The following is a 115,343-nucleotide window of genomic DNA, read 5'->3' as shown; positions in this document are numbered from 1 at the left end:
CGACGAGTATGGTCCGGGTTCTCCGGCGGGAAGGCGAAAGTCGTTTCGGAGAACCCGAATTCACGTGCTAGATCTTGCATCTGGTGCTCGGACAACCCCCTCGCGTCCGGAAAGACGGCTAGTTGGTTGCCGCCGAACGGTGTATCGGTGAAGACGTCGGCGATGACAAACGTGTACTCCATAGTCGTGCTCTGCGTGTCAAGCGACAACAGCGTCCATCTCGACGGCGGCACCCAGCGGCAGGCCCGCCACTGCGATGGCGGTTCGGGCTGGGAAGGGTGCGTGAAAATGCTTGCCGTACACACTGTTCACGGCAGCGAAATCAGTCATGTCGGTCAGATAGATACCGACACGGACGACGTCGTCGAGAGTTTTTCCTGCTGCCTCGATGACAGCTGTCAGATTTCGCAGGATTCGTTCGGCCTGCGCGGCGGCGTCCCCGTCGATCAGCGCCCCGGTGACAGGGTCCTGGGCCACCTGTCCGCTCAGGAAGGTGAGTTCGCCGCGCACCGCCGCGGAGAACGGACCGATCGGTTGGGCGATCTTGTCGGTGGTGACGATGTCGCGTGTCATAGCTGTGCTCCTCGTTTCCGAAATATGTTCTTGTAGTTGGTGATTCAGACGTCCGCGACCGTGCTGGTCGCCGTCGGGGCGGCAGGTGGCGAGCTTCGCGAGGCGTCCGACGATCGCAGGTGCGGCGGGAGCCGGTCAGCGAACTGGGCTTCTCCGTTCCCGAACGAAAAGTTCTCCGGCGGCACCTCGAGCAGGTTGATGAACACGTCTTCCCGCCGAACGCCGAGTTCGGATGACAGCCGTCCGGCAATTCTCGCGTACAGGGCCGATTTGACCGTGCGATCACGGCCCGCGGCCAGGGTGATCTGAATGATCACGATGCCGTCACTGCGGTCGATGCCGAGGAAGGCCGGGTCGTAGACGATATCGCCATGGCCGTGCTGGGTGATCACCTGGAAGCGATCTCCCTCCGGGATATGCAGAATGTCGATCATTGCGGCATGCACGCATTCGCCGACCCGACGTGCGAAATCTCCCGGCCGACGGTGCAGCGCTATCCGAACGAGTGGCATGTTTGTCCTCCTAGAAACGCTCCGAGTCCGACCGTTGCGTGGTCAGTCCTCGACCAGTTGCTCCGAGGCGTGGAGCAACATTCGTAATCGGTCCAGCAGTTCGTCGGCATCGTCGATGCCGACGACGTCCCGCAGTTGCTGCTGGACCACTTTCCAGTGGTGACGAGCCTCGACCAGCTTCGCCGTTCCGGCAGGCGTCAGTCGGAGCATCCGCCGACGGCGGTCGTTGCCGACCTCCGCGGTCAACAGGCCGGCCTTGTTGAGGGCCTCCACCTCTCGCGAACACGTTGTCCGCTCGAGCACCAAGCGATCGGCAAGGTCCCTGATCATCAATGGGCCCTCGGCATCGATCCGGGACAGGATCGAGTACCCAGCCTGGCGCAGTCCCGCCTCGCCCAAGGCCCGGTCGTAGAGACGCACGACGGAACGCGTCGCCATGCGCAAGGTGGTGCACACGCAAGGTGTTTCTACCGGCTCCATAATAAGTGTATATACACCTATTTGTCTCCGGTCAACCCTCCCTTGCGCCACAAGCGAACCGTGTACGGATAGAGCCCGGTCGAGGCGAGTGCGTCGCAGACGAACTCGCCAAGGAGATCGCGCCGCAACTGCTTCCGAACAAGGACGCGGCGATCGTCACCTATTGCTCGAACCCGGCATGCCCCAACAGTCAGCAGGTCGCCACCAAACTCGAGGCGCTCGGCTACACCAATGTGCGCAAATACCGTGAGGGCATTCAGGATTGGACCGAGGCGGGACTTCGTGCTACTGCCCGGCCATACCGGCCGGGCGGCTGTGCAAGGCCTGCACCTGCGTGATCAGCCATGCAACAACACAATCCGCCCGCTCACCGGCTGCGGGTGACTGCGACCGCCGGCACGATGGCCAGTGCCAGGATGCCGCCGCCGAGTGCCAGGAGGGGGTAGCCGACAGCGGCGACGACGAGGCCCGAGGCCATGCCACCGGTGGCCCCCGCAATGGCGATGAAGACGTCGACCAGTGCCTGGGTTTTGGCGCGGCTGACCAGTGGGACGGCATCGGTGATGATCGCGGTGCCGGTGACGATGCCGAAGTTCCAGCCCAGACCCAGTAGCGCGAGAGCCACCGCGAGCGGGGCGACCGAGTCGGCGGGGGCGCTGGCAGCAACGATGCCGGCGGCGAACAGAACCAGCCCAGCACCGGTGGCGATCGTTCGCCTGCCGTAGCGGTCGACCAGCCAGCCGGTCAGGGGTGACGGCAAGTACATCGCACCGATGTGGATGGCGATGACGAGGCCGGGGGCGGCGGTGCCGTGGCCGTGGTCGTGCATGTGGACGGGCGTCATTGTCATGACCGCGACCATGACCAGCTGAGTGAGCACCATGACCAGGGTGCCGACCAGCACACCGGATCGGTGCCTTTCGACCACCGGGTGCGTCTGTCCGCTGGCCTCGCCCCGCTGCGCGTCCGCTGCAGCGGCGTGTTCGGCCGCCAGGGTGCGGGCCAGCAGCAGCGGGTCGGGGCGCAGCCAGATGGCCAGGACCAAGGCGGCGATCGCGTAGGCGGCGCCGGCGAGCAGGAACGGCCCGGCCAGGTAAGGGATGCCGAGGGCGTGCGCAAGGTCGCCGGTCGGCGCCGTGAGGTTGGGACCGACCACGCCGCCCAGTGTGGTGGCGACCAGCACGGTGGACAGGGCGCGGCCACGGAGTGCGGGGGCGGCCAGATCGGCGCCGGCGTAGCGGGCTTGCAGGTTGGTCGCGGTGCCGGCGCCGTAGCTGAACAGCGCGAGAAACAGCAGGACCGAGTTGTCGGCAACGGCGGCGGCGATGACGCCCACGCTGCCGATGGCACCGGCCAGATACCCGGCGGCAAGGCCAGGGCGGCGGCCGCGGGCTTGCGAGATGCGCCCGACGGCGATAGCGGCCAGTGCGGAACCGGCAGTGCCAAGGGCGCTGGGCAAACCAACGAGGCTGGTGGAGCCGAGCATGTCCTGCGCAAGCAGAGCACCGACGGTCACGCCGGCCGCCAGTCCGGCGCCGCCGAGGACCTGAGCGGCGACCAAGACGATCAGGATGCGCCGCTGCGCCTGAGAGCGCGGGAGATCATCGATCCGGTCGGGAACGGTAGCGGTCATGAGCGAGTTCTTTCGATAGGCGTGACCCGGCCGAACGGCGCTATCTGCACCGTTTCGCCGCGTGCGCGACCGGGAGCGACGGGGCCGACTTGTCCGGTCAGCCCAGGTCCAAGCGGTCGATCAGCCCGGCGGCGGTGAAAGCTGCTACCAATTCCGCACGGCCCTCGGTGAAGTGGACCCAACTGTCGTAGTGGACTGGAACCACCTGGCGAGCACCGAGGATCTTGACAGCCTCGACGGCCTGGGCGCTGTCGAGGACAATGAGCGCGCCGTCGAATAGGACCGGGAAGCGGGGAGCTCCGGCGAAAAGAATGGCGGTATCCACCGGGCCGAAGCGCCCGGCGATCTCCTGCACCAGGTCGAGCGAGGCGTTGTCACCGCTGACATAGACCGTGGGCAGACCCGCCCCGGTCAGAACGAATCCGACGACCTGGCCGGTGATCAGTTCGACATCCTCGCGTTCGCCGGGCCCGTGGATGGCGGGCACGCCGGTCACCGTGATCGTGCCGCCGCCGGGGCGGTCCAGCTCGATCGACTCCCAGTCGGCAAGCCCCCTGGCCCCCTTCCCCAAGCGCAGCGCGCCCCCGGGCGTGGTGAGGGTGAGCGAGACCTCGGCGAGCAGGGCTCGACCGGAGTTGTCGAGGTTGTCCGGGTGCTCGTCGTGCGAGAGCAGGACCACGTCGATGCGGCCGAGATCGGCCGGTGCGGCGGAGGAGGGCGCCGTCTTGGTAAGTGAGCCGTTCGGCACCTGGTAGTCACCGGGCGCGTCGAAGGTCGGGTCGGTGAGGAACCTGAGACCGCCGTATTCGAAAAGGGCGGTCGCGCCGCCGAAGACACGGACGGGGAACTGCTCATCGGTTGTGCCGGCAGAAACCACGAAGAAACTCCTCACGGATGAAGATCTAGTTATCCGTGAAGTGACGGTAGTAGTTCCTCACGGATGAGCGCAAGCCGTACCATGAGAGTCATGACGGAGGTCTTGAACGCCGAGTCCGTGCCCCTGCCCGCGCCGGGTGCGGAGCACTACCCCGCCCTAGACTTTGTCAACAGCGTCATCGCGTTGCCCGGTGGGCAGTACATCGATTTCCTCGGCACTCCCGCTGCGGCGAATCAGTGGCTCGTGGAACGCGGCCTCGCCCCGGCTGATGCCGGACTCGGGGAAATGTGCACGGCACAGCTGCGCTCGCTACGCGAGCAGGTCAGGGCGTTGTTCGCCTCCCGCGCTGCCGCGCTGCCCGCCTTACCGGCGGCGCTTTCGGCCATCAATGACGCGCTGACCAGGGCCCCCACCGCTCCCCTGCTGTACTGGGACGACAAGGAAGGCCCCTACCGCGCGCCGCCGTGCCCCACCGGTGAGATCGTCGACCATGCTCTGGCGAGCCTCGCAGCCAACGCGGCCGACCTCCTCACCGGCCCCGACGCCGAGCGCCTCACCGCATGCGGTTCTCCCCCCTGCAACCGCTACCTGCTGCGCCACGGCCGCCGCCACTGGTGCTCCACCCGCTGCGGCGACCGCGCCCGCGCCGCCCGCGCCTATGCCCGACGCACCCAGCCGAAGGCTGATTGACGCCGGGGTACCACCGAGATTGGACTTGGAGGCAAACACCACACTGCGGCGCACGTCGCGTTCGACTACTTCACCGTGGTAAGTGCGGACTGGCCGGACGCCCAGCGATCGAGGACGTACTGGGCCAGGATGTTGTCCAATCCGGTGGCTGCGGAAGCTCCGAACAGGATGTCTTCGGTGAGGTCGGGTTCTTGCGCCGCGAGGCCACCCGCCATGTCGTTCAGCGCGATCAGTTCGTGGACCGAGTCGGCGAGCACGTGCTCGTCGAAGAAGCCGGTGACGTCGATGTCGAACCCGAGCCGGCGGAGGCCGTCGCCCTGCTTTTTGTTCGCCAACGCCGACGTCATCTCGGCGATGGTCAGGTGCCCGACGGCCGCTCCGCGCAGGCGACGGTGCAGCCCGAACAGCGACATGAGGTTGACTGTGGCCAGCGCTATGCCGGGGATCGCGTCGAGGTAGGCGCCGTAACGCGCGTCCAGGCCGATGGCGGCCATGCTCGTCCGGTACAGGACCGCGTGGATGCGGTCCGGTCGGCCGGATCCGAACTCGTCGTATTCGATCTCCACCAGTGCGGCCTTGGCCTTGTTCTCGAGCCGCGGGATCGCGAAGGAGTGTGGGTCGGCCTCTTTCAGCCGGTAGGCCGAGCGCAGCACCATCGCCTCGCGGAACTGCTCGGCGGTTGCGTTGTCTCGCAGATATCGGGAAAGCGACGGCCCAGGGCGGTCGGCGATTTCGGTGAGCGCCGCACGCACATCAGGATTGCCGCGGCACGTGTCATCGAGGAACCGCTCGCGAAGTGCGGCCTCGAACGGCGCCTCAAGCTGCCCACGCAGCGCGAGCAACCCCGGATGCCACTCCCAACGCGGGTCGACCCCGGCGAAACCCCGGTAATGGAGTTCGTAGCAGAGATAGAGAGCAAGGTGCAGATCATCGTCCGATAGCGGGTTTCCCGTGGGGATCGCGACATCGCTGAGGTTCCCCGGGCCGCCCACAAGGGTTTTCAGCAGCATCTCGGTGATGGGACCACGCGGACGCGGCAGCCTCGGCTCCCAGCGCCGCGCGGCATTGGACGAGGACTCGGATGTCGAGACAGCCATGATGGCGCTCACCCCTTAGCGGACTCAGTTGGACCGGACGGTTTCCGGGATCGGCGTCCCAGCTTGTGCGAGCTGTCGCACCATGGCTTTTGGCTGGAGCGACCGCAGCGGCACAGCGCCACGGTTTTGCGTGGTACGGCGATCTCCTGGTCGTCGCCGTCCACCAGCCGGAACGGCCCTCGCACGAGTAGTGGCCCGTCCTGGTAGGCCGTGATGATCACCGGTGTGTCGTCGCTACTCATCGACCCGCACGCCCCCTTGTTGATGTGAAACCGTCTGCCGGACAAGCAAATCGGCGACGTCTTCGACCGTGCCGCCGCCGGTGACGATCGCTCGTTGACGCTCCGCCGAGGTGCCATCGACCTTCTTGCGGTCGATGAGGTGAATCACTTCGTCCCAGTCGCCGACGTCCTCCAGCGCCGGTCGCAGCATGCGCAGCATCCGGTCGATCAGCGCACCAGCAGGCACCAGCTCGGCCGCGAGGGGGTCGAGTAGATCGGCCGCGAGGCCATACCGGGCCGCACGCCATTTGGCCGCACGCAGCACCTCGTCGCGGACGTCGAGCGCCTGGGCGCCGCGATCGAGTTCGCCCAGGGCGTGCAACACCAACGCGCGGCAGAGAGCGGCCTGTAGGACGGTGTCGTCGACGGTGGTGCAGGCATCGGCAGGCCGGAACTCGACGGTGTCGTAGTTCGTACCTGGACGGACGTCCCAATAGATCTGCCCGATGTCGGCGATGATGTCGGTAGCGACAAGAGTCCGCATCCGCTCGCGGTACTCCTTATCCGAGCCGAACGTCGGCGGTATGCCCCCCATCGGCCAGCTCTGCCACACCGTGCTCCGATAGCTGGCATATCCGGTGTCCTCCCCCATCCAGAACGGAGAGCTGGCCGACAACGCGCTGAGCAGCGGCAGCCACGGCCGGACCCGGTTCATCACCTGGATCCTGGTGTCCGGGTCGGCCACACCCACATGCACCTGGCAGGCACACATCACGTGTGTTCGGGCCATTCGCGCATAGCGATCGACGATGAACTTGGTCCGCGGCTGGGTGTCGAAATCCTGATGTCGCCAGTCGGCCAGCGGGAAAGTACCGGCGGCCGCGATGCGAGTGCCGGTCTCCGCCGCGGCGCGGGCCAATCCCGACCGCAGGCGCCCGACCTGGTCGCGTACCTCCGTGAGGGTTCGGCACACACCGGTCTTGCTCTCGACCATGCAGGTGCGCAACTCGGCGCTGTAGCTGTCCGAGCCATCCGAGATCCCATGGGCGGACTCCAACAACGCGGTGATGTCGTTCACCGGGCGTCGGTTCCGCGGATCGATGACGAAGAATTCCTCCTCGACCCCGATCGTCAGCAGCTCTGACATGGTGAACCCTTCTTCGGTCGGTTAATGGTGATGGCGGCCGATCGTGTCGCTCAGCGTCACCACGCGCAACGGAACCATGCCCGCAAGGGAAGCGTTGTCGAGTGCTTCCAGTCGCGTCGTTGTCGACGTGCACGCGAGGTGGAGCAGAGCCAGCACGTCCTCAGCGGTGGGCCCCGGCTCCGCCGAACCCCGGATCCGTCGGCACGACAAGCCCATAACGAGATAGTGCGTAACTCCGTGCACGTCGAGCAGCGGCCCTTCCCCGCTGGCCGCCAACTCGGTGACTCGCTGCAGATTCTGCACTGTGTGGTCGCCGAGTGGCAGCGCGCCGAGCGTGATACCGGCGATTCGATAACCGGACGCGCACAGCAGCGCGATCGCCGCGCGTGGCGTGGTGTAGCTGCCGATCGTGATGGCCAGGTCCGAGTCGAAGGTTCCGGCGTGCCGAACGACGTGCCGAACGAGGCGCAGCCCGTCGGGTCCGCCGTCGATGGAGACCCGCTTTTCGGCTGTTGCGAGCGGAACGTAGGGCGGGTTGCTGGTCACGACGCTGGGTGCCGTTTCGAACGGGCAACAGGCATGCAGTTGTGGCGTGGTCAGCGCGCTGTAGTCGGCGACCGAGAAGCTGACCCGCGCGCCGTCCGTCGCCGCCGTGTAATGATCGGTGGCCCAGCGGACACTGTCTTCGGCGATGTCCACGCCGTGCACCCGACCTGCTCCGGCGCGCGCGACCGCGAGCGCCGCTGCGCCGCTACCCGATCCGAGGTCGAGCACCGTGCAACCGGGTTCGATGAGGTCGACGGTGGCCCAGATCCCGACCTCGGTGTCGATCGGGTCGAAGAAGACATTGGGCAGGCGCGGTCGGAGCAGGTCCGGTGGCGTGAGGTGACGGAACCGGGTGATCCGGAGCAGGTCGCGGGCGGGCGCGTTCACCGGGCGCCCTGCTGCGCCGGGACGCGGGCGGCGGCCCGACTGGGTGCCACGCACTGTTCCAAGATGGCCATCGCGCTGCTGAGTTTCATGGCGGCCTGGCTCCAGGCGATCGATCGCGGTCCGTCCAGCACCGCGCCGGACACCTCGTCACCGCGGCAGGCCGGCAGGTCGTGCATGAACAATGCCGACGGCCATCGGGAAAGCAGGGCTTCGTCGATGTGAAAGGCGCGGAACGCTTCTCGCCAGTCCGGGTCGCTTTTGGCCGTGCCGGTCGTTTGCCAGCGCGTGGTGTAGACGATGTCGACGTCGGCGGGCAGTTCGTCCATCGAAGCGGTCGTGACCACGGTGGCACCAGCGGCGCGCGCCGCGGCCAGATCCTCGGGAGGAACGCCGTAACCGTCCGGCGTCGCGAGGGTCAGGAGGCTCGCCGGCACCTTCGCCAAACCGTGCATCAGCGCCGTCGCCGAGTTGTTCCCCTCACCGATGTAGAGGACTTTCACACCGCGCAGCGTGCCGAGGTGTAGTCGCATCGTGGCCAGATCGCATACTCCCTGGGTCGGATGTTCCTCGGTCGCCATCGCATTCACCACCGGAATCCGGCCGTGCCGCGAGAACTCGCGTAGGTCGTGCAAGGGCCCGGCAGTTCTGGCCACCACGGCGTCCAACATGGATCCGAGGATGCGTGCCGTATCCTTCAGCGACTCACCGGTGTTCAGTTGGAGATCGCCGGGGCCGTATGCCATGACCGCGGCGCCCAGCCGGTGCGCTCCCACGGAGAACGCCGTCCGCGTCCGAGTGGACGTCTTGGTGAACAACACCCCGATCGCGGTGTCCGCCAACGGGCGATCATGCGCACGGGCGTCTTCGTGCAGCTCGACGGACCGCTCGACGAGCCGCTGCAACTCGGCTTCGTCGAGGTCGCGCAGTGACAGCAGCCCGGTCTCGACGCCGACCTCCGGCGCGCCTCTCATGGCTCTCATCGTGCTCCTTACCGCAGTTCAAGTAGTTGACCCAATCCCAGTTGCCGCGCCCGGCATTCGACGGCCGCGATCAGGCCGACGTCGAGGATCGACATTCCGAACGGATTGCTGACCACGTACCCGCTCGTCGAGGGCCGCACCACCGGGCAGGACCCGGCGAGTACCTCGCCGAGAGTTCCGGTGACACCGATCGTGGGTTCCTGCGACAGCATCCGACCCAGGATGCGCCTGGGGTTGTCGCGGACAAGGTCGATGTCGTCGACGTACAGCGCCCGCGCACCGACGAGCGCGTCCTCGGTCAGATCGTCGAGGGACACGTGCGCCACGAAGCTGCCGTCGGCGATCCAACCGCCAGGGATGTAGGGCGTAGTGCTGGTGGTCACGGTGATGATCACCGGGGCCGACCGCACGGCCTGCTCGACCGTCGGCGCGACGATGATCCGCAGTTGCGGAAACTTCTGCGCCGTCGCGGCGGCGAAAGCCGCGGCCCGCGATCGATCCACATCGTAAAGGTGCACGGCACCGAACGTCGGAAATCGACCGACCATCAGCTCTATATGCATCGCGGCCTGTGTGCCGCAGCCGATGAACGCTGCTGAGTTCCACGCGGGCGGCCCGAGTAATTCGATGCTCAACACGCTGTACCCGGCAGTTCGCGCCGCGCTGAGATAGCTCGCCTCCACCATGCACCGCGGGCGGGCGGTTTCCGGATCGAAAAGAAACGCCACCCCGCCGGCCCGCTCGAGCCCACGCCGCGGATTGTCCACCGCCGCGTTGATCACCTTGAGCCCGTAGAGATCTCCGGAATCACGCAGGACGCCACCCAGCATGGCCAGCGAACGGCACTGAGCTTCCGTGGAATTGGTCCAGGAGAGGTATCCCTCCTCAGGCATACTGGTGCGCTGCGCGGAATGATCTCGCAGTACCTGCCCGACCTCGGCCACCACGTCTATGCCCGCGACGCAATCCATGACGGCGGATCGATCCAGAAACAACATGCTTTCCGTCATCGGGCACCGCCCGGTGCCCGGTGCTGCACGCCCCTCAGTTTCACGGGTCGCACGAAACCGGGCGTGGCGATATTGTCCTGGCGCCACGCCGGGGAGTAGATCGTGTCCTGGTAGCGGTCGCCGCCGTCCGGGCAGACCACGACGAGATCGGTCTCGTCGTAGTCGCTCTCGATTCGGCGCAGCGCCGCCGCAAGTACCGCACCCGAACTGCCGCCCACCATGATGCCGGTCTGCTCCGCGAGCCACAGACACGTCGCTACGGCGTCAGCGGACGACACCACCTCTCGTGGCGGCCGCTGCTCGGGCGTCAGGAAGCTCGTCGGCCGGCTCGACCCGATGCCAGGGAGGACTCGGGTGCCGGGGGCGCCCGCACCAAGGGCGACAGATCCCTCCACATCGACCCCCACGACATCCCAAGGCAACTGCTCGCTCCCGCTGAACTGCCGAAATCCCGCCAGCGTGCCACCGGTCGAAACGGCAACCAGAACCGTCGCCGGCCGTGGGAGCTGACGCCACAGTTCGGGCGCCGTTCCGGTGCGGTGCGCCTGCGGGTTGGCTGGGTTCTCATACTGATTGGTCCAGATCAACTGGGGTCTCGCCTGTAGTTGCTCGTGGACGTAGGCCAACCGGTTCAGCAAATAGCCGCCCCGGGCGTCCAGGCGATCGATCATCACGATCCGAGCGTGGTCGCGCCGCATCATGTCGACAGCTGCCCGACTGATCCGCGGCTCGACGACAGCGGTGAACGGGACTCCGTGGCCGGCGCAGATCGCGGCAAGCGCGATACCCAGGTTTCCGGACGTCGATTCGATGACCCCCTCCGCGGGATGCACCTTCGCACGCACCGAGCTCCACAGGGCGGCGGCCGTCCGGTCTTTGATCGACCCCCGCACATTGCTGCTTTCCAGCTTCAGCCAGATAACCCGCCGAACATCTGCCACGTCCACCTCGAGAGCGATCAGTGGGGTCGCACTCTCTCCAGGTTGCGCTTGACGCGTGAAACTGGTCGCCATTTCCCCTCATCGCTGTCGCGCTGCACGAATCACCAGGGATGACCGCATGATTCGCAATCGACTGTAGATGTGATGTAGAACACAGTCTGACAGGACATCGATAAGCCATCGGCACTTCCCCGTAGATGTGTCGCTCGCCACATCGTGTTCATTTTCGAGACGAGATCAGTTGGGGCCGTGGCTGCTTGGGTGGCGACAGCCGATCAGGACGCTGCGCGGACCGGCGGCAGACGGTCAGCCCACGGCATTGCGGCCTCCAGTTGGGCGGCGACGCGCAACAGCAGATCCTCACGACCGTAGGCGGCGACCAACTGCACGCCGATAGGTAGGCCTTCGGCGCTCTGGCTCAGCGGCAGCGAGATCGCCGGCTGCCCGGAGACGTTGTAGGGCATGGTGAATGTGGCGTAGGCAAAGCCCTCTGCCGGAATCGGGTTCTCCTTGGTGGAAGCCAGCGTGCCGAGCGGCGGAAGCGCGCGCGGGATGGTCGGCGTCAGCAGTAGGTCCCAGTCGTCGTCCGCCCACCAACGTTCGATCGCGGCGCCCGCGGCGCGTAAGCCGGCGAGTCCCGCCACGTAACTCGTGGCGGGGATGGTGCGACCCAATTCGGCGATCGCCCACGTACCGGGCTCGACGTCGTCCTCGGTGAGCGGCCTACCGATCAGCTTGCCGTAGTGGTCGAGTTCGGCGACGGTCAGCGCGGCGGCGCACGGGATGAACGCGTCCGCGGGGATGTCGCGCAGGGCGGGTGGAAATCCTTCGGCCACTTGGTGGCCGAGTTCGGCAAGCGTCGCCGCGGCCGACTGCACGGCGTCCGCGTGCTGCCGGTCGACGACGGTCTGCCCGGTCGGATCCTCGGCCAAGACGCCGATGCGCAACCGCCCGGGGTCGGCGCCGACCTCGCGGGTGAACGGGCGTTCGGGCGCGGGCGCGGTGTAGACATCCCCGGTGCGGCGACCACTGACGATGTCCAGCACGGCGGCGGTGTCCCGCACGGTGCGCGTGACAGCCAGCTCCACCGCGAGCCCGTGCCAGACCTCGTTGGCGGTGGGCCCCTGGGACACTCGACCGCGGCTGGGCCGCAGCCCGACGACACCACACGCACTGGCTGGGATGCGGATCGAGCCGCCCCCGTCGCTGGCGTGAGCGATGGCCACCATGCCGGAGGCGACCGCCGCGGCCGACCCGCCGCTGGAACCACCCACGGATCGGGACAAATCCCAGGGGTTGCGGGTCGGACCCCACGCGACCGGCTCTGTCGTGCAGGGCAACCCGAGCTCGGGCGTACTGGCCTTGCCGAGCAGCACGAACCCGGCCTCGCGCATGCGCTCGACGAAGTAGGAGTCGCGCGCGGCCCGGTACCCGGCCTTCTTCAGCGCCGACATCCCCGCCGCGTACGGGTCGTCCGCCGATGTCAAAGTCAGATCCTTGAGCACATAAGGCACGCCCTCGAAGGGGCCGGCGGCCCGTTTCGCCTCGGCGCGGGCCTTGTCGAACCGCGTCGCGATGACCGCGTTGATCTGCGGGTTGAGACCTTCGATGCGCGCGATCGCCTCCTCGACCAACTCCGCGGGTGACACCTCACCCCTGCGGACGAGTTCGGCTTGCGCGGTGGCATCGATGAACAGTTCGGCCATGCCCTACCTCCATGGAATTTAGTTAGGTAAGGCAAACCTATATCCTCAATTCGGCACTGGCAAGGGCACTTTCGGTGGCCCGGCACCCGCAGGACACCTACCGGCTGATCGGCCCGACCTTGGTCGCGGCGTCGCCGTAAACGAACGGGGACTCGTCGCATTCGGCGATGAAGTCGCCAGGGAATCCGAGCTCGAACGGCACGGCCGCCTCCAGGGTGTGCACGGCGTCCGCGGGCAACACCAACTCGACCGCGGCCAGGTTCGCGGCGAGTTGCGTGGCGCTGCTCACGCCGATGATCGGTAGCACGGCGGCCGAACGGTGCCGCGTCCACGCGATCGCCACCTGAGCCGCGGGCACACCCAGTTCGGCCGCGACTTCGCCGACGGCGGCGGCAGCGGCCCGCTCGCGTTCGGTGCGTTCGGCCGGATCGGAGCGTCGTCCCGCGACACCGGACAGCACGCCCTGTGCCAGCGGCGCCCAAGTCGTGACGCTCATTCCGAACGCCTCGGCCATCGGCAGCAGTTCCCGCTCGATATCACGCTGGAGCAGGTTGTAGGGCACCTGCAAACCCGCGAATGGCGTCCAATTGTGGCACTGGGCAAGGGTATTCGCCTGCGCGACCACCCACGCGGGTGCGTCGGAGATGCCGATGTGCAGTACTTTGCCCGCGCGGACCGCGTCATCGAGCGCGCGCAGGGTTTCCTCGATCGGGGTGAGCCGATCCCACACATGCACCCAGTAGACATCGACGTAGTCGGTGCGCAGCCGTCGCAGGCTCTGCTCGAGCGACAGCACCAGGTTCTTGCGATGGTTGCCCGCCGCGTTCGGATCTGCCGCGTCCCGGGTCAACGTGTACTTGGTACCGATGACGAACCGGTCGCGGCGGTCCAGCACCGCACCGAGCAATTCCTCGCTCGCGCCGTAAGCCGAGGCGGTGTCGAGGAAGTTGCCGCCCGCGTCGGCGAACGTATCCAGCACCCGCTTGTACTCAGCGGCGTCGTCGAGCGTCATGGTGCCGAGGACGAGTTCGGACACGCGCAGTCCGGTTCGGCCGAAAAGTCGGTATCGCATCATGCGAGGATTCTGCGGCACCCAGCCAGGTCGTAGGGAGACCGGGAGAGGGCCACCTTAACGCCGAGCGATCAAGCTGCGGACCAGCGTTCGAGAGTCGCGCTCGCTTCCGCACGGTCGGCCGGGGCCAGCGTGGCGATGCGGGCGAGATGGTTGGTGGCTGGAGCCAGGTAGACCTTGGCGTCTCGATTGCCGGGGGCGGTGCGGAATGACTTGGCGCGGGCCAAGTCGTATTCGCCGTAGATGACGAGCAACTCGGTGGCTTCGTGCCGGACCCAATTGTCGATGTCCGACATTGCGTCCGTTTGGAAATGGAGCGGGATCTGCTGCGGGATATAGGTGCGCATTTCCTGGATACCCGGATAACGCAGTAGATCTGTCAAATGTGGTGCTGAGAAGCGGGCGGTGCCGAGTTGAGTGCCCAGTTGATAAAAGGACGGGAGGGCGACGGCGAGACCCTGGTCGACATAGGACAGGAGCTGGACCAAGTCGTCGAACCACGCGTAGAGCGAGTCGGTCGGGGCGTCGGGCGCAGGGATGCCCGCGCAGTCAGCGGGGTTCTTGTGCATCCAAAAGTACATGGGCACTTGCAGAGTGGTCAGTTCCACCACGCGGTCGGCGCTCCCGACGGTGTCCAAGGTGTAGCCCGCACGCTGTGCCCAGTTGGCCAGACGGTCGGCTATTTCGTTGCGCCGCAACAGCAATTCGCGTTGGACGACCTCGAGCGCCGCGCGGCATTCGGGTGTGCCGACCTGCTCGACAAAGCGGTCGTAGGCGGTGTTGTCGCTGTCGTCGATGTTGTCGGGTGCGCTGTACGCGACGGTGCCCGCTACGTCGCCAGGGTAGAAACGCCGGTGATAGACCGAGGCCATTCCGCCCTTACTGGCTCCGGCGGAGATCCACGCGCCCCGGTAGATCGTCCGCAGCGCCTGGATCAGTCGATGATGGTCGGTCGCGGCCTGCCAGATGTCGAGTTTGGTCCAGTCCACCGGGTTTGGGCGGGAGCTGCCGAAATATCGCTGTTCGGTGATGATTTGGTTGCCGTCCAGGAGTTCGGTGGGTTCGGCGCGGAAAGCCGGGTCCGGGTTGAGGTCGTAGCCGCCGGTGTAGAGGACCGTGGGTCGGTCAGTTGACTTGTGCAGGAGGGTAAGTCGCTGTTCGAAGTTGCCTTGATCGGGTTGCCGGTGGTCGGTGGGTTGACGGAAGGCGAGTTCGAGCAGGTATCCGCCGGGCGCTGGTTTCTCGGCGATCAACCGCATGCCGGGGATGGCCTGGACACGGGCGCGGAGATCGTCGGCGGGCGTGCAGGCGGCCGCCGTGACGGTGGCCAGTAGCGCCAGGAGTAGCACCAGCACGAGCGGCTGCCGTGTCGAAGTTCTGGCGGTCATGACCTCAGCTAACCAAGCGGGACATCGTTTGCGGAACCCCCGAAAACTGGAGTGGATCCCCGTTCAGGGGAGGCCACCGTCGACATCAGCGAGGTACGCGCGCAACGCAGACCAACCGATCCGCGTCGTACCAGGCTTTATCGGGACACCGAAACTGATATGTAGCTACGCGTTGGTTTCCGGAATCTATGCATCGGTAGAAGACGGCTTTGTCGTGCGGATGGGCGTAATAACCGTCGCCTCTGTTGTGGCCCGCGCAGAAGTCCGAGACGGTTTCGATCGGGATGACCTGATATTGCCGCACCGCGATGTCGCGTCCGGCGCCTTCGGGCAAATCCACCGCGGCCATAGTGCCGAGCGTCATGGTCGCCACACCGAGGGACGGCAGCACCGCGACAACGGTCCCGGCGGCAAGGACGCCCGTACGGCACACCAGGCTGTTTCGCTTCATGTCCGGAGGTTCCCTGTCTCCCCGATCGCGGGGTGTCTGCGGCTAGCTGCTCCCTGTATTCGGTCCCGCGGACACCATGGATCGGACTCTCTCCAGCGAAATCTTCCGGCCGATTCCACGGAGTATCACGAGTCCCAACTCGGACCAACACCCCGTTGCGGCCGGGGAAATCCGGCTGGTCAGCCGACTATTTCTGTGACGTGTCGCACATTGGGTTTAGCAGCAAACTCCCTGCATAGGTAACGGTTCGGCAACGGCCGGGTGCTGTTACAAGATCACCAGCACCTCTCGTTCAGTATTCGTTCACCTCACGTTAACCCACTGTGACCATTCTGCAATCAGGTCATAAAGCGACCTGGAGTTTGGTTACACCGAGGAGTTGTTCACCCACATTCGGAAAACGACCGCAATGGCAGGCATTGTTCCCGCCGCGGTCGGCGGATCGGGATCCGGCAACGGACCCGCGAACCTAACCTTCCGCCGAATGGGCGAGCCTCGCTGAGTCGAGGCAGCGCCTATCTCTCCGCATCGAGGATGCGGAGTCCCACGCGACATCGCGGCCGGGCTCGCAGTGAGCGCCCCGGCACCGCACCACTGAAGGTCGCGTTCCGGGGACCAAAGCGTCCCCCACAACAAAACCCCACAACAGCACATCTACCCGCACCAGGCGAGCGCCCACCGCGCACCGCCTCGGATCCGCGCTGCCGCGCGCCCGGATCGAAAGCTGTCCCCCGACGAAGGAACCGATTTCGTAATGCCTGACAGACGCCTTTTCCCGCTCCGCCGCTCGACCCTCCGCGAGGGCGTGACCTTCGCGATCGCCGCCGCAGGCGTCGTAGCCGTTGCCGCCTCCTCCGCGGTATCGGTGGCCGACGACAGCGTCCCGTCTCGCATCGCCATGGTCACCGACCAGCACGAGACCGCCGCACCGGTGGCCGCGCCCGCGCCCATGCCCGCGCCGCTGCCCGCCCCGGCCCCCGCGGCCGAGCCGATCCCGGCGCCCATGCCCGCCCCGGCCCCGGCCTACCCGGACAACCTCGACGGCTGGATCCGCCAGGCCCTCGACATCTTGCAGGCCAACAACATCCCCGGCAGCTACGACGGCATCTTCCGCAACATCATGCGCGAGTCGACCGGTAACCCGCAGGCGATCAACCTGTGGGACTCCAACGCCGCCGCCGGCATCCCGTCCAAGGGCCTGCTCCAGGTGATCGACCCGACCTTCCGCGCATACCACGTCGAGGGCACCTCCTGGGACATCTACGACCCGGTCGCCAACATCGCCGCCGCGTGCAACTACGCCGCACACAACTACGGCTCGATGGACAACGTCAACAGCGCGTACTGACCCACGCACCGACGACGCCTCCCCGCCCGGCCGCGGGGAGGCGTCGTCGCGTACGTCCCCGCTTCCGGCTAGGGTCGTTCACCACCCGACCCTTTTGGACTCCCGCGATGACCGATTACGCGCACAGCGATGCGGCGGCCAAGAGCCGCGCCGAGAAGGCCCGGCGCCTCGCGAGCTATGTCTGGCACCTGGGCATCACCGGACCCGAGCTGCTGGCGATGCCCGCGACCGTGCGGCGCAAACTCGCCAGGGCGGCCGACACGAACCCGCCGAGCACCAAGGAAACCTGGGTAACGGTGGCGGAGTTGCTGGCCGAGAAGGACGAGTGGGCCGCGCGGCACCCGGATCATCCCGCGGCCCGGCGCACGCACACCGACGAGAAGCTGATGTGGGTGAAGCCACCGATCACCCCGTGGTCGTAACGCCGAACCCCCTGCCGGACAGCAGCTTCGGCGAGCACGCCGACGTCGCTCGATAGAATAGTGGTATGCACCCGCCGTCAAAGGTGACGCGATGACCGAGCGCAAACCATCGAATCTGGACTTCGAATCGTGGATCGATAAGCAGATCCGCGAGGCGACCGAACGCGGTGAATTCGAGAATCTGCCCGGCGCGGGCAAACCGATCCCGCGCGGCAGCGATGACGAGAACTGGTGGCTGAAGGGCTACCTCCGGAAAGAAGGAGCCAGCGGCGACGCCCTACTGCCGCCGTCGCTGTTGCTCCGCCGCGATATCGAGCGACTACCGGCGACCGTGCGCGAACTGAGCTCCGAACAGGCGGTCCGGGAGACGGTGCGTGAGCTCAACAAGCGCATCGTCGAGTGGTTGCGCCTGCCACACGGCCCGTATGTTCGGGTCGCGCCGGTCGATACCGAGGAGGTCGTCGCGCAGTGGCGCGCGGAGCGTCGACCGAGCCGATCGCCCGCGACGGCACCCGCGAACACCGCCCCGTCACCGGATCGTGCCGACCCGGCCCCCACCCGCTGGTGGCACCGACTGTTCCCCAGGCCCACCTAGGACCAAGCCGAAGTAACCTCGTCACAGGTCAGGCACCAGGCTCCGAGCGGCTTCCTCTACTGCGACAACGACTTTGTCCGCTAGCGACCGAATGGCGTGCGCCTCGGCGGGCGTAACGCAGTCGATGAACACCGCACGGACCAGCTGCACGTGATTCGGTGCGGCGCGCTCGAGCAGCCTGCGGCCCTCCGCCGTCAGCTGAACCAGCACGCCGCGAGCGTCCTCCGCCACCGGCTGCCGGTCGACCAGCCCGCGCGCGGCCATCCGGGCCAGGTGCTTGGACAGTCTGCTCTTCTCCCAGCAGACCTCGGCCGCCAGATCCTTGGCCCGCAGGCAGTCACCCGGCGCCGCCGACAGGGCGACCATCAATTCGTAGTCCGCCGCGGACAGGCCGTCCCTGGTCAATCCCGCGGCGAGCGCCGCATCCAGGCGCTGCCGCAGCCGAATGTAGGCCGACCACGTCGCCTGCTCCTCGTCACTCAGCCACTCCATGGGGATGAAGTCTAGCCGTATTTGGTTGACATGGACACCAACTATGCGACGGCGGTGCGCTGGTCCGGCTCATCGCAGGTGCGATCGGCGGCATCGGCAGCTCCGGCTCGACCTACCCGCCGATCGTCTACGCGCACGCCTCGATCAGCCCCGGCGGACAGCTGGAAACGCCATGGCCGCAACAGTTCACGGATGGCTTACCTGCTGTCCGACAGTGGCACGGTCGGCGCCGAGCGCAAGCCGCTACCGGAGGGACAGTTGGCCGTCTTCGGCCCCGGCGCGGCGATCAGCTTGAGTGCCGATGCGCGGCAAGACAATCGGGCCAGCAATCTGGAGGTGTGTTGTTGCTCGGTGACCGGCCGATCCGCTGAACCCGTCGTCCAATCCGGGCCCTTCGTTATGAATACTCGTGCCGAAATCATCCAGGCCATGGACGCCTACCAGGCAGGACGCTGGGGAAACCGCCCCGCCGAGCACTCGGCAGGCCATCGGTTGGGCGAGTGCGCGCGACCGCTGCGGGCATCCCCTAATGCCCTAGTTCTGCTGCGATGCGGTTGACAAGAGGGCGAGCCGTCACAACAGTGGATGCGGCGTCCGGTCGGGCGCCTTTCCACCGCAGCAACTATCTAGAGGAATACATGAACGTTCGCCGGCTCACCCTCAGCGCTGCCGTCGCGGGACTGACCCTCCTTGCGGCGCCGACCGCGCTGGCCCAGCCTCCTTCCGGTTCCTCAGGAACCGGCTCGTCCGCCGTCGACACCGGCTCGGCCGCAACCGGTTCCGCCGGTCTGTCGCAGACCGGTTCCGCAGGCGGCGCGTTCGCCAACTGCGAAGAGGCCAAGCGGGCCAACCGGGCTCCCCTCTTTCGTGGAGAACCGGGCTACGGCCCGCACCTGGACCCGGACGGCGACGGGTTCGCCTGCCCCACGGTCTGATACCCGTGTAACCAGAACACCCGGTGTGACATGCACACCGGGTGTTCTGCTTTTTCGGCTCGTTCCGGCCGGACGGCGGGTCAGCGGAAGATCTTGAGCAGCACCAGCCCGACAACCAGGGCGGCCGCGCCGATCAGGCTGTACTTCACCTTGGGCTCGTTCAGCTTCCGCAGCACGATCTGCTTGCTGTCGCTCGCGATCCGCTGCGGATCCGCGCGCACCGCGAGTTCGTCGAGCGTGCTCGCCAGCCGCGTGCGCGCGGCCTCGATCTCCTGCTCGATCCGCTCGGTATCCTTCGCCACGTTCAGGCCTCCTGTGTTTGATGTGCCGCGCCAGGGCTCGAATCGCGGTGCGTCCTCGGCCTTCGCGGGGTCACCCTCAGCTCCCGGCCGAGTCTATCGGTCCGCGCGAGTTCGTCCCCGGGCGCGCGGTGTTCTGTCGGTCCTTACAGTGCTCCGGGGCTGTGCGCGGGGTCGGCCTGTCGGTCCATACAGTGTCGTTCCGTCCGGCGGCACCGTGTCCGAGCCTTCGGTTACCGTGCAGGACGTGACCGACAACCAACGACTCTCCCCCGGCGACACCGCCCCCGATTTCACGCTGCCCGACGCCGACGGCAAGGACGTGTCGCTCGCCGACTATCGCGGCCGCAAGGTGATCGTCTACTTCTACCCGGCCGCGAGCACCCCTGGCTGCACCAAAGAGGCCTGCGATTTCCGCGACAACCTCGCCGACCTGGACGGTGCGGGCATCGATGTCCTCGGCATCTCGCCGGACAAGCCCGCGAAGCTGGCCAAGTTCCGCGACGCCGAGCAGCTCACCTTTCCGCTGCTGTCGGATCCGGACAAGAAGGTGCTCACCGCCTGGGGCGCCTTCGGCGAGAAGACCATGTACGGCAAGACCGTCACCGGGGTCATCCGCTCCACCTTCCTGGTCGATGAGGAAGGCAAGATCGCGGTCGCCCAGTACAACGTGCGCGCCACCGGCCACGTCGCCAAGCTGCGCCGTGACCTCTCGGTCTAGGACCGCTGCTCGTACGAGCGGATGAACTGCTCGTATCCGTCCAGCAGCCGATCCAGGCCGAACCGCACATCGACGTCTTCCCAGTCCGTTTCGGTCTCGTCGAAGGCCTGTCCGGCGAGTGCGCGGGTCAGCGCCGGGAAGCGCTGCGGATCGAGTACCCGGCTCAACAGGGTCGGGTACTCGTCGTTGTCGTCGCCGGTCGCCACCTCCCTGGCCACCCGCATCCGCCCGATCAGGTAGAGCGAAATGTTCATCACGAGTTGCAGTTTGGTCGACTCGGGGATGGGCGTTTCCGCGAACATTGCCAGCCCGGCGTCCAGCCAGGCCATGTTGCACGGCCCCACCGGCGGCGTGGCCAAGGGCAGTTCCAGGAACCACGGGTGCCGCTTGATCGCCGCGGCCACCGCCCACGCCCACGCCTCGATCCCGGTCCGCCAGTCGACGCCGACCGGTAGCTCCGGCGGCAACCCGAGCGCCCGATCCGACACCAGGGCGAGCAGCGTGTCCTTGCTGTCCACATACCGGTAGAGCGACATCGTGGTGAAGCCGAGGTGCTTGGCGACCCGGCTCATCGACAGTGCGGCGGACCCTTCGGCGTCGGCCACCTCGATCGCCGCGTCGACGACCTGATCGAGACTCAGTCCGCGCTTCGGCCCGCGAGTTCCCGGCTGGTCCATCCCCCACAGCACAGCGAAGGACTTGGCCAGCGCCTCAGCGCCGGTTTCCGGCGTTTCCATCAGTGTCGAACCCTTCTTTTCGATCCCCTCTTGCTCCTCGTGCCAAAAACTGTGTACCGTCTAAACAAAGTTTAAGCCATACACAGTTTTGATTCGAGGAACTCGATGACAGTCCCATCCACGCCCGCCGTCAGTATCAGCGGGTTGACGAAAGCCTTCGGCGATCGGACGGTGCTGGCCGGCATCGACCTGGAAGTCGCAGCGGGAACCGTCTTTTCGCTACTCGGCCCGAATGGGGCGGGCAAGACGACCATGGTGCGCATCCTGGCGACGTTGACCGGCGCCGACAGCGGCGAGATCCGGATCGCCGGGCACGATCTCGCGCACGAACCCGACACCGTGCGCCGCCTCATCGGCGTCACCGGCCAGTACTCCGCGGTGGACGACGTGCTGACCGGTGCGGAAAACCTGCGGCTGATGGGTCGGCTACTGCATCTGGACAAGCCGGAGATCGCCCGCCGAACCGCCGATCTGCTGGACCGATTCGAGCTCACCGATGCCGCCGACGCCCGGGTCGCGACCTATTCCGGGGGCATGCGCCGACGGCTCGATCTGGCCATGAGCCTGATGGGCGAGCCACGAATCATCTTCCTCGACGAGCCGACCACGGGACTCGATCCGCGCAGCCGCCGTGAACTCTGGCAGGTGATCCGGAACCTGGTGGCGAGCGGTGTGACGATCTTCCTCACCACGCAGTATCTGGAGGAGGCCGATCAGCTCGCCGATCGAATCGCGGTGCTGCACAACGGCAGGATCGTCGCCGCGGGTACGCCGGGTGACTTGAAGCAGCTCGCGCCCGGCGGCCACATCCAATTGCGATTCGCCGACCAGCAGGCGCTGGCCGCGGCGGCACTGGCTGTTCCCGGCGCGGAGATCGACCCCGAGCAGTTGGAGTTGCAGGTTCCGTCGGACGGCAGTGTCGGTGACCTCAAACGACTACTGGATCAATTCGACGACCAGGCGATCACCATCGACCAACTCGCCATCCACACCCCGGACCTCGATGACGTGTTCTTCGCACTCACCGGGCACCCAACCACGCAGCAGGCGGCAGCACTGTGACCATCATGAGTACGCGACTGGCCGTGCAGGACTCGGCCACCATGCTGAGCCGCAATCTTCGCCATACCCTGCGCAGTCCGGACACGATGATCATGACCGTCGCGTTGCCGATGATGATCCTGTTGATGTTCACCTACGTGTTCGGCGGCGCGATGAACGTCGGCGGCGCCTACATCGACTACGTCGTGCCCGGCATCATCCTGCTGTGCGCCGGATTCGGTTCGGCGACAACGGCGGTGAGCTTGTCGACCGACCTGTCCAACGGCATCATCGATCGGTTCCGCACCATGGCCATTGCCCGCTCATCGGTGCTGACCGGGCATGTCGTGGAGAGTGTGCTGCGCAATCTGATCACCACCACCCTGGTGATCCTGGTGGCCGTCGCGGTCGGGTTCCGGCCGACCGGCGACCCGCTGCGCTGGCTCGCCGCCTACGGCATCATCGCGATGTTCGTGCTCGCCCTCTCTTGGCTCGCGGCCGCCTTCGGAATGCTCGCGAGGAATCCGGAGGCCGCCAACGGATTCAGCTTCTTCTTCATGTTCCTGCCGTATGTGAGCAGCGCGTTCGTGCCGCCGCATTCAATGCCGACCGCGCTGCACTGGTTCGCGGAGAACCAGCCGGTCACTCCGGTGATCGAGACCATGCGCGGTCTGCTCATGGGCACGCCGATCGGGAACAGCGCGTTGCTGGCGGTGCTGTGGTGCGCGGGGATCGCGCTGGTGGGGTATCTCGCCGCAGGTGCCCTGTTCCGGCGCCGCACCGCACGCTGAGCCCACGATGAAAGGTCCGGTGTCATATGGGCGCCGGACCCTTTTCATCATTGGGGTGTTCCGTTCAGGTGGGCATGATCTGCTGCGCGGCCCACTGCAACATCATCCGGAAGTGGTTGTCCCACCAGTGGTACGACTCGGGGGTGAAGGCCGCGGGCGGCGGCTGCTCACCGGGGAAGAGCAGCGCCGCATTCGGGGCGCCGACCTTGTTGGTGGACGCCGGAACGCCCGATCCCGACGTCAGCGGCGGTGCCGCGGCACCCGCCTCGGCCTCGTGTGCCGGCTCCGTGGGTACCGATGCCTCCGGCCGATCCTGCGGACCACTACCCCACCGCTGGACCGAGTACTGCGGACTCGAGATGACGGGATCGATCGTGACGACCGAGATGTCGTCCACCGGAACAGCGACCGGAACCACCCGGTCCACCATCGGGCCTTCGGCAGCGTGCGAATCGGTCTCGACCCGAACCTCGGTCGGCTTGCCCGCGGCAGCGGCGTCATTGCGGACGACCTTGGACTCCGCGGTGACGTGCGCGTCCTTGACGATCGCGCCAGGAGTGATCCGCGACGAACCACCCGCCGCGTAGACGCCACCGACCACCAACCCGCCCGCCAGCACGCTGGCCGCCGCGAACACCGCGGCCCCGCTGCGCACCCGCCGCACCCGTTCCTCGGTCGCACCGATGCCGTCGATGTCGGCCATCGCGTACAGCGCCGCACCGGCCGCCGAGGCGGCAGCCGCGGTCTTGCACGGGATCACCGGCGCGCCGAAGCCGTCCACGGCCGCGACGACCGCGGGTTTGCCCGCGGCCGAGCCGATCAGCACCACCGCGTCCGGCCGGACCGCCGCGGCCTCGAACTGATCCCAGGCCGCCGTCACCGCGGCGCCCATCGACTCCGCCGTCGTGCCGCCCGCCTGACTCATCGAGGCGAGAATCCGGCGGCGATCGCCGTCGATCAGCGTGAACGCCTGATACCCGGGCACCACCTCGCAGACCAATAGGTCGTCGAATTCGTCGAGCCAGGTCATCATCCCGGCCACACTGAGGTGGGCCGATTTGGACGAAACGAGCGAGGCCATGTGCCACCGTCCGGACGCCAGGCGGGTGACGATGGCGCGCCGCTCGGCGGCATCCCGGTAGGTGACCGCGGCGCCCGCGATCTCCTGGTCCCGGCCGAGTTCGGCGGCGAGCTCGTCCATCGCCGTCTCGACCGCTTCCGCCAAATCCGCCTTGCTGTCACCGACCGTCCGTTTCACCCGATGCAGCAGCACGCGCTCGGGTAGCCGGGCGCCGGTATCGGCGAAAGCTACCGCGTGCACGGCGCCACGTTCGGTGGAAACGCCGAGAGTTACCACTGATCGAGCTACCACTGATCGCGCCTTCCTGGTCCGTTCGCGCGTCCGAAGCCACGCGCGCTCGGTATGTGTTCGACGCCACATTCGCTACGGATGGGTAGTGAAATCGGACAGAACACGAACACGCAGAAGCCGTGCGCGTGTCGTGCGCGTGTCCGTACCGTTAGCCTGGATACGTGGAAGTACGCGCGGAGACCAGGTCGAAGCAACGTCTGGACCCTGCGTTGGAGCTGCAGGACGACCCACAGGAGCTCATGCCGCGGCGACGGCCGACGCAGGAACGCAGCAAACGCAAGTTCGACGCCCTCTTGCAGGCGTCCCGAGAACTGCTCGTCGAGGTCGGATTCGAATCGTTCACCTGTGAAGAGGTGGCGGCGCGGGCCGAGGTACCGATCGGCACGCTGTACCAATTCTTCGCCAACAAGTACGTCATCGTCTGCGAACTGAATCGGCAAGACCTCGTTGCCGTTTCGCAGGAGCTCGCCGATTTCCACGGTGAGATCCCGTCGCTGGACTGGCTGCGGCACATGAACCAGTTCGTCGACCACCTGGCGAACCTGTGGATGACCGACCCGTCCCGCCGCGAGGTGTGGCTTGCCATGCAATCCACCCCCTCGACCCGGGCGACCGGCGCGATCCACGAGAAGGAGTTCGCCGAGGTCGTCTCGCAGATGCTGCGGCCGCTGACGCCGCGGACACCGCGAGCACGGCGCACCATGATGGCCGAGGTGCTGGTGCACGTCGTCTATTCGATGCTGAACTTCTCCGTCCAGGACGAGCAGAGCAATGCCGAGGCGGTATCCGAACTCAAACGACTGATGGTCGCGTATTTGCTGGTCGCGGAAAAGGAGTCGCGCTCAGCGAGCGGGCGCTAGGTTGTCCAGCGGCGCACGCAACACCGTCCACACCACGGCTCAGGTACCCTCGATCGAACCGATCACCCGCTGTATTGCCGATCTCGCGTACCGCACGCCAGCCATGTTCCCGGCAACATTCGGTAGTCGGATGAATACCTCATAGACACCGTGACTTCCGAAGACCTTGCTGGCACCGGGAAATTTGCGTAGCTCGTTGTCCACCCGCTTATTCAAGATCGTGCGAGCCTTCTCATTGCGTACAACATTAACTCTCAATTCATGCAGCTGCAGCTGCACCTTTATCGAGTAATATGTCTCCGATTTCGTACGGCTTTCATGCTCGACCGATATGACTACGTCAGTTCGTCCCGAGATACTCTTGAAAGTACTGCCGGGACCCGAAATGCTCTCGCCAGGTAACGCCCGCAACGAGAACTGAATTTCAGCGAAGAATTGATCCCTAGTCAGCTGGTCATCCCGCTCTCCCGACAGCAGCGTTTCAATATCGACCAACATTTCGATTAGATCAACGAACTGCTGAGGCCTACTCCTGGGATCATAATTACTGCACATGGCATAGAATTCAACGAAGGCGCTGGCGGCCTCTCCAACGAACCACCCCTTGGTCCGACCCCGCAGCCGGTTCGCGTTCTCCGCTGTCCGAAACGGCAGCGGTGAGGAACCCACCATCAAGAAGTAGGCCAATTGCGCAAAACTATAGGTATCGACAGTGTTACGCCGCGCCAATTCAGATTCCGGATGCTCGAAATATTCTGGCGCGCAGTATGCGACAGGTGCCATCGCCTGACTGGCCAATTTGGAAGCGTTCGAAAACCACGAAAGGTCGAAGTCGGTAAGGTAGGGCTCCCAGGCACCACCCGGGGTCAGCGAGACAAGAAGATTTTCCGGCTTTATATCCCTGTGCACAACGCCCGCCGCATGAGCGTGTTGGACGGTTTCCGCCGCAAGAATCAGAAGACGAAGCGCGGCGCCGGGGTCGTCTGTAGGGGTCGGGAAGGTGGCGAGACTCTCTCCCTCGATATAGTCCATAAAGAATCCGACAGGAACGGTCGTCTGCCCGTGAACCTTCACAACTCGGGGGTGGTTCAACTGCTCCATAGCGTGGTATCCACGTTCGAACATTGCGCGTTTACGGCGATCCCCGAACTCATCTCCTTTGTACACCTTGAAGGCGATCTGGTGCCCACCGGAGTCGACTAACCAAACGGAGCCGAAGGAGCCAGAGCCTAACGACCGAACGACGCGCTTACCATCGAAAGTAATATCCGGCTCCAGATTCTGCAAGAACGCACGCTTGGCATTTATTCGCTCGCGCACAGTCTGAATCTTTGGAGAGTTGTTCAGCTCAGGATTCTTCTTGGTCTTGCCGTCGAACCACCGCGCTATCGGGCGTAGCGTTCGACATGCATCGGCATAGCCGTCCTCGGCCCAATGCGCCGAAAACTGCGCCAGACTCATCTGATATTCGGTCAACTTTGCTTCCGCATCCTTGCCGAACTGCTCGATGTCCGCTCCGGTGAACGGCTTGGCGGCAACTGGCGTGTAGCCCTGGCCAAGAATCCCCTGACCTGCCGACTCCGTCCGATACACGACTACCTGATTCGCACTGATGAACTGGCGCCTGACGTAGCTCGCCAAATCATCTATAGTGACATTCCCTTTGTGGTCGGCGGCGTTGCCTGACAGGCCGTCGAGTACATGCGAGGTAAACGCGCCGTTGTGACTACTGACCGCGCTCAGCGCTTGACCCCCCGGCCGGCAAGCGGCAAGCACAGCGTGCGTCTCCGCCTTAAGTGTCAGTTGGGCATCCATCGCTCCTGGATCGACCGGTCGAGAATCGGCCCACGCAGTCATGGCACCCGCGTGGCAGCAGTCGAGAATGGCTAAGGTAGTCGCCGTCATCTCCTGCTGCTTTTGGAGGACCCTCGCCAACTCATGAACATCGAGGCCTTCGTCGGCGCGGAGCGCACCATAGGTGTGGAGATATACCGTGTCCCATTGTGTGGTGAAACCGTGTCCACTGAAGTAGAAGAGCAGCACATCAGGCGGCTCTCGCCGTAATTCTCCGAATGTGTCGAGGACAGCCGACCGGGTAGCTTCATGCTCCAAGAGCACCGTCACTTCGAAATTAAGCTCGCGCATCGAAAGAAGCGTGGCGATATCGTTCGCATCTTTGGTTGGGTATACCAGCGGATCGGTCGGGTGCTCGTTTACCCCAACGATGATCGCACGCTTTTTGGCCGCCTTTATCATTCTGACTCAACAACCCAGATATGGGCTGACTCCCGTTCTACAAGAACGTAGCGCCGACCTATTTCGGCGAGAGGCGAGATGATATCGACATCAGCGTCAAGGGCATCAAGAGGTGCTGCCACGATGCTATCGGTTTGAGTATGCCTGAGGACGAAATACCCACGCGAGCGCTGATCGTCCACTTCTCGTCCTATTAGCTTCATCCGTTGCAAGATTATTTTAGAAACATCCTTGGCAGATCTGACGCCCCTACTTCCGGCAGCGCCCAGCCCGGCGGCCAGGAGGTTATCTCTAACCGCCGACCAATCGGCGTCTATAAAAAATTGCCATATCTCCCCCATACCGCCGCGCACTTCGGTGGATTTGATGTCGGAACAAGATCCGAATTCTGCGAGATGTCGGATAACCTCACCACGGGCCATAATACTGAGCTCTGCGTCAGTTGCTGCAAATACCGTTACCACTTGGATCGCTGCCTACTCATATCGGAGATATCGGACCGCCTTAAGGCAGTCAGAGGCGAAATGGTCGCTTGATCAGCTCCATTGCCCAGATGGACGACGCAGCTGAGTCACGTCCATCGGCACCTTCGTCATATTTGTCGAATCTGTACATCCGGTACGAGAATACCGTACGACGCCAGACTCAACGTATAATTCAACTGACCGATACCGCATTGTGCTAGAGGCGGATCCTCACCGAAGAACGAACTCACGCTCGGCGGGTCGCTGACGGCTCAGGCGGTCTGCTCGTCCACTGAGCGGGTCGTCGCGATTCCGTCGAGGATGGTGGTCGCGACCAGGTTGGGGTCGTCCCATGGGTGACCCATTCGGTGTGCGCGGGTAGTTGATCGCGCACCTGGCTGGTGCTCGGCGGCAGCATCCGATCCAGCATGCCGAACGCGATGGTCACCGGCACAGTGATCGATTGGCCTCCCTCGAAGCCAGGCAATCCGCAATCCGCAGTGCGCGACGCAAGGTCGGTGCGGACCGGTCGAAATCCCGCACGAATCCGACGGCCTCCTCAACCGTCATCCGACCCGGACGACCCACTGAAAACCACAGGCCGACCGAACGAGTCCGGCCGACCACACCGCGCGCGGCGGTCCGGGTGAGCATCGCGGCGGACAGCCCGACCTGGAATTGCATCCGCAACGGCAACGGCATCTCGTGCCACAACGCGCCCGGCGCAAGACCCACCAACGAGCTCGCCATGCCCCGCTTGGCCGCTTCCAACCGATCAAACCGCCCATGGAATTGCCGGCCGGGTCGACCGGGCCGTCGATGCCGAGCCGCCGCAGTTCGACGGCCAACTCGTCGACGATCCAGTTAATGTCGAGATGGATGTCGGGCGTCGGCGCGGGCGTGCGCCCGAAACTGGGAAAGTCCAGCGCGATGACGCGGCGGTGGGTGCTCAGCCGGTCGAGAACCGGAAGCCAGCAGCGGGCCGACGCGCCGCCGCCGTGCAGCAACACCAGTGGACGGCCTGCACCGCGTTCGATGCGATTCCATCCGGTCATCGGCCAACTCCTCGCAAGGTCGTACCGGGTGCTTCGAACTGTCTGGGCATAGCGCGCTCCGGGCCGGACCGTTGTCTGATTCTCTAACCGCACAACCAGGCCACGTTGCCTGAACTTCAGGATTACGCAGCGCTATGCCCGATCACTATGGAGCGGCAGTCGAATTCTCCCGGCGCCCTCTTTGTCGCTGAGTCCAAAGGCGGGTTTATGCTCCGAAGATCATGGCCAGTTACCCGCCCGCGGGCCTGCCCGCCCTCTACGCGCAGATATCCACGCGTGCCGCCGAATTGACGGTGGCGGCGATCGAACGGATGCGCGCCGAGATCCCCGCGTACGCGCGGCTGGATCCGGCGCTGCTGCTACCGGACGCCGTCCGCACCATCGAACAGCTGATCCGGACGGCGTCGGAGGGTCGGGAGCTGACCGAACGCGAGCTCGCCGTATTCACCGGGCACGGGGAAGCCCGTGGCCGCCAAGGGGTTCCGGTGACCGAGATGTTCCGCGGCTGGCGGCTCGCGGTCCGGATGGTGCTGGACGAGGTCGTCGACGCGGGCCGTCGCCTCGCCATCAGCGACCGGCGGCTGCTCGAGCTGACCAACGAACTGGTCGCGCTCACCGATGCCGCGATTCTCGCGATGGCGCGCGGTCATCTGGATGCCGAATTCGACCTGGCCCGCCACGATCAGCAACGCCGCGCCGACCTGGTCCGCGGGATCCTGTTCGGCACGCTCGGCCCCGGCGAGATCCGCATCCAGGTGGAGCGGTACGGCGTGGACTCCGACCGCGAATACCGGGCGATCCGGGCCCGCCCCCGGTCCGCCGTGCCCGCCGACCGGCTGGTCCGGTGGCTCGAGCCGCCGACCGGCGATCGGCCGCGCAGCCTGCTCGCGGTGATCGACGGGGACATCGCTGGCATCGTGGCGGGCTTCCCCACCGGGGACATCGGGACCGCGGTGGGGATCGGCCCGGCCGCGCGGCTGGACCGGATGGAGCCGTCGTTCCGGCGCGCGACCAGGGCGATGGCGACCGCCGATGCCTTCGAACTCACCGGCGTACACGATCTGGCCGATCTCGGACTGCTGCCCGCGGTGCTCGCCGATAGCGAGGTCGGCGAGGAGGTCGTCCGCCGCTACATCACGCCGCTCGGCGAAAATGACAGTGCCACAGCGCTGCTCGACACGGCCGAGCATTATTTGAGCAATGGCATGCGGGTCGATCAGACGGCCCGCGAGATGCGGTTGCACACCAATACGGTGCGCTACCGGTTGCGCCGCTTCCAAGAGCTGATCGGGATCGATCTGGCCGATCCCGACCGCGCCCTTGAAGCGTGGTGGGCGTTGCAGCGCAGACGGCTGCACCGCGCCCATCGGGAGTGACTGGTCAGCCTTATCCTTCGCGGCCCTCGATCAGGTCCGCCAGCTCACCGGGGTCCTCCAGTACCACCATGGCGGCCGCCGTGTCGCCGTCGTGGGTCAGCGAGAGGTGAACCCGTGCGCGGGGCAGGAATTCGGCGGCCAGGCCGTGCAGCTTGATGCTCGGCCTGCCCCACGCGTCGTTGACCACTTCGATCAGCGGGTACGGATTGTCACCGATCTGCGGGCGGCGGGCGAAGCGAGACGATGCCCATGCCTTGAGCACCGCCTCTTTCGCCGCCCACCGCGCCGCGTAGCTACGCGCCGGATCGGTCCCCTTGCTCTGACAGTAGCGCCGCTCGCCCGCGGTGAAACTTTCCCGGAGCATCGTGGTTCCGGCGCGTTCGAGCTGTTCGGCGAACTCGGAGATGGTCACCAAGTCCAGGCCGATACCGAGGATCGTCATAGGCGGGGAGCCTACGACGTGCGCTGGTCGCCCGCGCGCGAACCGTCCGCAGCGAGCTGTCCGGCGCCGCAACCGAAGCCGTCGGCACGGTACGCACCGTCGCCGTTCAATCGAGCCGCGGTGGACAGCAGCACGTCGGCTTCCAGCTGACGCGCCTGCTTGGCGGGCGTGCCGTCGCCGCCGAGCCGCCGGTCCGCCGGACGCTCGTACAGCGGTGCCCCGCCGCACATGGCCTCGCTGAACCGCTGCCGCCCCGCGAGCTGACGCTGCTGCGCCTTGCGCTGGTACTCCTCGCGCCGCTCCGGGTCGATCGCCTGGATGAACGCCTCCGGATGTACCACCGCGAGCAGCCCGTTGACGTGTCCGAAGCCGAGCGAGGTCAGCAGACCCGCCTTGAGCGAGAACCGGTCGCCGAAGCGCAGCGGCTCGCGCGCCCACACCAGGTGCGGGTACGCCTGCATCTTGTCGTCGACACAGTCCAGGCTCCGGTTCGGCGGCACCACACCGTTTTCCAGCACCTGGCACAGGCCGATCAGCTGGAACGCGGCCGCGCCGCCCTTGGCGTGTCCGGTCAGGCTCTTCTGCGAGATGACGAACAGCGGTGCGCCCTCGGACCGGCCGATCGCCGTGGCCAGCCGCGTGTGCAGCTCGGACTCGTTCGGGTCGTTGGCCGCGGTGGAGGTGTCGTGCTTGGAGACGACGGCGATATCGTCCGGCCCGACACCGAGCTTGCGCAGCTCGGCGGCGAACCGGGATTCGCGGCCGCCACGCCCCGCACCGAGCGCGCCGAGGCCGGGCGCCGGGATGGAGGTGTGCACGCCGTCGGCGAAGGACTGCGCGAAGGCGACCACACCGAGCACCGGCAGACCCATCTCCACCGCCACGTCACCGCGGGCCAGCAGCACGGTGCCGCCGCCCTGCGATTCCACGAACCCGCCGCGGCGGCGATCGTTGGCGCGGGAGAAGTACCGGTCGCTGATGCCCTTGGCGCGCATGGCCGCCGAGTCCGCGGTGGCCGACATGTCACCGAAGCCGACGATGCCCTCGATGCCGAGATCGTCGAAACCACCGGCGACGACCAGCTCGGCCTTGCCGAGGCGGATCTTGTCGACGCCCTCTTCCACCGACACCGCGGCGGTGGCGCAGGCCGCCACCGGGTGCACCATGGCGCCGTAGCTGCCGACGTAGGACTGCACCACATGGGCCAGCGCGACGTTCGGCAACGCCTCCTGCAGGATGTCGTTCGGCCGCGACTCGCCGAGCAGGTTGTCGACGTAGAGCGAGCGCATCGAGGACATGCCGCCCATGCCGGTGCCCTGAGTGTTGGCGACCAGGCTCGGGTGCACCCAGCTCATCAGTTCGGCAGGACTGAAGCCCGAGCTGATGAACGCGTCCACCGTGCAGACGACGTTCCACAGCGCGACCCGGTCCACCGAATTCGCCATCTCGGCCGAGATGCCCCAGATGGTCGGATCCCAGCCGCTGGGGATCTGGCCGCCGACGGTGCGCGACAGCTTGGCGCGGCGTGGTACCCGAATCTCGGTGCCCGCCTTGCGGGTCACCGTCCAGTCGGCCGAATCCGCCACCGGCACGATGACCGTGTGCTCGGGGTCGGCCTCGTGGAAGGCGCGGGCCTCGGCCTCGCCGCCGACGGTGAAGGTCAGGTCCTGGTCCAGGAACACCGACGTCATCAGCGGCGCGCTGTTGTCGATCATGGCGCCGTCGTCGCCGTAGCGGCGCACGCCGCAGCGGGCGACCACCGCGTCGTGGTACTTGTCGGCCAGCTCGTGTTCCGGGACGTAGTCGCCGGTTTCGGCGTCGTACCAGCCGGGCTTGGGGTCGTTCTCCCAGGTGACCAGGCCGGTGGTCCAGGCGAGCTCGAGCACGCCTGCGGCCGAGAGCTGGTCTTCGACCTCCATCTCGAACCGGGTGCGCGCCGAACCGTACGGGCCGAGCTCACCGGCGCCGACGATGACCACCATGTCGGCGAGATCGGTGGTGACCGTGCCCCATTCGGGCACCGGAAGCACCGACGACATGGTCGGCGGCGCCGGCAGCGCCGGAATCGTGGCCGCCGCATCGACTGCCACGTCCTCCTCGGCTGCCTGCTCCGCGGCCTGCTTGGCCAGTGCGGGCAGATCCAGCTTGGCCCTGGCCAATCCGCCGGTCAGGTCGATCTGCTGCGGGCCGGCGGTGGTGACCTGGCGGGCACGCGAGGTGCACCACTTGAGCAGCTCGTCGGCCATCTCGGTGGTGGACCAGGTGTGTACGCCTGCCTGCTCCACGGCCGCGACCATCGGGTCGTTGTGGCCCATCAGGCCGGTGCCACGCACCCAGCCGATCATCGCGTGTACCAGGGTGACCCGGGTCGACCACGACTTCTCGGCCCGCCACTTGGCGACCACCGCGTCGAGCGCGGCCTTCGATTCGCCGTAGGCGCCGTCACCGCCGAAGAGGCCGCGGTTGGGCGAACCCGGCAGCACCACATGCAGTTTCGCGTCGACGTCGTGGTCGGCGCCGAGGGCGGACAGGCCACCGATCAGCCGCTCCACCGACCAGAGCAGCACGCGCATTTCCATTTCCGCGCGGGCTCCGGCGTCGGCGAGGTCACCGGCCACCCGCGGCGCCGCGAACGGCAGCAGCAGGGTCGGCGTCATCGCGTCCTTGGTCTTGATCTTCGCGCCACCGGCATTGTCGACCTGTTCGGTGCCGACCCATTCGATCAGCGCGTCGATGTCCTGGTAGGACGCCATGTTCGCGGGCACCACCCAGAGCGCGGCACCGTGGCGGGCGTTGTCCCGGTACAGCTTCCGGTAGAAGCTCAGGCGGTCGTCGTTCAGGCTCGACGTGGTGACCACCACGGTCGCGCCGCCGCCGAGCAGCCGCCCGGTCACGGCCGCCGCGATGGAACCCTTGCTGGCACCGGTGATCACCGCGATATCCGCGGACCAGACGCCGCGATCCTCGGTGCTCAGCGCCGCCGTCGCGATGCGCTCGTACACACCGGCCAGCACCGAACGGGCCTCGTGCTTGGCCCGCTCGCGCCACCAGTTGGCCTGCGCCGCAACGGCTTCGCCCGCGCCCAGGAAGCCGGTGACCGGCAGTTCCGCGGTCTCGGCGTCGTCGCCGAGCCACAACCGGGCCAGGTCCTCGCGGGCGGTGGCCCACCGGTCGTCGAGCAGCACGGCCTTGCGTGCGTCGAAGGCGGGCGCGACCAAACGCGGCCAGTCCGAACCCAATTCGGCCGAGACCAGGTCGACCAGCGAGTCGTCGGTGGCCGTCGGCGCGGACACCCGCTCGGTCAGGCCGAGCTGTTCCAGCACCACCCGCGCGGCCGTGGCGAGCACCCCGTCGCGGCCGGTGATCTGCTCGGTGAATTCACCGAGCGCGGCCGCGTCGACGGTGCCACCGCCGCCGCCACCCACCGAGGGCAGCGACACCGCGACACCGCGGCGCGCGGCGACGGCTTGGACGGCGGCGTCGATGGCGGCATCGACCGAGGCGGCATCGCCGAGGGCGCCGGGGACCAGCCCGCCGAGGTCGCCACCGCGCACGCTGGCACCTTCCCTGGTGCCGAGCGAGACCTCGGCCGTGACGTGGCTGGCCCAGCCGTCACCGAGCTCCCAGACCTTCTTCACCCGCTCGGCGATCGCGGCGGGCCGCTTGCCGGACGGACCGAACACCTTGCGCAGGTGGTCGCCGATCGAATCGGAGAGCACCGAGCCGAAGGGCTTGTAGGTGCGGGCAAGCCGCTCCACGGTCACCGACAGCGCACCCATGTCCGCGTCGGCGGCACCGTCGATGGCACCGAGCGACAGCTCCGTGCCGAGGTCGACCAGCAGCTGGTTGCGCCGCGAGGAAACGCCGTCGCACAGGCTCTCGATGGTGTCGACCGGGCCGATCTGGTCCAGCCGCAGCTTGGTCCACAGCGCGATGAGCACGCGGGTGGCGTCGGCGGCGGTGAACGCGATGTCGTCCGGGCGCGGTCCGCCGGAGCTCGGTGCGGGCGCCGGAGCCGCCGTCGGAGCGGCGGTAGGCGTTGCGGCCGACGCGGTTTCGATCGGCTCGTCGGCGGGTTCGTCGACGGGCGCGGGATCGGTGTCGGTGGCGTAGACGATCGCGGCCTCGCGCTCGATGTTGAGCACCTCCACCGTCGCGCCGCTGAACGCGGGCAGCTTCAGTGTCTGAGTGGCCAGGTTCGCCACGGTAGGCGTTGCGCCCAAACCGATTTCGACGAACCGCTCGACCCCGAGGCCGCCGTGCGCGGTGTCGGTGAACAGCAGGTCCTGCGTCTCGATCCAGCGCACCGGGCTCGCGAACTGCCACGCGAGCAGTTCCACCAGCACGACCCGGCACAGCTCGACCGGCCGCGCCGACCACGCCTCGAAGTCGGCGAGAACCGCGGCGAGCGGCTCCGACGGCACCAGGTCGGCGATTTCCTGGATGAACTTGCGCTCCAACGAGAACGGCCTCGGCACCAGGTTCGGAATGTAGCGGCCGAGCAGGATCTCCGGGTGCAGATCCTCGGGCAGCAGCTGCTCGAGCTTGTGCCGGAACTCCGGAACACCCTTGCGCAGCACCGTGGAGTGGAACGGCACGTCGATGCCGGGCACCAGGATGAACGCCCGCTTACCGCCGAATTCCGCACGGCGCCGGTCGATCTCGGCCTCCAGTGCTTCGAGCCCGGCCACCGTGCCCGCGATGGCGTACTGCGAGCCGCGCAAGTTCAGGTTGACGACCTCGAGGAACTCGCCCGCCTGCTCGCCGATGCGGGTCACGAAGTCGATCACCTCGTCGTCGGGCAGCCCGATCTGCGAGGGGCGGATGGCCGCCATCCGATAGTCGCTGCGGCCGTTGGCATCCCGCGGCACCAGCTCGTGCATCGCGGAGCCACGCTGGAACACGACCTCGAGCACCGCCTCCAGCGGCAGCACTCCGGCGACCGCGGCGAGCGCGTTGTACTCACCGACCGAGTGTCCGGCCAGCATCGCGCCCTCGACGAAGGCACCGGCCTCGCGCAGCTCGGCCACCTGGGCGACACCGAGGACCGCCATGGCGACCTGGGTGAACTGGGTCAGGTGCAGCACGCCGTCCGGGTGCCGGTGCTCGACGCCGCGGGCCTTGAGGTAGGTCGGGTTGTCGCGGACGACGGCCAGGATGGAGAAGCCGAGCGCCTCGCGGGTGTGCTTGTCGGCCCGCTCCCAGACCGCCTTGGCGGCCTTCGAACGGGTGCGCGCGTCCAGGCCCATGCCCTTGCGCTGGATGCCCTGGCCGGGGAACGCGTAGACCGTCTTCGGCGCGGCGGTGCGCCCGGTCGCGGTCATCACCAGATCGCCCGCGGTCCGGCAGGAGACCTCGACGATCTCGCTGCCCGCGTCGACGGCGATGCGCTCGACGCGCACGTCGATCTCCGCGCCGGGACGGACCATGCCGAGGAAACGGGTGGTCCACGCCGTCACGGTCCGGGGCGGGACCGTGCTTTCCGGGTCCACCGCCGAGACCGCGTGCTGCGCCGCGGCCGAGAGCCACATGCCGTGCACGATCGGGCTGCCGAGACCGGCCAGCTTGGCGGCGGCATCGCTGGTGTGGATCGGGTTGTGGTCACCGGACACCGCGGCGAACGCGTGCATGCTGCGCGGCGCGACAACGGTGACGTCGCGACGACGGCGCCGCGGGGTGTCGGTGGCGGCGTCGGACAGCGTGCCCGCCGCGCGCGGCGGATCGGTCAGCTCGCCCGCACCGTTGCGGCCGCGGATGGCGAAACGCTCGGTCAGGGTGGCGACCGTCGGCATGGACAGCCCGGTTTCCGGGCGGTCGAGCATGCCCGCGATGCGCACCCGCACCTCGACGACGCGGCCGAGGTCGGTGTCGAGCGTCTCGCCCGCCTCCGCCCGCACCGCGAGAACGCTCGCGCTGGTGGGCAATTCGCCCGCCAGCTCGATCTGGTGGTCCAGGTGGACCAGGTCGAGCATGCCCTCGATGACGCTCGCGCCGTCGGCCGCCCGCGCCGCGCCGAGAACGGCGAACACGGCGGGCCAGCAGGCGCCGACCAGCACGTCGGGGACGGTGCGGCCGAGCGTGCTCAGCGCCATGGGCAGGCCCGAGCCGGTCACCCCGGCGTGGTCGGCGATGAGATCGGGGGTCCAGGCGATGTTGAGGTGGGCGACCTTGCCCTTCACCTCGGGCAGCGGCTGCCCGGCGGCGACGGCGAGCATCGCGGTCATCGCGTCGTGCGCGTCGGCCTCGGTGACGACCGGAGCGCCGCCGTTGTAGGTGGCGGTCGGCACCGTGATGCGAATGCGAACCACGTTGCTGCCCAACAGCGGAACGGTCAGTTCAACATAGGCGTTGTCGCCTTCGGGGCCGGTGGTCTCGGTGAGCGTGGCCCCGCTGGGCGGGTGCACCGCGCCCTTGCCGTCCACGGTCCAGTCGGCCAGGTCACCGAGCCGGTGTACCGGGTTGACGGTGGTGCGCCCTGACCATTCGATGTCCGGCGCGGCGAGCACGGTGTCGATCGGCCCGGTGGTCACGCCCGCGACCCGGCGGGCGTCGATCGCCACCGGCACCACACCGGCGCGCACCAGCGAGTACGCCGTGTCCTGTTCGAACCGGTCGAGCAGTTCGCCGACCGGCTCGTCGACGCGGGTGATGCCGGCGACCGAGACGGTGCCGGGAATGACGCACACCTGGTCGGCCGAGTAACGCGGATCATGGGCCTGCCACAACGAATCCGAACGCCACCAGCGGCGCACATCAGCGTCGACGACCGGCACGAAGTTGACCGGCTTGCCCGGGGTCTTGCAGAGCGAGACGAAGAACGGGACGTCGGCCGGATGCAGCAGCGTCCGCTCGGCGACCGGGTACTGCTCCTTCAGCCTGCACAGCGCGCCGACCGGGTTCTCGAAGTCCTCGTCGGCGGCGAACAGCGTCGGGATCTCGCCGCGATCGGCGGGATGCAGGCGAGATTCGGTGCGGCGCATCATTTCCGCGAAACGGTCGCGCCAGGTGATGTCGAGCCACACCGAACGGGTGGCTTCGGTGATCGCGTCGCCGATATCGCTGCCGCAGTCGAAGTCCTTGCGGCGGTCCAGGCCGACCGCGAGCTCGATGTAGCGCTCCAGCCAGTCCAGGTAGGTCATCGACGCCACATCGCCGAAATACGGCTTGGCCGTGGCGTTCAGCGCCGCGATGATCTCGTCCCGGCGTGCGGCGACGGCGTCGGCGTCACCGGCGACCTCGTCGAGCAGTCGGCCGGTCCGCGAGGCGGCATTGTCGATCTCGTGGATGTCGGCGCCCAATTGGCTACGGCCCGAGGCCATTCCGCCGGACGCGGTGCCGGCACCGACCCAGTCGGGGGTGCCGGGTGTGTCGACGAGCAGCTGCTTCACCTCGGCCGCGGTGGTCGCCTCCAGCGCCGCCATGGCGGCCGTGCCGACCAGCACGCCGTCCAGCGGCATCACCGGGTAGCCGTGCGCGGTGGCCCACTCGCCGGTCAGGTATTCCGTTGCGCGCTCGGGGGTTCCGATGCCGCCACCGACGCAGACCACGACGTTCTCGTGGTTGCGCAGTTCGGCGTAGGTCTCCAGCAGCAGGTCGTCCAGGTCTTCCCAGGAGTGGTGCCCGCCCGCCTTGCCACCCTCGATGTGCATGATCACCGGGTAGTCCGGCACCTCGGCGGCGATCCGCAGCACGGCGCGAATCTGGGCGACGGTGCCCGGCTTGAACGCGACATGCGAGATGCCGACCTCGGTGAGTTCCTTGATCAGCGCGACGGATTCGTCGAGCTCCGGAATGCCCGCCGTGACAATGACGCCGTCGAACGGTGCGCCCGCGGCGCGGGCCTTCTGCACCAGGCGCTTGCCGCCCAGCTGCAACTTCCACAGGTAGGGGTCGAGGAACAGCGAGTTGAACTGGACCGCGCGACCCGGCTGCAGCAGTGTCTTCAGCTCGGCGACCCGATCGGCGAAAATCTGCTCGGTCACCTGGCCACCACCGGCCAGCTCCGCCCAGTGTCCCGCATTCGCCGCCGCCGCAACGATTTTCGCGTCGACGGTGGTAGGTGTCATGCCCGCCAGCAGAATCGGCGAACGACCGGTGAGCCGAGTGAACGCGGTCTCCACCACGATCCGCCCGTTCGGCAGGCGCACCGGACGCGGCGCGAACGCCGTCCACGGCGCGGCTGTTTCCGGCGCGGCGCCCGGGGTGAGCAGGCTCCGCTGCCCCGCCCTGGTCGCGGCGGCGACCATGCCGACGCCGGTGCCCTTCAGCGAGCCGCCGGTCAACCGGGACAGCAGATCGCCGGGGCCGAGGTCCAGAATCCATTGCGCGCCCGCGGCAACCATGCCGTCGACGATCTCCACCCAGTCGATCGGATCGACCAGGATCTCCTGCGCGAGCGAGCCCGCCAGTGCCGCGTCCAGCCCGCACTGGTTCGCCCATGAGGTCACCAGATCGACCGTGTCGGCCAGCGCCGGGTGATGGAACGCGACGTCCACGGCCACGTCCTCGAAGACCGGAGCGAAGATGGCGCCGCCGCGTACCTTGGTGTCGCGCTCGCGGGTCTGCTCGTCATGGATCTGCGCGCAGCGCTGCCGCACCCGCTCCAGCTGTGCCGGTGTACCGGAGAGCACCGCGCGCCTGCGTCCGTTGCGAATAGACACCACCGCGGCCGCGGCCGGATCGACGCCTTCGGATACCTCGGCCACCACCGCGCGCAGCTGTGCCGGGTCGACGTGCGACACCGCGACCATCGGCGAGCGCTCGCCCACCGGCATCAAGCCGCGGCGCCGCGCCACCAGACCCGCTGCGGCACCGATCAATTGCGCCACCGCAAGCAGCTCGGCGTCGCGCCTGCCACCGGCCTCGACCGCGGTCGCCGCCAGCCTGCCCTGCGAGTGGCCGACGATGGCCACCGGCGCGTGCTGGGTCGGATCCAGGCCCTGCAGCCGCAGCGCACGCATCGCCGCTATCTGCGAGAGCAGCACGCCGGGCATCGACACGGCAGCCGAACGCAATACCCGCGGCGACGGGGCCGCGGAAACCTCACCCTGATCGGTGTCGACCAGTTCATCCTCGAGCATCCACCCGATCGGGTCGAAGCCGACGGGGCGGACCACGAGCAATTGTGCCGCAACGGGTTCCAGCAGCGCTTCCGCCTCGTTGACCAATGCGGTCAATTCGGGCTCCAGCGCGCTGTCGCGGCCGATCTCTTCCAGTTCATCGAGCCACTGGGCGCCTTGTCCGCCGAAGGCGAGCGCGTAGGGCGTCCCGCTCAGCAGGCGATCCAACAGCGGCGATCGGTTCCCGCCCCCCTGGGCGGCGGCGACCACCTTCGCGCTCGGTCCGGTACCGGTCTCGGTGCTCTCGTTGATCGTCAAGACGATTCGACTTCCTTCTCCTGGCGACATGCCCTCCGAGACACGCCGCTCCCTCCGGTGCGCAGGTGTTCCTCAGCGTTGGGGCCTGATAACGGCGAGGATGGCACAAAATCATGAGGAAAGCCTCACGTTTGCTCGTCGCCTAGGCCTCTACCGCCGAGTATTCATGTACGGGCGTACCAGAATGAAGGCAAACGTGACCCTTCCTCATGTTTGAACGCGCTGGTCCACCGGGTTACTAACACGTAGGAAACATGAGCGCCCCTCATGTTGACAGTTATCTAATCGTTATAATCCCTGGTAGGGTTACTGACCAGTACGCCACGCCCGCCCGGAGCTTCGCGAAGTCGGTCAAGCCCGGTAGAGTTTGGACGGTCGTACCATCACGCGCGAGTGGCGAAATTGGCAGACGCGCCAGATTTAGGTTCTGGTGTCCACGGACGTAGGGGTTCAAGTCCCCTCTCGCGCACAGATTCACCGCAGTGGTGACGCCTGTTCATGCCACGCCTCGGAGAGCAGTCGCACCCCCTGAGCCTGGCCCGTGGCTACCCATGCTGAGCTGCGCATACTTCTGTCAGATCCGGCGGCACCCACCTCTCTGATGACGCCCGAGAGATTCGCCGAGCCGGGTGCGAATGAACACCGCACATGCGCCGCCGCCGGAATTGATCCACTGTCCGGTACCCACTGCCCAGATTGTCCGGGTAGCTGACGGCGATCTCAGCTACGGCGTGTCGTCCTCGGGCGAACCTGGCCGAATCGCTGACAAGCACATCCTGACAGCGCTAGGGTGCTCCCCCGCCATTCGCCTGGAAGTAGCCGACACCGATTCCGGTGTTCTACTCATCCGTCCGTGTGACCACGGCAGCCGTCACCAGCGGCGGATACATCCGAGTCCCGTGTCACCAGCGACGGGCCGCGTGCTGGTTCGTCGAGGAGCCCCGCGGCCCACACACCCGCGACCGATCATTGACGATCGACACCGCACACTGCGGCAACCACAAAGCATCCGACGGATCAAGACTGCTCTGCGCGCCATCCAGACAGCGACCCAAAAGAGCGATGCACCCCATGGGCACGCGGCAGCTACGTCGATGCTGGCGACCGCTCATGTCTTGCCTGACACCGGGCGGTTACTAGCTGAGGTTTTCCTTGTCGCGCATATCGGGGCGTGGCAAGCGGTCCGGCGCGAGGGTTTCGAGGTTTGCTTCTTCGGTTCGGTCACGTGCAACCCACTCCGCTTGCCGGCTCTCGTACTCGCGGTCGATTGCGGCGCGGGATTGTTCTTCGCTTTCATAGTAGAACGCCGCAGCCTCGGTGAAGTGATCGCCGAGGCGGCGAAGGTAGTCGCGGGAGTCACGGATGCAGTCGAGGAGGGTGTCGCTGAGCTGGTCCCATTGGGCTTTGCCCGCTCCGATCAAAGGAGTGTTGAACGCCGCCCGGCCCCACGCATCGACACTATCGCGAATATCGCGATATGCGAGTTCGAACCCCACCGCCAAGTGCGGGAATACATCTTGTCCCGCCAACCGCAGCTTTGCGATGTCAACGGCGACTACGGCACCGTCTTCTTGGTATGGACGCTGGCTGTAGGTCCTCGTGCTACCCAGCGTGATCTCCTCGGGGGGAATGGTTTCGAAAACGCTGTGCACGGTGTTGTACAGGGCGGTTCGGGTGTGGCCGACCTCCTCGAGCAGCTCGTCGAGGGCATCGACGGCTCGTGTGATTCGCTCGAGACCCCAACCGTGGACGTCGTACTCGGTATTCTCCGGTGGGGGTTCGTCCGGGGCATATGACCCCAGTAGCGAGCCGACGACGCTGATCGTCGCCGCCGCGAGGGCGGGCATTTCGAGCGCAGCGATACCGGCGAGGACGGCCGCGGTGATCAAGACGAGGTTGCGGGCCCCGCCGGAGCCGCTGTCGTTCTCGCTGGCGAGTTCGGCGATGTCATACGCGCTTCGACGGGCCGAGGAGACCAATCCGTCCCAGCCTCCGGCGGCAGCGATGAGGCCGTTCAGATACGTGACTTGATTCGCCCAATTCTGCGGGAACTCGGCCCCGCCGTGGATCCGGAAGTTCTCGGCTGCTGATCCGGTCCAGCCGCTGAGGAGGGTGTGCAGCAGGCCGAGATCACCTCCTTCGTGCAGAGTCTTCATCCGCTCACGATGTGCGGTCAGCTCCTCGATCAGTCGGCCGAACGCGACGTCACTGCCCTCGGTGAACTGCAGTAGCCGCTCCTCCATGCGGTTGATCTTCGCCATACACTCGTCGTGCTCGAACCTGAGCCGTGCTGCACCGATATCGACGCCTCCCGACACGGCGCCGGTCCAGGCCGCGAAGTACTCGAGGTCCCAATATTCACGCGTGCGTGAGATGACGTCGCGTATATCGGCGTCGTAGGTCATCGGTACCCCGCGAGTTCGCTGTCGTGCGGCGGAATGAACCCCTTCAGAAAGGCCGAACCCATGGTCGCCCGCGCGTCGGCGCAGGTGGCGCCGACGTCTTTAAGCAGCATCGGCGCCCTGGCGAACGGCCCTGCCAAGTGATCGCGCTTCGCCTCCGCTCGCACCGCGTCGAACATCTCGATCGCCAGCGCTCCCAGTTCGCTGGTCTCGATCCGATCGATCGCCGCCTCGCCACACCCAGTGGTCGCGGCTCTGTCAATCATTTGTACCCCTCAGAAGAAAGCATTTCATTAAGCAACGTCGGCGCTAGCGGTACGCGGATGCTCAATGGTTCGGCCGCCATATTGTCCCGCGCACTAACCGGCGATACCGCAGGCCGAGAAGAGAATTGCAACCAGCCATCCGACGGTTAAGGGGATGTTGTATTTCCTGTTGAACATGTGCTCACTCTCCTCAGCCGGAAGGGCCTGGGAGACTTTTGACAGCCGGGCAGACTTCTACATCTCCGGTCGGCGTGCTCCCGCGTCGCTACAGCTCCTTCCCTTCGCAACAGCGGATGCCTCAATATCTCTCGCACGACGTCGAATCCGCTATGCACAGCACGCACACTTCTTGACTGATCCTGCACAACAGCCACGCCACAAACTCGATCAGCGTGTCTGCGTACGTGATCGAGGACCGCGGTGCGGACACCCACGGCCCACCGTGCGACAACACACATCAGCAACGGGCCGCATACCGACAACCAGCAAGACGGAGAAACCGGCGGGCCGCGAAGAGCGCCGGTGCGCCTAACGGACTCGCACGATCGGCCTATAATCCATATCCCAAGACGCTGATCGTACGGCGAGGCATGCCATGGGCACCAAGATCTTCCACGCAGCCGACGAGCCGGTCGCCGCTCGGCAAGAGTACTGCCAGCATGCTATGCACGAATTGCTGACGCCGATCGACGTCCGATTCCCCAATCACGACTTCGACGCACGGATCGAGGCCAGCCCAGTCGGAGCGGCCGAGGTGCTGGATGTGACCTTGCCCGCAGGCGACGGGTTTCGCACACCCCAGCTGATCCGCCGGTCGGATCCCGAACACTGCAAGCTCGACATCCAAGTGCGCGGACACCTGATGCTCGAGCAGAACGACCGGCAGACCATACTGCAACCAGGGCGGTTCGCGTTCGTCGACATGTCCCGTCCCTGCCACTGGTCCTGCTCATCCGACATCCGGTTCGTCGCCCTCATCTTTCCCCGGGCGCTGCTTCCGATCCCCGAATCCGACATAGCTGAGGCCGCTGCACTCGCGATCTCGACCAACCAAGGTGTCGGCGCTCTGGTCAGCCCACTCATCCTGCAATTGGCCCGTCAGGGAGCATCCTGCGACGGACTCGACGGAACCCGCGCCGCCGCGGCCCTGCTCGACCTCGTTGCCATGGCAGTCGCCACTCGCCTCGATCGAACCGATGCCGTGCCCGTCGACTCCCGACGGCAAGCACTGCTGGCCTGCATCCTCGGGTTCATCGAACGCGAGCTGCCCAACCCCGAGCTTTCACCAGCCGCTATCGCGGCCGCACACCACATCTCGCTCCGCAATCTCTACACATTGTTCGAATCCCAGCAGTCCGGTGTATCCGACTGGATCCGCCGCCGACGCCTGGATCGGTGCCGCCATGACCTGCTCGACCCAACGATGCGCGATCAGCCGGTGAGTTGGATCGGGGCCCGATGGGGATTCAGCAGCCCAGCCCATTTCGCCCGCGCCTTCCGGACGACTTTCGGTACCTCACCAACCGAGTTCCGAGCATTGCAGGCAGCACAATCACAATCCGCGCTGGCAGACCGCTCCGATCCATGACCAGCCGACGATGTCACGGAAATAGACGTGGCGATCGGGGACATGCCTTCGGCCGAAGACCAGGTCACCTCGCCGAAGATACAAGGCACAGGTGTTCGCGCCGTCGGGCGTACTCGGCCCGGATCCGAGTGGGAGATGCAGATCCGCAATGGCGGACGGGCCAATGTCGTTGACCACAAGAGCAGGCAGGTCACGGCCGAGCGCCCGTGTGGTGTTCGTGCTTGTGGTCCGGTGTGGAGCTGGACTGCTCATGCTCGGTCGAGGTCGGTGAGTTTCATGCGGAGCTGGTCGGCGTCGACATAGCCGAGGCTTGTCGGCCCGGACAACGCCGATACTGTCGAGAATGTCCAGGGCCTGTCGCCAGGCATCGCGGGCGGTCTGCGGGTCGCCGACGGCACAGTAGGTGTCGCCGAGGTGAGCGAGAACGTTGGCATCGTGATGGCGGTCGCCGAGTTCTCGAAGTGGGCGTAAAGGATTGGCGATCTGGCCGGTGCGCCGCGAGGCCTTCGCGAGGACTGCGACGAGCCCGAGCCATGGCAGCCGACGCACACCCGCCTGACCCCTCTCAGGTCAGCAGCAGAGTTGCTCGACCGCGCTGAGCACCTGTCCCGCACCGTCTTCGGTGGCCAGTGCTCGGCGAGATGGTTGGCGTTGGTGCGGTAGGTGGTGTCGGTGAGGGCGGATTCGATGGCTGCGGCCAGTGTGTCGGCGCATCATGCAAGTCGCCGAGATTCGTTCTGGCGCATATGGGTTGATCACCACTACCACGATCTAGGCAGCAACGAGCTGGTCACATGCCCCTCCGATCTGTCCGGCCAGCAAGCCGATCCCGGCTTGTCACACGCGTCGACCCCGCTAGCCATATCGAAGACTGATGCTGGAGGTGTGGGGTATGCGAAATATGCCCCGGTGCTGACATCCGGGGTCGGGCAGACCGCATGGTTTGTCACCGACTAGTGGAGGAGTGATCAGTCATGAGTGTGAGTTTGGCCAAGGGCGGCAATGTGTCGCTGTCGAAGCAGGCGCCGAATCTGACGGCGGTGTCGGTGGGTTTGGGGTGGGATGCGCGTTCGACCACCGGCGCTGATTTCGATCTGGATGCCAGCGTGATCGCGACCGGTGAGGACCGGAAGGTGGTGTCGGACAAGCATTTCGTGTTCTACAACAACCTGCGTTCCCCGGAAGGCGCGATCGAGCACCTCGGCGACAACTTGACCGGTGCGGGTGAGGGCGACGACGAGGTCGTCAACGTCGATTTGGCCGCGACTCCGCCGAGCATCACCAATATTCTCTTTGCGGTGTCGATCTACGATGCCGATGCCCGTCAGCAATCGTTCGGACAGGTGCGTAACGCGTTCATCCGGGTGGTGGACCGTGCGACGGGTTCGGAGTTGGCGCGCTATGACCTGACCGAGGAATCCTCGACCGAGACTGCCATGGTCTTCGGTGAGCTCTACCGCAGCGGAGCGGAGTGGAAGTTCCGGGCGATCGGTCAGGGGTACGCCTCAGGTCTGGCCGGTATCGCCCGCGACTACGGCGTCAACCTCTGAAACCGGGCGCAGACTCGACTGGAGAGGCGGCACACATTGGGTATCGACTACAACAAGCGACCGGACTCCTCCGGCGCCAAGCCGTCGGCGCGCGGCTCGGGGGTCAGCCTGAACAAGCTGACCCTCACCAAGACCGAGCGCACTGTCACGCTCACCAAATCCGGTGAGCGCCAAGGCGTGATGCGGGTGAACCTGAACTGGACCAGCGCAGCGCCACCCAAGAAAGGATTCCTGGCGAAACTGACCGGCGCCGATCGCGGGATCGATCTGGACCTGGGGTGCCTCTACGAACTCGCCGACGGCTCCAAGGGCGTTATCCAGGCCCTGGGAAACAGCTTCGGAGCCTTGAACAAGCCACCGTATATCGCGTTGGACGCCGATGACCGCACCGGTGCGGCGATCGGTGGGGAGAACCTGCACATCAATCTCGAACGGCCGGAAGCATTTCGGCGGGTACTGATCTTCGCGATGATTTACGAAGGCGCGGCGAACTGGGCCGCGGTCGACGGAGTCGTCACGATGTATCCGACCTCGGGCCCCCAGGTCGAAGTCCGGTTGGATTCGGCGGTCACCGGCGCGCGCATCTGCGCGATCGCATTGCTGACCAACACCGGGCAGGGACTGACCGTTCAACGCGAAGTCGGATACATCACCGGTAACCAGGCCGACCTCGACCGCGCCTACCAATGGGGCCTGCAATGGGCGGCGGGCCGCAAATAGGCTGGGGGTCCCGCCCGTTCAGGGACGGACGCGACGTTGCCCGGGTTCGCCACGCCTGGCTCACCGACCGGTCCGGGCCGCGTGCTTGTTCGTCGAGGCGAGCCCCCGCGGCCCACACACCCGCGACCGATCATTGACGATCGACACCGCAAACGGCGGCGACCACAAACGCACCCGACGGATCAAGACTGCTCTGCTCGAGCAAGGACTCCGCGTCATCCAGACAGCGATCCAAAAGAGCGTCGCTCGATCCGCAGAGTAGATCCGGGTGCGGCGGTGAGTGCATCGGTGTCAGTGGCCGGATGTCGTAGTTGAGGCCGGTGTCTGTCCCCTTCGGACATCGGTCGCTGGGATTGGGAATGGTTATTGACCTGAGGGTGGGAAGGCGCGAACGGTTTGAGATCTCCACCTGAATTTGTTTCGGGTCCCTCAGGGACCTGTTGGTGGCCACCGGGATAGGCGGACCATGTATCCATGAGTCGGCGTTCGCGATGGGCGGGGATGTCGTGGCGCGCTCGGTTGGGGTGGATCCTGCTCGGATTGGCCGTACTGATGGTGTGCGTGGCGCTGCCGGTGTGGGCGGTGGCCACCGACGATGTGAACAAGGTGGCCGGGTGGGCAAATATTCTGGCACTTCCGGTCTCCGGGCTAGGTCTGGTGCTGGTGCTTGCGGGGAACCGATCGGACGATGCGGGCCGATCAGATGTTCGGCGTCGACCGTGGATGGCGCCGCCGTTGGATCGTATGGTGGAACGTCCCGAACTGGGTGAGCGACTCGTCGCGGCACTGACCGCACCGGGGACCTCGGAGGTGGGGCTGAGCACGGGGCTGCACGGCGCGGGCGGGTTCGGCAAGACCAGGTTGGCGACCTGGGCGTGCCATCGTCGCGAGGTCGAGCGGCGGTATCCGGGCGGGCTGCTGTGGGTCACGCTCGGGCAGGAGGTCCGTGGCGCGAATCTCGCCGGACGGATCAACGACCTGACAACCGCCCTTGGTGGTGAGCGCCCGGCGATTTCGGACCCCGACGCCGCCGGGGCAGAGCTGGGCCGCTTGCTCGACGCGCGCGAGCCGGTGCTGCTGGTGGTCGATGACGTGTGGGAGGAGAGTCAGCTGCGGCCGTTCCGGTTCGGCGGACGCACGTGCACGCGCCTGGTCACCACCCGCATTCCCGATCTCCTGCCACCGACTGGGGCCCACATTCCTGTCGATGCCATGTCCGGCGATCAGGCGCGAGAGCTGATCGCCGACGGCGTGAGCGGGCTGCCCGAGGACATGGTCGAGCGGCTGGCGAGTCTAGCCGGGCGGTGGCCAGTGCTGCTCAACCTGATCAACGCCGCACTGCGCCGCCGGATAGCCCGAGGACAGCCAGTCGAGCTGGCGGCCGAAGATATCGTGTACCGGCTGAGTGCCGAGGGCCCGGCAGCGTTCGACCCGGCACGCGCCGACGACCGCAGCCGAGCGGTGGCGGCAACCGTGGAAACGAGCTTCGCCCTGCTCACGCCCGCGGACCGGCAGCGCTGCTTGGACCTGGCCATCTTCCCTGAAGACGTCGATATCCCACTGACCGTGCTGGGCTTGTTGTGGACCGGTGGCTCGGTCGAGACGTCGTGCGAGGAGTTGGCGAGTCTGGGCCTGGTGACCGACTACCGGCTCGACCCGCCAGGGCCACGGCTGGTCGTGCACGATGTCATGCGCGCCTACCTACGGACCCGCCGCAGCGCCACCGAACATGCTGCCGCGCACTCACGGCTGGTCGACGCGGCCGCAGGGCAATTGCCCGGCCACGAGCCCGACACCTGCCCGCCATGGTGGCTGCTCTCGGCCGATGCCGACTACTTGTGGCGGTACGTGCCCTACCACCTCCATCACGCGGGCCGCGACGACGAACTAGTCGCGTTGCTGAGCGATCTGCGGTGGGCGGAGGCCAAAACCCTCCGGTTCGGTTCGGCCGTCACGGTCGAGGCCGACCTGGCGCTCGTGGACACACCCACCACCAACGCATTACGGGAGGCACTGCGCCGGATCGGGCACCTGCTCGGCCCGATCGACCCACCGGCCGCGCTCGGCGCCACCCTGGCCAGCTGGCTGCGCGGTATCACCGGACTCGAGGATGTCGTTGACCGCTACCGCTCGACCCTGCCCCGGCCACGGCTGGAGCTGGCGGCGCCGACGACCAACAGCCCACCCGCGGCGGCGCTCGGCGAGGCGACGGCGTCGACCGGCCACATCGGCGGCGTGATCAGCTGCGCCTTCTCCCCGGACGGCACCGTGTTGGCAACGACGAGCGACGACGGCACCGCACGGTTGTGGAATATCGCCGACGGAACCACCGCGCGGGTGCTCGGTGACCACCTTGGCGGTGTCTGGGGGTGCGCGTTCTCTCCGGATGGCGCACTGCTGGCGACGGCCAGCGAGGACCGAACGGTACGGCTGTGGCAGGCCAGCGACGGTACCTCGAAAGGACTACTGCACGGCCACACCGATTGGGTGACCTCCGTGGCCTTCTCCCCAGACGGCGCGCTGCTCGCCTCGACCAGCCAGGACGGCACCGCCCGCCTGTGGCGGGTGGCCGACGGCACCCTGCACGCGGTGCTCACCGGTCACACCGGCCGGGTGAAACACTGCACGTTCTCACCCGACGGCACGTTGCTCGCCACCGCAGGAACCGACGGCACCGTGCGGCTGTGGCGGCCCGGCGACGGCACCGAGCACAGCGTGCTGGCCGGTCACGCAGGTGGGGCGTGGTGCTGCGCCTTCTCGCCGGATGGCGAGCTGTTGGCCGCCGGTGACGACGAGGGGACGGTGCGGCTGTGGCGTGTCGCCGACGCGGCGCCGTGCGGGGCAGTGATCGGTCACCATGAGCGGGTGTGGAGCTGTGCGTTCTCTCCCGACGGTGCACTGGTCGCGGCTACGAGCTGGCGGACAGTGCGACTGTGGCAGATTGCCTCACGCGTCGAGCGCGCAGCACTGACCGGCCATACCAGCTGGGTGTGGGGCTGTGCCTTCTCTCCAGACGGCGCCCTGCTGGCGACAACCGGTAACGACCAGACCGCCCGGCTCTGGCAGGTCACCACAGGCGCTGAGGTCACCGCCTTGACCGGCCGTCTTCGGGTGAACACCTGCACGTTCTCCCCGGACGGCGACCTGCTCGCCACCACCGATGAATACGCGGCGCGGCTCAGGCACCTCGCGACCGGCAGGCAGCAGGTACTGACGGGCCACGACGGTCGGGTGAACCGTTGCGTGTTCTCCGCCGATGGCGGCCTGCTGGCAACAGTGGGCAACGACCACACGGCCCGGCTGTGGCGGATGACCGACGGTAGCCAGCAGGCAGCACTGGCGGGCCACACCGGCTCAGTGCGCGGCTGCAGCTTCGCCCCGGACGGAACGCTGATCGCCACCAGCGGCAGCGACTGCACCGTGCGGCTATGGCGCATTGCCGACGGCACCCAGCGAGCAGTGTTGACCGGCCACACCGGCATCGTGAGAAACTGCGCGTTCTCCCCCGATGGAACGCTGCTCGCGAGCGCGAGCAGCGACCGCACCGTGCGCCTGTGGTCGGTGGCCGACGGCACCACACGAACGGTGCTCACCGGCCATAGCGATCTACTCAACGACTGCGCGTTCTCACCGGACGGAACACTGCTCGCGACGACCAGCGACGACCGAACCATTCGACTGTGGCGAGTCGCCGACGGCACCGAACGCGCCGTCCTGTCCGGCCACGCAAGCTGGGTAGACCGCTGCGCGTTCTCCCCTGATGGCACGCTGGTGGCCACCGCGAGCAACGACGGGACCGTGCGGCTGTGGCGAGTCGCCGACGCTCGCTGTCGCTGTGCCCTGCGCTTCGCCGGACCCGTTGTCGGGGTCGCCTGGCACCCCTGCACCACCACACTCTGCGCCGTCGGCGGAGCTGGCACCTACATGCTCACCTACCAGCCATAAGTACGGCATCGAAGGGCACGTTCACCCTCGATCACCCGACGATCCCGGATCTGTTGGCGCACAATGACTGGACGGTGCTCGAATCCAAAATCGCAGCGTCCGGCGAGGGTGCTTACCTTTCTGTTCGCCTGCGGCGCAGCCACATTCCTGGCGATCTCGTTGCTGCGATCCGACTCCCGACTGTCGTGGGTGCAACCTGCGGCCACGATGGCGATCGTGGCGGGCCTGCTCTTGGCCATGCACGCTGCACCACGTGCCGCAAATCGTTCCTGCCCAACCGGACCCTTCACCGGGATGATTTCAACGCCCAGCTCACCGGCTGGCTGGATCGGGCGAACCAGCGTCAGCACCCGGCGCCTGGGCTGCCGTCCGATCGACCGGTGGGCTGCGGACCGGGCCGCGATGCCCGAGCTGCCTGCAACGCGAGGTCGCCGCCCGCAAGCCCACGACGGCGAAGACCGCGTCCGCGCCGCCCGGTTCCCGTCGCAATTTCGGCACACCGTGCGCGTCGTCGTGAGATGTCCACGAATGTCGACGGGTTGGGCTACTGGTGCCGCCAGACCTTCACGGCGGAGATCACCAGCAGGGCAACCAGGACTGGGATGAGGGCGAGGCTGGGGAACATGCCGAGCAGCAGTCCGCCGAGGACGGTGCCGGCGATCGAACCGGCCGCCATGGTGAGCACGAACCGGGTGTTGCCGCGCACGACCTGGAAGCTTTGGTCGCGGCTGTAGCGGGCGAATGCGACCAGCATGGTCGGCAGCGATACCAGCAGCGAGAGGCTGCCCGCGAGTTTGATGTCGACGGCGAACAGCAGCACGATCGTCGGGATCAGCAGCTCGCCACCCGCGACACCCATCAGCGCGGCGACGACACCGATCCCGATACCGGCCGCCACCGCGACCAGAATTCGAACAATGGGCGGCAGCGCCACCGTCCCGGAATGACCGATGTGACTGGCGGCCAACGCAATTGCGATAACGATCAGCAGTCCGGCCAGCACCCGGTAGAGCGTGCGCGAGTGCATGCGCGTGGCCAAGCCCGCGCCGAGCCAGGCACCGATCAGGCTGCCCGCGAGCAGGTTCACCGCGATCGTCCAGTGCGAGGCGATGTCGGTGTGGGACACCGACAGCAGGCGCGCGGGCAGCGCGGTGATCACTACGATCAAGCTCATCGCCTTGTTGAGGATCACCGCCTGCAACGCGGCGAACCCGAACAGCCCGATCAGCAGCGGTAGCCGGAACTCGGCGCCGCCGAGGCCGATCAGCCCGCCGAGAACACCGATAACGGCTCCGGCGCCGCACACCACCACCGGCGAAGTCCGCCACCGGACCGCCGCCGCGGCAGGCACCGGACCAGGGACCTGGACTGCTTCGCTCACACCGCCGGACGCTACTGACACCACCCCATGCCGGTCTATTGGGTGATGCCGACGCGGGCAGCGGCTGTGGCGTGTGTTCGCTGCGGGCACGCCGCGTTCAACGCGCGCGAACCTGGTAGATGCCGCGCGTCTTCACCACCGCCGTGCCGGTGTCCCACGACCACCTCATGGACCTGGCAACCCCGAATCCTGGCAGCCCTGGCCGCTGAGCCGGACATGCACGCCCAAGCCGCCAAGGCCCTGGCACGTCTGGCCGACCAGCCGGCGCACGACCACGACCACGACCCTGTCCTGGACGAGAAGTCGATCGCCGAACGCACGCCGGTCGCGACCTTCCTCGCCCGAGCCGTACCCGAAGCACAATTGCCGCTGACCACCCTCGCGGAGCGAACCGTCGGCCGCCCGCTCAGCCAAGCCCGGAAAAGCTAGTGTGGCCAATTTTTGTTGCGGGTGCGTTCGTCGGCGCGGTCGACCTCGGCCAAATCGATCCCTTTGGTTTCGCGGGCGCAAAGCACGGCGATCACTGTGACGGCGGCGGCTGCGGCCAGGTAGATCGCGATCGGTACCGAGGAGCCGTACATGTCGAGCAGTCGGACCGCGATGATCGGCGCGAGCGAACCGGCGACGATCGAGGTGACTTGATAGCCAAGGGACACACCGGAATAGCGCATCCGAGTCGGGAACATTTCGGCCATGATCGCGGGCTGAGCGGCATACATGAAGGCGTGGAACACCAGGCCGACGACGATCGCTCCCACGATCGCCGCATTGTGTCCGGAATCCATCATCGGGAAGGCGAAAAAGCCCCAACTCGCCGCGGTAACAGCGCCGAGCAGATACACGGGCCGTCGGCCGTGTAGGTCGCTGAGCCGCCCGGCGAGCGGAATCACCAGGAAGTGCGCGACGTGTGCGACCAGCAGCCACCACAGGATCACCTTGGTGTCCGCGCCGACGTGCACTTTCAAATAGGTGATGGAGAAGGTGACCACCAGGTAGTACATGATGTTCTCGCCGAGGCGCAGGCCCATGGCGGTGAACACGCCGCGTGGGTACCGCCGCAACACCTCGAGAGCGCTGAACGAGGTGGCCTTCTCCTGTTCGGCGATCTCTTGCGCGGCAAGGAAAATGGGCGCGTCGGTGATCTTCGTGCGCACGTAGTAGCCGACCAGTACCACCACCGCCGACAGCCAGAAGGCCACGCGCCAGCCCCAGCCAAGGAAGTCCGCGTCAGAGAGGGTCGAGGTCAAACCCAGCAGGACGACGGTCGCCAGCAGATTGCCGACGGGTACGGCCGCTTGTGGCCAGGACGCCCAGAAGGCCCGGCTGCGGCTGGGACTGTGCTCGGCGACCAGCAGCACCGCCCCACCCCACTCGCCGCCGACCGCGAAGCCCTGCAGGAATCGCAGGGCCACCAGCAGCGCCGGCGCCAGGTAGCCCACCTGCGCGAAGGTCGGCAGGCAGCCCATCAGGAAGGTAGCGGCACCCACCAGGACCAGGCTCAGCTGCAGCAGCTTCTTGCGGCCGTACTTGTCGCCGAAGTGGCCGAATACCAGGCCACCCAGCGGACGCGCGGCGAAGCCGACGGCATAGGTGACGAAGGCCGCCAGAATCGCGTCCAGATCACTGGTGCCCTTGGCGAAGAACACCTTGTTGAACACCAGAGTCGCAGCGGTGCCGTAGAGGAAGAACTCATACCATTCGACTACGGTGCCCGCCATGGACGCGGCAACGACCCGCCGCAGTCCTTGCGGCACCGGTTCAGTCGCCGAAGTCTTATCGAACTCGGTTGTACTGCTTGTCATTTCATCACCTTCGGCATTGTGCGCAGGGCACGGCCGCGCGCAACGGCTCGGTCCCTGACGGATTCGATGAGGGGGCGACAGCGGGGAAAAGTGTCAACTGTCGGTGACCGCGACGACCGCCGGCGCGGCGGTCCTGCGCGCGTGCAACTCGATAAAGGGCGCCAGTGCTCCGGGATCGTCCAGCACACCTGGGGCATAGACTGTTTCGGGACGATCACCGCGCAGGATCCGTTTCACCGGTATCTCGAGCTTCTTTCCAGACAAAGTGCGCGGAACCTGACTAACGCAATGAATTTCGTCGGGCACGTGCCGCGGCGACAGCGCTTCGCGGAGCTGAGCGGCGATCCGCTCCCGCAGGCTGTCATCGAGGACGCGGCCCGCGTCGAGCACCACGAACAACAGCAGCTCGTCTGTACCGGAGTCGTTGTCGGACAAGTGGATGACGAGGCTGTCCTGGATCTCGGGCAGCGACTCGACGACGCCGTAGAACTCCGCGGTGCCCAGCCGGACGCCGCCCCGGTTGAGCGTGGCGTCGGATCGTCCGCCGATCACGCAGCTGCCGTCCTCGGCGATGGTGATCCAGTCCCCATGGCGCCAAAGACCAGGGATCGCCGCGAAGTACGCGCCGCGGTAGCGAGCCCGGTCGACGTCACCCCAGAAGCCGATCGGCATCGAGGGCATCGGCTTGCCGATCACGAGTTCGCCCTCACGGCCCATGATCTGCCAGCCGTCCTCGTCGACCGACTGCACGGCAGCGCCCAACGCTCGGCACGCCATCACCCCCGCCCGTACCGGCAGCACGGGCGCGCCGCCGATGAAGGCGGTGCACAGATCCGTCCCACCGGAGATCGACGCGAAGTAGATGTTCGGCGCTACGTGCTCATAGACCCAGCGGTAGCCCTCGGCCGGTAACGGCGCTCCGGTGGATCCGAGGCCGCGCAACGCCGAAAGATCAGCGGCGGCACGCGGTGAGATGCCGGCCTTCCGGCACGCCAGAAGAAATGGCGCGCTGGTGCCGAGATAGGTGGTGTGGGTTAGCGATGCGAGATGCCACAACCGGGTCGGATCGGGGTAGGCGGGATCGCCGTCGTACATGACCACCGCGCTGCCGACGGCAAGGCCGGACACGAGATAGTTCCACATCATCCATCCGGTCGTGGTGTACCAGAAGAACCGGTCGCCCGGCCCCAAATCATGATGCAGGGCAAGCGATTTCATGTGTTCCAGCAGAATGCCACCGTGCCCGTGCACAATAGGCTTGGGTAGTCCGGTGGTGCCCGAGCTGTAGAGCACATACAGCGGGTGCTCGAACGGGACCGGCTCGAAAGTCAACTCGCCGGAGTGCTGAAGGAGCTCGTGCCAGCTGATCGTCCCTGGCTCCGGTGCGGCTGCCGGGTCCAGGTAAGGCAGCAGGACGAGGTGGTCCAGCCCCGTCAGCGCAGCGCGGATCTCGCTGATCTCCGCGGCGCGGTCGATCGTTTTCCGACCGTACCGATATCCATCGACGACCACGAGGACTTTCGGATCGATTTGACCGAGGCGGTCGAGCACCGACCTGGCACCGAATTCCGGTGGGCAGGACGCGAAAGTCGCCCCGAGGCTCGCAGCGGCGAGTAGCAGCACCAGCGTCTCCGGGATGTTCGGCATATATGCCGCGACCCGATCACCGCGCCGCACGCCGAGCCGCAACAAGCCCTGCCGAGCACGCGCCACTTGTTCCCGCAGCTCAGCGGCGGTGTAGTGGACGGCTCGTCGAGTCTGCGAGTGCGCGATCACCGCGGTATCGCCGTCGGCCAGGCCGGGCATGCGCAGCATCGCCTGCGCGTAGTTCAGAGTGGCGCCTGGGAACCAACGGGTGTCGGGCATCCGTTCCGCATCGGCGAGGATATCGGTGGGCTGGGAGTAGGCAGGTACATCGAAGTACTTCCAGATCGTGGACCAGAATCCGGCCAGGTCTTCGACCGACCAGCGCCATAATTCGGCGTAGTCGTCGAAGTCGGTCTTGCGGTCGCGGGCAACCCATTTCATGAAGTCCCCCATCCGGGTGCGGGCCCGGGCATCCGATGGCGGGTTCCACAGCACCTCGTGGGCGGATTTGTTCCCGGTGTTCATCTGCACTCCTATCGATGCGGTCGCTGCCGAGCGGCGATGGCTTCCGGTGCGTTCGGGCACGGGAAGCCATCGCCACGGCTGTATTGGGAATCGCGCGGTGTCAGGAGCAGGCCGGGTCGATCACGTAGTAGTTGTCGCCGGTCTTGCGCAACTTGGTCGTGCCGGAGACGACATTGAGCCCCATGTCCTGGTTGGACCCGTTGGCCAGGGCCCGGCCGCCACCGTTGTCGTGCGCCCGCCCGGCCTGCACGTGCTTCCAGTTGGAGTCGGCGAAGCAGGGCTGGTCCGGCGGGGTGGTCGTCGAGGTCGGCGGGGTGGTCGTCGACGTGGGCGGCGTGGTGGAGGTCGGCGGGGTGCCGTCCTCGTGCGCGATGATGAAGTCGCGCATGATCTTCAACGCCTGGGCGTCGGAGATGATGTTGAAATGGGTCGGGGTCGTGAGCAGCCGGTTGTCGGCCCCCTCGAGTTTCGCCGAATCGGTCGGCGCCACGTTCCAATCTCCGGTCGATCGCAGTGTCAGATAGGCGACCTTGTCGTTGTGCGGAACCTCGGTGCCGGAGTTGAGGGCGGTCAAGAACGGCGTGTTCGGTTCGGCGAACTGCTGGCAGGAGACATACTGCTTGCAGTGATTGAACGAAGTGCCGTGATGCGGTCCGGCGAACGAAATGTACTGCGATACGGTGTCACCGCCGCCGAGATTCTTGATGTAATAGCGCCCGGCGAGGGCGGAAGCGGACCAGGTCGCCAGCACGACTCTGTTCGCGCCGGTCTGTTGCCGGACTTGATTGACCTTCGCGCCCAGTTCTTTTGCCGCGATCGCGAGATCCTGAGTCATCTTGCTGCTGTCGGTCCAGGTGAACAGGCGCTCTGCGGGCCAACCGTTGGACTGCAGATTCTGCTTCATCGCGTCCATGTTTCCGACGTCTCCGGTCATCCCCGGAATCATGATGACCGGATCATGGTTGGGCGCTGCGGCATGGACCGTGGGCAGCGTGGCCACCAACGCCCCGCCCGCGCCGATCACCGCCGCGATCGACAATGCCGCCAACCCTCGACGCGGCCACCCGATACGGCGGGTTGCCGAATAACTCGAACGCTGCCTGCGTGAATGGAAAAGCATCGTTGCCTCCTGCCCGCCGAAACACGGCACCCGGAAAATAGGTGCTCGTCGCCCCGGGATTCGACGGGTATGTGATGCGGAACACCCGAGGTGGCTTAGACCATAGGAACGCCCGTCACCGTTGACGATGGGTACCGGCGACACAATCCCGGCCGCGCCGATGTGCAGTTCACATCGTGGCGGGCCCGCACCACTCCGGTGCCCTCGCAAAGGTCCCGATCGTCCGCACCTGCCACATATCCCCACGATTTTCCGTGTGTGCGTCGCACATTGAGGGCCGCTATCGGCGGCGATAGTGTGCGCTGTCACCACCTATCGGAGGAGCGTGCACGCTGTGGCATCGTCGCAATCGACCGTGGAGGTCGCCTTACCCGAAGGAACGGTCGCCGGGCGGATCGATGACGGTTACCTCACGTTCAACGGGATTCCCTATGCGGCGGCACCATTCGGCGCCAACAGATTTCGACTGCCGCAGCCACCCGAACGGTGGGACGGTGTCCGCGCGGCATTCGATTTCGGTCCCGCCGCGCCCCAGCCCGACACTTTTCCCTTTCTGGGCTCGAGTTTGTCCGCTGCCCTCTACCCTTGGGGCGAAAACTGTCTGACGGTCAATATCAGCACTCCCGATGTGGGCGCTAACCGCCTGCCGGTCATGGTGTGGCTGCATCCTGGCTCCTACGCTCGAGGCGGCGCCGCGGATACGCGCATCAATGGCGGGGCCTTCGCCCGCGACGGTGTCGTCTGCGTGACTGTCGGATACCGGCTCGGCGTCGACGGCTTTCTCGCAATTCCCGAGCAACCGTTGAATCTCGGCCTGCACGACGTCTTGGCAGCACTGCGCTGGGTCCAGGCCACTATCGGCCGATTCGGTGGTGACCCGCGCAATGTCACCGCGTTCGGCAATTCAGCAGGGGCGGGTGCGATTGCCGCTATTGCCCGCGCCGCCGCCGCGGAGAATCTGTTCGGGCGCGCGATCCTGCAGAGCGCGCCGCTTTCGCTGGTGGCCGATCCCGACCAGGCCTGGATTCTGGGCAAGCGAGTGCCGGCCGATCTCGGCGTCTCCGACGTTCGCGACCTGCCCCTTGACCTCCTCATCGAACGCCAGCATTTGATGAACGACCGCTTCCGGGACCCGGAATTCTGGGGGCCGTACAGCTACCTGTTGACACCGTTCATGCCGACCGTCGACGGGGAGCTCATCGCCTCGACGAGATTGGCCGAACGGATCCCCGCGTCGATCGATCTCCTCGTCGGGAACACCAGAGACGAGGCGCGGTTCTTCTTGCTGCCCCCTGAGCTGATGCAGTCCGCGACGCCGGAATCGGTGCACGCCGCCCAGCAGGCATACCGGATGTCCGCCGCCAGTATCGCGGCAGCACAGCGGCTGTACAAAGATCGGGATGCCGGTGAACAACTTGCCGAAACCATGACGAACCAGTGTTTCCGTGGTCCGGCAGTCGAGCTCACGGAGTCGCACAGCTCCGCCGGCGGAGTCAGCTATGCCTATGAGTTCACCTGGCGCTCAACAGCTTTCGATGGAGCACTCGGAGCCGCTCATGCACTCGAGTTGCCATTCCTATTCGATTGTCTGGAGAACCCAGCCGTGCGGGCTCTGGTCGGGGCAGACGCTCCACGGGAGCTCGGAACCGCCCTGCGCCGTAGCTGGACCGATTTCGCTCGAACCGGCGATCCGGGGTGGCCGGCCTACGAACTCGACAACCGTCTCACCATGGTGTTCGACGAGAACTCGGAACCCACATATGACCCGCGTGCGCGCCACAGACCCGCATGGGAAATCCGGTGAATCGGCACCCCCGGCCACCTGGAGACATCTAGGGTTCGATCAAGGCCTCCGGACCCAGTCCGTGCAGTACCCCTCGGAGGAGCAATGACGGTCATCCAGGGCAGTTCGATTCTCGATCTGCTGCTCGAAGACGCCGATATCAGCGCATATGATGCCGCGTTGGAACGGGCAAGGCAGGCGGGTGCGCCGGCCGAACGGCTGATCGAACTCGAACACGAACGCACCGTCGCGATGCGACTGCGGGAAAAGCTCATCAATCATCGGCGCAACGAAGCCGAGTTGCAGCTGCTCAACGACACGGCCAACGATCTGGCGTCATTGCGCGATCCCGATTCGATCCTGCAGGCGATCGCCGACCGGGCGCGGCGGCTGCTGGGTTGCGACCTGGCCTACATCAGCCTCAGCGACCGCACCCGCGGCGACTGCTTCATCAAAGCCGCCTCCGGGAACATCTCCGGTCTGATGAACGAGCTGCGGCTGCCGCGCGGAGCCGGCGTCGGCGGCAAGGTCGCTCGGACCGGCGAACCCTACAGTGTCTCTTCCTATTTCGATGACGACACGATCGAGCGCACCCCGGAGATCGACGCGACAGTCGAGGCCGAGCGGATCGAGTCGCTGCTGGGGGTTCCGGTCAAACTCAAACAAGACATCATCGGTGTGCTGCTCGCCGCCCACCGCAGCCAGCGGCCGTTCAGCAGCCGCGATATCGGTGCCCTGGTGATGCTGGCCGCGCACGCGGCGGTGGCGATCGAGAACTCGCGGCTACTCACCGCCACCCAGGCCGCGGTCGAGGACCTGCGGGTCGCCAACGCCACAATTCACACCCACGTCGCCGAACTGGAGCGCACCGCCGAGGTCCACGAACGGCTGACCAAGCTCGTCATCGAGGGCGTCGACGTGGACGCGGTCATCGAGGCAACCGCGGCGGCGGTGTCCGGGGAGGTTGTGCTGCTGTCCCCGGATACGGAACCGCCCACCTCGAACGAGCAGGTCGAGGCGCTGGCCCGGCGCGCACATGCCAAGGGGCACAGCGTCATCGAGGACCGGCTGTGCGCGGTCCCCCTGATCACCGAATCCGAATCCCTTGGCACCTTGGTCCTGCTCGGCTCGGCAGCCATCGACGACACCGATCGGCGCATCCTCGAACGTGCCGCCCTGGTGGCCGCGCTGGTTCTCGTCACCCGCCGTCGCATGGCCGAAGCGGAGGCGCGGGTCCGCGGTGAGCTGCTCGCCGATCTGCTCTCCGCCCAGACACACGACCATGATCTGCTTCGCCGTCGAGCCGCCCTGCTCGAGGTCGATCTGGACAGCTGCCATGTCGTGGTGGTCGCCGAGCTCGAAACCGAGCCCCGGGAACCGGTTTTCGCCGCGATCGCAGCGTTGGCGCGGCGCCTGCGCTGCTTGGCGACGGTGCGACGCCGTTCGGTAATCCTGCTGCTGCCCGGCACCGACGCCCGAACCATCGCCCGCGACGCGGCGCGGGAATTGACCCGCGTCACGCGGGCACCGGTCACGGCCGGCGCCGCGACAGCCGAGGGGCCGGCCACCATCACCGCCGCATTCGAGGAAGCGGCGCGCTGTACTCGGGCACTGATCGCGCTGGGTCGGCTCGGCGCGGTAGGCGTCGCCGACGACCTCGGGTTCGTCGGCACGTTGTTCAGTGGCGAGCCCGACATTTCCGGATATGTCCGCTCGATACTCGGCCCGGTCCTGGATTACGACCGGGACCGGCGGGCCGGGTTGTTGCAAACGCTCGACGTCTTCTGCGCCACCGGGCAGAACAGCACCAAAGCCGCGCAGCTACTGCATTTGCACGTCAACACCGTGACCCAGCGACTGACCCGGCTGGCACAGCTGCTCGGGGACGACTGGCGTGAGCCCGAGCAACTGCTCGAAATCCAAGTGGCCCTGCGCTTGCTGAAGGCGCAGGGCACATAACCGAATTCAGCCACCCAGCCGCAATGACTTGGCGGCTTCGGATTCGGTGAACGGTGTCATCGAGGTCAGATATCCGTTGCCGGTGGCCGCCGGATCCACTCGGTAGAGGGTGCTCTGCCGGGAGGCAGGCCCGAGGTCTGGCCTGTAATGGGCGTCGGGCATGAGGCCGTCGAACCCGACCTTCCCCAGGTGCAACTTCGCGTCCATGATCCCGGCACGCGTGAGGTCCTTATTTGCGATGGCCTTCTGCAGAATCGCGGTGATCATTCGCGCCATGCAGTAGCCGTAGAGATACTGCGTGCTCGGCGCCTGATCGGGTGCGTATTTGGTGGTCCGTTCCAAGAAAATCGCCATGCCGGGCACCGAGCGGTCACCCCACAGCGCCGTGTAACCGCCGACCCAGGCACCGGTCAGCACCGCCGCGGCATCGGTAGGTGTGCCCGCGGGTGTGCCCGTCGAGGACATCAGGAACTCCGACCACGCCGGCGATTGCAGCACCCACTGCGGCTTGAATCCCGACGACGCAGCTGTCTTGATCAAGGTCGAGGTCGGTTGCGGCGTCGCGACGACAAAGACGTATTCGGCGCCGGAATCGCGCAATTGCTGGACCTGGGAAGTGAAGTTCGGCGTTGTCGATTCTGCGGTATAAGTGACTTCTTCCACGTTCTCCAGTCCACCGGCCGCGACCGCGGCGTCGTACCCCCGTTTGCCGTCCGCGCCGAACGCGTCGTTCTGATAGAAGATCGCGACCTTGGCCCCGGGTTTCTGCTTCGCGATGTGCGCGACGCTGTTGGCTGCCTCGGCCGCATACGGTGTGCCGATCACCGCATTGTTCGGCTTGGTCACGAAAGTCGAATCCTGAGCGGCGGTACCAACCACGATGTTGTCGGCCGCCGCCTTGGCGTCGAACGCGTGCGTGGTCGGGCTGCCCAGGGATTGCGCGATCACGGCGACATTGCTGGACATGGTGGCGAACAATTGAGCGCTCAGCGCGGCGGAATACTTACTGTCCTGGATGTCTGTCTTGATCTTCCAGCCATCGATGCCGCCGGAATCGTTCACCGCGTTCAAGTAGGTGCTCAATCCGGCAGTCAGCGGTTTGCCGATCACACCTGCCGGGCCGGAGAGAATCGAGATCTCGCCGACGGTGATCGTTTTGTTCGCCGGATCGATGCCAGGACCCACCGCGAATTCGCCGTCGCCACCGGTCCCTGGCCCGCCTCCGGTACTGGCGCTGCACGCCGCGGCGAGCACTATCGTGGCCGCGCCGAGCGCGGCCCAACCGGTGCGCATTACGCGCCGTGATCCGTTCATTGTGAGATTCCCTTTCCAGTGGGTGTCGACCGTCGGCGTAGGACAGCGGTGAGGCGGGTGCCGACCCCGACCACCCCGTGCGGTTCGAACAGCAGGAAGACGATCAGCGTCAGACCGAAAATGAACGTGGCCGCGTTGCCCGCGGAGAGGCCGCCACCCACGCCCGCTGAGTCCTGGATCAATGGGAACCAGGCGGCGTTGTGCTGGAACAACACCGGGAGTCCGATGACGAACAGCGCACCGAACAGCGGGCCGTAGGTGGTGGCGAGTCCGCCGACGACCACCATCACCACGTAATTGATCGACACCGGGAAGCCGTAATCCTGTGCGGGAGTGGTGTATCCGTGAAATGCGCCGTAGAGAGCACCGGACACTCCCGCCAGCGCCGACGAGACGATGAAGGCGGTGATCTTGGTGCGGGTGACGTCGACGCCGAGGACAGCCGCCGCCAGTTCCCGTTCCCGTACTGCGGCCATCTCCCGGCCGGACCTTCCGCCGGCGAGGTTCGCTACGAACAGCATCGTCAAGGCGAGGATGAACAAAGCGAGGTAGTAGAACAAACCGTCAGGCGAGAAGCTAAGCCCACCAATAGTTTTCGAGGTAGCGAAATCCAAGGAGCCGAGCCGCGGCGCCGAGATCGCGCGCCCGACGCTGCCGCCGGACAGCCAGGTCCAATTGTTGAAGATATTGATGCCGATGAACACCAGCGCCATCGTCACCAGCGCGAGATATAAACCGCGCAACCGCAAAGCGATAGGGCCGACCAAGCCGCCGAGCAACCCGGTCACCACTCCGGCGACGGGTATCCAGATCAGTAGATCCATGCCGTAATCGCTGCCGAGTTTCGCGCCGACCAGTGCGCCGACGCCGAGGAAGAAGGCGTGGCCGAGGGAAACCTGCCCGGTCCGCCCGGTCAGCACGTCCAAGCCGACCGCGCCGATCGCGGCGATCAAAACGCTGACTGCCAGATGCAGATTGCCGGTACTCACCATGAATGGCAGCACGAGTGCCGCGGTGAATGCCGCAAGGTGCGGCAGGGCACGTCGGACGCGGAGGTAGCGTCGCCGCGGCCGCGGCGCGGGGACGCGGGGGGCGCCCGCCGGTGCGTACTCGAGGATGTCGTTGCTCATATCCGCTCCGCGGGTCGGGTTCCGAAAAGGCCGTAGGGGCGAACGAGCAACACCACGATCATCAGCAGATACGGTGCGATCAAATAGAAGTCGTCGCCGAGCGCGGGCACGGACCGCGGCTGGTAGCCCTGCACCAGCTGCTGGATCACGCCGATACCGAAGCCGCCCACAACAGCACCGGCAGGTGACTCCAGGCCGCCGATGATGATCGCGGGGAAGGCCAGCAATGCCACGTTGCTGATGGTGGGGTCGACGCTGTAAGGGAAGCCGCCGAGGAAAACACCGGCCGTGCAGGCCAATCCGCCTGCAGCGCACCATGATAGGGCGTGTACCCGGCGCAGCGGGATCCCGACCGCGGACGCCGCGAGCGGGTCCTCGGCCGCCGCGCGCATGCCGAGCCCGTATTTCGAGTAGCGGTCAACCGCGGCGAACAAACTCAGTACGACGAGCGCGGTCACCACCGACCACAGTGATACCTCGGTGACGGTGACTCCGGCGATCCGGATAACCTCCGCGCCCCACGGATCGCCGTTCTTGCGTTGGCCATCGCCGTAAACGGTCTCGATCAACACCTGCAGCACAGAGGCGAATCCCAAAGTCAGCATGACCAGGGTGAATTCGGGCCGTCCCAGCGCCCACCGCAGCACCAGCAGATGAAAAGCCAGCCCGGCCAACGCGGTTCCGGTCACTCCGAGCACGAACGCGATCACGAAGCTCACCCCGGCTTCGACCAGAGCACTGACCAGGAACGCCCCGGCGGCGAGCAGCGCCCCGTGCGCGAAGTTGATTACCTTGCTCGATCGGTAGACGATCGTAAACCCTAACGCCACAAGAGAATACAGCGCGCCGAGCGATACTCCAGCCCAGAGCAGTCCCAGGAATGTGGTCATCATGATGATTCCCCATCGAGGTCCGGCGTGCCGAGATAGGCGGCCAGCACCCGCGGATCGGATTGCACGGAATCCGGAGTGCCGCAGGCGATGCTCTTGCCGAAGTCCAGCACCAGCACGTGCTGGGCCAAGCGCATGACGAAACTCATATCGTGTTCGACGAGCACCACCGTCAGTTGCCGGTGCTGATGGATTTCGGTGATGAGGTCCGCGACCTCGCTCCGTTCCAGGCGGCTCATGCCGGCCACCGGCTCGTCGAGCAGCAGCAGGCTGGGGCGCATGAGCAGGGCACGCGCGATCTCCACCCGTTTGCGGATTCCGTACGGCAACGTACCGACCGGTTGCTCGGCGACCGGATGTAGATCGAACTCGTGCAGCAGCGCGTGCGCGGCGTCGCGGGCAGCGCGTTCCTCGGTGCGCGCCCTGGATGTCCGCAGCCCGGTCCGCCAGCACCCCGCGGTCATCGCATGGCTGCGGCCGATCAGCACGTTGTCGAGCACCGACAACGGCCCGAACAGCCCGAGGTTCTGGAAAGTTCGCGCGACCCCAAGGCCAGGCAACTGGTGCGGGCGTAGGTCGCGTATGTCGCGTCCGTCCACCCGGATCCGGCCGGAGCTGGGTGGGTACAGGCGCGAAAGCACGTTGAACAGCGAGGATTTCCCGGCGCCGTTGGGTCCGATAATGGCAAAGACCTCGCCTGGTGCGACAGCGAAACTCACCTCGCTCAGCGCCGCGACAGCACCGAAATGCAACGAGACGTCCTGCACCTCCAGGGCGGGCACGATCATGACCGCACCCCCAGGTACACCGACTTGACGTCGTCGTCGGCCAGCAGCGCCTCCGTCGCGCCGTCGGCCCGGACGGAACCGGTGTCGAGCAGATAGCTCCACGTCGTGACCGCGCGGGCCAGCGCCGTGGATTGGTCGACCAGCATGATCGAGGTTCCCGACTCGTTGATCCGGCACAGCGCCTGCCCGATCGCTGCCGTCATTACCGGAGCCAGACCCAGCGAGGGTTCATCGAGCAGCAACAGCCGCGGCCGCGCCATCATCGCCCGCGCGATGGCGAGCATCTGCTGTTCCCCACCGGACAACAGCCCAGCCCGGGTGCCGCGGTGCCGCCGCAACCGGGGAAACACCTCCAGCATGTGTTCCTTGGCTTCAGCGACACCGCTCCGCCGGGTAAACGCGCCGCAGCTGAGGTTCTCCGAAACCGTCATCTCGGTGAAAACGTGCCGTCCTTCCAGCACTTGGACCAGTCCCGAACGCACCAGCCGGGCCGCATCGGTCCGGGTGATGTCGTCGCCGAAATACCGCACCCGTCCGCCTACGACCCGCCCGCCGTGCAGGCTCAGCAACCCGCTGGCCGCCCGCAAAAGCGTGCTCTTGCCCGCCCCGTTCGGTCCGAGCAAGCTGACCGCCCCGTTCGCGGGAACCATCAGATTCGCCCCCGCCAGCCCGAGCACTCCCCCGTAGCTGATGGAAAGGTCCTCGACTTCCAAAGCCGGTGTGACAGGCGGTGATTCATTGTTCTGGCGAAAGCGGTCGGGCTCGAACATCGAGGCCCTCCTTCGAGTAGCAGCTACATCACCAGCGCCGCCTGCCCGCCCCGATTCCGAGGCCTGCGCGGGGCTGTGATGCTGCACACTATGGCCGCCGGATGATCGGCCTCAATGTGAACAACTGCCACTGACCTGGCCTCACCCGTGTGGAATGGCCACGGTCGCCGGTTGCCCTCGGCCAGGGCGCCCTGGACCGGATGGCCGCCGGATCGATCGCCGGTCGTGCTTATGGATTTGTCATCGCGAGAACGAGTTACGCAGATCGGTGAGCCGTGGCACCATCAGACCGATACCGCCCGCGACCTCGACAAAGCCGATGTTGGCCCGTCGCATTCTTCAATGGCTCGATGCTGCTCAGGGTAGGTATTCGACCAGCACACTGCTGATTCGACGCGCCGCGGCACACGGTTCCTGGCCCGCATCGGGCTGCAGATTCCGCGTGACGAATGCGACGAGACCGCCGGGCACAGTAACGCCGATGTAGCACCCGATGTTATTCGTGTCTTGGGCAGCACGGTATTGGTAGGCCGCTCGGTCGCCGACCGACAGTGGCTGGAAACCCACGTAGCGCCCGCTCTGCATGAAATCCTGAACCGTCTGCCGTGTCGACACGATCGTCATTTCGGACTTGCCTGTGCGGGACGGCCAACGGCAGCTTTTCTCGCCGGAACCGTCGGATACGGACGCTGTCGTTTTTCCGTCGGGGCTGTATTCCAACTTGGCGATATCGGCGTTCGGTATTCCACAGGGGTCCCAGAGCACGGCGGGCGCCGGCGTCGTGGATTGCTGGGCGGGCGCTGGTGCGGCCGTTGTGTTTTCACCCCCGGAGTTCGGGTTCTCACCTCCGGCGTTCGGATTCCTACCCTCGACATCCGGGTTCTCGCCCTCTGGGGCTGTGTTCGTGCCTCCGGCGGATGTGGATGCGGCCGCTGCGGTTGTCGTCACCGCCTGCGAGTTGCTCGGGGTCGGCTGGCCGCTGCTGGAATTGCTGCCGCATCCCGCGAGCATTACTGTAGCGCCGACGGCCATCACCACGGCGCCCATGAAATTTCCGCTACTGCACATACGAAACCCCTTCATCACCAACTATTTCAGAGAGCGACACACCGCCCGATATGTGATCGTACGGTTGGCATCAACGGCTCAACAAACTTGTAGATGCCCCCAAAATAGCTGCCCCCAATAAGTGGGTTCCGGGTAACCGAAAGCTGCACTTCGAAATTTGGCCTGATTCTGCCGAGCACCTTTTTACGACGTCGAAATCCTGGCGGGCCGCGATCGGCTCATGGTTGGCGGTGCGTGGTTCGATACCACTGAAGTCGCAGTGCCCTAACCGTTCTCGAAGATGCGGTGGGGGCCGGTCAACGAGATACCGCAGCGGGTGCGGTTGTGTGCGATCGCAACGGCTGAGACGCTTCTGGAAGGATACCCATTTCACAGGTAGGAGGGGCGTGTCAGAGCAGGATCGGGAGCTGATCGGCGGAACCTACCAAGCTCGGTTCGGGCCAACGGTCAAGGGTGTGTCCGTTGTACTCATGTCGGCGGGCTTTGTCGCGATTGCCTTCCTGCCCGGCATACCGATCGTCCTGCTGGGTGTGCTCTTGCTGCTTTTCGGTGGCGGCGGACTGGCCTTCCTGTTCACCTTGCTGTCGGGCCGGGTCGCGCTGCGCGTCGACCGAGACGGAATCACCTTGGGCGGCTTCCCCATATGGGGATACCGCAGGACAACCGCGTTCGTGCCGTGGGCACAGATCACCGCGGTCGTGCTGTTCGAGCAGCGGGTGCCGGATGGTCCTCCGATGCCGTACATCGGCCTGGCAAGGCGGGAAGGGGCGCCAAGGCTCCCCGTCATTCCCGGCCTGGGAATGACTCGCGTCAACGCGCATCTGATCCCGCATGTGCCGCCGGACATCGTGGCGGCGAGCCGGCCGATCAACGGCTGGGGGCTGGACCGCGCCCAGCTGATCGAATCGGTGACCCGCAATGCGCCCGAAGTTCCCGTGCTCGATCTCGGGTAGTCCGGCCTGACCGCCCAACTGATGTGCTCGCCCATCTCATCCCGGAAAACGAATGAGTTCATGGCACAACTGGTCTTGGAAGCTATGAGTGGTCTGGGCTTAGTGTCCGGGTATGGGACCGCAAGGAGATGACCGCATGAGCGTCACCATTTCGCCTGCCGTGCAACGAGTTCTCCCGCTACTCACCGACCCGCCGACGGCTCCGACCACGCCACACGGCTACCTCGACCAACTCGGCCCACAACCGGCCGCCGACGGTCGAGCCGTCAACACCGGCTTCGTGCAATCGCTGTGGAGCTCACGCATCGGTGCATCGCTGTTCGACCACGCCGCCACGGCCGCCCGACGCGTCGTCGGGATCCTGCAATCGCCCGCCGAACGGCTCCGCCTCCAGCCGGGCCATACGGTGCTCGACATCGCCTGTGGCCCAGGGGAAATCACCACAGCACTGGCCCGCACCGTGGGTCCGGGCGGACTCGCGGTCGGCATCGACATTTCCGAGTCGATGCTCACCCGCGCCGCCCATCGGCACCGCGCCGGCAACACTGCGTTCCTGCGCGCCGACGCCCAGCGACTCCCGTTGCGTGACCACACCGTCGACGCGGTGACCTGCATAGCGGGGCTACAGCTCATCCCCGACCCGGACGCCGCCCTCGCCGAGATGATCCGCGTCCTACGACCCGGCGGCTATCTCGCCGTGCTGGTGCCCACCGTGCGCACCGGCCCGCTCGAACTGATCGGCCGCTACGTACCCGGTGCCGGCGGCGCGCGCTTATTCACCGAGACCGAAATCCCCGATAGCGTAGTGGGTTTCGGGCTCGGCGGGGTAGACACTCGCCGCCTCGGGACGATCCAATGGACCTGGGGCCGCAAGATCCGCTGATGTCGCCGCGCAGCCCGGTGGCGTGGTCTAGCTCACCATCGCTGGACCTGAACTTTGCTTCAGCTCGTAGGTTCGACGCAGGTAGTCACCGAAAAGCGTTGCAAGGAGGGGTTGTTGGTGATGGAAACGAATGAGATCCTGCGGGCACTGGAACAAGGCTGGCACCGTGGCGACGGCGCCGCGTTCGCCGCTCCGTTTGCCGAGGACGTGACCTTCATTGATGTACTTGGCAGGGTGCAGCAAGGACGATCGGTCGTCGCGAATGAGCACCAGAAATTGTTCGACACCATCTACCGCGGTAGCAAGTGGCGCATCCGGGTCGAGCAGACCAGGAATCTGAGCGACAGCGTGGTGGTGCTCGACTGGACGCGAGACTGAGCGCAATTATGGGGTGTCGGGTCCAATTCTGCGCGGCTTGCGCCGAATACCGGCGGCCGGAACATCGTCGCCAGCTCGTTTCGCCCGCAATGCGCCGAGATCGATGACACTCCCGCCCTGCTCGGCGCTGCCCGGATCATCCTCGGCGGCGGGTTGCCATGCCAGGCTGGGGTCGATCGGCCACGCCCCGGTCTCACGCTGCAGTTCCGATCGCAGCACGGGCCTGGTCGGTGCGGGATCGAAGGCGGAGCCACCCGCCGGCTGCCAAGGTTTGCGGGGACGCTCGCCGACGTCCTCGCTCATCCGCCGCGGACGATGCGGCAGCCGGATGAGTTTCGACGCGCCGTCGCCCGCCTCGGGGCGACCGGTCTCGGCAGGCTTCGTACCTTCCAGCCTCCTGCGCATGCGTTCCACCGCATCGAACCTGTTGTCGCCGGGCCCCGGCAAGGATTCCCGTCCCGGCACTTCCTGGTCCGACATCGAGCTAGCACCCGACGGGTGCCGTGGCAACCGTCAGCGCCACGACCGTCGGAACCTCGAGCTGATCTCTGAACTTCTTCCTGCTTGCATAGCTCACATCCGTATTGTCCCTCAGGACCGCCACCCTCGTTTCCTACCCCGTCCCCACTGAGCACCGGAGCCGGGCCCGCGCGCCATCGCCCACGTGCCGAAGCCACCCTGTACGAACGTGCACATAGCGTGTTGCAATAAAAGCCCGCAATTGTTGTGGGGGACGGTTGCGGATTCTCCGCGGACGGCCGAATCACCTTGCCGACCCCTTGGGCCGACAAGGTGATCGACGTACGATCCGAACAGAATTCACGCATAGTCGCAGGCCTGGGGAATTCCGCGTAGGACAACTAATCGGTGACGCATGCCTGCACAACGATACGAGCGGCAGCCAATGCCGGTGTACCTCGAAATTCATTTCTGAAGGAGAAATTCCATGCAGTGGAAAGGCATTTATCTCAATGCCGCCGCGGTATCACTCGGCCGCAAGGAGGAGACGGCGGTCGCGGTGGCAGAAGGCCGTTACGCTGCGGAGGAAAACGAGGTCGACGGTTATCTCGCGATCCGGGTCGAGGACAAACGCGCCTCGGCTGTCGAAATGGCCATCGATGCGGCGAAACTCGCCGTGCAGCGAGCGGGTTCGGCCGCCGACGAGGTCGATCTGGTCGTGCATGCCAGCTGCGGCCACCCGGGCATCGACCACTTCGCGTCGGCGTCCTACATCCAGCACCACACCCTCGGCGGCACTGCCAACGCCCTCGAAGTGCGGCAGTTCTCCAACGGCGGGTTGGCGGCGATCGAGGTGGCGGCGGCACTCCTGACCGCACGGACCGCACCGTCGGCCGCGCTCATCACGACGGCCGACCGCTTCGCCCACCCCGGTTACGACAGATATCGCTCCGACAAGGGCATCCTGCTCTCCGACGGCGCCACGGGGCTGGTGCTGTCGAGGTCGCCAGGTGTCGCCGAGTTGCTGTCGACCGGCTTGCTCGGCGATACCACCTGGGGCGACGCCTATATCGGCGATGAGCCATGGACCGACGCCGCCCAGATCAGCGGTCGGCCGGTCGATTTGCGTACCCGCCGTGAGCAATTCCTGGCCGCGCACGGCGACGTCCTGGTGGAGGTCGTGCAGTCGGTCACCCAGCGCCAACAGGAGGCCGTGGAGATAGCACTGGCCGACGCCGGGCTGACGAGCGCCGACGTCGCCCGCTGGGTTTTCCCGAATCACGGTCTCACCGTGGTGGATTGGACGTTCCGGAAGGGCATCGGCATCGAGGAGGCGCAGACCACGTGGGAGTGGGGCCGCCAGATCGGTCATATCGGTGCCGGTGATCAGACCGCGGGCCTGACCCATCTGCTGGAGACGCGCGCGGTGCGGCCCGGCGACATCGTGGCGCTGTGCGGTGTCGGAATGGGCTTCAGCTACGGCTGCGTGCTCGTTCGGATCCTGGAACAGCCCGAGTGGTCGGTGAGCACCGAATGACCACGGTGGATCAGTCCCCGCTGGCCCGGCTGCGCGAACTCGGCGCGGCGGGCCGGTTGACTGAGGACCACGCTGCGGTGGCACAGCTGTTGTCCCAGATAGCCTCTGGCGCACAGGGTTTGGCAGATTTGACCAGGGCAGGACAGATTCTGGCGCGACGGGATCCGGACGAGATTCTGCGTCGAGCCACGGACTCCGGCGAAACGGTTCGACCGGTCACCGTAGCCGTCACCGGACACTCCACCATCGAACCGCTGGTCGCGCCGCTCACCGCCGAATTCGCCAGGCACGGTTACCTGCTGCGTCCCAGCGTCGGCGAATTCGACGCCTATCTGCGCGATCTGCAGGACCCGAGCAGCCACCTGTACAGCAGGGATACCGAGCTGGCACTGGTCGTGCTCGACCCGCAGATGATCTTCGACGAGCTGCCGAAGCCGTGGTCCGTGGCGGACGTGGAGCAGACGGTCACGGCCAAAATGGCGCAGTTGGATCGACTGGTCGGCAACTACGTCCGGCACGCCAAAGCCACTCTCGTACTCAATACGGTGCCACTGCACCGCATACACACTCATTCTCTGGTGGATCTTCGATCCCGCACCCGATTGAGCGTTGCGTGGCGCTCGTTCAACACCGCGCTACTCGGATTGTCCGAAAAGTACGCCCGAGTGCAGGTCATCGATCTGGACCCGCTGATCGCCGAAGGCGGCCCGGTACACGACCAGCGAATGGCCGTGTACGCCAAGGTCCAACTGGGTGATGAGGTGCTGTCTCGTTATGCCCGCGAAGTCGGCCATCTGATCCGTGCCCTGCACGGCCGGACCAAGAAGGTCTTGGTCGTCGACCTGGACAACACACTGTGGGACGGCATCCTCGGTGACGACGGGGCGGAGGGGATCGCTGCGGCCACCACCTTCCGTGGCGAGGCGTTCGGCCTGTTCCAGCGGACGGTTCAGCAACTAGGTTCCCAGGGGGTCGTCCTTGCCATCAGCAGCAAGAACGACCGCGAGGCGGTGCTGGCCGTGCTGCGCGACCATCCGGACATGGTGTTGCGCGACACCGATTTCGCCCGGATCAACGCGAACTGGGAACCGAAGGACACCAATCTGACCGATATCGCAGCGCGGCTCAATCTCGGTGTGGACAGCTTCGTGTTCGCCGACGACTCGTCCTTCGAGACCGGGCTGGTGGCCATGAGCCTGCCGAGCGTGGCCGTGGTGTGCCTCGATGACGAACCGGCGCTGCATACTTCGAAGCTACTCGCCGACGGCTGGTTCGATGTGCTGGACCTGACGGACGAGGACCGCGCCCGAGGCGAGCTGTACCGCGGCGAAGCCGCCAGGTCGGATCTGCTGGCCGGGGCCGACTCGATGGCGGAGTACTTGCGGCAGTTGGGTATTCGGGTCGAGCTGAAACTGGTGGAGCAACCGGATGTGGCGCGGGTCGCGCAATTGACGTTGCGTACCAACCAGTTCAACCTCACCACGCAGCGATGGCAGCAGGCGGATGTGACGGACCGGATCAACGATCCGGATCACCTCGTGCTGAGCATCCGATCAGCGGATCGGTTCGGCGACAACGGTGTGGTCGGCGCCCTGTTCGCCCGCCGCGACGACGGCGAGCTGCATATCGAGAACATGGTGCTGAGCTGCCGGGTCTTCGCCCGCGGTATCGAAGACGCCGTGATGGGAACATTGCTCGCTTATGCCCGCGATTCCGGATTGCGCGCCGTGCACGGTCGTTACCTGCCGACGGCCAAGAACGGCAAGGTTCGCGAGTTCTACCCGGCACAGGGTTTCGACACGGTCGCGGAGGGCGCGGGCGGCGAACTGACCTTCCGGCACGACCTGCAGACCATTCCCGCGATACCGGACCACGTGCGGATCACCTCGAATTTTCTGGATCGTGTGGAAGGACGCTTGGCGTGATCAGTAAGGCCGATTTCATTCGGATCGTCCGTGACGAGCTGGCTTTGCCGCTCGCGGACAAAGACCTCGACGAAGATCTGGATCAGGTGGTCAACTGGAGCTCGATGCTGCTGGTGCGGCTGGTCGTCGCGCTGGAGAAGGAAACCGGGCAGAAGGTGCAGATCAGCGGACTCCTGACGGAACGAACGCTACAGGGAATCTACGCTCGAGCTGTTGGGGCTTGACCACCACGCCTCGCCGCCCGGCCTGCGCGTGCTGAAGGTTGGAGCCATCCGCCCGCACGGTGACAACGAATAGGTGGCGTCGTCGTTTTCATCCGTGCCGTCCGAGCGCCTTGCTTCTGATCGCGTGTCCGGACGTGTGCCGAGCTGACGCGACTCGCACGAATACAAGGGTCAGCACGGTCGAGGTACGCATCGCCCGGCGCTGTCCCGATCGTGGCAGCTGCCCCCTCGGTCAGCTGCTGCTGTGGAGCTCATCCCGTCGAAAGGAGAGGTCTGTTTTGGGTAACGAAGGATCGATGGAGCGGAAGCTACCGGATTCGACGCCGCGGCGCGAAAGGCGTGGCAAGCGTTTCGCATTCGGTACGGGACTGCTGGCAGCATCTGCCGTCGCGTTCGCCGTGCTCGCCGCGCCGGGCTCGGAGGCCGAGTCCAAGGTCGACGATAACGAACCCTTCAGTTGCCGAGCCTCGGCACAGGTCAAGTTGACGAAGAAGGACAACAACCTCACCGCGGAGACTTCGAACATCGCTGAAGCGGACAAGACCGACGAAGAGTGCGAAATCGGTAAGGCCAGCGGTGAAATCACGGACGTCTCGTACAAAGTGAACGGAGGTATGTGCGAGCTGACGTCCTCGAAGGGTAAGGGTTCGGCGCTGGAGGGAGAACCGGGCGGCGAGGAGGACGTCGAGGGCGAGGGCAAGGCCGAGAACGCCAACGTCACCATTTCGGTGCCGCTGAAGGATGGTGGCGGCAAGCAGGGCAAGTTCAGCGCCAAGTTCGTCACCGACCCGGATAACCCGGATGGCAAAAACTCCGTGACTGCCCAGGGCAACTTTCCGGCCGCGGAATTGCAGCTGGAATCGTGCGATGCCGCATCGCTCCCCGATGCTGCCACCGTCACTGTCAAGGGCAACGCCTCGGTCAAACCACAGGACTAGCAATCCGCTGAGGCACTCGTAACCCGTTGCAGGGCCGTCCCGTTCGGACATCCGAAGGCTTATCGCCGCGAACGCCGCTGCGGCGCGGCATGTTCCGGACGGTACGGCCGTGCGACCGCGGCCGCCCGCGGCGACAGGATGGAGAACACAGCTCGTATGTGGACCACCGAGACCAGCCACGACACCGATGCGACCACAGGCCAAGCCCCGCGGCGCGGCGTCCTACCCCTGATCGCCGTGACAATGGTGCGGTACCGGCGTCGCGTATACGCCGGCTGGCTGATCGCCGTGGCCGTCGGCCTGATCGGCCTCCCACACCTGCTCGGATCGTTGCAAGCCCCGCCGATCGAGGTATCGGGTTCGGAGTCGCAGCGGGCGGGTCAAATCCTTGCCGAGGGCATGCCGTCGCTCGGCCGCGAACAGATGATCGTGGTGCTGCACTCCGATGCGCTGCGGACGACCGATCCCGCGTTCCGCGCGGCGATCGACGCGGGGAAGTCGGCGTTGGCCGCCGAAGACGGAGTGTCCGGCTTGCTGCTGTTGCCGGTGGCTGGTGACCCGGACCGCCGGCTGGCTTTGGCCGAGGCGCTCGAGCCGCTGCGCCCGCTGCTGCACGACGAGCATTTCGCGTACCTGATGGTCGGTGTCTCCGGCGACGACAGGCAACGGCAGGAGCGCGCCCCGGTCCTACAGGCCGTGCTCGATCGGGAGATGCAGGCGGCGTCCGGCGGTGCCGTGCGCGGCTACCTGGTCGGCGTCTCGGTATACGGCGAGGCGATCCAGAAGGTCGAGATTACCGACCTGATGCGGATCGAGTTGGTCGCCGTGCCGCTGGCGATCGTGGTGCTGTGGTGGGGTCTGCGCAGGCCGATCGCGGCACTGATACCCGTGCTCATCGCCGGGGCGTCGGTGGTGACCACCCTGGGACTGTTCGCGTTGCTGACCGACATCTTCACCGTCGACGGCATGCTGCTGGTCGGAGTCAGCGCGCTGGGCCTCGGCATCGGCATCGACTACGCGTTGTTCGTCATGAACCGCTACCGGGAGGAACTCGCAGCAGGCGCGTCGCCTGAGCAGGCGGTCGGGACCGCGGTCGCGACCACCGGGCGCACCGTGCTCTATTCGGGATTGATCCTGGCGCTGGCCCTGGTGAGCTTGTTCATGGTGCGCTGGCACGTCTTCGCGCAGGCGGGGATCGGCGCGCTCGCCGTGGTCACGATTACCTTGGTGGCCTCGGTCACGCTCTTGCCCGTCCTGCTGGTTTCGGTGACGCGATGGTTGGAGTGGCGGCCCCGGTGGCGATCGGCCCGCAACCCGATCGCCGCGAGTGCCGCATCGACGGGTCGGCTGACCCGCTGGGCCGAGCACCTGATGCGCCACCCCTGGCCGTACGCGCTCGCCGTCACGGCCGGGTTGCTCGTTGCCGCGATTCCGACAGCCGATCTGGCGATGGGCATCAATCTGGAGCGCCGCGCCCTGTCCGGAACGCCGTATCTCGAGGGTTTCAGCCTCGCCGAGGGTGAGCTGGCCGGTGCGACGGGTCCGGTGATCGTGCTCCTGCAACGCCCGGTCGGCGAGGCCGAGCCGGACAGCAGTGCGCTGCAGGCGGCGCTGCGCGCGGATCCGGACACGACCACGATCGCCACGCTCGACAACGGCGTCGACCTCACCGGCATGGTCGTAGTGGCAAAGCACGCGATCGACTCGCCGGCGGTCGTGCCGCTGGTGCAGCGGATCCGCACCGAAATCGTTCCCGCACACCAGCCACCCGGGGTCACCGCGATCGTCGGCGGCCCGAGCGGCCACGTCGCCGACATCGTGACCGAGGCATCGCAGAAGTTGTGGTGGGTGGTCGGCTGTGTATTGGCAATGATGTTCGTCGCGCTGGCCGCGATCCTGCGTAGCCTGCTCTTGCCACTCAAAGCGATCTTGATGAGTTTGCTCGCCACCGGCGCCGCGTACGGATTGACCGTGCTGGTGTTCCAGCATTGGGTGGACTCCGGAGTGATCTGGCCACAGGTGCCACTGATCATGTTCGTGCTGTTGTTCGGGCTGTCCACCGATTACGAGCTGTTCCTGGTGCGCCGCATCCAGGAAGAGTTCCTGCGAACCGGGGACAACCGGAGCGCGGTCGTGATCGGGCTGCAGAGCACGGCGCGGCCGATCTCCCTCGCCGCCGCGATCCTCGCGGTCGGCTACGGCAGCCTGCTGGTATCGCGGATCGTCGGGCTGCAAGAGTTCGGCTTCGCCATCGCCACGGCCCTGATCATCGACGCCACGCTGATCCGTCTCGTGCTGGTTCCGGCACTGATGCAGATCATGGGCCGGTGGAACTGGTGGTTCCCGCGAATTTCAGGGTCCGCGCGCGGCAGTGCGACACACAAGCCGGAGCTGGATCAGCTGAGCAGAGTGTGACCCGCGCCTGCCGTAGGCGGGATGTCATCGGGCACAACCGATTACCAGAACGGAGCAGTAGTGCGACGGACGCGTTTCGAGTCGATCGGCCGATATACCCCCGAAACGGTGCGTTCCACCGAGGAATTGGTCGCGGCATTGGCGGTGCCGGGGGTGACCAATCTGGACCTGGTGACCGGGGTCAAGAACCGCCGGGTCTGCGATTCGCACCCGCAACGGTACGAGTCCTCGTTCGAGCTGGCCGAGCACGCGATAGCGGATTGCCTGCGCCGTTCCGACTACGCCGCGGACGAACTCGACATCATTATCTCGGCGTCGATCACCCGCACTCGCGGCAAGGGAATCCACTGCGGTGCCCCACCTTTCGCGCTCATGCTGCGCAACGCCGTCGGCGCCACCCTGGCCAGGTGCCTCGACGTCTCGAATGCCTGTGCGGGGATGGTCACCGGCGTTCTCGTGCTCGACCGGATGATCAAGGCGGGCGTCGTGCGCAACGGTCTGGTCGTCAGCGGCGAGCAGCTCTCCCCCGCCGCCGAGACGGCGGTGCGTGAGATCAGCACGCGGTCGGACCCGCAGTTCTCGGCACTGACCCTGGGCGACGCCGGCGTCGCCGTTGTGGTCGACGATCGCGGTGACGACGATGACGAAATCCACTACGTCGAACTGATGACCCTCGCCGAGGGCGCCGAACTGTGCCTCGGAATGCCGAGTAACCGCTCGAACGGGATCGCGCTCTACACCGACAACCGCGCCATGCAGACCGATACCCACTACCGCCAGGGACTCGATCGAATCGCCACCGTCATGGCGAAGGCCGGGAACGGGTTGGCTCGGGAGAACTTCGACTTCTGCATCTACCACCAGTTCAGCGGGCCGGTCATCGAGTATCTGCACGATCTGGCCGGACAGCGCTTCGGCGAGCCGGTGCCGACGGCACTCAATGTGCTGCACGATTACGGCAACACCGGATCGACATCGCATTTCCTGGTGCTGCACGAGCACCTGCGGCAGCAGCGGATCCCCAAGGGGTCGAAGATCCTGATGTTCTCCCAGGCGTCCGGCATCGTCTCCGGCGGTCTCGCCACGACCATCTCGCGCCTGGAGGCGTAGCCGTGCCCACCGCGATCCTGTCCGCTGCGGTGCACACCGATCGGGACACCGGCAGCTACATCGAACTGGCGACTCGTGCGGCACGGACGTGCCTTGACCGTGCGCGCGTCGACGTCGACGAGGTCGGAATGCTGGTCAACGCAGGCGTTTTCCGGGACAACAATCTCTGCGAACCAGCGGTAGCGGCGATCGTTCAGAAGCGTCTCGGCCTCGGTCTCGATTACCGGCCCGGTCGAGTACCCGCCTTCTCTTTCGATGTCATGCACGGCGCCGCCGGTCTGATCCACGCGATCGATGTCGCCGAATCCTTCCTGCTCGGGCCGGAAGTGAACTACGCGCTGCTGGTGGCCGGGGACGCCCATCCCTCGACCCGGCGCGACATCACCGACGCACTGTATACCCCCAGCGGCGCCGCGATTCTGCTCGGAAAAGACGCTACCGCAGGAGGATTCGGTCGTCTGCATACCGTCGAGCCGACCGGGCCGGTCGAGCTTTCGGTGTGGGTGGACCTCGACGAAGCCGGTACGAACGGCCGCGCGACCGGACATGCCGTCATTCGCGACGATCCGCTGCCGGTGGCCGCCGCGGCGGTGCGCGCTTGCCTCGCGGATGAGGGACTCACGGAATCCGACTTCGCCGAGGGCAGAGCGGTGCTCCTCGCGCCCGCGCCGAGCCGGGACTTTCCGGCGCGGCTGGCGAGCACGCTCGGACTTCCGCGCGCCGCCGTCGCCGGGATCGACCCGCGGACCGGCGATCCGTACTCCGCGGCACCGGTGCACGCCTACCTCGCCGCGCAGGAGTCCGGCCGGTTGACGGCCGCGCGGACGACGGTGTTCCTGGCCGCCTATGACGGCTCCGCGGCCTGTCTGGCCTATCGGCATTCGTCGGCGGTCGGCGCAACTGCCGGATCGCCCCCGGTCCGGGCCGGGCAATCGTGAGTGCCTGACCACCAGCGGTGCCGGTGGTTCGGGTTGCGTACCAAGGGATTCGCTATCGACAAGGGGAGTCAATGACAGTCAGCGACGTGCGCGGGGATCAGCGATCCGCCGATCAGATCGCGATCGTGGGTATCGGGTGCCGATTTCCCGGGGGTGTGCGCGACACCGCGAGCTTCTGGGATCTGTTGCGTACCAAGAAGGATGGGATCGTCGAGGTACCCGCCGACCGCTGGAACCTCGACAAGTACTACGACCCGGATCCGGAAGCGCCGGGGCGCATGTACTCCCGTCACGGCGGGTTCCTGACCGACTCGGTGTGGGACTTCGACCCCGAGTTCTTCGGTATCTCGCCGCGCGAGGCCTCGATCGTCGACCCACAGCAGCGACTGCTGCTCGAAGTGGCTTGGGAGGCACTGGAAGACGCTGGCCTCACCGCACGCGTGCACGGTCAGCCGCTTGGGGTGTACATCGGCGCCTTCACCAGTGACAACGCTATTTCCCGCATCACGCCCGCGGCACGGCCGTTCATTTCTGGGCACACGGCGATGAGTTATACGTTCACGTTGCTGTCCAACCGGCTGTCCTACGTGCTGAACCTGCGGGGACCCAGCATGACCATCGATACCGCGTGCTCGTCCTCGCTGGTCGCGGTACACCAGGCCAGGCGCGCGATTCTGGCCGGCGAGTGCGAGTCGGCGCTCGCGGGCGGCGTCAATATCATGCTGCAGCCGGAGACGTCGGTGTCGATGAGCAAGGGCCGCTTCCTGTCCGCCGACGGCCGCTGCAAGGCATTCGACGCCTCGGCCGATGGTTACGGCCGAGGTGAAGGCGCCGGGATCGTGGTGCTCAAACGACTCGATGCCGCGCGGCGCGACGGCGACCGGGTCTATGCCATCGTGCGCGGCACCGGCGTGAACCAGGACGGCAGGACCGCGGCCATCCCCGTGCCCAACCCGGTCGCGCAGGAAGAGCTGGCGCGGGCGGTGTGCGCCGACGCGGGTATCGCACCGCACGAAGTGGGCTACGTCGAGGCACACGGCACCGGAACACCGGTCGGTGATCCGCTCGAGATGAACGCTCTCGGTAGGGTTTACGGCATCGCGCCCGGCCGGGAGCGGCCGCTCGATGTCGGTTCCGTCAAGGCAACGATCGGACACCTGGAAGCCGCGGCGGGCATCGCGGGACTGATCAAAGCCACGCTGTCGGTCTACCATCGGACGATCGTGCCGCAGGGGTGGCTGCAGCGCCCCAATCCGGAAATTCCCTTCGCGGAGTTGAACGTTCGGGTGCCCACCGAGGTTCAAGAGCTGTCTGATACCGGGGATGTTCTCGCGGCGGTGAACAGCTTCGGCTATGGCGGGACCAACGCACACGCCATTGTGCAAGCGCCCGAACAGGTCTCGACGGAGCCCGCTCCCCCGGTATTTCCGGTACTGCCGGTCTCCGGCCGCACTCCGGATGCGACGCGCGAGCTGGCGCGCCGATTCGCCGCGCTGATCGAGCAGCAGCACGACATCCACGCTCTCGTCGCCGCGGCATGGACGCGGCGGGCACACCATCCGTTCCGCGCGGCATTCGACTTCTCGGATTCGACGGATCTGCAGACCAAGCTGCAGAACTTCGCCATGGGCGCGGACCGGCCGCCCTTCCGCGCACTCGCCGAGCGTTCCGCGCGGCCGGTATTCGTTTTCAGCGGGATGGGTCCGCAGTGGTGGCGGATGGGCCGCGACCTGTTGGTGTCCGGTGGTGTCTTCGCGCGGACCGCGCAGCGGATCGACACCGAGTTCGCCGCGATCGCGGGCTGGTCGCTCATCGAAGAGCTGCTGCGACCCGAGGAAGAATCACGAGTCACCACAACGGAGATCGCCCAGCCGGCGAACTTCCTCATCCAGGTCTGCCTGGCGGCCGAGCTCGCGGAGTTGGGTGTGCGCCCGGCGGCGATCGTCGGCCACAGCGTCGGCGAGGTCAGCGCGGCTTATGTTTCCGGGATGCTCAGCCTGCGCGACGCGCTGCTGGTGAGCTACCACCGGGCCCGTCTGCAGGCCACTACCGGTGGTGCGATGATCGCCGTCGGATTGCCGGAAAACGAAGTACTGGAAGCACTCTCGAACGCCGATGGCGTGTCGGTGGCGGCCGTCAACAGCCCCACCGCGGTCACCTTGGCCGGTGACCGGGCGACGGTCGCGCGGGTGCAGGAGGAACTGGCCGCGTCGGGTGCCTTCGTCCGCGTCCTCGACGTCGAGGTCGGCTACCACTCGCACTTGATGGACCCGATCCTCGACGAGTTGCGATCGGCGCTGGCCGATCTCGCGCCGCAGGAGCCGCGGATCCCGCTGTTCTCCACCGTATCCGGCGCCCGGGTGAACGGGCCGGAATGGGATGCGCGGTACTGGTGCCGGAATGTCCGCGAGCCGGTGCGTTTCGCCGACACCGTCGGCAGTCTGGTCGCGGACGGGCACCGGGTATTCCTCGAGGTCGGGCCGCATCCGGTACTGAGCGGCAATATACGGGAGATCCTGGTGCGTTCCGGCGAGACGGGCACGTCGATAGGCACCCTGTCCCGCAAAGAAGGCGATCTGGTCGGCCTGCGGCGCGCGATCGCCGAGCTCTACATCGTGGGCAGCCTGGACGGTTCCTCGGTCCCCGGTGGCACCGCGTTCGCGCGACACGCCCCACTGCCCGCCTACCCGTGGCAGAAGACCCGGGTATGGACGGATACGGAACCGGTGGTGCGGGACCGGCTCGGCACCGATATTCGCTACCCGATGCTCGGCGAGCGGCCGGAGCTCGCCGAACCGGAGTGGATCGCGGGACTCTCGGTCAGCTCGCTGCCGTGGCTGCACGATCATGTCGTCGGCGGTGCCGTCGTTTTGCCCGGCGCGGCCTACCTCGACGCCGCACTGAGCGCGGCCGCGATCCGAACCGGTCGGGAGGAGTTGGCGCTCGAGGACATCCGGTTCGTCACGCCGCTGGTGATCGATCCGCACGACGTGCCGCTGCTCCGCTCGACCGTCGAGGAGTCGACGAAACGGTTCACCATGTCCGCCCGGTCCGCACAAGGTTTCACCTGGACACCGCACGCGTCGGGCCGGCTCGTCGAAGGCCCGCTGCGGCCCCGGATCGTCGAACTGCCCACCGGCGGCGAGACGACGACGGTTCGCGGTGCCGATCTGTATCCGGTGCTCGCCGAGCACGGACTGGCGTACGGTCCGGCGTTCCAATGCGTCATCGAGGCCCGCATCGGCGCGGACTTCGTAGTCGCCGAGCTCGATACCTCGGTGGCGAAAGGTAGTGCGCATCTTGCGCATCCGGCCGTGCTGGATGCGGCGTTGCAATGCGTCGCGGCCTTGGCGGCGCGATCGGGCCCCGATTTCGCTGGCGCCGTCGTGCCGACGGCGGTGCGTACCGTCCGGCGCTTCGGGCCGATCCCGCCATCGGCCACCGTCCTGATTCGGCGGCGCGATGGCGGCGCGCTGCGGGCGGACGTGGATATTCTCGACGCCGACGGCAGGCAGGTGCTGGCGCTCGGCGGAGTGGAATTTCGGCCGGTGTCACTGCCGATGCCGGTGCTCGACCGGATGGCACGGGTCTTCTACGAACCGCGCTGGGAGCAACTCGACGAGCTCGATGCCGAGGCTTCGGATGTGCCGGTGCGGGAGTTCGGATTGGTTGTCGCACTAGGGAATAGCGCTGTGGTGCGCGCGAGGTCGATCGCCGGAGCATGGCCGCATTCCGGTGTGCTGGAGATCGCCGACGTGCTCGGGCCGGATGTCGAGACCGATATAGCGGCGGCACTGCGCGCGGGGCTCGCGGTCGACGAGGTGGACCGGGCCCGGTTGATAGTCATCGCGGGCGCCGGATTCGCGGCGTCGGACAATGTGTACGCGCTTGCCCGGATCGCCAGGGCGGCAGCACCTTTCGACGACGCGATCACCGGGGTCGTGGTGACAGCGAATAGCCTGTGCCTGCCAGCGGCCGGGGCGGCCGAGTTCGACATTTCGCACGGCGGGCTGGTCGGAGCGCGCCGATCGCTGTTCAACGAACAACCGTCGCGGCGGTGGCGGCTGATCGACACCGAACCGGACACGTCGGTGGACCAGATTGTCCGCGAACTACTGCACAGCACAACCGATCGGGATGGGCAGGACGAAGTGTGCCTGCGCTCGGGCACCCGATGGGCGCAATGTGTCCGTGGCACCCTCGCGGAGCATTTGCGTTGCCGCGACGAACAGCGCGCGCCCGACGACTCCGAAGGGTCGTTCGTGCTCGAGCCACCCCGCACGCGGCTGCTCGAGGACCTGGCCTGGCGCGAGACCGACCGCACGCCGCCCGGAAACGGCGAAATCGAAATCCGCATGGACGCTCTGGGACTCAATGCAAAAGATGCCTACAAAGTGCTGGGCGTGCTGACCGACGAATACCTGGAAGGCACGTTCTTCGGAAAAGGGATCGGTCTCGAGGGCACCGGCACCGTGGTCGATATCGGGCCGGGAGTCAGCGACATCACCGCCGGGGATCGAGTCCTCGTGTCCGCTCCCGATATGGCGCGCCGGTTCCTCACCACCGATCAGAACTTCGCAGTAGTGGTGCCACCGCACTGGGAACCAGGGGTATGCAGCTCCTGGGTGCCCTTTCTCACCGCGGAGATCGCGCTGATCGAAGCGGCGCGCATCCAGTCCGGTGAGATCGTGCTCGTGCACGGCGGCGCGGGCGGCGTCGGACTGGCAGCGATCCAGGTGGCGCGACGGCTCGGCGCGGTGGTCATCGCGGCGGCCGGTAGCGAGGAGCGTCGGGCTTACGCGCTGTCGGCGGGCGCCAACCATGTCATCGACTCGCGGACGGTCACCTTCGTCGACGACGTCCTGCGGATCACCGAGGGGTACGGCGCCGATGTCGTATTGAGCAGTGTCCCTGGCGAATTCGTGCGACAGAATCTCAATGTGGCGGCGGAGTTCGGGCGCATCGTAGAAATCGGCAAGGCCGACATCTACGGCGGCGGCGTCATCGACCTGCGGCCGTTCGACCGCAATCTGTCCTTCATCGCGGTCGACCTCGATCGCCTGATGCGGTTCCGGCCGTTGGTCATTCGGCAATACACCCAGGAATTGGTGGCGAAACTCGAGTCGGGGATCTATCAGCACCTGCCGTTCCAGATGTATCCGAGCGCCGAGGTCGCGGCGGCGTTCGAGGCGGTGGTGCGGCCGAAGCGGATCGGACGGGTGGTGCTCGACCTCGACCAGCGGCCGTCCGTCGGCCGCCAGGCCCCGGAGATCGGGATCCATTGTGCTGCCAGCTATCTCATCACCGGCGGCTTCGGTGCATTCGGTCTCGCGACGGCACGCTGGCTGGTGCGGGCGGGTGCACGCCACCTCGTACTGGTCGGCCGCCGGGGCGCGGTCGGTGCGGACGCCGAACGGCAGCTGACCGAATTCGCTGCCGCCGGAGTGGAAGTGGTCGAGGAGAAGGTCGACATCGCCGACTACGACGCGGTGACGGCTCTCGTTGCGCGCGCTGCGGCGCGGGATGTACCGCTGCGCGGTGTCTTCCACGCGGCGGGCATTGTCGACAACACCCCCGTGGAGTCGCTGACACCGGAGCGGACCGCGCAGGTCTTCGCCGGAAAGGTCGACGGCGCGCGCAACCTCGACAGCGCTTTGCGTACGGCCGGGGTCGAGCTGGATTGCTTTGTCCTCTGGTCATCGGTCAGTGCGCTGCTCGGCGGCTTCCCGCAAGTGGCCTACGCCGCGGCCAATGCCGCGCTGCAAGCGTTCGCGCAGCACCGCCGCCGGCGCGGCGCGCCCGCACTGTGCCTGGATTGGGGCTCGATGGCAGGCGGCGGCATGGCTGAGGCGGATAGCGAAACCGTGCGGTACCTCGCCGCCGTGGGGCTGCGGCCGATACCGATGGATACCGGGGCCGACTACCTCGGTGAGTGCCTGCGGCTCGGGATTGCGCACGCATCGATCTTCGATATGGACTGGGCGACAGCCGCGGCCACGACGCCCGCGGTGACCCGGTCGGCCCGTTTCGCCGATTACGCCCGGGGATCGGACACCGAGGGTAGCGGGTCGGCGGCACTGCGCGCGCGGATCATGGCACTGCCGTCCGGGGAACGCCCAGCTGCGGTCACCGCTGAACTGGTCGGTGTACTCGCGGTGGTCATGGGAGTGTCCCCCGATGCCGTCGACGTACAAACGCCGCTGTTGGAGTTGGGCATGGATTCGCTGATGGCGGTCGAGTTCGCCGCGCGTGCCGGTCGGCTGACCGGCGTGGAGCTCGCCCCCGTGCAGATGGCGCGGGCGCTGGGGCTCGGGTTGTCCGACATCGGCGCCAAGATGGCTGGGGAACTGGAGCGGGCCGAGAATTCATGATCAGCTAGGCGGCGCGCGTGCGTGCCGTCGTGGCGGGCGACGGCCGCAGTGGTGCGGCGGCCGCCGTCCCGAGTCTCACGGTCGCCGGTCATTCACCCAGTCTCCTTGGCCGCGTATCCGGCGAGGTCGTCCGCCATCCGCTGCATCACCCCGGGCAGGACGAAGGGCATGGTCCAGCCGATGCCGGGCCGCATCCGCCAGGTGCCGTGCCAAGTGATGGTCGTACCGCCCGCGGCGGTCGGCTCCAGTTCGACAGCGGCCCGGTAGTCCTTCATCGCGAAGTTGAAGGCGTCCTCGTAGGCGAGGCGGCGGTTCGGCACCAGTTCGGTCAGTCGCTCACCGGTGACGACCCGACCGGTACGGAACGCACGGACGGCACCGACACCGTCGTGGCCGTGCGGATCGAGGCCACTGGAGCGATCCTCGACCAGTTCGTCCAGCCCGGACGACCACCGCGGCCAGCTACGACCGTCGATCAGGAGACCCCACACGGTGTCGACGGGAGCCGAGGTGGTGGCGGTGACTCGATAGTTGGGCACGTCATGTCCTTTCGTTCTTTTCGCCGACTGGTTGCGCCGGGTGGGCGCTGTCGCCTAGGTGGCAGGTTCCGCTGCGCAGGCCACGTCGTTCGCGGCCGTTCTCCGGTGGCCGGGGATCTCGCGACCGCCAAGGTGTTGAGCGAGGAAGCGCTCGACCGCGTGGAACAGGTCGATGACGTTCTCCGGATTCACGAAGCCGTGGCCTTCGTCGTCTCTGATCAGGTACTCGACCTCGACGCCCCGGGCCCGCAGCGCCTCGACGAGGTTGTCGGATTCGGCTTGCACGACGCGAACGTCGTTGGCGCCCTGGATCACCAGCAGCGGCGTGCGGATCTGATCGACCCGGGTGATCGGCGAGCGAGCCAGCATGTCCGCCTCCTGCTGCGGATCGTCGGGATCCCCGACGAACAGGTACCAGTTGTTGGTCATGAAGGGCCGGGAGAACACGGGCATGGTCCGCATGAAGTTCGCCAGATTCGAAATACCGCAGTAGTCGATGGCAGCGGCGAAGACGTCCGGGGTGAAGGTGACACCGACCAATGACGCGTAACCGCCGTAGGAGCCGCCGAAGATGGCGACGCGATCCGGATCGGCGTACCCCCGCTCGACCGCCCACGCCACGCCGTCGATGAGATCGTCGTGCATCTTGGCGGCGAACTCCCCGATGGCGGCCTTGACGAACGCCTTGCCGTAACCGGTCGATCCGCGAAAGTTCATCTGCAACACCGCGTATCCCCGATTGGCCAGCAATTGCGCTGCCCCGTCGAACCCCCACCGGTCCCGCGTCCACGGACCGCCGTGCACCACCAGCACCAACGGCAACCCCTTCGGCTGCACGCCGACCGGCAGCGTGAGATACGAAGGGAGACTGAGCCCGTCGCGCGCCGGGATCGTGACCGGTGTCATCGGCGCGAGCGATTCGGGATTCAGATGGGGATACGGCCGGAACAGCAGCCGGCTCTCGCCCGTGGCGTGGTCGTAGTAGTAGGTGACGCCCGGGTCCCGGTCGTGCTCGAAGCCGACGATCCACCGCTGCCCGCTGTCGTCCGAGGACAGTGCGCCGATGTCGCCGTCAGACAGCTTCGTCAAGTTCGCCAGCACCGTGGCGAAGTGCGGGTCCAAGGGGTGGATGACCTGTCGTTCGCCGAGATAGCGTGCCCCGATGAGCTTTCCGGTCCGTCGGCCGAGGATGAGCGGCGACGAGGAATCGAGGTCGAAGCTCGGGTGGCTGTCGACCTCGGTCTCCTGCCCGGTGGTCAGGTCGATACGGGCCAGCCGCGTCCGGTCGGTGTCCCGATTGGAACCGACCCACGCCCCGGTGCCGTCCGGCGTGATCTGAATCGGCGAGACACCCATCGGATAGTCGGCGCCGTCCCATACCGCGACTCGGCGCAATGTGCCTGTGGCACTGTCCCATTGCGCCAATTCGATGTCGCCGTCGTCGGTCATCGACCAGGCGAACAGGTCACCGTTGTGGCTCACCTTCCAGCCACCGACGCGACCCGGGTTCGGCACGAGCATCGTCAATTCGCCGGTGGCGATGTCGAGTTCGTAGAGATCGAACTCCTCGACCTTCCTGCTGTTCAGCGTGACGATCGCGGTGCCGGGCCGACCGCGGGGCAGATCAAGGCTCAGCATCATCGCGCCGGGGAACGGGGTGAGATCGACCGCAGCGGCATCCGGGTGCCACAGGTCGACGCGGTACAGATGCCAGTTCTCGTCGCCGTTGTCGTCCTGGGCGTAGAGCAGCCACCGGGGATCGTCGGTCCAGTGGAAGTCGTAAATGCTGCGGTTGCCGTCGGCGGTCACGCAGCGCGGTTCCTCGGCCGAGTCGAGGTCCTGCACCCACACATTCAGCCGGTTCTGCCAGGGCGCCAGATAGGCGATCCGTTTACCGTCCGGCGAGATCGATGCCGCCGCGCGGACGGGCGGGCTGAAAAGGTCCTCTACCGAAACGAATTCGGGTAACGCCATGTCCATACCGCTTTCAGAACTCGACGGGGTCGCCGACAACCCCACTGGTGGCGACGCGCACCGCGCGTGCCATGGCTTCGAAGGGTTCGGGGATCTCGGTGAGATCGTCACCCGCCAGAACGGCGGGGCTGAAGGCCTCGTTGAGCACCCGGATAGCGGCGGTTGCCGCGGCCGCGTGCCTGCGCACCTCGACATCATCGAGCGGGCGGCGCAGTCGGCTCGCGATGATCGCGACCAGCTCGCGCTCTATCTGATCGCACGCCATCAGCCAGGCCGATCGGATCGCAGGCTCCGTCTCGGCCAGGATGATCAACTGCACCCCGGCCAGGTCATCGGCCGACTCCTCCGGCGTGCGGCGGATCGTTGCCCGCACCTCGGCGAAATGCTCTTCCAGGGAGAGCTGCGGGGGCCAGCGGCGCAATGCCTCGACGAACCATTCGACACCCTTGGTCACGATCGGCTCGGCACAGCTTTCCTTGGTGCGAAAGTGCCGCCAGATGGTGCGCACCGACAACCCGACCGCCTCCGCGATCTGCTCGCCGCTGGTCGCGGCCACGCCCTGGTTCCAGAACAGGCGCGCAGCCTCGCGGGAGATCTCCAGGCGGATGCGCCTGCGCCGCTGCTCACTCATCCCTCCCGGTCGAGACTCGGTCGTCGCGTCAGCCACTGAATCCTCTCTTGTCGACACTAAACATCCTCTCTTGTCGACACTAAACGCCAGTATGTCACTAAGTGACATAGGGCGCCAGATGCTGGACGAGATGCCGAAGGACGTCATGCCGCAAGATTCGCAGCGACGCTGCGGGGCTCGCGTCGGCAGAAATCACCGATATCTGCACTGGTGCTGAGGACCTCGCGCAGGCTGCGGCCGAAGAGTTCCGAGCGGTGCATTGCCTTCCAAGCCGACACCGTCAGTGCTGTGGTGGGTTGTCCAGTCGGTCGCGAGCTGCCTTCGATAGCTGCTCGGTCCAGGCAAGGCGTTCCGCGCCGACTCCTGCGGCAGTGGCGGCACGCAACCGCGCCAGGACGTCCATCGACTCGTCGGGGTCGAGGCCGCAGGTGCGCAGTAGTGCGTAGGTGAACATCCCGGTGCGGTGTATGCCCGCCGAACAGTGGATGACCACTTCCGCGCCGTCGTCGAGGAGTTCGGCCAACATCGTCAGAGCCGCGACGATTTCGTGCCGGCAGGCGGGCGGCGGCTGCCTGCCATTGGCAATCTCCACCCAGATCCACTCCAGCCCAGCGGCTTTGGCAGCAGTTCCTACCATCAGCGCACCCTCGCGTCTGGACAGCAGCGTGACCAGATGCGTCACGCCTGCGGCCCGCATCGCAGGCAGCAGCTTGACCTTCGGCCGGTGCGTGACAGCGAGGGCGCCCCGACCGAGATGCACGAATTCGAGGGACGACGCTTGGGTCATTGGGGGGAGGGTAGAAGCGAAAGTTTGTTCAGCCAAGGCATTTTCGCGGTGGGCGGCGTGGGCGAGTGGTCGGCGGTCCTGGCCAACCCCATGCTAGGTCGTCGACCGCGAGGAACGGTTCGTCCACCACGGTCGCGGGGGTCAAACCGGTGAATGCCGCGATATCTCGGTGTAGGTGGGACTGGTCTGTGTAGCCGCGATCGGCCGCGACTCCGGCGGCGTCTTGGCCCGCGACCAGGTTGTGGACGGCGTGGTCGAAGCGGACCAGCTTCGCGGCGCGTTTGGGTGGGAGGCCGATCTGTGCATGGAACCGGGACCACAGGCGTAGCCGGGACCAGCCTAGTTCGGCCGCAAGGTGCTCGATGCGGATCATGCCGTGGGTAGCAGTGATTCGGTGCCAAGCCCAGGCCACCTCCGGGTCTACTCGCGGCGCCGCCGCGCAGCGTCGGGCGAGCCAGGCGTCGGTCCATGCGAAGCGCTCCTCCCAGGAGGGGAGGGCACCCAGTTGCTCAGTGAGCTGTGCAGCCTGCCGACCCCAGAGGTCGTCGAGGGTCACCACGGCGTTGTCCAGCTCGGCGGCGGCACCCAGAACCGCGTGTGCGACCACGGGTGACATGCGCACCTGCAGGCACTCGAAGGTCTGTGCCCGCAGTCCATGGATGGTTTCGCCGAACCCGAGTCCGGTGACGAAGCTGCCCCGCCGTTGGTGACCGGTTGCGTCTTCCACAGCAATCGTGCCGTCCAACACGAGCAGCAGGGTCACGGCCGGGTGTGGGATCAGCCGGATGCTGGGCGGGGTGATGCCCCGATCGCCGAACCCGGCCATGGTTATCCCGGGCACGCGGCTGGATTGCTTGGGGCACGCGATATCCCACAACACGTCATCCCGGTCGGACCCCATGGCGCCATGCTACGCACGCCGGGCTGAGGCAAACATTTGTCCAATCCACCGGCATCCACCGGCGGGGACAGTGCGTACATGACAGTTTTCAATAGCGAATCGTCGATCCTGTCGCTGGACGACGGTGAGATCCACGTGTGCCAGGACGGCCGCCGCGACGCACCCGCACTCCTGCTCATCCATGGGACCGCCGCGTCGGCCCGTTCGTGGGAGCCGATGGTTGCGCTGCTGACCGGATCCCACCGGGTCATCCGGATCGACCTGCTCGGGTGTGGTCGGTCGGCCAAACCGGTCGACGCGAGCTACACCGTCCCTGACCAGGCTCGCCGGGCGGGCGCGGTCCTGGACCGGCTCGGTGTCGAGCATGCCTTCGTGGTCGGCCATTCCAGCGGCGGGGTGGTTGCCGCAGCCCTTGCCGAGCAACGACCCGACCTGGTGACCGCACTCGTGCTGATCAACTCCGGCCCCAACATGTCCGCCTACCTCGGGGAGGAGGCCGCCATCGACCCGCGGCAGTGGCCGAATTTCACCGACGAGCAGCTCCGCTCGGTCGCCGCCTCCGGGTTCGCCCCGGGGTATCAGATCCCGCAACCGTTCCTGGATCAGGTGCGCGACATGGACTTACGCGTGTTCGGCGCGACCTCTTATGCCGTCCGCGCGTATCTGAACGAACAAGGGCTCCCGGAACGGCTGTCGCCCCTCGGAAAACCGCTGCTGGTGATCTTCGGCGAGGAGGATCTCAGGTGGCGGTCCTCATCCGCCGCCGAGTACCGCGCCGTTCCCGGTGCGACTGTGGTAACCGTGCCGGGCACCGGCCACTCACCCCCGATCGAGAATCCCACTCGAACCGCCCGAATCCTGCTGTCCTTCACCGGCGTCCACGCCTCCTGAGCCGCACTGAGCGCGGTCGGACAACGCTGCTCGGGCAAGCTGACGCACGATGTGCTTCGGATACCGCTGTTCTGGTCATCACGCACCACATCCCCGATTCGTCGTGGGAATCAAGTGTTGCGTTGACCTATTGAGAGCGCCCTGCCGACACCGGTCCGCAGGCGTCGGCAGATCGCACGCATCGACCACGTGCGCGAAAGATGGGATGTTCGCCTAACGTTCGGTGCGTGCGACCGCTGGTGGGCAGAAACAACGAGATCCGGTGCCTGGACGAACTGGTCGATGCTGCCCGCACGGGCAACGGTGGCGCACTGGTGTTGCGTGGCGAGCCAGGCATCGGAAAGAGTGCTCTGCTGAACCACATTCGGGCGAGTGCGGCCGACTTCCGGGTCATCGCGGCGTCCGGGTCGGAGTTCGAGACCGAGCTGCCGTTCGCCGCCCTGCACCAGCTGTGCGCGCCGGTGCTCGGACACCTCGACGAACTGTCCGCTCGGCATCGTGAAGCACTCCAGGTCGCATTCGGACTGGCCACCGGCACACCCGACCTGTTCCGGATCGGCCTCGCGACGCTGGAGCTACTGACCAGCGCGACCGAGCGAAACCCGTTGCTGTGTCTGATCGATGACGCCCAGTGGCTCGACGACGCGTCGTCGAAGGCCTTGACATTCCTCGCTCGCCGTATCACCTCGGAACCCGTCGCGATGGTCTTCGCGGCCCGCACGATGAATTCCGAAGAGCGGCTGGACGAACTGCCCGGCCTGCCGATCGAAGGGCTACGCGACGCGGACGCGCGGGCGCTGCTGGCAGCGGCGAGCGTCAGCACGCTCGACGAGCAGGTGCGCTACCGCATCCTGGCCGAGGCACGCGGAAACCCGCTGGCCCTGCTCGAATTACCGAAGGCGGGCGGCTTCGCCCTCCCCGACGCGGCGTCGTTGCCGAACCGGATCGAACGCGGCTTCCAAGTCAGGCTGGCCGAGCTGCCCGCGGCCGCCCAACTGCTGCTGATCGTGGCCAGTGCCGACCCGACCGGTGACCCCGGCCTGCTGTGGCCTGCCGCGCAGCTGCTCGGCATCGACGTGACGACCAGCGCCCCCGCCGCCGAAGCGTCCGGGCTGGCCGAGTTCGCCACCCGGGTGCGCTTCTGCCACCCGCTGGCGCGCTCCGCCGTCTACCGGGCCGCGAAACCGCACGAGCGCTACCGCGTTCACCGCGCGCTGGCCGACGTCACCGATCCGGATCTCGACCCGGACCGGCGGATCTGGCACCGGGCCCAAGGCAGCTCCGGACCGGACGACGAGCTCGCGGCGGAGCTGGCACGGTCGGCGTCCCGTGCCCAGGCACGCGGCGGTGTGGCGGCGGCCGCCGCGTTCCTCGAGCGAGCGGCGGCGTTCTCGCTCGACCCCGGCCTGCGGGCCGAACGCACGCTCGCGGCGGTGTCGGCCAGGCTCGACGCGGGCGACACCGACGCGGCGGCCGAGTTGCTCACCACCGTCGAAACCACGGACGAGCTCACCGACGCGAAAGTCGAGCTGCTACACGGGCGGATCGCCTTCGTGCGGCACAGTCACCGCGACGGGTCGGCGTTCATGCTGCGCGCGGCGCGTCGCCTGGTCGGCCTCGATCCGGCGCAGGCACGCGAATGCTTCCTGGACGCACTGGAAATGGGGCTCGTCGTCGGCCGCGCAAGCGGCGTGATGGACACCGTGGTCACCGAGGCGCGCTCGGCGCCGCAGGCACCACAGCCACCGGACCTGCTCGACGCACTGGTCCGATTGACCACCGAGGGACACCGCGCCGCCGTTCCCCTGCTGCGCCGGATCCTCGCCGAGACTTCGATGTGGACTCGACGGCCCGCGCTGGCCGCCATGCTCGCCGCCGAACTCTGGGATGGTGCGGCGCACACGGCCGTCACCGAGTGGCTGATGAAGACCGGCCGCGACAGCGGGGCGCCGCTCGCGCTGCGCCTCGGGCTGACCCAGGTGGCCACCGCCGCCGTGCTCACCGGCGACTTCGGACAAGCGATGTCGGCCATCGCCGAGGAGGAGGCGATCGCCGACGCTTTCGGTGACGCGCCAGCGCTGTACCCGCGACTACACCTGGCCGCGATGCGCGGTGACGCCGAGGAGGCGTCGAAGCTCTTCGAAAAGGCGCTGACCGCAACGACTACCGGCCTGATGATCGCCAACGTCCACTGGGCGACGGCCGTGCTGCACAACGGACTGGCGAACTACCCGGCCGCGCTGGCCGCCGCCCGACAGGCCACCGCGCCAGGGGATCTCTTCCTCGCCGGGATCGCGCTGCCCGAGCTGGTGGAGGCGGCGATCCGCTGCGGCGAGCACGACGCGGCTGCGCAAGCGCTGGCAGCCCTGACCGAACGCACAGTGCCCAGTGCAACACCCATGGGTCTCGGCGTCACCGCGTACGCCCGAGCGCTGGTCACCGGCGTCGAAGACGACTACCGCGCGGCGATCGAATATCTAGCCGAAAGTCCCGAAGCGCCCTACCGTGCCAGAGCCCACCTGCTGTACGGGGAATGGTTGCGCCGCAACGGAAGACGCCGTGACGCCCGCGAACAGCTACGCACCGCCCACGATCTCCTGTCCGGGATCGGAATGGCGGCATTCGCTCACCGCGCCGCCGCCGAACTCCGCGGCACCGGCGAAGTGGCACGCAGCCGTTCCGCCGACACCTACGACGAACTCACCATGCAAGAGGTGCACATCGCCCGCCTGGTCGCCACCGGCGCCACGTCCAAAGAGGTAGCCGCCACCCTGTTCCTCAGCCCACGCACAGTAGACGCCCACCTGCGCAACATCTTCCGCAAGCTCGGACTCACCTCCCGCAGGCAACTCAGGGACCTGCCGAATATCCGTTAACGGACCCGCAGTTGGGGCCTGACCAGTCAGGACGTGGCGCCGATCCGGGCTCGGAGGCTTTTGGCGAACGTGCGGGCGGCGGTCAGGTCGGTGGCGTCGGGGTGCCCCTTGCTGACGCCGCCGACGAGTTTGAAGGGGAGCCAGGTATCGAGGCCGCGGCAGGTGAAGGTGTCGACTACTTCGAAGCCCTTTTGTTCGAGCAGTCGCGCGAAGGAGCGGGTGTAGCGCCGGAAACGGGGTTCGGGCATGCCGCTGGTGGCGAAGACGAATGCCTTGCGGCGCTGCTCTTTCGGCAGCGAACGGACGAACTGGCGCAGTCGTGGATGGAAGGACATCTGGAAGATTCCCGAGCCGAACCCCACCAGGTCGTAGGTGGCGAGCTCCGCCATATCGACCTCCTCGGGGTCGACGACACGGGCGTCGAGCACCTGGCCCATGACTTCGGCGATCCTCCTGGTGTTGCCGTGAGATACCGAGGTGCACACGATGATTGCCTTCATGATGGGGTTCCTTTCAGTGGCTGACGTTGCAGCGGATCGTCGGGTTCGGTTGCGGGGTAGAGATTTTCGTAGGCGGCCGTGGCCAACGGCAGGGTGAACCGCTCGGCGTCGGTGGTCACGGGTTCGTGCCGACCTCGGTCACCAGCCGGTTACCACCGCCCTTGAGAGAAACGTACGAGCCCGGCTTGCGGGCTTCTCGGCGGATTCCCCACAGCGTGCCTTTGCAAGCCGCCTCCTTGAGCGGCGCACCGAGACGGCCGCCGACGTAGAAGTTCACCGCCGTGTCGTCCTTGCGGGCGAACTGTATGGTGGCGGCGCGTCGCCCCAGGCTGACAGCGGAGCCAACGAACGCCACGTCCAACTCGGCGGGCTGCGCGCCTGCGATGCGGCTCAGCACGGTCTCGGCGGCTTGGGCGCCGAGGGGTCCGGCGGCTTGGCAGCTCATCCGCAGCGGCTGCCCCGACGGTGCGGCGGCGTCACCGGCCGCGATGATGCGGTCGTCGTCGATGCTGGTCAGCGTCTCGTCGGTGCGGAGACGGCCGAGCGCGTCGGTGCGCAGGCCGGTGCGGGCGGCCAACTCCGGCACGACGAACCCCGCGGTCCAGATGGTGACCGCGCTTGGCAGCACGGTGCCGTCGGCCAGCACCACCTCGTCCGGCCGCACCTCGGCCACCTTCGCGGACTCGAGCACCTCGACCCCGTGCCCGGCCAGCCACTTGGCCACCGACCGCCGGGCCGGTGCCAGGAACGAAGGAGCCAGTCGACCGCCACCGACCAGCGTGCCGACGCGGCCCTGTTCGGCCAGCTCGGCGGCGGTCTCGATGCCGGTGAGCCCACCACCGACGATGGTGATCGGGGCGTCCGGGGGCACTTCGTCGAGGGCGGCGCGCAACCGTTGCGCGTGCTCCCATTCCGCTATGGGGTAAGCGAATTCGGCCGCGCCGGGCACCGAGACGGGCGGCGCCGCGGTGCTGCCCACTGCGTAGATGACGTAGTCGTAGTCGAGTGCGCGGCCCGATGCGAGCCGCACGGTCCGGGCGGAGGTGTCGATGTGGGTGGCACTGTCGATTACCAGCCGCACGCCGTCACCGAGCAGCGTGCGGTAGTCCGCGGTGGCCTCGCTGGTACCGGCCACGAACTGGTGCAGGCGAATTCGTTCGACGAATTTCGGGCGCGGGTTGACGAGGGTGACGTCGACGTCGGTGCGCACCCGCAGATGATTGGCCGCCACCGTGCCGGCGTAGCCGCCACCGATGACGACGACCTTGATGGTGTCGTTGAGATCAGTCATGTCCATGGGACAACGCAGGCCCCCGAGACGTGACAGTACGTGACGCGCGTCATAACCATCACGGGAGTCGCTCGAGTTTTCCCCAGTTGAGAGCTCCATTGTCTCGACGTACCCGGCGCCGATACTGTGCGGTATGGGCGAATTCCGGTCCCGCCGTGGTCTCTCACAACTGCTGTTTCTTCCGGCCGCAGTAGTCGTCACGCTGCTTCTCGCGGCGGCGGCTTGCAGCGGCTCCGGCGGAACCCCGCCCGGGACAGGGGCTCCGGAGCCGACCCGCGTCGAAGTGAACCAGACCGGCGGCTTCGCCGGCGTCAACGAGGTCTACACCGTAGATGCCGAGGTCGACAACCAGCGCCGCGCTCCCCTATTCGACCTGGTCGGCAGCGAGCAATTCCTGGCATTGAACGACACCTACACCGAAAACGACTGCCGCGACGCCTTCTCCTTCACCGTGACCGTCACCTATAGCAACGGCACCACCAAGAACATCACCACCGACGAATGCAGCCAAGCCCCCGCAATGCTGACCGACGCCATCGCCCTCACCAAGGAAATCGGGCACCGCCACGACGGCAAGTAGCCGCAACTGGGTAAGCGCACCATCGCCATCCGCACGACGGCTGGGATCACCGCACGACCGATGAATTCGAGCGAGCGCGACCGTCTCAAATGATGAACCGCACGCCCACCGGGAGCGGATCAGTCGTAGGGCCGTCCTTGCTGGCCGGCTTCGCTCGAAGTGGAGGAACCGTCGGTGTCGGATGTTGTGTCGCGCGAGAGTCTTTGGGCTATGGCGCATGCGGAACGGGCCGCGTTGGTGGAGGATCTCGCGGGACTGGATGACGGGCAGTGGGGGCGGCGGTCGTTGTGCGGGCGCTGGGTGGTGGAGGAGGTTGTTGCGCATCTCACCGCGGGGGCGAGTATCGGGCGGGTGCGGTGGCTGGTGAGTGTGCTCGGTGCCCGCTTCGATTTCGACCGGCACAATGATCGGCGGCTGGCCGAGCATCGGGGGGCGACGCCAGCCGAAACTCTCGAACGGTTCCGGGCGGTCGTCACGTCCACCACCGCGCCGTCGGGGCATACGGCGGCTTGGCTCGGCGAGGTGGTTGTCCATGCCCAGGACATTCGGCGGCCGCTCGGGCTGACGCGCACACCGTCGGTCGCGGCGACCACCGAGGTTGCGCGGTTCTTCGCCGGTCGCGATTTCACGGTGGCCAGCCGCCGCATTATCGAGGGCCTTCACCTCGAGGCGACCGACGGTCCCTTCGCTGTTGGCACCGGGCCCTTGGTTCGCGGGACGACCATCGCCCTCACGATGGCAATGGCGGGCAGACATGCCTACTGCGACGACCTCGCGGGACCCGGCGTGCCCACCCTGCGCGCACGCTGTACACCGCAGAACGGTGGCTGACGCGCTACCGCCAACTCGGCAACCACAACTCTCGCTGCCAGGTATCCATCGAAATCGGCAGCGCCGTAAGAATCGGCCATATCCAGACGAAGTTGGCCACTACAACTCCCAGGTACAGGCATACAGCCAGCAGCCGCAAACGCCGATGCTCGTCGGAATGCGGTGCCCGGCCGACGAGATCGCCGAGCCCGATCGCGAGAAGCATCATCAGGAACGGCGCCATCGCCGTGGCGTAGAAAAAATACATCTGACGATCCAGGGACACGAACCACGGCAGCCATGCCGCCAGGTAGCCGACCAGTACGGTCGCGTATCGCCAGTCACGACGGGTGATGGATCGCCAAGCAGCCCAAAAGAGCACGGGCAATGCCAGCCACCAGATGACGGGTGTTCCCAGCAGCATCATGGCTTTCACGCACGGCGAATAGCCGCAGCCGCTTGCCGTATTAGGGTCAGGAAAGTAGTACAGCATCGGGCGCAGCCCCATGGGCCACGTCCACGGCTTCGATTCCCACGGATGGTGGTTACCCGCCGAGTTCGTCAGATGCGTGTGGAAGTTGAGAACCTGGCCGCTGTTATACCACAGGGATCGCAGCGCATCGGGAACGAAAGAAAAGAATCCGCCCGTTCCGATTTGATTTCCGACCGCATATCTGTTGATACCGGTCTCACTGGCAAACCAACCGCCGTACGAGGCGAGGTAGACACCCAGCGGAATGACGATCATTGCATACAGCGAGGGGACCAGGTCACGCACGAAGGTGCCGACCCACGGCCGGGTCACACCGTAGGAACGCCGCATGGTCGCACTGAATACCAGGCACAGCAGAAAGAACGCGACCACGAAGTAGATTCCCGACCATTTCGTCCCGCAGGCAAGCCCTAGAAATAGGCCGGCAGCGAACCGCCACCATCGCACACCCGGCCTTGGGCCATATGGCGTCGAGGTGGTGCGACCGGCCCGATCGGCATGCGCCATCCGCGCCCGAAGTTCGTCACGGTCCACCACGAGACAGCCGAATGCCGCAGTGGCGAACAACGCGAGAAAGATATCCAGCATACCGATACGGGATTGCACAAAAGTGACCCCGTCGGCGATCATCAGAATCCCAGCGATCGCGCCGACCATGGTCGACCGCGCCAACCTCCGCGCGATCCGGATCACGATCAGTACCAACACGGTTCCCGCTACCGCAGCGGAAAACCGCCAGCCCCATGCGTTGTAACCGAAAATCGCTTCCCCGAGCGCGATCGCCATCTTACCGACCGGCGGATGAACGATTACCGGGAACGCGGGATTGTCATCGATCCACATCCCATTGGTCAACATCTCCCAAGCCTGAGATGCGTAATACTTTTCATCGAATACCGGATATCCACCATCGGTCGGATAATTCAGATTGATGAAACGCGTAATCGCCGCGATGGTGGTAAGAAATGCGGTGACAAGCCAGCCACGGAGACGATCATCGGGTAGGTCATCTGCCGCCGGCCGCAGCGGACGAGGGCTGGTTAGAGCAGAAGGCACTGGCCGCGGATCGGTCAGCCGGATCATGTGTCGATAGTAGATGCGTCCTCGAACCAGCGACCACTGGGCAGCAAGCCGCGCCGAGGGCAGCCGACTCCCTAGGCCTATCGTCACTGCGATGAGCGCACACTTCGAGGAACTCGGCTGGCAGCCGACGCCGATGGGCGAGATCAGCCTGCGCCGCCGGTTCGATCCCACCGCGCGCACCGATGTCTATGAAGTCAAGCTCGGCGACGAGTACCTGATGTCGAGTCTGTTCACCGTCGCTGAATGCGAGCTCGCCCGATTGGGCCTGGCCCGTACACCCGGCGAGGAATTGGATGTGATCGTCGGCGGACTCGGCTTGGGCTACACCGCGCGAGAAGCATTGGCCGATCCACGAATTCGGACACTCACCGTCGTCGAATATTCCGAGGCGGTGATCGACTGGCACAACCGCGAATTATTGCCCGACACTGCCGGATTGGCCGCCGACAGCCGGGTCACGCTCGTGTGCGCGGACTTCTTCGCGGCAGCCGCGGGCCCGATGGGGTTCGACCCGGCACGTCCTGGCCGAACCTACGACGCGATCTTGCTGGATATCGACCACTCACCACGCCACGTGCTGCATCACCCGCACGGTGCGTTCTACACCCCGGACGGCCTGCGCGCCTTGTCCGCGTTTCTCGCCCCGGGCGGCACATTCGCCCTGTGGTCCGACGACGCCCCGGACGACCAATTCGTCGCGACCCTCGAAACCGTCTTCACCGATGTCGAAGCCCAGCAGGTGTTCTTCGACAACCTGCTCACCGGAAGCCGGTCGAGCAACACGATCTACCTCGCCACCCGATGAGCTCTCACCGCGGCGGAATGGCATGCAGTTCCACCTCACTCAGCCGACCCGAACGGACCCGAGCTGTCAGGTAGGTGTGCTCGGGCTGCCGTCGTCGATCCGTGGGTGAACCGGGGTTGAGCAGCCGCAGCCCGCTCTCGGCAACGCTGTCCCATGGAATGTGGCTGTGCCCGAACACCAGCACATCGGTATCCGGGAAGTCCCGTGCGCACCGCTGCTCCCGGCCCTTCGCGGGTCCGGTCTCGTGCACCACCGCCAGCCGCAGCCCGGCCAGTTCGGCGCGGGCGATCTCGGGCAGTCTGGCGCGCAGCTGCGGGCCGTCGTTGTTGCCGTACACGCCGATCAGGCGCTTGCTGCGGGCCTCGAGCTGATCCAGCAACGCCACCTCGACCCAGTCGCCCGCGTGCACGACCACATCGGCCGCGTCCACCTCGCGCCACAACAGCTCCGGCAGATCCCGCGCGCGCTTGGGCACGTGGGTATCGGAGATGATCAGCAACCGCATGCTGTCCGGTGTATCACGGTCGGCCTGCAGGTGCGGTCCGATGAATGTTGATCGGCCACCAGAACCAGCGACCGGCCAACGCCGCGATGGTGGGGACCACGAAGGACCGGACTATCAGGGTGTCGAGGAAGAGCCCGATCCCGACGGTGGTGCCGATTTGGGCGATGTTGTGCGCGTAGCTGACGAGCATGGCGAACATCGTGAGACCGAATACCAGCCCCGCGGTGGTGACCACCCCGCCGGTATTGACCATCGACCGGATGATCCCGGTATTGATGCCCGCTGCGAGCTCTTCTTTGAATCTGCTCACCAGCAGCATGTTGTAGTCCGCACCCACGGCGACCAGGAAGATGAACGAAACCGGCGCCACCGACCAGTGCAGCGGATTGCCGATGAGGTGCTGCCAGATCAGGACGGTCAGGCCCAATGCGGACAGATAGGACAGTGCCACCGTGCCGATCACCGCGACGGCCGCGACGAGGCTGCGCAGCAGAATCAGGACCACACAGAACACGAACGCGAACGCGGCGACGACGCTGGTGATGAAGTCCTCGCGGACGAAGGCCTCGATATTGAGCAGCGTGCCGCCGGGGCCACCGATACTGACCGTGCTGCCCGCCAGCGAGGTGCCCTTCATCGCTTGCAGGGACGCCGGAATGATCTTCGCGCTGAGATCCATGGCCTCGCGGCTGAATCCCTCCATCTGCGGTGTGACGATCATCCGGGTCACCTTGCCGTCCGGCGAGAAGAAATAGGGCAGTGCGCTCTTGAAGAGCGGGCTGTCGAATGCCTGGCTGGGCATGAAGAAGAAGTCGTCGGGGTCGCCCGTGGTGAAGCTCTTGCTGACCTCTCCCAGGAATTGGGTGATGTCCGATACCTGCGGGAGCAGCATGTTCAGCGTGCTCTGCAATGGCGCGAGAATGCCTTCCACCTGTGCGATGAAGTCCTTGACGCTCGCCAACTGCGCGGCGAGCTGCGGGAAGGCCTGCGAGGCGGAATGGACGCCCTGCACCAGACCGTCGACGACGGTGTCGAGCTTGCCGACATCGTCGAAGAGAGAGAACCCGGTCAGCGCCGCCTGGCAGGCCCGCACGTCATGGCATTGCGGGATCGAGCTGACGAATTGCCTTGCGGGCCCGGCAGTATCCCGCAACGAGTTCAGTTTGTCGACCACACCGGCAACGTCGGTCTGGAGCGCGGCGGCATTGCTGTTCACCTCGTCGAAGCCCGCTTTGCCAGTGCTCAGCGCGCCTTCCACACCTTTGACCGTGAGATTCAGCTGATCGATGCGTCCGGCCAGGGTGGTGAGGTCGTCGAGCCGCTGGCTGAGCATGGTCGTCATCTGGGTGAAGCGGTTGCCGATGTAGCCCGCCTGGTTGGTGAGCGTGCCCTGCTCTAACGGTGTGGTCAACGGACGCGTAATTCCCTGCACCGCACTTACTCCGGGGACCTTCAACACGGCATTGGTCAGTTTCGCGAGTGCGATCAGATCCGCGGGATTGCGCAGGTCGTGATCAGATTCGACGAGAAAGATGCTGGGCGCCATGATATTCGGCGGTAGATGACGGTCGGCCGCCGCGAATCCTTGGTTCGCCTGCGAGTCGCTCGGTTGCGCTATGCGCTCGTTGAAGCTGGGCCGGAACGTGGGCAGTACCAGGATGGCGAGCACCAGCACGGTGAGGGCGGCGACCAGCACCGGGCCGGGCCAGCGGACCACGCTGGTCGCGATCCGCCGCCACCTACGCTGCGACGACTGCGCGCGCGGTTCGAAAAAGCCGAGGCGGCTCCCGAGCGCCAGCAGCGCGGGCCCCAGCGTCAGTGCGGCGGCGAGAGTGACCATCACCGCGATCGTGCAGGGCAATCCCGAGGTGCTGAAGATCGCCAGCCTGGTGAAGGACATGCAGGCCGTCGCCCCGGCAACCGTCAGGCCGGACGCGACGATGATGTGCAGAACCCCGCGCAGCGCCGTGTAGTACGCGGTTTCGGGATCCGCACCGGCACGCCGGGCCTCTTGATACCTACCGAGCAGGAAAATGCCGTAGTTCGTGCCCGCCCCGAGCACGATCACCGCGAGCAGCGCGGACGCGAAGATCGAGACGCCGACCATCTGATGCTCGCCGAGGTAGGCCACCACTGGGCGGGCTACGGCGAGACCCATGCCGACCGTGAGCAGCGGCATCGCCACCGTGATCGGCGAACGGTACACGCAGATCAGGACCGCCCCGACCAGCCCGGCGCACACGACGATGAGGAGCAACATGGAATCGTTGATCGCCAGGAGTTCGTCGTTGACGACCGCGGAGGGACCCGTCAGATGGACCGTGATCCCCGGCGGCGGCGGGTAATCGGCGATGATGTCCCTGGCCGCCTGGGTGGATTCCATGGCCATGGCGGTGCCCATATTTCCCGCCAGGTTGAGCAGCACATACGACGCCTTTCCGTCGGAACTCTCACTCGCCGGGGAGAAGTCCGGGTTGGACCACAGGTCCATCGCGGAATTGATGTGCGTTTTGTCCTGAGTCAGGCGATCCAGCAGCGCCGTGTAATAGCGATGCGCGTCATTGCCGAGCGGGGCGTCCCCTTCGAGCAGGACATAGACGAAATTGTTCGTCCCCGCCCCGCCGAAATAGTGGCCCATCTTGACGATCGCCTGCACCGATGAGGCATCGTCCGGCAGAAAGGACTGGGCATGTCCCTTGACCACCGTCTCGAGCTGGGGAACGAAGAAATTGAGCCCACCTGCCGCTATCAACCACACCGCGATGATCGGCACCGAGAACGTGTACATCAGCCGCGCGAGAACCGGTCGGCCTGGCCTGCGGCGCAGATGTTCCCTGTCGAACGGCACCGCGAACTCGCCACGAACCTTGACGAGTAGCTCCCGCAGCCGGGCCCGCACGGCGCTCATGACACCGGCACCTTGCAGTTGACCGCGGCGAACGGCCCATCCGACACCTGGACGTCCCTGGGCTCCCCGTTGATGACGATGCGGCAGGACACATGATCGGCATCCGATTGCGCGACCACGCCCGTCGGCAGGGTCAGCCTGTCGGTGCGCACCGAGGTCCGCCACGGCAGGCCGGTCGACACATCGCGAACCTGGCCCTGTTCATCGAGATACGACAGCCGCACCGAGGTTCCGCTCGGCCCGTCGATCTCGTAGTCGATGACCTGTCCGCTCGGCCGCCCCAGCACCGGCGGCGGGGTCGAATGCCCGATCGCCAAGTCCGGGATCTCACTCAGCCGCAGCCGGGCTATGAAGAGAGCCGTCACGCCTAGAACCAGGACTACAACGCCGTACACCCAGGCACTCTTCATGACCTTCTCCGCTGTCTGTGCGAGCCCGTGACCTTCGGTTATGCGCGCGTCTGGATATTGACGTTACGCACGGTAACAACTAGTACGCCGAGTAGGCAATATGGCATACGACATAACGTGGCCGAGAAAAAAGATCGCGTGCCCCCGGCGCCAAACGCCGGCCAGAGCACGCGATCCGCTACGCCGAACTCGGGCTAGGCGTTCGCCTTGGTGTACGCCTCGACGACCTCCGCCGACACCCGTCCCCGGCTCGACACCTCGATACCGCTCTGCTTCGCCCAATCCCGAATCGCCGCGGTCTGCGCCCGATCCCCCGCTGGACGCACCGTACCGTTCTTACCGCGCGGCACCCGGCCGACCTTGCGCGCATGCGGTGTCCATTCCTCGAAGACACCACGCAGCTTGCTGGCGTTGAGGACAGACAAGTCCAGTTCATATCCCACGCCGTCGACGGCGAACATCACCGTCTCTTCGGCCTGCGACTCCCCATCGAAGTCATCGACCAGCGTCACAACCACTTTGCGAGCCATACGGATTCCCTTCACACGCCCACGGACCGACAAAGAAGCCAATCCTAGTCAGACACTTCCGGCCGGTAGCAGCGCCCACACCGTCGTACACCGTTCCGGCATAAGGTTTCAGCTATGACGAGCAACCCGTTCTTCGAGCCGAGCACGCTCCCCTACCAGTTGCCGCCGTTCGCCGAGATCCGGGAGGAGCACTATGTGCCCGCGTTCGAGCGCGGCATGGCAGAGCAGTTGGCCGAGGTCGCCGCCATCACCGCCGCGGACGACGCGCCTTCGTTCACCAATACCGTGGTGGCGCTGGAACGTTCGGGAGCCTTGCTCACCCGGGTGGCCAATGCCTTCTTCAATATCGCCTCCTCGGACTCCAGCCCGGGTACCGACGCGATCGAGGCCGAGATGTCGCCCAGGCTGGCCGCGCACCGGGACGCCATCTATCTCGATCCCGCGCTCTTCGCCAGGATCGAGGCGCTGTATGGACGCCGCGACGAACTCGGCTTGGACGCTGAGGAATTGCGGTTGCTGGAGCAGTACCACCTCAGGTTCGTCCGGGCCGGTGCCGGACTCGACGCCGACGGCCAGGCTCGGCTGCGCGCGCTCAATACCGAAATCGCCGCGGCAGCCACCGAATTCGGGCAGAACAATGTGGCGGCCAGAAACGCCGCCGTGCTGGTGTTGGAGAACGCCGAGGAATTGGCCGGACTCGCTCCCGCGGCGGTCGCTGCCGCGGCCGAGAATGCCCGGTCGCTCGGCCGCGAAGGGGCGTGGGCGCTGAGCCTGCAGAATGTCTCCAACCAGCCCGTCCTGCGTGACCTGGCCGACCGGGAGGTGCGGCGCCGGATGATGGCGGCCTCGCTGGGGCGCGGATTCGGCGCGGACGGTAATGATGTGCTCGCCGTCCGGATCGCCACCCTGCGGGCCGAGCGCGCCGCCTTGCTCGGCTACCCGGATCACGCGACGTATGCGGTGGAGGACCAGACCGCGCGCTCGGCCGAGGCGGTGGAGGAAATGCTCGGGCGGCTCGTTTCGCCCGCGGTGGCCAACGCGGAGCGGGAGGCGACCGAGTTGACGGCGGCGATGCGGGCGAACTCGGCCGACGACGACGGCGAACTCCGCTCCTGGGACTGGCTGTACTGGTCGGAACGGGTGCGAGCCGAACGGTTCGCGGTGGACGCCGAGGCACTGCGCCCCTACTTCGAGCTCGAGCGGGTGTTGCGGGACGGGGTGTTCTTCGCCGCCGAGCAGGTCTACGGGGTCACCTTCCGGGAGCGCGAGGATCTGGTCGGGTACCACCCTGAGGTCCGGGTCTTCGAGGTGTTCGACGCGGATGGCAGCGCGCTGGGGCTGTTCCTCGGTGACTTCTTCACTCGGCCGTCGAAGCACGGCGGGGCTTGGATGAACGAACTCGTCAGCCAATCCCGGTTGTTGGGGACGCTGCCGGTGGTGGTGAACAACCTCAATGTTGTAAAGCCTGCCGCGGGCGAGCCTGCCCTGCTGACCTGGGACAACGTCAGGACGCTCTTCCATGAGTTCGGACACGCGCTGCACGGGCTGTTCTCGGATGTGCGCTACCCGTTCTTCGCCGGGACCGAGGTGCCTCGGGACTTCGTCGAGTTCCCTTCGCAGGTGAACGAGATGTGGATGGCTCAGCCGGACGTGCTGGCCAACTATGCGCGGCACTTCGAGACCGGCGAGCAGATGCCCGCCGAACTGGTCGAACGCATGGTGGCGGCCGAGCGGTTCGGCGAGGGATTCCGCACCGTCGAATACCTCGGTGCGGCACTGCTGGACTGGGCATGGCACCGCGTACCCGGAGCCGAGGCGCTGGCCGGAGCCGACGCCGAGGCGTTCGAGGAGGCCGCGCTGCGGAAGGCGGGCCTGGCCATCGAGGCGATTCCGCCGCGGTACCGGACCGGGTACTTCGCGCACATCTTCTCGGGCGGGTACGCCGCGGGCTACTACTCCTACATCTGGAGCGAGGTGCTCGACGCGGACACCGTCGACTGGTTCACCGACGGCGCCACGTCGATCCGCGAGAAGGGCACGGTGTTCCGGCGCGAATTGCTGTCCCGGGGTGGGTCGGTGGACCCACTGGCGGCCTTCGAGTCGTTCCGTGGCCGCGCGCCCGCGATCGAGCCGCTCCTGATCCGGCGCGGATTGGTCAGCTGAGGGAAGCCCGCACCGGCAACACCTAACGGAGGCCCACAGCGCCTATGTGAATTCGGTTGCGACATAGCCCGTTTGGAATCGGTCCAGTCGGGAATGTCGCGAACACCCCGGTGCGACGGTGCCGGGCGACCGAACCAGAGGAGTCATGCCCATGACACGAACCGCGCTCGCCTTCGCCGCCACCGCCGCAGTGCTCGCCGCCGGATCCGCATCCGCGCAAGCCCAAGCAGACGACACCCCACCGACGATCGGCGGCGGCTCCGGCATCGTGGTCGACGCGCGGGCCGGGTGCACGCTGACGACAATCGGCAGGGACAGCGCGCAGCGGCTGGTCGGTTTGACTGCGGGACACTGCGGAGAGCCGGGCGCGACCGTCGTCGTCGAGGCCGATCCCGACGGCACGGGGGTGGGACGGTTCGTCTACTCCGACAGCACCCTGGATTACGCGGTCATCGAATTCGATGAGCAGCGGGTCACTCCGGTGAACCGGGTCGGCGGCACCACCATCACCGGGCTCGGTGCGCCCGCGCAGTTCCCGACGGTGGTGTGCAAGCGGGGCAGCACCACCGGAACGAGCTGTGGCGTCGCCTGGGGTGATGTCCGCGCCACCAATACCGAGACCTGGACCCAGATGTGTGTGATGAAGGGCGATTCCGGGGCGCCCGTCATGGTCGGCACCACGCTGGTCGGCATGGTGAACGCCTACCTCGGCGTCGGCTGTCTCGGTCCGGAGGTCGGTACCAATATCAGCGCCATCGTGCACGACCTGAACGCTCGCGGCGAGATCGGCGCCGGATTCCAGCCGCTCTGACGACGCTCTTTCAACGCTATGGCAGATACCGCGCCATCTGCGGGACCGCTTCGGACAGATGATGCGCGTAGATCCCCTCCCCGATCCCGACGAAGTACCAGCACTGCGGGGTACGAAGCAGCTTGCCCATCACCTGCCCGGTGTGCGGGCCGCCGCTCAGCAGGTATCGGGTGATCTCGGTGCCGGTCGTGGTGTCGAAAAGCCGGTAGTACGCGTTGTCGATCTGCCCGAAACTCTGTCCCGAATAGGAGGTCGCGAGGAAGATCACCGCCGTCACCTCAGGTGCCAGTCGCGCCAGATCAACGGTGATCACCTCGTTGTCCCCCACGCCCTCCCCCGTCGGGCTGTCCCCACTGTGCGAGATCGACCCGTCTCGCGAAACCAGCTGCTCGTGGTAGACGGTGTCCACCAGTACCTCGCCGGCGAAAACCAAAGCCGCCGAATTCAAGTCGATCCGGTTGCCAGGGGTCACCGTGCCGTCGAAATCGACGAACAAAGCTTGATCGGACGGATCCCAGCCCAGGGAGACCGCGACGTGCTCCGGCAAGGTGCCGTCGGAATTCTGCAACGGAAAGGACAACCGTGTCCCCTTTCTCAGGGGCGAGCACGGTATCCAACTACCGCAACGCCGAAAGATCCAACTGTATAGCCGCTCCCGCCGTGCCTGCTCGTCATTGAGTAGCTCGTCGCCATTGACGATGCCGGGTGCGACCTCCCGACCGCTTCGGACTCGGCCCGCCTACCCGCGAACCGAGCCCGAACCAGCCTGTTACTCGCCGCATACCCCGCGTTCCGCGAGTTCAATCGTTGGCACTACAACCCGACCATTGCCGGTGCCTTCTGGATATGCGCGGCCAGCGCGCCGATGACATGGTCGGCGTCGCGGTGGACGCCGCGGAGCGTGTTGGAGGAGAAGGAGCGTTGGAACTCCAGTCCTAGATAGACGAGGCCGGGATGGGTGACCGAGATTCCACCGGTGTGCAGCGGGAAACCGTTGTCCAGAGTGCCGAGTGGGGTGAGGTAATCGAGGGCGGGGCGGTAACCGGTGGCGAACAGGACGGTGTCGACTCGTTCTCTGGTGCCGTCGGCCCAGACGATGGCCTCGGTGTCGAAGCGGGTGAACATCGGGCGGCGGTCCATCCGGCCGGATTCGAGGGCGTGCCGGTAGTCGCCGGTGTCCATGACCAGGGTGCCGCCGACGTAGCGGATGAGCCACTCCGGTGGGAGCCGATCGAAGCCGGTATGGACGAGCCAGTGGTGCAGGTCGTGACCGTTGCGGCGCTGCGGAAGGAAGTTGACGGGATGGTGGGTGGCGAGCGTGACGATGGCGCTTTCGGCGAGTTCGTAGGCGACCTGAATGGCGGAGTTGCCTGCCCCGACGACGATAATGCGTTGCCCCACATAAGGTTTGGGATTGCGATAGTCGGTGACATGCAGCAGAGCACCGCTGAACTCGTCTCGGCCGGGCAGGTCGGGGATATGCGGGTTGGTGAATGACCCGGTGGCGGCCACGATTCCGGCTGTATGCAGGGCCTCTCCGGTGGCCGTGTGGACGACGAATCCGGTATCCGGATGAGGTTCGACCGCGGTAACGGGTGTGCCGGTGCGGATGTCGGCATCAAGGGTGGCGGCATAGCGGCGTAGGTAGTCGACGACTTCGTCGCGGTGCGGGTAGTGGTCGGGACTGCCGGGGAAGGCGAAGCCCGCCATGCCACTGTGTTCCGCCGGAGAGAACAACGTCAGGCTGTCGTAGTAGTGCGACCACGACCCTGTCGGCTCGGGTCCGGCTTCGACAATCACCGGCGCGAGGCCGTGCTTCTGCACTGTGCGGGCGGCGGTGAGGCCGGATTGCCCGGCACCGATCACGAGGACATCGATCATGAAAGTGGTTCTTTCCGTGCGTGTTTCGGGATAGCTACCAGCGAGAGGACTGCGGCGGCGGCGACCAGTCCGCCCAGCAGCAGGTAAACAGCGGCGTATCCGCCGACCGCGGCCGCCAGTGCGGTGGTGGCGAACGGCGCCAGCGCCATGGTGATCGTGAGCGGCGCGGAGAGCAGCCCGGTGAGTTGGCCGTAATGAGCGGTGCCCCAGCGATCGGTGATGGCGGTGGCATGTAACAGCGTGAACACGCCGCGGGCCATGCCGCCCAGGACCGCCGCGGCGATCAACGCCGCCGCCGTGGTGAGAACGCCGAGGAGCGTGGTGGTGGCCGCGATGGCGAGCAGGATCAGCAGCGTTCGGGTGCGGACACTGGTGCAACTTGCCAGTGCCCCATAACCGAGGCGACTGGCGACCTGTCCGACGCCGCCGAGGCCGAGCGCCACCGCAGCGGTGCCGCTATCGATGCCGCGTTCGGTCAGTAGCGGCACCAGGGTCACGACCACGGCGAAGGAGGCAAACGCGGTAATACTCAATGCGATTGCCAGCGTGAGGAATACGGGGCTACGGCCGATCCGGCCCGGGTCGGCGAGGTGCGCGTGCCCGGGTTCCGCGACCGCGCGTGGCGGCCACGGCAGCCGTAGCCCGAGCCAGTGGCCCGGCACGGTGACCACTGCGAGAATCGCCGCCAACACGAGATAGGTTGCCCGCCAGTCGAAGTGCGCCGACAATGCGGCGGTGACCGGAGCGAACACCGTGCTGGCCAGTCCCCCGGCCAACGTCAGCACGGTCAACGCCTTGACCCGGTCCGGGCCGTGCCAGCGGGTCAGTGCCGCGAAGGCGGGCGGGTACAGCACCGCCCCCATCGCCACGCCGACCAGCAGCCAACCGGCGAAGAACCACCGCAGGCTCGATGCTGTCGCCACCAGGACCAGCGCCGCGACAGCCAGCAGCGAACCCGCGGTCATCACCCCGCGCGGACCACGACGGTCGAGCCACCGCCCGACCAGAATCCCGACGAGCGCCGTGAGGAGCTGCCCCGCCGAGAACGCGGCGGTCAATGCGGTCGCCGACCAGCCGGTGGCGATAGTTATTTTGCCGAGCAGTACCGGGAAGGCATAGAACAGTACGCCCCAGCTGGTGACCTCGGTGACGCACAGCACCAGCAGCACCCGCCGCAACCCGGTATCGGTTGCGGCGGGCGCCTGTGGCGCCGAAACAGCTTCCAGCACAGGGGTTCAGCGGGAAGTAGTTGCGGTGAGGGTCAGATCCTGGATCGCGACCGGCGCGGGCAACGACAACTCGTGCACCTCCGTCGGAGCGGCGCAGCAGCCGCCGCTCGACTCCTCGGTGGGCGCGTCGAACAGCCCGGACCCGCCGCAGACGCCCGTTTCGGGCAGCACCAGTTCCACCCGTTCGGCTGCTTCCCGATCTCCGGCGAGCGCGGCGGCGATAGAGCGGACCTGCTCGTAGCCGGTCATCGCCAGGAACGTCGGCGCGCGGCCGTAGCTCTTCATTCCGACCAGAAAAACGTCCGGGTCCGGATGCGAGAGTTCCTTCACCCCATGCGGATATACGCTGCCGCACGAGTGGACGTTCGGATCGATCAGCGGTGCGAGCGCTGTCGGGGCCTGCAGGGTGGCGTCCAAGCCGAGTCGGATTTCCGCGAGCCACGACAGATCAGGGCGGAAACCGGTCAGCACCACGACCTCGTCGACCGCGGTTACCGGATCTCCTTCGGCGGGAACGAGTATCAGCCGACCCGAGTCGTCGCGTTCGACGGTCTCGGTGCGGAAACCCGTCACCACGCTGATGCGTCCTGCCTCGACCGCGGACTGCGCCCGTAGACCCAGCGCGCCGCGGGCGGGGAGTTGATCGGCTTGTCCGCCACCGAACGTCGCGCCGATGTCGCCGCGACGTAGCAGCCAGGTGATGCGGGTCGCGGGATGATCGTCCGCCAGCGCGGCGAAGGCGACCAACGCGGTGAGCGCGGAGTGCCCGCTTCCGGCGACCACGACGTGTTTGTTCGCGTACCGGGCGGCGGTGTCCGGTGCGGCGAGATCCGGGACGCGGTAGGAAATTCGGTCCGCCGCGGCGGTTTCCCCGATCGCGGGCAGACCGTCACCGCCGAGCGGGCTCGGCGTCGTCCAGGTTCCCGACGCGTCGATCACCGCGCGGGCCGCGATCCGTTCCTCCCCGTTGCCGGTACGAACGTGCACGGTCAGCGGTTCGGTGTCGCGACCGGCATCGACCACCCGATCACGTCCCCGCCGGGCCACGCCGATCACCTCCGTACCGAACCGGACACGGTCCCCCAGCGCCTCGGCCAAAGGGCCCAAGTACCGCGCTGCCCATTCCGAACCGGTGGGGTAACCGTTGACGTCGGGTTGCTGCCAATCCCGCGATTCGAGCAGCGGCCTGGCGGCGGGCGCGATCAGCTCGGCCCACCGGGAGAACAGTCGAACGTGCCGCCACTGCGCCACCGCGGCCCCCGCCCGGTCCCCTCGTTCCAGGACGAGCACCGGAAGTCCGCGGGCGGTGAGTTCGGCGGCAGCAGCCAGCCCGACCGGGCCCGCGCCAACGACAACGACAGGAAGGGCATTCATCGCACACCATCTTTCATCGATCCGTATCGATTAACCAATCGAGAGAGTATCGACCGCGGTCGATAGATGCAACCATCGATCCAGATCGATATACTGGCGGCCATGGCCATCGCGTTACCCCGAGCCCAGGTCCTGCCCACCGGCGAGGCGACCACCTATGCCGAGTGGTTCGCCTGCTTGGCCGAGCCGGTCCGGGTGCGCCTGCTACACGCGGTCGCCACCACCCCGAAGGGCATCACCATCGGCGCGCTGACCGAAATCCTCGGCACCAGCCAGTCCACGACCTCGCATCACGTGCGCAAACTCGCCGACGTCGGATTCGTCCGCCTGCACAAAGAGGGCACGGCCACGATCGTCACCGTCAACGAGGCCTGCTGCGCCGGATTGCCGCACGCCGCCGACGCGGTCATGGGCCTGCTCGCCCCACGCCCGTGCTGCCCCGACGAGGTACCCGCCGACGTCACCGTCCGGGCCCTGCGACCCGCCGACTGGACGGCCGTGCGCCGCATCTACGCCGAGGGCATCAGCACCGGCCTGGCCACCTTCGAAACCACCGTGCCGAGTCGCGCCAGCCTCGACGCACACTGGCTGCCCGAGCACCGCTGGGTCGCCGAGATCGACGGCGAAGTCGTCGGCTGGACCGCCGCGAGCCCGGTGTCCACCCGCGAGTGCTACGCGGGCGTCGCCGAAACCACGGTCTACGTGGCGGGCGGCTACCGCGGCCGCGGGGTCGGAAAAGCGTTGCTACACAAGCAGGTCACCGAGGCCGACGCCGCCGGATTGTGGACCCTGCAAGCGGCGATCTTCACCGAGAACCGGGCCAGCATCGCGCTGCACCACGCCGCCGGGTATCGCACCGTCGGCATCCGCGAACGCATCGCCAAGTTGGACGGCGTGTGGCACGACACGGTCTTGATCGAGCGGCGATCGCCGATCAACTGAGGCCGCTGAGTGCCGTTGCATTCGGCGGCCGCGCGGGGTTCACCGGCTGTTTGCTTGCTCATTGATTAGATATCGATCAATATAGGCGCATGTCGAAGTCAAAGCTGGTGGTGACGCCGGTGCAGTCGTGTACCGCCGCGCCGATCGTGCGCGAACCCCTGACCGCCGAGGCCGCGGGCGAGTTGGCCGGAGTGTTCAAGGCGCTGTCGGATCCGATTCGGCTGCGCCTGCTGAGCGCGATCGCCAGCCGCGAAGGACAGGAGGCGTGCGTGTGTGATCTGTCGGAAGGTATCCAGCTGTCCCAACCGACGATCTCCCATCACCTGAAGGTGCTGCGCGAGGCCGGACTGCTCGACAGCGAGCGCCGTGCGTCATGGGTGTATTACCGGGTGATTCCCGATGCGCTGCAACGACTCTCGCAGGTGCTGCTGACCGAGAGCGGCACTGCGGCCGGAGTGACCGCATGAGCGTGGACACTATGGCCAACGAGCAGGGTGTCGTTGCGAAACTCTCCACGCTCGACCGGTTCCTACCGGTGTGGATCGGTGTCGCGATGGTCGCCGGACTCGGGCTCGGACGGCTGATCCCCGGCCTCGGTGACGCCTTGAGCGCGGTCGAGATCGACGGCATCTCGCTGCCGATCGCGATCGGGCTGCTGATCATGATGTATCCGGTGCTGGCCAAGGTTCGCTACGACCGCCTCGACACCGTCACCGGTGATCGCGGTCTGCTCGTCGGTTCGCTGATGTTGAACTGGGTGCTCGGTCCCGCACTCATGTTCGCGCTCGCCTGGCTGTTGCTGCCGGATCTGCCCGAATACCGGACCGGCTTGATCATCGTCGGCCTGGCCCGCTGCATCGCGATGGTGATCATCTGGAACGACCTGGCGTGCGGTGACCGGGAAGCCGCCGCGGTCCTCGTCGCGCTCAACTCGGTGTTCCAGGTGATCATGTTCGCCGTGCTCGGCTGGTTCTATCTGTCGGTGCTGCCCGGGTGGCTCGGTCTGGAACAGGCCACCATCGACACCTCGCCGTGGCAGATCGCGAAGTCGGTGCTGATCTTCCTCGGGATCCCGCTGCTGGCCGGATATCTGACCCGCCGTTTGGGCGAACGCGCCAAGGGCCGTGACTGGTACGAGGCGACGCTGCTGCCGCGCATCGGGCCGTTGGCGCTGTACGGATTGCTGTTCACGATCGTGATTCTCTTTGCGCTACAAGGAAAGCAGATCACCTCGCAGCCACTGGACGTAGTGCGGATCGCCATTCCGCTGCTGATCTACTTCGCCATGATGTGGGGTGGCGGTTACCTGCTCGGTGCCGTCATGGGGCTCGGCTACGCACGCACCACCACCTTGGCGTTCACCGCCGCAGGCAACAACTTCGAACTCGCCATCGCCGTGGCGATCGCCACCTATGGCGCCACCTCGGGCCAAGCGCTCGCCGGAGTCGTCGGACCCCTCATCGAGGTGCCCGTCCTCGTCGGCCTCGTCTACGTCTCCCTCGCGCTGCGAAAGCGGTTCAGGGACAACGCATCCACAGTCAGCTCCGCCGTCTAGCGAACCGACAGCGCCGCCCGACGCCCCAGCGGGGCACCGGCCCGGAAACCGAAAGGCCAACCATGGCAACCAAGCCCAGCGTTCTGTTCGTCTGCGTGCACAACGCGGGCCGCTCGCAGATGGCAGCGGCATTCCTGACCCACCTGGCCGGAGACGTCATCGAGGTCCGCTCGGCAGGCAGCGCACCGGCCGACTCGATCAACCCCGCCGCGGTCGCGGTCATGGCCGAACTCGGCATCGACATCTCCGCCCAGTCGCCGAAGATCCTCACCGCCGACGCGGTAGCAGCCTCCGACGTGGTGATCACCATGGGCTGCGGCGACGCCTGCCCGTACTTTCCCGGGGTGAGTTACCGAGATTGGGTGCTCGCGGATCCCGCGGGCAAAGGCGTCGATGCCGTGCGGCCCATCCGCGACGAGATTCGCGATCGGATCGAGAAACTGATCGCGGAGTTACTGCCCGCTTGACCCAGCGCTATTCGCCGGAGACCGGATCCGACTCGTACACCGGGATACCTCGGGCGTCGAGCATCTGGATGATGCCGACGAACTGATCCCGATCACCGATGGCTTCCGGAACATACTCGTTGATCTCAGCGTGCGTTATGTACTTCTGTTCGTGACCGAGGGTGATAAGTTCCTTCATTCCGGACTGTGCCATGCGTTATCTCCACCTGTCAGCAGAGCCGGTCTACCGTCGGCCCCGGGACGGCCCACGTTAGCAGCGTGGCGCATATCCTGACCGAGATATCGCGGGACTCTTAATGTTTCGCTGATTGCGGTGCGATGGGGGCCGGATCGTGCCGCGGGGTCCGGCGTTCCGGTCACTGTGCAACGCCCTGCGGCGCCGCTTGCGATCGCCCGCCGACGCCCGGCACGGTCCACGCATCGGCTATCGAAGGTCGCTACCGATCTCGACAACCATGTTTACGCGTCGGGGACCTGACCGGCCCCTCGCCGCGGGCATGTGGCCCGACTATTTAGCAATGGTGAAGCTGCTGCCGTCCTTGGAGATCGGGCCGGGGCCGAGTTCACCGTTGGTGGCGCCGATCGAATAGCTCACCGGCTCGAAGGCCGTTAACGGCTTTCCGTCGACCTGCACGTTGGTGAAGGTGATCGGACTGAACGATGGGAGGGCACTGTTGAGCTGGCCCTCGACAATAATTTCCGCGGTCAATGCCGGGGCGTCGGACTCCACGACGGTGGTCCGCGTCCAGTTCTGCGTCACATTCGCCACCGTCATGGTGTAGGCGGAGCCGTCGAAGCTGACCGAAGCCCGCATTTTGTCACCGGGGGCCGATGTGACGCCCTCGTATATCCCCGGATTTGCCGGATACGCCTCCCACAACGCCATCCGATAAATCTCTTGCGTGCATACCGTGGCGCCTTGGGCGGACGCGCTGCCGATGCCCGCGCACACATCGGACGTGGCCTGGCCCAGCGAGGTGTTCGTACTTTGCGCGGCCCTGATCGCATTGCGGAACCAGGCGGGATTATTGACGACGGTGGCGCTCGCCAGGTTCACGATGGCCAGCCCGGGCAGCGACGCCAGCGTGCCCGCCACACTCACGCAGATCGCTTCGGCACCCGTCTGCATCAACGGCAAGGCCTGCTTGCCGTTCACCAGCGTTCCGTTCAGGCCGACCCACGGCGCCACGCGCTGAATAACGCCGGTATCGGTGCAGGTTACCTCGGGCTCTACCCATTCCGCGGAAATGCTCTTGAAGCTCCCGGTGACCACATATCCGGCCCAGTTGGTGCCGCGAATGCGCGGCGGCGCCGAATCCCCCGGAGCCTCGGGCGCCGCGTTCGGAGTCGTCTTCGGCTCAGCCTCCGGTGCCGTCTGCCCGGTCGCCAACGGC

At 66.4% G+C, this 115,343-nt stretch carries 100 protein-coding genes, 1 tRNA gene and 1 pseudogene (2 of these 102 only partly in view); 42 read left to right on the top strand and 60 right to left on the bottom strand.

The genetic code is table 11. From position 1 onward, the window contains the following. The 4 genes in view from KV110_RS08545 to KV110_RS08530 are tightly spaced (at most 44 nt apart) and all read right to left on the bottom strand, a layout consistent with a single transcriptional unit that may run on beyond the window. Positions 1-182, bottom strand: partial view of a PhzF family phenazine biosynthesis protein gene (locus KV110_RS08545; RefSeq protein WP_218474929.1) — the 5' end (the start) only. 706 nt of this gene lie to the left of the window's left edge; the window shows 182 of its 888 coding nt (coding positions 1-182); the start codon lies at positions 180-182; its stop codon lies beyond the left edge, outside the window. Between the two features lie 16 nt (positions 183-198). Next, positions 199-573 (bottom strand): Rid family detoxifying hydrolase, encoded by a 375-nt coding sequence (locus KV110_RS08540; RefSeq protein WP_218474927.1) that lies wholly within the window; start codon positions 571-573, stop codon positions 199-201. A 44-nt stretch (positions 574-617) separates the two neighbouring features. Continuing rightward, positions 618-1,085 carry a tautomerase family protein gene (locus KV110_RS08535; protein WP_218474926.1) on the bottom strand — a complete coding sequence of 156 codons (468 nt, stop codon included), beginning with the start codon at positions 1,083-1,085 and terminating at the stop codon, positions 618-620. 42 nt (positions 1,086-1,127) lie between these two features. After that, positions 1,128-1,523 carry a MarR family winged helix-turn-helix transcriptional regulator gene (locus KV110_RS08530; protein WP_218474924.1) on the bottom strand — a complete coding sequence of 132 codons (396 nt, stop codon included), beginning with the start codon at positions 1,521-1,523 and terminating at the stop codon, positions 1,128-1,130. 47 nt (positions 1,524-1,570) lie between these two features. On the opposite strand from KV110_RS08530, the gene KV110_RS42025 reads away from it, so the two are divergent. Continuing rightward, on the top strand, positions 1,571-1,903 hold the full coding sequence (locus tag KV110_RS42025; RefSeq protein ID WP_218474923.1) for a rhodanese-like domain-containing protein: 333 nt from the start codon (positions 1,571-1,573) through the stop codon (positions 1,901-1,903). 29 nt (positions 1,904-1,932) lie between these two features. Here the strand turns inward: KV110_RS42025 and KV110_RS08520 are convergent, their stop codons facing one another. Both KV110_RS08520 and KV110_RS08515 read right to left on the bottom strand, forming a co-directional pair. Further along, complete coding sequence (locus KV110_RS08520; protein ID WP_218474921.1) at positions 1,933-3,198, bottom strand: MFS transporter; 1,266 nt, start codon at positions 3,196-3,198, stop codon at positions 1,933-1,935. 97 nt (positions 3,199-3,295) lie between these two features. Continuing rightward, a complete protein-coding gene (locus KV110_RS08515; protein ID WP_218474919.1) occupies positions 3,296-4,075 on the bottom strand; it encodes an MBL fold metallo-hydrolase in 780 nt (259 codons plus the stop codon). Positions 4,076-4,165: 90 nt separating this feature from the next. On the opposite strand from KV110_RS08515, the gene KV110_RS08510 reads away from it, so the two are divergent. Further along, positions 4,166-4,765: a CGNR zinc finger domain-containing protein gene (locus KV110_RS08510; protein WP_218474917.1), complete on the top strand. Its 600-nt coding sequence runs from the start codon at positions 4,166-4,168 to the stop codon at positions 4,763-4,765. 65 nt (positions 4,766-4,830) lie between these two features. Here the strand turns inward: KV110_RS08510 and KV110_RS08505 are convergent, their stop codons facing one another. The 11 genes from KV110_RS08505 to KV110_RS08455 form a co-directional block, all read right to left on the bottom strand. Then, complete coding sequence (locus KV110_RS08505; RefSeq protein ID WP_218474915.1) at positions 4,831-5,862, bottom strand: iron-containing redox enzyme family protein; 1,032 nt, start codon at positions 5,860-5,862, stop codon at positions 4,831-4,833. An 8-nt stretch (positions 5,863-5,870) separates the two neighbouring features. Beyond that, positions 5,871-6,104: a CDGSH iron-sulfur domain-containing protein gene (locus KV110_RS08500; RefSeq protein ID WP_218474914.1), complete on the bottom strand. Its 234-nt coding sequence runs from the start codon at positions 6,102-6,104 to the stop codon at positions 5,871-5,873. After that, on the bottom strand, positions 6,097-7,230 hold the full coding sequence (locus KV110_RS08495) for a carboxylate-amine ligase (RefSeq protein ID WP_218474912.1): 1,134 nt from the start codon (positions 7,228-7,230) through the stop codon (positions 6,097-6,099). The genes KV110_RS08500 and KV110_RS08495 overlap by 8 nt, the downstream gene beginning before the upstream one ends. A gap of 21 nt (positions 7,231-7,251) precedes the next feature. Further along, positions 7,252-8,163: a methyltransferase domain-containing protein gene (locus KV110_RS08490; RefSeq protein ID WP_218474911.1), complete on the bottom strand. Its 912-nt coding sequence runs from the start codon at positions 8,161-8,163 to the stop codon at positions 7,252-7,254. Continuing rightward, positions 8,160-9,143, bottom strand: a complete 984-nt coding sequence (locus KV110_RS08485) for an ornithine carbamoyltransferase (RefSeq protein WP_218474909.1) — start codon at positions 9,141-9,143, stop codon at positions 8,160-8,162. Before KV110_RS08485 ends, KV110_RS08490 begins: the two co-directional genes overlap by 4 nt. A gap of 8 nt (positions 9,144-9,151) precedes the next feature. Then, the gene (locus KV110_RS08480) at positions 9,152-10,153 is read right to left on the bottom strand and encodes a hypothetical protein (RefSeq protein WP_218474907.1); all 1,002 of its coding nucleotides are present in this window, start codon (positions 10,151-10,153) and stop codon (positions 9,152-9,154) included. Further along, entirely contained in the window at positions 10,150-11,166 is a 1,017-nt protein-coding gene (locus KV110_RS08475; protein WP_281427757.1) for a pyridoxal-phosphate dependent enzyme, read from the bottom strand. Before KV110_RS08475 ends, KV110_RS08480 begins: the two co-directional genes overlap by 4 nt. Positions 11,167-11,369: 203 nt before the next feature. Next, positions 11,370-12,800 carry an amidase gene (locus KV110_RS08470; protein ID WP_218474903.1) on the bottom strand — a complete coding sequence of 477 codons (1,431 nt, stop codon included), beginning with the start codon at positions 12,798-12,800 and terminating at the stop codon, positions 11,370-11,372. A 97-nt stretch (positions 12,801-12,897) separates the two neighbouring features. Next, positions 12,898-13,875, bottom strand: coding sequence for an aldo/keto reductase (locus tag KV110_RS08465; protein WP_218474901.1), 978 nt, complete (start codon positions 13,873-13,875; stop codon positions 12,898-12,900). Positions 13,876-13,943: 68 nt separating this feature from the next. After that, on the bottom strand, positions 13,944-15,260 hold the full coding sequence (locus KV110_RS08460) for a S28 family serine protease (RefSeq protein ID WP_218474899.1): 1,317 nt from the start codon (positions 15,258-15,260) through the stop codon (positions 13,944-13,946). An 85-nt stretch (positions 15,261-15,345) separates the two neighbouring features. Beyond that, entirely contained in the window at positions 15,346-15,711 is a 366-nt protein-coding gene (locus tag KV110_RS08455; RefSeq protein ID WP_218474897.1) for a chitin binding peritrophin-A domain-containing protein, read from the bottom strand. A gap of 754 nt (positions 15,712-16,465) precedes the next feature. On the opposite strand from KV110_RS08455, the gene KV110_RS08450 reads away from it, so the two are divergent. From KV110_RS08450 to KV110_RS08440, 3 genes are all read left to right on the top strand, one after another. Further along, a complete protein-coding gene (locus KV110_RS08450; protein ID WP_218474896.1) occupies positions 16,466-17,059 on the top strand; it encodes a transglycosylase SLT domain-containing protein in 594 nt (197 codons plus the stop codon). A 107-nt stretch (positions 17,060-17,166) separates the two neighbouring features. Continuing rightward, positions 17,167-17,481, top strand: a complete 315-nt coding sequence (locus KV110_RS08445) for a hypothetical protein (protein ID WP_218474894.1) — start codon at positions 17,167-17,169, stop codon at positions 17,479-17,481. A 91-nt stretch (positions 17,482-17,572) separates the two neighbouring features. Further along, positions 17,573-18,076 (top strand): DnaJ family domain-containing protein, encoded by a 504-nt coding sequence (locus KV110_RS08440; RefSeq protein ID WP_218474892.1) that lies wholly within the window; start codon positions 17,573-17,575, stop codon positions 18,074-18,076. Between the two features lie 21 nt (positions 18,077-18,097). Here KV110_RS08440 and KV110_RS08435 read toward each other — a convergent pair whose 3' ends face one another. Further along, positions 18,098-18,568 carry a MarR family winged helix-turn-helix transcriptional regulator gene (locus KV110_RS08435; protein ID WP_218474890.1) on the bottom strand — a complete coding sequence of 157 codons (471 nt, stop codon included), beginning with the start codon at positions 18,566-18,568 and terminating at the stop codon, positions 18,098-18,100. 192 nt (positions 18,569-18,760) lie between these two features. Between KV110_RS08435 and KV110_RS08430 the strand changes: the two genes are divergently transcribed. Both KV110_RS08430 and KV110_RS08425 read left to right on the top strand, forming a co-directional pair. Further along, positions 18,761-19,126, top strand: coding sequence for a pirin-like C-terminal cupin domain-containing protein (locus KV110_RS08430; RefSeq protein ID WP_246634406.1), 366 nt, complete (start codon positions 18,761-18,763; stop codon positions 19,124-19,126). A gap of 80 nt (positions 19,127-19,206) precedes the next feature. Continuing rightward, positions 19,207-19,503 carry an excalibur calcium-binding domain-containing protein gene (locus tag KV110_RS08425; protein ID WP_218474888.1) on the top strand — a complete coding sequence of 99 codons (297 nt, stop codon included), beginning with the start codon at positions 19,207-19,209 and terminating at the stop codon, positions 19,501-19,503. An 80-nt stretch (positions 19,504-19,583) separates the two neighbouring features. On the opposite strand, the gene KV110_RS08420 is transcribed toward KV110_RS08425, so the two are convergent. After that, positions 19,584-19,805, bottom strand: a complete 222-nt coding sequence (locus tag KV110_RS08420; RefSeq protein ID WP_218474887.1) for a DUF3618 domain-containing protein — start codon at positions 19,803-19,805, stop codon at positions 19,584-19,586. 244 nt (positions 19,806-20,049) lie between these two features. Between KV110_RS08420 and bcp the strand changes: the two genes are divergently transcribed. Next, complete coding sequence (gene bcp / locus KV110_RS08415; RefSeq protein WP_218474885.1) at positions 20,050-20,523, top strand: thioredoxin-dependent thiol peroxidase; 474 nt, start codon at positions 20,050-20,052, stop codon at positions 20,521-20,523. On the opposite strand, the gene KV110_RS08410 is transcribed toward bcp, so the two are convergent. Then, on the bottom strand, positions 20,520-21,260 hold the full coding sequence (locus tag KV110_RS08410; RefSeq protein ID WP_218474883.1) for a TetR/AcrR family transcriptional regulator: 741 nt from the start codon (positions 21,258-21,260) through the stop codon (positions 20,520-20,522). The two genes, bcp and KV110_RS08410, sit on opposite strands and share 4 nt — an antisense overlap. A gap of 105 nt (positions 21,261-21,365) precedes the next feature. Between KV110_RS08410 and KV110_RS08405 the strand changes: the two genes are divergently transcribed. Both KV110_RS08405 and KV110_RS08400 read left to right on the top strand, forming a co-directional pair. Then, entirely contained in the window at positions 21,366-22,322 is a 957-nt protein-coding gene (locus tag KV110_RS08405; protein ID WP_218474881.1) for an ATP-binding cassette domain-containing protein, read from the top strand. Positions 22,323-22,327: 5 nt separating this feature from the next. Further along, positions 22,328-23,092: an ABC transporter permease gene (locus KV110_RS08400; protein ID WP_218474880.1), complete on the top strand. Its 765-nt coding sequence runs from the start codon at positions 22,328-22,330 to the stop codon at positions 23,090-23,092. A gap of 64 nt (positions 23,093-23,156) precedes the next feature. On the opposite strand, the gene KV110_RS08395 is transcribed toward KV110_RS08400, so the two are convergent. Beyond that, positions 23,157-24,464 (bottom strand): hypothetical protein, encoded by a 1,308-nt coding sequence (locus tag KV110_RS08395; RefSeq protein WP_218474878.1) that lies wholly within the window; start codon positions 24,462-24,464, stop codon positions 23,157-23,159. A gap of 239 nt (positions 24,465-24,703) precedes the next feature. Between KV110_RS08395 and KV110_RS08390 the strand changes: the two genes are divergently transcribed. After that, positions 24,704-25,324, top strand: coding sequence for a TetR/AcrR family transcriptional regulator (locus tag KV110_RS08390; RefSeq protein ID WP_246634704.1), 621 nt, complete (start codon positions 24,704-24,706; stop codon positions 25,322-25,324). A 39-nt stretch (positions 25,325-25,363) separates the two neighbouring features. Here KV110_RS08390 and KV110_RS08385 read toward each other — a convergent pair whose 3' ends face one another. The 4 genes and pseudogenes from KV110_RS08385 to KV110_RS42020 form a co-directional block, all read right to left on the bottom strand. After that, positions 25,364-27,580 (bottom strand): protein kinase domain-containing protein, encoded by a 2,217-nt coding sequence (locus tag KV110_RS08385; protein ID WP_218474876.1) that lies wholly within the window; start codon positions 27,578-27,580, stop codon positions 25,364-25,366. Next, entirely contained in the window at positions 27,577-28,044 is a 468-nt protein-coding gene (locus KV110_RS08380; protein ID WP_218474874.1) for a hypothetical protein, read from the bottom strand. Before KV110_RS08380 ends, KV110_RS08385 begins: the two co-directional genes overlap by 4 nt. Before the next feature lie 444 nt (positions 28,045-28,488). Further along, positions 28,489-28,794: a hypothetical protein gene (locus KV110_RS41345; RefSeq protein ID WP_246634405.1), complete on the bottom strand. Its 306-nt coding sequence runs from the start codon at positions 28,792-28,794 to the stop codon at positions 28,489-28,491. 29 nt (positions 28,795-28,823) lie between these two features. Next, a pseudogene (locus KV110_RS42020) lies at positions 28,824-29,099 on the bottom strand (alpha/beta fold hydrolase); the annotation flags it as partial. A gap of 221 nt (positions 29,100-29,320) precedes the next feature. Between KV110_RS42020 and KV110_RS08370 the strand changes: the two are divergent. After that, on the top strand, positions 29,321-30,475 hold the full coding sequence (locus tag KV110_RS08370) for a PucR family transcriptional regulator (RefSeq protein ID WP_218474871.1): 1,155 nt from the start codon (positions 29,321-29,323) through the stop codon (positions 30,473-30,475). A 10-nt stretch (positions 30,476-30,485) separates the two neighbouring features. Here the strand turns inward: KV110_RS08370 and acpS are convergent, their stop codons facing one another. Next, a complete protein-coding gene (acpS, locus tag KV110_RS08365) occupies positions 30,486-30,917 on the bottom strand; it encodes a holo-ACP synthase AcpS (RefSeq protein ID WP_218474869.1) in 432 nt (143 codons plus the stop codon). An 11-nt stretch (positions 30,918-30,928) separates the two neighbouring features. Then, positions 30,929-40,294 (bottom strand): type I polyketide synthase, encoded by a 9,366-nt coding sequence (locus KV110_RS08360; RefSeq protein WP_218474867.1) that lies wholly within the window; start codon positions 40,292-40,294, stop codon positions 30,929-30,931. A 387-nt stretch (positions 40,295-40,681) separates the two neighbouring features. Between KV110_RS08360 and KV110_RS08355 the strand changes: the two genes are divergently transcribed. Next, positions 40,682-40,763 (top strand) — tRNA-Leu (locus KV110_RS08355). Between the two features lie 667 nt (positions 40,764-41,430). Here KV110_RS08355 and KV110_RS08350 read toward each other — a convergent pair. Next, positions 41,431-42,699 (bottom strand): hypothetical protein, encoded by a 1,269-nt coding sequence (locus tag KV110_RS08350; protein ID WP_218474866.1) that lies wholly within the window; start codon positions 42,697-42,699, stop codon positions 41,431-41,433. Continuing rightward, on the bottom strand, positions 42,696-42,962 hold the full coding sequence (locus tag KV110_RS08345; protein WP_218474864.1) for an amidase family protein: 267 nt from the start codon (positions 42,960-42,962) through the stop codon (positions 42,696-42,698). Before KV110_RS08345 ends, KV110_RS08350 begins: the two co-directional genes overlap by 4 nt. A gap of 595 nt (positions 42,963-43,557) precedes the next feature. On the opposite strand from KV110_RS08345, the gene KV110_RS08340 reads away from it, so the two are divergent. The 4 genes from KV110_RS08340 to KV110_RS08325 all read left to right on the top strand — a co-directional run bounded on the left by KV110_RS08340 (position 43,558) and on the right by KV110_RS08325 (position 50,765). After that, positions 43,558-44,550, top strand: coding sequence for an AraC-like ligand-binding domain-containing protein (locus KV110_RS08340; protein WP_218474862.1), 993 nt, complete (start codon positions 43,558-43,560; stop codon positions 44,548-44,550). Between the two features lie 974 nt (positions 44,551-45,524). Then, positions 45,525-46,100 carry a TerD family protein gene (locus KV110_RS08335; protein ID WP_218474861.1) on the top strand — a complete coding sequence of 192 codons (576 nt, stop codon included), beginning with the start codon at positions 45,525-45,527 and terminating at the stop codon, positions 46,098-46,100. A gap of 36 nt (positions 46,101-46,136) precedes the next feature. Further along, entirely contained in the window at positions 46,137-46,820 is a 684-nt protein-coding gene (locus tag KV110_RS08330; RefSeq protein ID WP_218474859.1) for a TerD family protein, read from the top strand. Between the two features lie 474 nt (positions 46,821-47,294). Next, the gene (locus KV110_RS08325) at positions 47,295-50,765 is read left to right on the top strand and encodes an NB-ARC domain-containing protein (RefSeq protein ID WP_218474857.1); all 3,471 of its coding nucleotides are present in this window, start codon (positions 47,295-47,297) and stop codon (positions 50,763-50,765) included. On the opposite strand, the gene KV110_RS08320 is transcribed toward KV110_RS08325, so the two are convergent. Together KV110_RS08320 and KV110_RS08315 are read right to left on the bottom strand one after the other, a co-directional pair. Further along, positions 50,753-51,115 (bottom strand): hypothetical protein, encoded by a 363-nt coding sequence (locus KV110_RS08320; RefSeq protein WP_218474855.1) that lies wholly within the window; start codon positions 51,113-51,115, stop codon positions 50,753-50,755. The two genes, KV110_RS08325 and KV110_RS08320, sit on opposite strands and share 13 nt — an antisense overlap. A gap of 194 nt (positions 51,116-51,309) precedes the next feature. After that, positions 51,310-52,146: a sulfite exporter TauE/SafE family protein gene (locus KV110_RS08315; RefSeq protein WP_246634404.1), complete on the bottom strand. Its 837-nt coding sequence runs from the start codon at positions 52,144-52,146 to the stop codon at positions 51,310-51,312. A 216-nt stretch (positions 52,147-52,362) separates the two neighbouring features. Here KV110_RS08315 and KV110_RS08310 point away from each other — a divergent pair, with 216 nt between their 5' ends. Then, on the top strand, positions 52,363-52,575 hold the full coding sequence (locus tag KV110_RS08310; RefSeq protein ID WP_218474854.1) for a hypothetical protein: 213 nt from the start codon (positions 52,363-52,365) through the stop codon (positions 52,573-52,575). Here KV110_RS08310 and KV110_RS08305 read toward each other — a convergent pair. From KV110_RS08305 to KV110_RS08295, 3 genes are all read right to left on the bottom strand, one after another. Continuing rightward, positions 52,572-53,948, bottom strand: coding sequence for an MFS transporter (locus KV110_RS08305; protein WP_281427756.1), 1,377 nt, complete (start codon positions 53,946-53,948; stop codon positions 52,572-52,574). The genes KV110_RS08310 and KV110_RS08305 overlap by 4 nt on opposite strands. A gap of 93 nt (positions 53,949-54,041) precedes the next feature. Beyond that, entirely contained in the window at positions 54,042-56,060 is a 2,019-nt protein-coding gene (locus tag KV110_RS08300) for an acetoacetate--CoA ligase (RefSeq protein ID WP_218474852.1), read from the bottom strand. Positions 56,061-56,160: 100 nt separating this feature from the next. Further along, a complete protein-coding gene (locus tag KV110_RS08295) occupies positions 56,161-57,180 on the bottom strand; it encodes an esterase/lipase family protein (RefSeq protein WP_218474850.1) in 1,020 nt (339 codons plus the stop codon). 334 nt (positions 57,181-57,514) lie between these two features. On the opposite strand from KV110_RS08295, the gene KV110_RS08290 reads away from it, so the two are divergent. Beyond that, positions 57,515-58,984 (top strand): carboxylesterase/lipase family protein, encoded by a 1,470-nt coding sequence (locus tag KV110_RS08290; RefSeq protein WP_218474848.1) that lies wholly within the window; start codon positions 57,515-57,517, stop codon positions 58,982-58,984. Between the two features lie 84 nt (positions 58,985-59,068). Beyond that, positions 59,069-60,922, top strand: a complete 1,854-nt coding sequence (locus KV110_RS08285) for a helix-turn-helix domain-containing protein (protein WP_218474847.1) — start codon at positions 59,069-59,071, stop codon at positions 60,920-60,922. A gap of 6 nt (positions 60,923-60,928) precedes the next feature. On the opposite strand, the gene KV110_RS08280 is transcribed toward KV110_RS08285, so the two are convergent. The 6 genes from KV110_RS08280 to KV110_RS08255 all read right to left on the bottom strand — a co-directional run bounded on the left by KV110_RS08280 (position 60,929) and on the right by KV110_RS08255 (position 66,861). Continuing rightward, the gene (locus tag KV110_RS08280; protein ID WP_218474845.1) at positions 60,929-62,236 is read right to left on the bottom strand and encodes an ABC transporter substrate-binding protein; all 1,308 of its coding nucleotides are present in this window, start codon (positions 62,234-62,236) and stop codon (positions 60,929-60,931) included. Next, on the bottom strand, positions 62,233-63,366 hold the full coding sequence (locus KV110_RS08275) for a branched-chain amino acid ABC transporter permease (protein ID WP_218474844.1): 1,134 nt from the start codon (positions 63,364-63,366) through the stop codon (positions 62,233-62,235). Before KV110_RS08275 ends, KV110_RS08280 begins: the two co-directional genes overlap by 4 nt. After that, positions 63,363-64,259: a branched-chain amino acid ABC transporter permease gene (locus KV110_RS08270; protein WP_218474842.1), complete on the bottom strand. Its 897-nt coding sequence runs from the start codon at positions 64,257-64,259 to the stop codon at positions 63,363-63,365. The genes KV110_RS08275 and KV110_RS08270 overlap by 4 nt, the downstream gene beginning before the upstream one ends. After that, positions 64,256-65,044, bottom strand: coding sequence for an ABC transporter ATP-binding protein (locus KV110_RS08265; RefSeq protein WP_218474840.1), 789 nt, complete (start codon positions 65,042-65,044; stop codon positions 64,256-64,258). The genes KV110_RS08270 and KV110_RS08265 overlap by 4 nt, the downstream gene beginning before the upstream one ends. Then, entirely contained in the window at positions 65,041-65,814 is a 774-nt protein-coding gene (locus tag KV110_RS08260; RefSeq protein WP_218474838.1) for an ABC transporter ATP-binding protein, read from the bottom strand. The genes KV110_RS08265 and KV110_RS08260 overlap by 4 nt, the downstream gene beginning before the upstream one ends. Positions 65,815-66,171: 357 nt before the next feature. Further along, the gene (locus KV110_RS08255; protein ID WP_218474836.1) at positions 66,172-66,861 is read right to left on the bottom strand and encodes a DUF3558 family protein; all 690 of its coding nucleotides are present in this window, start codon (positions 66,859-66,861) and stop codon (positions 66,172-66,174) included. A gap of 407 nt (positions 66,862-67,268) precedes the next feature. Between KV110_RS08255 and KV110_RS08250 the strand changes: the two genes are divergently transcribed. The 3 genes from KV110_RS08250 to KV110_RS08240 all read left to right on the top strand — a co-directional run bounded on the left by KV110_RS08250 (position 67,269) and on the right by KV110_RS08240 (position 69,096). Next, complete coding sequence (locus tag KV110_RS08250; RefSeq protein ID WP_218474835.1) at positions 67,269-67,835, top strand: hypothetical protein; 567 nt, start codon at positions 67,269-67,271, stop codon at positions 67,833-67,835. 136 nt (positions 67,836-67,971) lie between these two features. Continuing rightward, entirely contained in the window at positions 67,972-68,718 is a 747-nt protein-coding gene (locus KV110_RS08245) for a methyltransferase domain-containing protein (RefSeq protein ID WP_218474833.1), read from the top strand. Between the two features lie 120 nt (positions 68,719-68,838). Further along, positions 68,839-69,096: an SgcJ/EcaC family oxidoreductase gene (locus tag KV110_RS08240; RefSeq protein ID WP_246634703.1), complete on the top strand. Its 258-nt coding sequence runs from the start codon at positions 68,839-68,841 to the stop codon at positions 69,094-69,096. Between the two features lie 6 nt (positions 69,097-69,102). On the opposite strand, the gene KV110_RS08235 is transcribed toward KV110_RS08240, so the two are convergent. Further along, complete coding sequence (locus KV110_RS08235; protein WP_218474830.1) at positions 69,103-69,576, bottom strand: hypothetical protein; 474 nt, start codon at positions 69,574-69,576, stop codon at positions 69,103-69,105. A gap of 466 nt (positions 69,577-70,042) precedes the next feature. On the opposite strand from KV110_RS08235, the gene KV110_RS08230 reads away from it, so the two are divergent. The 8 genes from KV110_RS08230 (at position 70,043) to KV110_RS08195 (ending at position 85,013) form a co-directional block, all read left to right on the top strand. Further along, positions 70,043-71,092: a ketoacyl-ACP synthase III family protein gene (locus KV110_RS08230; protein WP_218474829.1), complete on the top strand. Its 1,050-nt coding sequence runs from the start codon at positions 70,043-70,045 to the stop codon at positions 71,090-71,092. Next, the gene (locus tag KV110_RS08225) at positions 71,089-73,017 is read left to right on the top strand and encodes an HAD-IIIC family phosphatase (protein ID WP_218474827.1); all 1,929 of its coding nucleotides are present in this window, start codon (positions 71,089-71,091) and stop codon (positions 73,015-73,017) included. Before KV110_RS08230 ends, KV110_RS08225 begins: the two co-directional genes overlap by 4 nt. Continuing rightward, positions 73,014-73,241: an acyl carrier protein gene (locus KV110_RS08220; RefSeq protein WP_218474825.1), complete on the top strand. Its 228-nt coding sequence runs from the start codon at positions 73,014-73,016 to the stop codon at positions 73,239-73,241. The genes KV110_RS08225 and KV110_RS08220 overlap by 4 nt, the downstream gene beginning before the upstream one ends. Positions 73,242-73,537: 296 nt before the next feature. Beyond that, complete coding sequence (locus tag KV110_RS08215) at positions 73,538-74,179, top strand: hypothetical protein (protein ID WP_218474823.1); 642 nt, start codon at positions 73,538-73,540, stop codon at positions 74,177-74,179. Between the two features lie 156 nt (positions 74,180-74,335). Further along, on the top strand, positions 74,336-76,594 hold the full coding sequence (locus KV110_RS08210) for an MMPL family transporter (RefSeq protein ID WP_218474821.1): 2,259 nt from the start codon (positions 74,336-74,338) through the stop codon (positions 76,592-76,594). Positions 76,595-76,654: 60 nt separating this feature from the next. Continuing rightward, positions 76,655-77,704: a 3-oxoacyl-ACP synthase III family protein gene (locus KV110_RS08205; RefSeq protein ID WP_218474819.1), complete on the top strand. Its 1,050-nt coding sequence runs from the start codon at positions 76,655-76,657 to the stop codon at positions 77,702-77,704. 2 nt (positions 77,705-77,706) lie between these two features. After that, positions 77,707-78,642, top strand: coding sequence for a beta-ketoacyl-[acyl-carrier-protein] synthase family protein (locus KV110_RS08200; RefSeq protein ID WP_218474817.1), 936 nt, complete (start codon positions 77,707-77,709; stop codon positions 78,640-78,642). A 71-nt stretch (positions 78,643-78,713) separates the two neighbouring features. Beyond that, positions 78,714-85,013, top strand: coding sequence for a type I polyketide synthase (locus KV110_RS08195; protein WP_218474815.1), 6,300 nt, complete (start codon positions 78,714-78,716; stop codon positions 85,011-85,013). Between the two features lie 92 nt (positions 85,014-85,105). Here KV110_RS08195 and KV110_RS08190 read toward each other — a convergent pair whose 3' ends face one another. The 5 genes from KV110_RS08190 to KV110_RS08170 form a co-directional block, all read right to left on the bottom strand. Further along, complete coding sequence (locus KV110_RS08190) at positions 85,106-85,552, bottom strand: SRPBCC family protein (RefSeq protein WP_218474813.1); 447 nt, start codon at positions 85,550-85,552, stop codon at positions 85,106-85,108. 54 nt (positions 85,553-85,606) lie between these two features. Next, positions 85,607-87,526 carry a S9 family peptidase gene (locus KV110_RS08185; protein ID WP_218474811.1) on the bottom strand — a complete coding sequence of 640 codons (1,920 nt, stop codon included), beginning with the start codon at positions 87,524-87,526 and terminating at the stop codon, positions 85,607-85,609. Positions 87,527-87,539: 13 nt separating this feature from the next. Further along, positions 87,540-88,157 carry a TetR/AcrR family transcriptional regulator gene (locus KV110_RS08180; protein WP_218474809.1) on the bottom strand — a complete coding sequence of 206 codons (618 nt, stop codon included), beginning with the start codon at positions 88,155-88,157 and terminating at the stop codon, positions 87,540-87,542. Between the two features lie 280 nt (positions 88,158-88,437). Continuing rightward, entirely contained in the window at positions 88,438-88,944 is a 507-nt protein-coding gene (locus KV110_RS08175) for a protein-tyrosine phosphatase family protein (protein WP_218474807.1), read from the bottom strand. A 28-nt stretch (positions 88,945-88,972) separates the two neighbouring features. Beyond that, a complete protein-coding gene (locus tag KV110_RS08170; protein WP_218474805.1) occupies positions 88,973-89,845 on the bottom strand; it encodes an AraC family transcriptional regulator in 873 nt (290 codons plus the stop codon). Positions 89,846-89,923: 78 nt separating this feature from the next. Between KV110_RS08170 and KV110_RS08165 the strand changes: the two genes are divergently transcribed. Together KV110_RS08165 and KV110_RS08160 are read left to right on the top strand one after the other, a co-directional pair. Beyond that, a complete protein-coding gene (locus KV110_RS08165; protein WP_218474803.1) occupies positions 89,924-90,736 on the top strand; it encodes an alpha/beta fold hydrolase in 813 nt (270 codons plus the stop codon). 227 nt (positions 90,737-90,963) lie between these two features. Next, complete coding sequence (locus tag KV110_RS08160) at positions 90,964-93,612, top strand: AAA family ATPase (protein ID WP_218474801.1); 2,649 nt, start codon at positions 90,964-90,966, stop codon at positions 93,610-93,612. Positions 93,613-93,638: 26 nt separating this feature from the next. On the opposite strand, the gene KV110_RS08155 is transcribed toward KV110_RS08160, so the two are convergent. Genes KV110_RS08155 through KV110_RS08150 form a run of 3 tightly spaced genes read right to left on the bottom strand, consistent with a single transcriptional unit; the run spans position 93,639 to position 95,403 of the window. Next, a complete protein-coding gene (locus KV110_RS08155) occupies positions 93,639-94,112 on the bottom strand; it encodes a flavodoxin family protein (protein ID WP_218474799.1) in 474 nt (157 codons plus the stop codon). After that, a complete protein-coding gene (locus KV110_RS41760; protein ID WP_281427755.1) occupies positions 94,109-94,231 on the bottom strand; it encodes a hypothetical protein in 123 nt (40 codons plus the stop codon). The genes KV110_RS08155 and KV110_RS41760 overlap by 4 nt, the downstream gene beginning before the upstream one ends. Next, the gene (locus KV110_RS08150) at positions 94,228-95,403 is read right to left on the bottom strand and encodes an NAD(P)/FAD-dependent oxidoreductase (protein WP_218474797.1); all 1,176 of its coding nucleotides are present in this window, start codon (positions 95,401-95,403) and stop codon (positions 94,228-94,230) included. Before KV110_RS08150 ends, KV110_RS41760 begins: the two co-directional genes overlap by 4 nt. Positions 95,404-95,536: 133 nt before the next feature. Between KV110_RS08150 and KV110_RS08145 the strand changes: the two genes are divergently transcribed. Both KV110_RS08145 and KV110_RS08140 read left to right on the top strand, forming a co-directional pair. Further along, positions 95,537-95,983, top strand: a complete 447-nt coding sequence (locus tag KV110_RS08145; RefSeq protein WP_218474795.1) for a protealysin inhibitor emfourin — start codon at positions 95,537-95,539, stop codon at positions 95,981-95,983. Positions 95,984-96,193: 210 nt separating this feature from the next. Beyond that, positions 96,194-96,814 (top strand): maleylpyruvate isomerase family mycothiol-dependent enzyme, encoded by a 621-nt coding sequence (locus tag KV110_RS08140; RefSeq protein WP_218474794.1) that lies wholly within the window; start codon positions 96,194-96,196, stop codon positions 96,812-96,814. Between the two features lie 4 nt (positions 96,815-96,818). Here KV110_RS08140 and KV110_RS08135 read toward each other — a convergent pair whose 3' ends face one another. Then, complete coding sequence (locus KV110_RS08135; RefSeq protein ID WP_218474792.1) at positions 96,819-98,369, bottom strand: dolichyl-phosphate-mannose--protein mannosyltransferase; 1,551 nt, start codon at positions 98,367-98,369, stop codon at positions 96,819-96,821. Between the two features lie 91 nt (positions 98,370-98,460). Here KV110_RS08135 and KV110_RS08130 point away from each other — a divergent pair, with 91 nt between their 5' ends. After that, positions 98,461-99,174 (top strand): spermidine synthase, encoded by a 714-nt coding sequence (locus tag KV110_RS08130; protein ID WP_218474790.1) that lies wholly within the window; start codon positions 98,461-98,463, stop codon positions 99,172-99,174. Between the two features lie 4 nt (positions 99,175-99,178). On the opposite strand, the gene KV110_RS08125 is transcribed toward KV110_RS08130, so the two are convergent. The 4 genes from KV110_RS08125 to KV110_RS08110 all read right to left on the bottom strand — a co-directional run bounded on the left by KV110_RS08125 (position 99,179) and on the right by KV110_RS08110 (position 103,527). Beyond that, positions 99,179-99,679 carry a metallophosphoesterase family protein gene (locus tag KV110_RS08125; RefSeq protein WP_218474788.1) on the bottom strand — a complete coding sequence of 167 codons (501 nt, stop codon included), beginning with the start codon at positions 99,677-99,679 and terminating at the stop codon, positions 99,179-99,181. A gap of 13 nt (positions 99,680-99,692) precedes the next feature. Continuing rightward, positions 99,693-102,467, bottom strand: coding sequence for an MMPL/RND family transporter (locus KV110_RS08120; protein ID WP_246634702.1), 2,775 nt, complete (start codon positions 102,465-102,467; stop codon positions 99,693-99,695). Positions 102,468-102,583: 116 nt separating this feature from the next. Further along, a complete protein-coding gene (locus KV110_RS08115) occupies positions 102,584-102,997 on the bottom strand; it encodes an MmpS family transport accessory protein (protein WP_218474784.1) in 414 nt (137 codons plus the stop codon). Positions 102,998-103,191: 194 nt separating this feature from the next. Then, positions 103,192-103,527 carry a histone-like nucleoid-structuring protein Lsr2 gene (locus KV110_RS08110; RefSeq protein WP_218474783.1) on the bottom strand — a complete coding sequence of 112 codons (336 nt, stop codon included), beginning with the start codon at positions 103,525-103,527 and terminating at the stop codon, positions 103,192-103,194. A 114-nt stretch (positions 103,528-103,641) separates the two neighbouring features. On the opposite strand from KV110_RS08110, the gene KV110_RS08105 reads away from it, so the two are divergent. Both KV110_RS08105 and KV110_RS08100 read left to right on the top strand, forming a co-directional pair. Beyond that, positions 103,642-105,690, top strand: coding sequence for a M3 family metallopeptidase (locus KV110_RS08105; protein ID WP_218474781.1), 2,049 nt, complete (start codon positions 103,642-103,644; stop codon positions 105,688-105,690). Positions 105,691-105,841: 151 nt separating this feature from the next. After that, positions 105,842-106,501 (top strand): S1 family peptidase, encoded by a 660-nt coding sequence (locus tag KV110_RS08100; RefSeq protein WP_218474779.1) that lies wholly within the window; start codon positions 105,842-105,844, stop codon positions 106,499-106,501. A 16-nt stretch (positions 106,502-106,517) separates the two neighbouring features. Here KV110_RS08100 and KV110_RS08095 read toward each other — a convergent pair whose 3' ends face one another. The 4 genes from KV110_RS08095 to KV110_RS08080 form a co-directional block, all read right to left on the bottom strand. After that, the gene (locus KV110_RS08095; protein WP_218478263.1) at positions 106,518-107,099 is read right to left on the bottom strand and encodes a TerD family protein; all 582 of its coding nucleotides are present in this window, start codon (positions 107,097-107,099) and stop codon (positions 106,518-106,520) included. Between the two features lie 215 nt (positions 107,100-107,314). Then, a complete protein-coding gene (locus KV110_RS08090) occupies positions 107,315-108,382 on the bottom strand; it encodes a flavin-containing monooxygenase (protein WP_218474778.1) in 1,068 nt (355 codons plus the stop codon). Next, positions 108,379-109,611 (bottom strand): MFS transporter, encoded by a 1,233-nt coding sequence (locus tag KV110_RS08085; protein WP_246634402.1) that lies wholly within the window; start codon positions 109,609-109,611, stop codon positions 108,379-108,381. Before KV110_RS08085 ends, KV110_RS08090 begins: the two co-directional genes overlap by 4 nt. A 6-nt stretch (positions 109,612-109,617) precedes the next feature. Continuing rightward, a complete protein-coding gene (locus KV110_RS08080) occupies positions 109,618-110,985 on the bottom strand; it encodes an FAD-dependent oxidoreductase (RefSeq protein ID WP_218474776.1) in 1,368 nt (455 codons plus the stop codon). A gap of 102 nt (positions 110,986-111,087) precedes the next feature. On the opposite strand from KV110_RS08080, the gene KV110_RS08075 reads away from it, so the two are divergent. From KV110_RS08075 to KV110_RS08060, 4 genes are all read left to right on the top strand, one after another. Continuing rightward, positions 111,088-111,927 carry a helix-turn-helix domain-containing GNAT family N-acetyltransferase gene (locus tag KV110_RS08075; protein WP_218474775.1) on the top strand — a complete coding sequence of 280 codons (840 nt, stop codon included), beginning with the start codon at positions 111,088-111,090 and terminating at the stop codon, positions 111,925-111,927. An 89-nt stretch (positions 111,928-112,016) separates the two neighbouring features. After that, the gene (locus KV110_RS08070) at positions 112,017-112,394 is read left to right on the top strand and encodes an ArsR/SmtB family transcription factor (protein WP_218474773.1); all 378 of its coding nucleotides are present in this window, start codon (positions 112,017-112,019) and stop codon (positions 112,392-112,394) included. Next, complete coding sequence (gene arsB, locus KV110_RS08065; protein ID WP_218474772.1) at positions 112,391-113,482, top strand: ACR3 family arsenite efflux transporter; 1,092 nt, start codon at positions 112,391-112,393, stop codon at positions 113,480-113,482. The genes KV110_RS08070 and arsB overlap by 4 nt, the downstream gene beginning before the upstream one ends. 62 nt (positions 113,483-113,544) lie before the next feature. Then, entirely contained in the window at positions 113,545-113,949 is a 405-nt protein-coding gene (locus KV110_RS08060; protein ID WP_218474770.1) for an arsenate reductase ArsC, read from the top strand. A gap of 7 nt (positions 113,950-113,956) precedes the next feature. On the opposite strand, the gene KV110_RS08055 is transcribed toward KV110_RS08060, so the two are convergent. Continuing rightward, positions 113,957-114,142, bottom strand: a complete 186-nt coding sequence (locus KV110_RS08055; RefSeq protein WP_218474769.1) for an RNA polymerase sigma factor region1.1 domain-containing protein — start codon at positions 114,140-114,142, stop codon at positions 113,957-113,959. Between the two features lie 315 nt (positions 114,143-114,457). Continuing rightward, positions 114,458-115,343, bottom strand: partial view of a G1 family glutamic endopeptidase gene (locus KV110_RS08050; RefSeq protein WP_218474767.1) — the 3' portion only. It continues 131 nt past the right edge of the window; the window shows 886 of its 1,017 coding nt (coding positions 132-1,017); its start codon lies beyond the right edge, outside the window — the gene reads right to left on this strand; its stop codon occupies positions 114,458-114,460.

The sequence above is a fragment of the Nocardia iowensis genome (assembly GCF_019222765.1).
GTDB classification, from domain to species: Bacteria; Actinomycetota; Actinomycetes; order Mycobacteriales; family Mycobacteriaceae; genus Nocardia; species Nocardia iowensis.
This window is presented reverse-complemented; position numbering and strand designations above follow the sequence as displayed.

Excerpts from the sequence above, each read along its gene's own strand:
- KV110_RS08090 (WP_218474778.1), bottom strand. The coding sequence starts at position 108,382 with ATGATCGATGTCCTCGTGATCGGTGCCGGGCAATCCGGCCTCACCGCC.
- KV110_RS08240 (WP_246634703.1), top strand. The coding sequence starts at position 68,839 with ATGGAAACGAATGAGATCCTGCGGGCACTGGAACAAGGCTGGCACCGT.
- KV110_RS08170 (WP_218474805.1), bottom strand. The coding sequence starts at position 89,845 with ATGGGGTCCGACCGGGATGACGTGTTGTGGGATATCGCGTGCCCCAAG.
- acpS (WP_218474869.1), bottom strand. The coding sequence starts at position 30,917 with ATGACGATCCTCGGTATCGGCCTGGACTTGGTGACCATCTCCGAGTTC.
- KV110_RS08255 (WP_218474836.1), bottom strand. The coding sequence starts at position 66,861 with ATGGGCGCCGTGGTGATGGCCGTCGGCGCTACAGTAATGCTCGCGGGA.
- KV110_RS08425 (WP_218474888.1), top strand. The coding sequence starts at position 19,207 with ATGAACGTTCGCCGGCTCACCCTCAGCGCTGCCGTCGCGGGACTGACC.
- KV110_RS08440 (WP_218474892.1), top strand. The coding sequence starts at position 17,573 with ATGACCGAGCGCAAACCATCGAATCTGGACTTCGAATCGTGGATCGAT.
- KV110_RS08500 (WP_218474914.1), bottom strand. The coding sequence starts at position 6,104 with ATGAGTAGCGACGACACACCGGTGATCATCACGGCCTACCAGGACGGG.
- KV110_RS08245 (WP_218474833.1), top strand. The coding sequence starts at position 67,972 with ATGAGCGTCACCATTTCGCCTGCCGTGCAACGAGTTCTCCCGCTACTC.
- KV110_RS08295 (WP_218474850.1), bottom strand. The coding sequence starts at position 57,180 with ATGCTTTTCCATTCACGCAGGCAGCGTTCGAGTTATTCGGCAACCCGC.
- KV110_RS08135 (WP_218474792.1), bottom strand. The coding sequence starts at position 98,369 with ATGATCCGGCTGACCGATCCGCGGCCAGTGCCTTCTGCTCTAACCAGC.
- KV110_RS08210 (WP_218474821.1), top strand. The coding sequence starts at position 74,336 with ATGTGGACCACCGAGACCAGCCACGACACCGATGCGACCACAGGCCAA.
- KV110_RS08130 (WP_218474790.1), top strand. The coding sequence starts at position 98,461 with ATGAGCGCACACTTCGAGGAACTCGGCTGGCAGCCGACGCCGATGGGC.
- KV110_RS08405 (WP_218474881.1), top strand. The coding sequence starts at position 21,366 with ATGACAGTCCCATCCACGCCCGCCGTCAGTATCAGCGGGTTGACGAAA.
- KV110_RS08390 (WP_246634704.1), top strand. The coding sequence starts at position 24,704 with ATGCCGCGGCGACGGCCGACGCAGGAACGCAGCAAACGCAAGTTCGAC.
- KV110_RS08325 (WP_218474857.1), top strand. The coding sequence starts at position 47,295 with ATGAGTCGGCGTTCGCGATGGGCGGGGATGTCGTGGCGCGCTCGGTTG.
- KV110_RS08485 (WP_218474909.1), bottom strand. The coding sequence starts at position 9,143 with ATGAGAGCCATGAGAGGCGCGCCGGAGGTCGGCGTCGAGACCGGGCTG.
- KV110_RS08475 (WP_281427757.1), bottom strand. The coding sequence starts at position 11,166 with ATGGCGACCAGTTTCACGCGTCAAGCGCAACCTGGAGAGAGTGCGACC.
- KV110_RS08185 (WP_218474811.1), bottom strand. The coding sequence starts at position 87,526 with ATGGCGTTACCCGAATTCGTTTCGGTAGAGGACCTTTTCAGCCCGCCC.
- KV110_RS08340 (WP_218474862.1), top strand. The coding sequence starts at position 43,558 with ATGGGCACCAAGATCTTCCACGCAGCCGACGAGCCGGTCGCCGCTCGG.
- KV110_RS08450 (WP_218474896.1), top strand. The coding sequence starts at position 16,466 with ATGCCTGACAGACGCCTTTTCCCGCTCCGCCGCTCGACCCTCCGCGAG.
- KV110_RS08300 (WP_218474852.1), bottom strand. The coding sequence starts at position 56,060 with ATGAACACCGGGAACAAATCCGCCCACGAGGTGCTGTGGAACCCGCCA.
- KV110_RS41345 (WP_246634405.1), bottom strand. The coding sequence starts at position 28,794 with ATGGCGAGCTCGTTGGTGGGTCTTGCGCCGGGCGCGTTGTGGCACGAG.
- KV110_RS08215 (WP_218474823.1), top strand. The coding sequence starts at position 73,538 with ATGGAGCGGAAGCTACCGGATTCGACGCCGCGGCGCGAAAGGCGTGGC.
- KV110_RS08540 (WP_218474927.1), bottom strand. The coding sequence starts at position 573 with ATGACACGCGACATCGTCACCACCGACAAGATCGCCCAACCGATCGGT.
- KV110_RS08230 (WP_218474829.1), top strand. The coding sequence starts at position 70,043 with ATGCAGTGGAAAGGCATTTATCTCAATGCCGCCGCGGTATCACTCGGC.
- KV110_RS08385 (WP_218474876.1), bottom strand. The coding sequence starts at position 27,580 with ATGATAAAGGCGGCCAAAAAGCGTGCGATCATCGTTGGGGTAAACGAG.
- KV110_RS08140 (WP_218474794.1), top strand. The coding sequence starts at position 96,194 with ATGGCGCATGCGGAACGGGCCGCGTTGGTGGAGGATCTCGCGGGACTG.
- arsB (WP_218474772.1), top strand. The coding sequence starts at position 112,391 with ATGAGCGTGGACACTATGGCCAACGAGCAGGGTGTCGTTGCGAAACTC.
- KV110_RS08465 (WP_218474901.1), bottom strand. The coding sequence starts at position 13,875 with ATGATGCGATACCGACTTTTCGGCCGAACCGGACTGCGCGTGTCCGAA.
- KV110_RS08055 (WP_218474769.1), bottom strand. The coding sequence starts at position 114,142 with ATGGCACAGTCCGGAATGAAGGAACTTATCACCCTCGGTCACGAACAG.
- KV110_RS08530 (WP_218474924.1), bottom strand. The coding sequence starts at position 1,523 with ATGGCGACGCGTTCCGTCGTGCGTCTCTACGACCGGGCCTTGGGCGAG.
- KV110_RS08145 (WP_218474795.1), top strand. The coding sequence starts at position 95,537 with ATGGGCGAATTCCGGTCCCGCCGTGGTCTCTCACAACTGCTGTTTCTT.
- KV110_RS08225 (WP_218474827.1), top strand. The coding sequence starts at position 71,089 with ATGACCACGGTGGATCAGTCCCCGCTGGCCCGGCTGCGCGAACTCGGC.
- KV110_RS08400 (WP_218474880.1), top strand. The coding sequence starts at position 22,328 with ATGAGTACGCGACTGGCCGTGCAGGACTCGGCCACCATGCTGAGCCGC.
- KV110_RS08165 (WP_218474803.1), top strand. The coding sequence starts at position 89,924 with ATGACAGTTTTCAATAGCGAATCGTCGATCCTGTCGCTGGACGACGGT.
- KV110_RS08260 (WP_218474838.1), bottom strand. The coding sequence starts at position 65,814 with ATGTTCGAGCCCGACCGCTTTCGCCAGAACAATGAATCACCGCCTGTC.
- KV110_RS08275 (WP_218474844.1), bottom strand. The coding sequence starts at position 63,366 with ATGAGCAACGACATCCTCGAGTACGCACCGGCGGGCGCCCCCCGCGTC.
- KV110_RS08460 (WP_218474899.1), bottom strand. The coding sequence starts at position 15,260 with ATGACCGCCAGAACTTCGACACGGCAGCCGCTCGTGCTGGTGCTACTC.
- KV110_RS08180 (WP_218474809.1), bottom strand. The coding sequence starts at position 88,157 with ATGAGTGAGCAGCGGCGCAGGCGCATCCGCCTGGAGATCTCCCGCGAG.
- KV110_RS08120 (WP_246634702.1), bottom strand. The coding sequence starts at position 102,467 with ATGTACACGTTCTCGGTGCCGATCATCGCGGTGTGGTTGATAGCGGCA.
- KV110_RS08155 (WP_218474799.1), bottom strand. The coding sequence starts at position 94,112 with ATGAAGGCAATCATCGTGTGCACCTCGGTATCTCACGGCAACACCAGG.
- KV110_RS08455 (WP_218474897.1), bottom strand. The coding sequence starts at position 15,711 with ATGAAGCGAAACAGCCTGGTGTGCCGTACGGGCGTCCTTGCCGCCGGG.
- KV110_RS08520 (WP_218474921.1), bottom strand. The coding sequence starts at position 3,198 with ATGACCGCTACCGTTCCCGACCGGATCGATGATCTCCCGCGCTCTCAG.
- KV110_RS08075 (WP_218474775.1), top strand. The coding sequence starts at position 111,088 with ATGGCCATCGCGTTACCCCGAGCCCAGGTCCTGCCCACCGGCGAGGCG.
- KV110_RS08310 (WP_218474854.1), top strand. The coding sequence starts at position 52,363 with ATGCACGCCCAAGCCGCCAAGGCCCTGGCACGTCTGGCCGACCAGCCG.
- KV110_RS08265 (WP_218474840.1), bottom strand. The coding sequence starts at position 65,044 with ATGATCGTGCCCGCCCTGGAGGTGCAGGACGTCTCGTTGCATTTCGGT.
- KV110_RS08430 (WP_246634406.1), top strand. The coding sequence starts at position 18,761 with ATGGCTTACCTGCTGTCCGACAGTGGCACGGTCGGCGCCGAGCGCAAG.
- KV110_RS08270 (WP_218474842.1), bottom strand. The coding sequence starts at position 64,259 with ATGATGACCACATTCCTGGGACTGCTCTGGGCTGGAGTATCGCTCGGC.
- KV110_RS08480 (WP_218474907.1), bottom strand. The coding sequence starts at position 10,153 with ATGACGGAAAGCATGTTGTTTCTGGATCGATCCGCCGTCATGGATTGC.
- KV110_RS08125 (WP_218474788.1), bottom strand. The coding sequence starts at position 99,679 with ATGCGGTTGCTGATCATCTCCGATACCCACGTGCCCAAGCGCGCGCGG.
- KV110_RS08505 (WP_218474915.1), bottom strand. The coding sequence starts at position 5,862 with ATGGCTGTCTCGACATCCGAGTCCTCGTCCAATGCCGCGCGGCGCTGG.
- KV110_RS08435 (WP_218474890.1), bottom strand. The coding sequence starts at position 18,568 with ATGGAGTGGCTGAGTGACGAGGAGCAGGCGACGTGGTCGGCCTACATT.
- KV110_RS08235 (WP_218474830.1), bottom strand. The coding sequence starts at position 69,576 with ATGTCGGACCAGGAAGTGCCGGGACGGGAATCCTTGCCGGGGCCCGGC.
- KV110_RS08305 (WP_281427756.1), bottom strand. The coding sequence starts at position 53,948 with ATGACAAGCAGTACAACCGAGTTCGATAAGACTTCGGCGACTGAACCG.
- KV110_RS08060 (WP_218474770.1), top strand. The coding sequence starts at position 113,545 with ATGGCAACCAAGCCCAGCGTTCTGTTCGTCTGCGTGCACAACGCGGGC.
- KV110_RS08410 (WP_218474883.1), bottom strand. The coding sequence starts at position 21,260 with ATGGAAACGCCGGAAACCGGCGCTGAGGCGCTGGCCAAGTCCTTCGCT.
- KV110_RS08335 (WP_218474861.1), top strand. The coding sequence starts at position 45,525 with ATGAGTGTGAGTTTGGCCAAGGGCGGCAATGTGTCGCTGTCGAAGCAG.
- KV110_RS08285 (WP_218474847.1), top strand. The coding sequence starts at position 59,069 with ATGACGGTCATCCAGGGCAGTTCGATTCTCGATCTGCTGCTCGAAGAC.
- KV110_RS08175 (WP_218474807.1), bottom strand. The coding sequence starts at position 88,944 with ATGACCCAAGCGTCGTCCCTCGAATTCGTGCATCTCGGTCGGGGCGCC.
- KV110_RS08115 (WP_218474784.1), bottom strand. The coding sequence starts at position 102,997 with ATGAAGAGTGCCTGGGTGTACGGCGTTGTAGTCCTGGTTCTAGGCGTG.
- KV110_RS08105 (WP_218474781.1), top strand. The coding sequence starts at position 103,642 with ATGACGAGCAACCCGTTCTTCGAGCCGAGCACGCTCCCCTACCAGTTG.
- KV110_RS08280 (WP_218474845.1), bottom strand. The coding sequence starts at position 62,236 with ATGAACGGATCACGGCGCGTAATGCGCACCGGTTGGGCCGCGCTCGGC.
- KV110_RS08495 (WP_218474912.1), bottom strand. The coding sequence starts at position 7,230 with ATGTCAGAGCTGCTGACGATCGGGGTCGAGGAGGAATTCTTCGTCATC.
- KV110_RS08100 (WP_218474779.1), top strand. The coding sequence starts at position 105,842 with ATGACACGAACCGCGCTCGCCTTCGCCGCCACCGCCGCAGTGCTCGCC.
- KV110_RS08470 (WP_218474903.1), bottom strand. The coding sequence starts at position 12,800 with ATGGCCGAACTGTTCATCGATGCCACCGCGCAAGCCGAACTCGTCCGC.
- KV110_RS08110 (WP_218474783.1), bottom strand. The coding sequence starts at position 103,527 with ATGGCTCGCAAAGTGGTTGTGACGCTGGTCGATGACTTCGATGGGGAG.
- KV110_RS08195 (WP_218474815.1), top strand. The coding sequence starts at position 78,714 with ATGACAGTCAGCGACGTGCGCGGGGATCAGCGATCCGCCGATCAGATC.
- KV110_RS08510 (WP_218474917.1), top strand. The coding sequence starts at position 4,166 with ATGACGGAGGTCTTGAACGCCGAGTCCGTGCCCCTGCCCGCGCCGGGT.
- KV110_RS08150 (WP_218474797.1), bottom strand. The coding sequence starts at position 95,403 with ATGACTGATCTCAACGACACCATCAAGGTCGTCGTCATCGGTGGCGGC.
- KV110_RS08350 (WP_218474866.1), bottom strand. The coding sequence starts at position 42,699 with ATGACCTACGACGCCGATATACGCGACGTCATCTCACGCACGCGTGAA.
- KV110_RS08070 (WP_218474773.1), top strand. The coding sequence starts at position 112,017 with ATGTCGAAGTCAAAGCTGGTGGTGACGCCGGTGCAGTCGTGTACCGCC.
- KV110_RS08535 (WP_218474926.1), bottom strand. The coding sequence starts at position 1,085 with ATGCCACTCGTTCGGATAGCGCTGCACCGTCGGCCGGGAGATTTCGCA.
- KV110_RS08445 (WP_218474894.1), top strand. The coding sequence starts at position 17,167 with ATGACCGATTACGCGCACAGCGATGCGGCGGCCAAGAGCCGCGCCGAG.
- KV110_RS08345 (WP_218474864.1), bottom strand. The coding sequence starts at position 42,962 with ATGATTGACAGAGCCGCGACCACTGGGTGTGGCGAGGCGGCGATCGAT.
- KV110_RS08080 (WP_218474776.1), bottom strand. The coding sequence starts at position 110,985 with ATGAATGCCCTTCCTGTCGTTGTCGTTGGCGCGGGCCCGGTCGGGCTG.
- KV110_RS08370 (WP_218474871.1), top strand. The coding sequence starts at position 29,321 with ATGGCCAGTTACCCGCCCGCGGGCCTGCCCGCCCTCTACGCGCAGATA.